The sequence below is a fragment of the Halobacterium yunchengense genome, from assembly GCF_037031165.1.
Lineage (GTDB): Archaea > Halobacteriota > Halobacteria > Halobacteriales > Halobacteriaceae > Halobacterium > Halobacterium yunchengense.
Genome location: NZ_JAYEZL010000001.1, coordinates 665,648 through 775,100 on the forward strand (window position 1 = coordinate 665,648; position 109,453 = coordinate 775,100).

Genomic DNA, 109,453 nt, shown 5'->3' on the forward strand with positions numbered 1-109,453 from the left:
TCCAGCGCCTCGTCGAGCTCGCCGACGACGGCCGCATCGGCATCGAGTACGTCGGCGAGCGCGCCGGCGAGGACGACATCAGGCGCGCGTCGGCGGGCGCCATCGACGCCATCATCCGCGACGTCGCCACCGAGTTCGACGCGAAACTGCTGACCAGCGACATCGTGCAGGCGGAAGTCGCGAAGGGGAAGGGGATCGACGTCGAGTACCTCGAACCGCTCGAACGCGAGTCCGGCGAACTCGCCATCGAGCAGTTCTTCGACGACCTGACGATGAGCGTCCACCTCAAAGAGGGGATGGTGCCGATGGCGAAGCGCGGCGAGGTCGGCGAGATCGCCTACCAGGCGATCGGCGACGAGGAACTGGACGCCGACACCATCCACGAGTGGGCGAACGAGATCGTCACGACGGCGAAACGCGACGACGACGCGTTCGTCGAGCTCTCCGAGGAGGGGATGACCATCGCGCAGGTCCGGGACATGCGCATCGCCGTCTCCACGCCCCCGTTCTCCGAGCGCCCCGAGATCACGGCCGTCCGCCCCATCGTGAAGACGACGATGGACGACTACGAGCACGCCGACGAGCTCCGCGAGCGCCTCCTGGAGCGCGACCGCGGCGTGCTCATCGCGGGCGCGCCGGGCGCCGGGAAGTCGACGTTCGCGCAGGCGGTCGCGGAGTTCCTCGCGGACAACGGCAACGTCGTGAAGACGATGGAGAAGCCGCGGGACCTCCAGGTCGGCGACGAGGTCACGCAGTACACGGAGCTCGGCGGCGAGATGTCGAAGACCGCCGACTCCCTGCTGATGGTGCGGCCGGACTACACCATCTACGACGAGGTCCGGAAGACCGACGACTTCGAGGTGTTCGCGGACATGCGCCTCGCCGGGGTCGGCATGGTCGGGGTCGTGCACGCGACCCGACCCATCGACGCGCTCCAGCGGCTCGTCGGGCGCGTGGAACTCGGGATGATCCCCCAGATCGTGGACACCGTCGTCTACATCGAGGAGGGCGACGTCGAGACCGTCTACGACGTGACGACCGAGGTGAAGGTGCCCGAGGGCCTGATGGAGGAGGACCTCGCGCGCCCGGTCATCCAGGTGCGGGACTTCGCGACGGGCGCGCCCGCCTACGAGATCTACACGTTCAACCGCCAGGTCGTCACGGTGCCCCTCGAGGACGGCGAGGAGGCCGAATCGGGCGTCGACCGCCTCGCGAAACAGGAGGTCGAACGCGAGATCAAGGCGGCGACCCGTGGGCCCGTGGAGGTCGACATCCGTGGGCCGAACGAGGCCGTCGTCTACGTCTCCGAGGACGAGATCAGCCACGTCATCGGGAAGGGCGGCGGCCGCATCTCGGACATCGAGAACCGCCTCGGCATCAACATCGACGTGCGCACGCTCGACGAGCGCACCGCGGCGCCGGCGGGCGCGAGCGCGGGCGGGAGCGAGCCGTCCGGCGACGTCGTGACGCCGGAGGTGACCTCGCGGCACGTCATCCTGCCGCTGTCCGGGGACCGGTCCGGGGAGACCGTGGAGGTGCAGGCGGACGGCGAGTACCTGTTCACGGCGACGGTCGGCCGCGGCGGCGACATCAAGGTCTCCCGCGGCTCGGCCATCGCGGAGGAGCTGGAGCGCGCCATCGACCGCGAGCGCGTGATATCGGTCGTCCCGAACGAGTAGCGGCCGGAACGCGAACGCGGCGGCTGGCGGCCGGCGAGCGCGGAGCGTGCGGTGGTGCCGTCAGGCCGCCTCGGCGTCGACGTCGGCCTGGGCGTCCTCGGCCTCGCAGGCGAGCTGGTAGAGGCTCTGGCGGGCGTCCGCGAAGTAGACGTCCTCGTCGACGACGCCGCGGTCCTCGAGCCGTTCGAGCGCGTACCTGACGGTGCGCGCGGAGAGCATCGTTTCCTCGACGATTCGCTTCTGGGTGAGGGGGCCGTCGTACTCGAGTACCTTGTAGACGAGCTTCGCGCTCGGCGGCAGGTCCTCCAGCACACTGTCGTCTCCAGCCATCGTTACGAATCGAAACACTCCACGCGCTTAAAACTGCGGGAGCGTGTGGCACCCGATTGCCACCGTCCGCGCGGCCGGCGGAGACGCGCGTGACCGGCTACCTGACCTGCGCCTCCATGCCGTCGATGGACGTCGCGAGGTCGAACTCGGGCTGGTCGCCGGACGGCTCCAGGTAGCCGACCGCGTACCCCGTGTACGCCGTCCCGCTCTCCAGGCTGACGTCGAACGTCGTCACCACGTCGCCCGTGCCGTCCTCGGTGTCCGGCCGGACCTCCAGCGTGTACGACCCGGGCTCGACGGTCGCGTAGTCGGTCGTGTCGCCGAACGCCGCGCCGTCGAACAGCACGTCCTCGCTCCCCTCCACGGTGACGTCCACGGCGGGCGCGTCCGGCGACCCGTGGAACAGCCGCACCGCGGCCTGGTCGTCGGACGTCTCCGCCTGGTCGGCGAGCAGGCCCACGGAGAACGCGGTGTCCGCGCCCTCGTCGGCGCCGACTTCGCCGAACGCCAGCGCCGTCTGGTAGCCGGCCTCGACCGGCACCGCCTCGTCGAAGACGACGGTCTCCTCGTCGCCCGCGGCCGTGATGCGGACGTCGTACTCCTCGGGCGGCAGCTGCGCGTACGGCGTCACGCCCGTGAACTCGGCGCCCTCGAAGGCGGGCTCGTCGTTCACGTAGACGTCGACCGCCGGCGCGTCCGGCGACATGTGCGCGGCGCGCAGGAACCCCTGGGGCTCCTCGGTCGTCTCCGTCTGCTCGGTGGTCTGTTCGGTGGTCTCCCCGGTCGTCTCCGCGGCCGTGGTCTCCGTCGGCGCCGCCGTCGTCTCCGTCGGCGTCTCGCCGTTCCCCCCGTCGCCGTCCCCGCCGGCACAGCCCGCGAGCGCGGCGGCGAGTGCGGTTCCCGAGAGCGCGACGAAGCGACGCCTGTCGATGCTGGGTGGTGTGCCCATGAGCGCCGCGTGGGCCGTCGCTGGCTTTGCTATACACGGCCTACGGCGAGTAGGAACGGGGCCGCTCCGAGTAAGCCGAGCCTGCGTCCGACCCCGGGTCCCACCCGAGCGACCGGTCGCGTCCGCGCGCGCCGCGGGACAGTTCCTGCGCGTCCGGCAAGCGAACACCTTTTGCCCGCGGCTCCCGGACGCAGGAGTATGACAGAGACTGCGGACCCGACGGCTGCCCACCGCCGCAGCCTGAAGGTGACGACGATCGCCACGCTCGGCGGCGTCGCGGCGGCCTTCCTCTCGGAAGCCACCATCAGCGACCCGACCAGCCGCACGGGCCTGCTGGTGTTGCTCGCCGTGGTCGTCGTCGAGCTCGGGCTGATGCGGGTGACCGGGGTCGACGTCTCCGACTTCTCCACGAAAGACCACGTCTACGTGCTGTTCATGTCCTTCGCGCTCTGGTTCATCACGTGGGGCGTGCTGCTGACCGCCGGCGTCACGGTGTGACGATGGCGGAGGACAGCATCGCGGTCGTCGACCTCGACAGGTGTCAGCCCGACCGCTGCAACTACGAGTGCTCGAACTACTGTCCGCCCAACCGGACGGGCAAGGAGTGCATCACGCTGCGCGGCGAGGACGCCGAGGACGGCGACCCCGACCAGGTTCGCATCAGCGAGGAGATCTGCCTCGGGGAGACCTGCGGCATCTGCGTCGAGAAGTGCCCGTTCGACGCCATCGAGATCATCAACCTCCCGCAGGAGCTCGACGACGACCCCACCCACCGGTACGGCGAGAACGCGTTCTCGCTGTACGGCCTCCCCGTCCCCGAGTCCGGGAAGGTCACGGGGATGCTCGGGCCGAACGGCATCGGGAAGTCGACGGCGGTGAAGGTCCTCTCCGGGGAGATCACGCCGAACCTCGGCCGCCACGGCGACGAACCCGGCTGGGACGAGGTCGTGGACGCGTACCGCGGCACGGAGCTCCAGGACTACCTCGAGTCGGTGCGCAGCGGCGACGTCACGGTCGCGCGCAAGCCCCAGTACGTCGACCAGATCCCCGACCAGTTCGGCGGCACGACGCGGGACCTCCTCGAGCGCACCGACGAGCGCGGCGTCCTGGACGACCTCGTCGACCGGCTGTCGATCCGGCCGGTGATAGACCAGGCAATCGACTCGCTTTCCGGCGGCGAGCTCCAGCGCGTCGCGCTGGCGGCGACGCTCGCGCGCGACCGCGACTTCTACTTCGTGGACGAGCTGACGCCGTACCTCGACATCGGCCAGCGCGTCACCGCGGCGCGCATCGTCCGCGAGCTCGCCGAGACCGAGGACAAGGCGGTGCTGGTCGTCGAGCACGACCTCGCCGTCCTCGACCTGCTCGCGGACTCCATCCACGTCGCGTACGGCGAACCCTCCGTGTACGGCGTCGTGACGACGCCGAAGAGCGTGCGCAACGGCATCAACGAGTACCTCCGCGGCTACCTCGACAACGAGAACATGCGCATCCGGCCGGAGGCCATCACGTTCGAGGAGCACGCGCCCCGGCCCGCCACGCGCGAGGAGACGCTGATCTCGTACCCTGACGTGACGAAGTCCTACGGCGACGGCGAGTTCACGCTGTCCGTGGACGGCGGCGACATCAACCGCAACGAGGTGCTGGGCGTCGTCGGGCCGAACGGCATCGGGAAGTCGACGTTCGCGGAGCTGCTCGCCGGCGAGCTCGAGCCGACGACGGTCGACGGCGACGCGGACGCCGACCTCGGCGTCGACCTCGACATCGCGTACAAGCCCCAGTACGTCGAGGCCGACCAGCCGATGCGCGTGGACGCGTTCCTCTCCTCGATCACGGACGACTACGGGACGAGCTACTGGCAGACCGAGATCGGCGACCCGCTCCAGCTCGACCGCATCGAGGAGCAGACGCTCACGGACCTCTCGGGCGGCGAGCGCCAGCGCGTCGCCATCGCCGCGACGCTGAGCAAGGACGCCGACCTCTACCTCATGGACGAGCCGTCCGCGCACCTCGACGTCGAGCAGCGCGTGCTCGCCACGCGCGCCATCCGGCGGTTCGCGGAGAACCGCGAGACCACCGTGATGGTCATCGACCACGACATCTACATGGTCGACCTCGTCAGCGACCGCCTGATGGTGTTCGACGGCGAGCCCGCCGCGCACGGCCACGCCTCCACGCCCCAGGAGATGCGCTCGGGGATGAACGAGTTCCTCGCGAACCTCGACGTGACGTTCCGCCGCGACGAGAACCTCGGGCGGCCGCGCATCAACAAGCCCGGCAGCCAGCTCGACAAGCAGCAGAAACGCGACGGCGAGTACTACTACACCACCGAGTAGCGCGCCGGCGGCGTCCTCGGGCGGTTAATCCGGCTTAATCGGCGTTAATTCTCTTCAATTCGTGCGCACGGTCCCGCGGGTATAAGCCGCAGCGACGGCAAGGCGAGGACGACATGAGAGCGACCGTGGTGTTCGTGGCTGCACTCCTCGTCGTCGGCGCCGGTGCGCCGCTGGCGGCGGGAGCGCCGGTCGCAGACGGGGCGACGGCGCCGGCGGTGCAGGACGACGACGGGGACGATGAGGAGGCCGGCAACGAGACGGCGCCGGGCGCACGGCTCGCCGGCGTCGCCGCGGTCCAGGGCGCCGAGGTGGAGGGCGAGGTCGAGCAGCGGGCGTTCGGCCTGCAGGTCGCGGCGGCGAACTCGAACGCGTCGAAGGCGTCGGTCGTCGCGTCCCACGCCGAGAACCTCGACGAGCGGCTCGCCGAGCTCCGCGACCGGAAGGCCGAACTGGAGGCCGCCTACGAGAACGGCTCCATCTCGAAGTCGCGGTACCGCGCCCAGGTGGCGGGTCTGGCGACCCGGATCTCGACCGTCGAGCGGCTGACGAACGCGACCGCCGAGACGGCGCGTGGGCTGCCGGCGGCGGCGCTCGAGGCGGAGGGCGTGAACGCCGCCGCCATCGAGGCCCTGCAGTCGTCGGCGCGGAACCTCTCCGGACCGGAGGTGGCGTCGGTCGCCCGCAGCATCGCCGGGCCGCCGAACGGGTCCATGGGGCCGCCGATGGACGTGACCGACGGCCCGCCGTTCGGCCAGTCCGGTGACGACAACCGCACCGCCGGACCGGGGAACGGCGGGCCGGGCGACGCGCCCGGACAGGGCGACGGGCCCGACGGCGTGACCGACGGGAACGCCACGCGGGACGGGCTCGGCGTCGGCGTCGACGAGAACGGGAGCGTCGACGTCGAGAACGCCACGGACCTCGAGAACGCCACGGACGTCGTCGACGATGCGACCGGGAACGACAGCGACGTCCCGACGAACGACACGGATTCGTCCGGCGAGGGCGAGGACGCGCTCGGTGACGTCAACGGAGAGCGGGGCAGCGGTCCCGGTGGCGCCGACAACGGCCAGGGCGGACCGGGCAACGGGACGGACGCACCGGTCGGTTGGCTGTCCGTGCCGCTGACGACGGCGGCGCTGCCGTTCGCGGCGTTCGGGTGGGCCGGCGTCGACACGGCACCGTAGTTGGTGTCGGCTTGGTTCCGGTTCGCACACCCACGTCAGATTTTTCGTGGGCGGCGTTCTCTGTCGGTTCGATGACCGTTCTCGATTCGTAGCCGGGCGTCCGCCCGGCGGGCCGGCGCCGCCGGTCCCTCCGCCGCGTGCGGGCGTCGCGATCGCACTGTCCTCGACCGCCCACAGCCCGCAGCACGCATGTCACGAGACGGCCAGTCAGCCATCGTCGCGAAGCGCACAGCCACACGACCAGTTCGGACCGAGGAGATCCGCGCGCTCTGCGCGTCCGCCGGCCTCGACGTGGTCGGCGAGCGCACGCAAGTACGGCCGCCCGACCCGACCTACGGCCTCGGCGAGGGCGCGGTCGCCGACGTCGCCGACCAGGTCGACCGCGAGGACGTGGACGTGGTCGTCGTGGACGACGACCTCGACCCAGAGCAGGCGTTCAGCCTGCAGGAAGCCGTAGGTGCGGAAGTCGTCGACCGGACGCGCCTCGTCCTCGACGTGTTCGCGGACCGCGCTGCGACGCGGCGCGCGCGCCTCGAAGTCCGACTCGCGGAACGCAGGTACGAGCTGCCGCGCGCGGAAGCCAGGGCCCGCAGGGGCGAGAACTCCAGTCGGCGGGGGTTCCGCGGCGGCGGCGAGTCCGTCGCCGCGCAACTGCGTGCGGACTACAAGCAGCGCATCCACGACCTCGAAGCGGAACTCGACCAGCTCGACGACCGGGACGAGGACGCCCGGAGCCGCCGCCACGAGGCCGGCTTCGACCTCGTGGCGCTCGCGGGCTACACGAACGCCGGGAAGTCGACGCTGCTGTGCCGCCTCGCCGACGACCTCGACGTCGACGCGAACGACCGGCGGCACGACGACCTCGCCGAGACCGCGGCGTCCCGGGACCGCCTGTTCGAGACGCTGGACACGACGACGCGGCGCGCGACCGTCGGCGACCGCCGCGTCCTCCTCACCGACACCGTCGGGTTCGTCAGCGACCTGCCGCACTGGCTGATGTCGTCGTTCCGCACGACGCTGTCGGCCGCCCGCGAGGCCGACGCCGTCCTGCTGGTCGTGGACGCGACCGACGACCCGGAGACGGTCCGGGAGAACGTCGAGACGAGCCTCGCAGCACTGGACGACCGCGAGGGCGCGCTCGTCCCGGTTCTGAACAAGTGCGACGCCGCCAGCGACCTCGACGCGAAACGGGAGGCCGTCGCGGCCCTCGCCGAAGACCCGGTCGCGATCAGCGCGAGCGAGGGCGGCGGAATCGGCGGCCTCCAGGCGGCGGTACGGGACGCGCTCACCGACCTCGAGACGGTCCGCCTCTCGGTGCCGAACACGGACGACGGGAACGCGTTCGTCTCGTGGTGCCACGACCGCGGCACCGTCCGGGACGCCGACTACGGCGACTCCGTCGACTTCGAACTGGAAGCCCGACCCGAGGTCGTCGCCCAGGCAGCGGGGCGAGCCGAGCAGTTAGGCGGCGACTAGCGAAGTGCAGACGACTGATGCGGACGACCAATCGAGGAGCCGGCGGCGGTTCACTGCGCGAGCGAGGCGGGGCGCGAGAGCGGAGCGCCTCGAAGTCCGCGAGCGCAGGCCGACGAATCCCCGCAGGGGTGACGACGGCTTTCCCCGAGTGTTTGCCAGTGAGCCGCGGCGAAGCCCCGCTCACGCGGCAGAACGCGGCTTCAGAAGACCGTTCGCTGGCAGCTGCCGCAGAGCTCCTGTTCCTTGCGGTCGACCTCGCGGACCGTGGGGGAGAAGTTCATCGCGCAGCGGTTGTTGTCGCAGTGTTCGAGGCCGAGGGTGTGGCCGACCTCGTGGACGACCTCCTTGCGGACGCGGTCGGCGAAGACCTCGCTGGCGGGGCGCTCGGAGAAGCCGCCGTCGCTGGAGGTCTGGAGCCGGTACGTGGAGACGACGCAGCCGCGGCCGTCGAGGTACGCGAGCCCGAAGACGTAGTTGCGGCGCCGGTAGTAGAGGTCGTTGGGGGTGACCGCGAGCGTCTTCTCGCCGTTGCCGACGCGCGTGGCGAGGTCGATGAACTTGGCGGCGCGGTACTGGTTGCGGGCGTCGTCGAAGGCGTCCTCCGGGACGTCCTGTTCGGCGGCGACGACGACCTCGCAGTCGTAGATGGTGCGGAGGCTGGCGGACGCCTCGCGTTTGACGTGCGCGGGGACGTCCCCCACGGGCACGATGTCTACCCGCATTGGGGGAGACGTTATACGCGCCGGAGCATAAACATCCCGGCGTGGGAGAGTTCCCGGACGTCGCGGACGTGCTGGCGGAGTTCGACCGGCTGGTGGAGGTGGGCGTGGGCCGCCGGACGGACGTGGCCGCCGCGCTCGCGGCGCGTGGCTGCGAGGTGACGGCGACGGACGTCGTCGAGCGCGAGGTGCCCGACGCCGTGACGTTCGTCCGGGACGACGTGACCGACCCCGACCTGGCGGTGTACGAGGGCGCCGACGCCGTGTACGCGCTCCGGTGCCCGCCGGAGTTGCAGCGGCCGCTCGCGGACGCCGCGGCGGCGGTGGGCGCGGCGTGCCTGTTCACGACGCTGGGCGGCGACCCGGCGACGGTGCCCGTCGAGCGGCGGACCGTCGCGAGCGGGACCGTGTTCGTCGTCCGCGAACGCGCCCAGCGGCGAGTCCGGTCCTGGCGGCCGGACGAGTGGGACGCGTAACTGACTTCTCTCCGGGTTCCCTGGGTCGGGGTATGGACGTGGACGCGGTCGTACTGGACGTCGACGGCGTGCTGGTGGACGTCGCGGACTCCTACCGGCGGGCCATCGTGGAGTCGCTGCGGCACGTGTACGGCGAGACCGTCGAGAAGGCGGCCGTCCAGCAGTTCAAGGACGCGGGCGGGTTCAACAACGACTGGACGCTGACGGACGCGGCGGCGCTGTTCCTGCTGGCTCGCCGCGAGGGCTACGACGGCGACGTCGGCGCGTTCACCGACCGCGTCGCGGCGCACGGCGGCGGGCTGGCGGGCGCCGAGGCGGTCGTGGAGGCCAGCCTCGACCCGGGGGCCGTCGAGCGCGTGCGCGAGGCCTGGCGGCCGGACCGGCTCCGCGCGGTGTTCCAGCAGCTGTACCTGGGCGCCGACCTGTACCGCGAGCTGGAGGGCGGCGAGCCGGACCCGGAGCTCGCGGACGAGCGCGGCTACGTCAACGACGAGCCCGTCGTCGTGACGCCGGAGACGGTCGACGCCCTCACGAGCGAGTACCCGGTCTGCGTGCTGACCGGCCGACCGGAGGCGGAGGCGGAGCTCGCGCTTGACCGCGTGGGCCTCGACGTGCCGGCGGAGCGGCGGTTCACGATGGACGACTGGGAGGAGGGGAAGCCGAACCCGCGCGCGCTCGTCGCGCTCGCAGAGCGCACCGGGGCGACGTCGGTGGCGTTCGTCGGGGACACGCTCGACGACGTCGAGACGGTCGTCAACGCCCGCGGCGCCGACCCGGAGCGGACGTACTACGCCGTCGGCGTGCTGACCGGCGGGCTGACCGGACCGGAGGGCCGCCGGAAGTACGAGCACGCGGGCGCGGACCGCGTGCTGGACTCCGTGAACGACCTGCCGGCGCTGCTCGCCGGCGAGTAGTCCGGTCGGCGCGCGGCGAGGGACCTGCCGGCCACGCAATTCTTAACCGCGTTCCGGGAGACGATAGGGTATGCGAATCGCGTTGCTCGGCGGGACCGGCGACATCGGCGAAGGGCTGGCGCTGCGGTGGGCGTACCACACCGACCACGAGGTCGTCGTCGGGTCCCGGGACCCGGAGAAGGCGCGCGCGAAGGCCGAGGAGTACGAGACGGAACTGGACAGCCGGGGCGTCGAGGAGAAGGTCACTGGCTTCGAGAACGCGATGGCCGCGGACCGCGCGGACGTCGTGGTGCTGGCCGTGCCGGCGTACCACGTCGTCGACGTCGTCGAGGAGATCGGCGACCGCATCGACGAGGACACGACGCTGGTGACGCCCGCCGTGGGGATGCAGAAGGGCGCGGGCGGCTTCCGGTACAACCCGCCGGATGCGGGCAGCGTCACGGCGCTCGTCGCGGAGGCGGCGCCCGAGGGCGTGCCCGTGGTGGGGGCGTTCCACAACCTCGCGGCGGACCGCCTCGCGAACCTCGACGTCGAGCTCTCGCTGGACACGCTCGTCGTCGGCGACGACGACGACGCGAAGCGGAACGTCGCGGACCTCGCGGCCGGCATCGAGGGGCTGCGCGCGCTCGACGCCGGGCCGCTCGCGAACGCCGCCGAGGTGGAGTCGCTGACGCCGCTTTTGGTGAATCTCGCCATCCACAACGACGGCATGCACGACGTCGGCGTCAGGTTCGAGTGACGCCAGGGCGGCGGCACTCGGCGGACCCATTCGGCAGCCACACTCGGCGGATCCACTCTGCAGTCACACCCGGCGGATCCACTCTGCAGTCACACCCGGCGGATCCACTCTGCAGTCACACCCGGCGGATCCACTCTGCAGTCACACCCGGCGGATCCACTCTGCAGTCACACCCGGCGGATCCATTCGGTAGTCGCACCCAAGGCGGCACTCGACGGACGCGCGGAGACCGCCGGCGCACTCGCGGTCAGTCGCTGCGGTCGCGTTCGAGCGCCGCTGCCTCCCGGAGCTTCGACAGGAGACCGGCGGCGTCGGCGGCGAGCACGCGCACCATCGCCTCCTTGCCGACGGCGCCGCGGTCGACGACGGCGTCGGGCGCGCGGTCGCGGCCGGTCGTCGCCTCCCTGGCGGCCCAGTCCATCGTGCCGGCGGCGTCGGCCGCCTCCTCGCTGCGGTCGACGGCGACGACGTCCCAGCGGTCGCGCAGGCGGCTCTCGCGGCCGGCGTCCCAGCGGAGGTTCCCCGCCGCGGCGACCGAGGGGTCGGCGTCGCGCGCGCCGAGCAGGAAGCGAGCGACGTGGCTCGACGCGCCGGGCGCGACGCCGCCCGCGGCGCGGACGCCCCTGCTCGTGGCGTGCAGGCGGCCGTCGACGGCGACGACGTCCCGGGGCGTCGACGCGCCGGCGGGCGCGACGGCGACGTTCGTCCCGACTTCGGGGACGAGCGCGGGCGGCCAGTCGCGTTCGAGCGCCGCGACCACCTCGCGGACGGCGTCGATGGCGGCCGCCGTGGTCTCGGGCTGACCGCCCAGCGCGTCGCGGTCCGCGGTCGGCGAGGACGCGTCCGCGATCGCGGCGTGGTCGACCGGCCCGGCGCCGGCGCCGAGCGAGAGCGGCGACTGGATGGCCGCGACCACGGCGTCGACGCCGCGTTCGACGGCGTCCGGGGCGTCCTCGCCGGCGGCGAGTCCGGCGGCGACGGCCGCCGAGAGCGTGCAGCCGGAGCCGTGCGTGTCGGCGGTGTCGACGCGCTCGCGCGTGAGCGCTCTCTCGGCGTCCCCGACGTAGACGTCGACCGGGTCGCCGTCGAGGTGGCCGCCCGTGACGAGCACCGAGTCCGGGCCGAGGTCGCGGACGGCGTCGGCGGCCGCGCGGAGGTCCGCTTCGTCGTCGACGGTGACGCCGCCGAGCAGTTCGGCCTCGGGGACGTTCGGCGTGGCGACGGTCGCCTCCGGGAGCAGGTCCTCGCGGACGGCGTCGACGCCGGCCTCCGTGAGCAGGCGGTCGCCGGACTGCGCGACGACGACGGGGTCGACGACCACCGGGAAGTCGGCGTCGGCGAGCGCGTCCGCGACCGCCTCGACGACCGCGGCGTCCCCGAGCATCCCCGTCTTGGCGGCGGTGACCGGGAAGTCGGCGGTGACCGCTTCGACCTGCGCGCGGACGGTCTCGGGGTCGTGGACGACGCTGTCGAGGACGCCCGTGGTGTTCTGGGCGGTGACGGCCGTGACCGCGGCGGTGCCGAACGCGCCGCAGGCCTCGAAGGTCTTGAGGTCGGCCTGGACGCCCGCGCCGCCGCCGCTGTCGGAGCCGGCGACAGTGAGCGCGACCGGCCGCATCAGTCGTCGGCGGCGGGCGCGGCGCGGGACGGCAGGTCGACCCGGGGTCCGTCGGCGCCGAGTTCGTCCAGCACGGCGTTCGCGGCGGCCTTCCCGGAGAGCAGCATCGCGCCGAACGTCGGCCCCATGCGCGTGAGGCCGTGGACGGTCGCGGTGGAGAGGCCGGCCGTCACGAGGCCGTCGTGGACCTTGCCGGTGTGTTCGACGACCCTGTCCTCGCTGTCCGCGACCCACATGGAGTCGTGGCCGGGGGAGTCGTGGCCGGGCGCGCCGTACTCGCCCTCGTCGGTCGCGTCCATGCCGGTGTTGTGTTCGTCGGCGTGCGCGATGCCCTCGGCGTCGACGACGCCTCGCTCGTGGAGCTTCGAGACGACGACGGCGTCGTGGCCGGTGGCGTCGACGACGACGTCGGCCTCGACCGCGATGGGGTCGACGCACGTGAGCTCCCGGGGGAGCGAGTGGACGGGCGTCCAGTTCATCACGATGCCGGCGACCTCGTGGTCGTCGCGCACGACGACGTCCGTGAACTCGGTCATGTTCTGGACGCGCGCGCCGGCGTCGCAGGCGGCCTCGATGAGCGCCGAGCACGCGTGCGGGCCGTCCGCGACCGCGAGGCCCTCGGTCTCGTCGTCGTACTCGTAGGGGACGTCGAGTTCGTCGAGGACGGCGTCGGCGGGGCTGCGGACGGTGAGCTTGTTCATGAGGAAGCCGCCGAGCCAGAAGCCGCCGCCGAGGTAGTTGTTCTTCTCGACGACGGTGACGTCGACGCCGCGGTCGGCGAGTTCCTTCGCGGTCATCAGCCCCGAGGGGCCGCCGCCGACGACGATGACGTCGGTCTCGGTGTCGTCGAGGAACTCCTCGGTCCACTGGCGGGCGATCGCGCGCGTGACCTGTGCTTCGTCGGCGTCCGCGAACGAGTCGAACGGCATATTCCTAAGTTATACCACTGACTACTTACGCGTTGGGGTAGCCGCGCCGGCCGACGCGACGCGGTGGTCGTCGGCGCTGCGGAGCGGCGTGGCGGTCGCTCCCACCGCAACCCCTATTCCGGTCCGTCACCTCTGTCCGGTATCAGCGTTCTCTCTCTCAGCGGGTCGCTCTCGCCGACTCGCACACGGCCAGGTGTATCGCAGCAGGCCCCGACGTTCGGGCCGTCGCCCATGGCGCAGCAGCGCCGCCGAGGCGAGGTGGCCGGCGAATGAACCCGAACCGCGTCGACAGCCTCACCGACCTCGCGTACGGCGTCCTCATCTTCGCGTCCGTCGCGCTGTTCACGGTCGCCGACTCGACGGTCGGCCTCGCGTTCGGGTTCGGCGTGCTGGCGTCGTTCGTCGTCCACATCGCGTGGAAGATGGCGCGCTTCGACCCCCAGTGGATGACCCAGGCGGTCGACGAGACCGTCGAGGAGAAAGTCCAGGAGACGGTGGGCGAGACCGTCGAGGAGACCGTCGGCGAGACAGTCGAGGCGTCCGTGGAGGAGTCCGTCGACAGGACCGTCGAAGAGAAGGTGGGGGAGACAGTCGAAGAGAAAGTCGGTGAGACCGTCGAGGAGACGGTCGGCGAAACTGTCGAGGAGACGGTCGGCGAAACCGTCGAGGAGACGGTCGGCGAAACCGTCGAAGAGACCGTCGAGGAGACCGTCAGCGAAACCGTCGAAGAGAAGGTCGGGGAGACAGTCGAGGAGAAAGTCGGCGAAACCGTCGAAGAGACCGTCGAGGAGACCGTCAGCGAAACCGTCGAAGAGAAGGTGGGAGAAACCGTCGAGGAGAAAGTCGGGGAGACCGTCGAAGAGAAAGTCGGCGAAACCGTCGAGAAGACCCTCGAGGAGACCGTCGAGCGGACGGTCGCGGACGCGGAGCTCGCGGACGACGAGGACGAAGACGAAGACGAGGAACCGGTCGAGGACGAGGAGGGCGCACGGTGACGGCCACGCGGTCCGACCGACCGGACGACCGGTCTGCCCGGGGGTGGTGCGGTGAGTAGCGTCCTCCTCGCCGTCGGCCTGCTCGTGGCGGCGTTCGTGGGGTTCAACGTCGGCGGGTCGACGACGGGGCCGGCGTTCGGCCCGGCGGTCGGCGCGAAAGCGATCTCGAAGCCGGTGGCGGCGCTGTTGATGACGGCGTTCTTCTTCGTGGGCGGGTGGACCATCGGCCGGCGCGTGGTGGACACGCTCGGCAACGACCTCGTCACGAACCCCGCGATTTTCACGCTGGAGGCGAGCATCGGCGTGCTGTTCTTCATCGGACTCGCGCTGTTCGTCGGCAACATGTTCGGCGTGCCGGCGTCGACGTCGATGACCGCGGTCGGCTCCATCGCGGGCCTGGGCGTCGCGCGGGACGCGCTCGACTGGGCGGTGCTGGGCGAGATCGCCATCTGGTGGCTGGTCGCCCCCATCATCGGGTTCTGGGTGTCGCTGATCATCGGCCGGTACTTCTACGCTCGACTGCACGCGCTCATCGCGATGGAGCGCAGCGACCCCCCGCTGTTGACCGTCGACCGGTCGGGCGCGATTCCGGTGCTGCGAGCCGCCGCGTCCACGAACCGCCGCGAACTCTACGGCGTCGTCACCGTCGTCGTCATCGGCTGCCTGATGGCGTTCAGCTCGGGGACGAGCAACGTCGCGAACGCCGTCGCCCCCCTCGTCGGCAGCGGCCAGCTCGAGATGAACCCCGGCATCCTGCTGGCGTGCGCCGCGGTCGGCGTCGGCGCGTTCACCATCGCGCGCCGCACGCTGGACACGATGGGCAGCGACATCACGGAACTGCCGCTCACCGCGGCCATCGTCGTCGCGGTGGTGAGCGCGACGCTGGTCATCTTCCTGTCCGCAATCGGCATCCCCGCGAGCTTCGTCGTCATCGCGACGATGAGCATCGTCGGCCTCGGCTGGGGGCGCGCGACGCGCCCGGTCACGGTCCCCGAGGCGGTGCGCGGCGACGAGGACGTCCCGGTGTCCGTGGGCGGCCTCGCGGCCGACGAGGAACACGAGGACGACGACGTGCCGGCCATCGGCGAAGAGGACCCCGAGGACATTCCGAGCGCCGCCGACCTCTTCGACCCCGGGACGACGGCGCGCGTCGTCCTCATGCAGAACGTCGTCCCGATGCTCGCGACCGGCGGCGCCTACCTCGCGTTCCGGTTCGTCCCCGTCTTCGGGTTCTGAGCGCCCGGACGGGCGGCGCTACACGGTCCAGAACACGGCGATACCGGCGACCGTCACGACCGACAGCAGCAACTGCAGCGGCATCCCGACGCGGACGTAGTCGCCGAACGTGTAGCCGCCCGGCCCGTACACGAAGAGGTTCGTCTGGTAGCCGACGGGCGTCATGAACGCCGTCGACGCCGCGAACGTCACCGCGAGCACGAACGCGAACGGGTTCGCGCCGACGTCCAGGGCCGCCTCCACCGCCACCGGGATCATCAACACGACGCTGGCGTTGTTCGAGATGACGCCCGTGATGAGACTCGTCGCGACGTAGAACACCCACAGCACGCCGACGGCGGGCAGGAACTCGCCGGACGCCGCGACGAGCGCGCCGAGCAGTTCCGCGCCCCCGGTCTCCTCGAGGGCGATGCCGAGCGGGATCACGCCCGCCAGCAGGAAGATGACGTTCCAGTCGACGGAGTCGTACAGCTCCGCCGGCCGCAGCACGCCGGTCGCCGCCATCGCGACGACGCCGCCCAGGGCCGCCACCACGATGTGGACCGGGAGGAAGGTCGCCGCGGCGACCACGCCGACGACGGTGGCCACCGCGAAGGGGATCTTCTCCGTGCGGTAGTCCGGCTCCTCGGGCTCGTGCGCGAGGATGAAGTCGGGGTTCAGGGCGAGCCGGTCGATGGAGTCCTCGGGGGCCTGGATGAGGAGCGTGTCGCCGACGCGCAGCCGGCGCTCGTCCATGCGCTCGCGGATGGTCTCCCCGCGCGAGCGGTACGCGAGCACGTTCGCGTCGTACCGGCTGCGGAACGCCGACGTCCGCAGCGTCTCCCCGACGAGCGACGACCCCGACTGGATGACGAGCTCGACGAGCGTCTGGTCGGCCTCCGTCGTCGGCTCCATCTCGGGGTCGGTCTCCGGCGCGCCGGTCAGCTGGAGGTCGTCGACCTCCATGATCGCGGCGAGGGTCTCCCGGTCGGTGCGGATGGCGAGCACGTCCCCGGGCTTGATGACCTTCTGGCCGATGGGCTCGATGAACCGCTCGCCGCCGCGGACGAGCTGGAGGACGTCGGCGTCGAAGCGGCGCTCGTCGATGGCTTCGGCGATGGTCTTCCCGACGATGGGCGACTGCGGCTGGACGACCACCTCGCTGAGGTAGTCCTGCATCTCGTACTCGGCGATGTAGTCCTCCTGGGGCGGCACGCGCTCGGGGATGAGCCGGTGGCCGACGAGCATGAGGTAGGCGGCGCCGACGACGAGCACGACGACGCCGAGGTGCGTGAACTCGAACATCGAGAACGCGTGGAGGCTCGCGACGCCCTGCTCGTCGCCGATGCGTTCGGCGGTCTGGCTCGCGAGGATGTTCGTCGACGTCCCGATGAGCGTCAGCATCCCGCCGAGCATCGACGCGTACGACAGCGGCAGGAGGAGCTTCGACGGCGACGTGTTGCCCTTGTGCGCGAGGTCGCTGATGACGGGCACGAGGATCGCGACCACGGGCGTGTTGTTGATGAACCCCGAGGCCGGTCCCGTCGCGAGGATGGTGGACGCGAGCTGGCGGCGCTTGTTCGTCCCCGCGAACTCCGACATCCACCGGCCGATGATCTGGACGACGCCCGACCGCGAGACGCCGTTCGAGAGGATGAGCATCGCCAGCACCGTCACCGTCGCCGGGTTCGAGAACCCCGAGAGGCCCTGGGCGACGCCGATATCCGTCCACGGCTCCAGGACCATCAGCACCACCATCACCAGCACCGCCGTGACGTCCAGGGGCAGCGCCTCCGTGACGAACAACACGAGCGTCACGCCGACGAGGACGAACACGACGCCCATCTCGAAGGTCACCGGCGGCAGCCCGCCGGCAGCCAGCGGCGACACGGCGGCCATGGCTACACCGTCACGGGTCGATTACTACAGGCTAACGGTCGGCGGCGCCTGCGGCGAGAAAGCGACTCGCGAGCGGGAGCGTCCGGTTACGCGCCGGCCTTCTCGAGGGCGTCCTCGAGCTGGTCGCGCTGGGTGACGCCGACGAAGCGCTCGACGACGCCGTCGTCGTCCTCGACGACGACCGTGGGGATGGACCGGACCTGGTACTCGTTCGCGATGTCCTCGTTCTCGTCGACGTCGATCTTCTCGAAGACGACGCGGTCGCCGTAGTCCTCCTCGAGGTCGTCGAGGATCGGGTCCTGGGTCTTGCAGGGCCCACACCAGTCCGCGTAGAAGTCTTTGACGGTGACAGTCATCGGTCTGTCCGTTCTTGCCACGCCCCCCGCATAAGGGTTTCTCACGGGACGCGCCTCGCCGCTAAGCGGCGGCAATCGGCGCCGAGAGTCGACGTCCGGGGCGCCAGCAGCGCGCTGCGGTCCGGGTCGATGCGGCACCGCCGACGCGCGCGAGACACCGCCGGCGCGGGACTGGCGAGAGCGCGGTCGGACTGCCCCGAGCGCGAGCCACCGCGAGTGCGGGGGACACGAAAGGTTTACGCGGGAGCGGCGTCCAGAGACGCACATGAGCAGCGGCCAGAACGACGGCGGGCTGATGTCCAGCGCGGGCCTCGTCCGCTACTTCGACTCCGAGGACCCGAACGCCATCCAACTCGACCCCCGGTCCGTGGTGGCGACCGGCGTCTTCTTCGGGCTCGTCGTCCTCCTCCTCCAGTTCTTCGTGTAGGCCCACCGGGGGACGGTCGTCTATCCCCGAGAGGTTTTTTCCCGCGGACTCCCTACGGTCGGCCATGACGATCCACGCCGGCGTCGTCGCCGTGCAGGGCGACGTCTCCGAGCACGCCGACGCCATCCGACGCGCCGCCGCCGAGCACGGCGAGGACGCCGAAGTGACCGAGATCCGGCGCGCCGGCCTCGTGCCGGACTGCGACGTCCTGCTGCTGCCGGGCGGCGAGTCGACGGCCATCTCGCGGCTGCTCGCCCGCGAGGGCATCGGCGAGGAGATCCGCGCGCACGTCGACGCCGGGAAGCCGCTGCTGGCGACCTGCGCCGGCCTCATCGTCGCGTCCCGGGACGCCAACGACGACCGCGTGCAGACGCTCGGCCTCGTGGACGCGACCGTCGACCGGAACGCGTTCGGCCGCCAGAAGGACTCCTTCGAGGCGCCCCTCGACGTCGCCGGGCTGGACGAGCCGTTCCCCGCGGTGTTCATCCGCGCGCCGCTCATCGCCGAGGTCGGCGACGGCGTGGAGGTGCTCGCGACGTGGGACGGCGGGCCCGTCGCGGTCCGCGACGGCCCCGTCGTCGGTACCTCCTTCCACCCCGAGCTCACGGCGGACTCGCGCGTCCACGACCTCGCGTTCTTCCGCCAGCAGGCGGCGACGCGCTGACTGCCGGGCGACCAGCAGCCGGAGGGCTGCCGCACCAGGCAACCTTTTGGCCGTGCCACCGAAACAACGGGTATGAACGCTCACATCGACGGCGTCCGCGTCGCCGGCACGCCCGAGGGCGCGCTCCCGGTGGTGCTCGTCGGCGTCGACGGCGAAGACGACGTCCTCCCCATCTTCATCGGGTTCGAGGAGGCCGCCGCCATCGCGCGCGGGCTGGACGCCAAGGACATCGGCCGGCCGCTGACGCACGACCTGACGCTTGACCTCGTCGAGGAGCTCGGCGGCCGCATCGACAGGGTCGTCGTCGCCAGTGTCGAGGAGGGGACGTACTACGCGGACCTCCACGTGCAGACGCCGCGCGGCGACGAGGTCGTCGACGCGCGGCCGAGCGACTCGCTGGCACTGGCGGCGCGCACGGACGCCCCCATCGAGGTCGCGACGGCCGTCTTCGAGGACGGGCGCCGCGACCCCGCGGACTTCGAGGAGCTCCGCGACATCCGGGAGGTGATGGGCGCGTGAGCGACGCCGACGCGGACGCCCCGGCCCCGGCGGGCGAGGACGCCGACGACGTGCTCCGGGAGCTGTTCGCGGTCGTCGAGGACCGCAAGCGCAGCCTCCCCGAGGACTCCTACACCGCGAGCCTGTTCACCCACGAGAAGGGCGAGAACGCGGCGCTGGAGAAGCTCGGCGAGGAGACCACGGAGTTCCTGCTCGCCGCGAAGGACGGCGACGCCGACGAGCTCGCCCACGAGGGCGCCGACGTCGTCTACCACATGCTCGTCGTGCTCGCCGCCAACGACGTGGACGTCGACGCCCTCCTCGGCGAGCTCCGCGACCGGCGGTAGCGTCGCTACCGCGCCGCGAGCCAGCCGCCGACCGCGCCGGCGACGGCGCTGTCGACGGCCAGCAGGAGGAACGCGACGAGCGCGAACACCGCCACGCCGAACCCGAGGACGCCGCCCGCGACGAACCCGGTCGCCGTGAGGACGAACCCGAACAGCAACACGAAGAAGGCGACGACGAGGCCGCCGAGCGCGCCCGCGAGCAGGCCGTGGACGGCGCCGCTCCAGAGCCCGTCGTCGGCGAGCCAGCCGGCGACGAACCCGCCGATCAGTCCCGCCGCGGCGTGGCCGACGCCGGGAATCGCGAACGCGAACACGCCGAGCACGAACTGGACGGCGAACCCGACGAGGACAGCGCGCCAGTTGACCATACGTCCGGTTCGACGCGCACACCGAAAAGCACCACGGCGGCGTGCCGTCCCGAGCGACGGTCAGCGTCCACGCGCCCGAGAGGCGATGCGCACCGGCGACGCACTCCCTCCGGGAGGACCAGCGTGGACGCGCCGCGCCGGCGGCCGACGCGCACCGGCCGTCTGGCGGCGCTGTGCCGCCGATTGCGTGTCCTTTTACGTGTCGCGGGCGTACCACGTCCCATGATTTTCGAGAACCTGCCGACGACGCCGACGTCGGAGGAGCTCCTCGACAAGGCGTTCTCGCGGGCGGCCCGGGCGGGCCGCGCGAAAGGCGGCGTCGAGGCCCAGGAGTCGATGCTCCAGACGGCCTCGAACATCCTCGGGGACAACCTCCACAACGTCGTGTCGTCGTGGCCGAACTTCGACACGGTCGACCCGTTCTACTACGAGCTCGCGGACGCGGTCCTCAGACGCGAGTTCGACGACAGGCGGGGCGTCGACGACCTCCGCCAGCACCTCTCGGAGGTGACGTGGGCGTCGAACAAGACCCACGAGCTCGGCCGCGAGTACGTCGGGAAGCTCCCCAGGGGGGACGCCGACGCCGCGCGGACGGTCCGCAAGCAGGGGTTCGCGCGCATGGGCTCCGTGATGGACCAGGTCGAGGACGACCTCGACGCGGTCGGCCGCGCGCGGGACGCGCTCAGGGACCTCCCCGAGATCGACCCGGACGACCCCACCGTCGTGGTGGCGGGCTACCCGAACGTCGGGAAGTCCTCGTTCGTGAACGCCGTCTCCAGCGCGGACGTCGAGACCGCCGAGTACCCGTTCACGACGAAGGGCGTCCAGGTCGGGCACTTCGACGTCGACCGCGTGCGCTGGCAGCTCGTGGACACGCCCGGCCTGCTCGACCGGCCCGCCGACGAGCGCAACGAGATCGAGGACGTCGCGGTCTCCGCGCTCTCGCACGCCGCCGACGCCATCCTCTTCTTCCTGGACGCCAGCGAGACCTGCGGGTACCCGCTGGACGCCCAGCGCGCGCTCCGCGCGGAGGTCGCCGGCGAGTTCGGGGACGTGCCGCTGGTCACCGTCTGCAACAAGGCCGACCTCTCCGAGGCCGCCGAGGCGGACTGCTACGCGAGCGTCGAGACCGGCGAGGGCGTCGACGACGCGCTCGACGCGGCGGTCGACGCCGCCGGCTACGAGCCCGAACTCCCGTTCGAGGGGTGACCGCTCCGGCTACGAGACGCGCTCGACGGTGAGGTACCGCAACTCGATGGTGACGTCCCGGCCCGCGCTCTCGTCGACGCGCTCGTCGAGGCGCCGCGACAGCCCGGGCTGTTCGCTGTCCGGCGGCACGCCGAGCGTGACGACGACGGTGGCCGGCGTCCGGAACAGCAGCTGGCGGCTGTACTCGAACTCCACGTCCAGCAGCGTCACGTCCTCGTAGGCCTCGTCGGCGAGGACGTCCTCGACGCCGGTGCGGATGGACTGCTCGGCGGTCGCGGTCTGGTACGACGAGTACGTCACGCCGCCGAGGAACACCGACAGCACGAGGATGCCGGCGAGCAGGACGGCGGTCCGTTTCAGGAGCGCCGACCGCGCCTCGTCGACGCGGAAGAACTGCTTCGGGCGGTAGCCCGCGTACCAGAGCACGAGCAGCGCCGCGAGGTTGATCGAGAGGACGTTCACGAGCACCAGGACGCTCGACCCGAGCGCGAGCGACGGCAGCCCCCACGCGAGGCCGATGCCGACCGTCGCGGCCGGCGGGATGAGCGCGACGGCGATGGCGACGCCGACGAGCGCCGAGGAGACGCCGGTCATCAGGCTCACCGCGCCAGCGACGCCGGCGCCGAGCGCGACGATCAGGGACAGCACGTCCGGCCGCAGGCGCTCGCGGACCTCGGCCAGCGACAGCAGGTCGAGGCCGGGCGGCACGACGTTCGCGTACCGCAGCACGAACGTGAACACGGCGGCGCTCCCGACCGCGAGCGCGAGCCCCAGCAGCTGCAGGCGGACGCCCCGCGAGAACTGCTCGCGGTCGTCGACGACCGTGCCGACGCTCGCCGCCATCGCCGGGCCGAGCAGCGGCGCGATGACCATCGACCCGACGACGGTCGCCGGCGAGTCCAGCAGGAGCCCGGCGGCCGCGATGACCGAACTCACGACGGTCATGGTGGCGTACGTCGGCAGCGTCGGCGCGAGGTCGCTCGCGCGCGCCTGGAGCTCCTCCCGGGCGATGCGGTCCCCGTTCTCCGCCTCGGCGTACTCGTCGCTCAGTTCCTCGAAGTGCCGCGAGAGGACGGTCTCGGCGTCGATGACGACGGTGTACGCGTCCTCGGAGAGCCCGGCCGCTCGGAGGGACTCGAGGACGGGTTCGACCGCGTTCACCGGGAGGGGGAAGGAGACGACGGCCGCGACGTCGCGGTCGCTGGTCTCGTCCGTGACGACGTAGTCGACGCGCTGGTCGTCGAGCGCGTCGAGGACCGCCTCCCGCTTCCCGACGGGCACCGTCACCTGGACGAGTCGCACGGCGCAGACGAGGTGCGGCGCCGAGAAATAGGCTGGGGTCGCGTCAGGCCGTCGACGACACCTGCACGACCTCCACCTCGACGCGCACCGACTCGTGGGAGTCGAGGCGCGCGGCGACCGCGTCGGCCAGCCCCGGGTACCGGCCGCCGTCCCGGCTGCCGACGCGCACGACGACGCGCTCGGGGGACGCGAACAGGACGTCGCGCTCGAAGGTGACGTCGACGGACAGCAGGGTGAGGCCGTCGTACTCGGGCGAGTCGAGGAGGTCGGCGACGTCCCCCTCGATGGACCGCTCGAGGTCCTGGTTGGCGTGCGTGGAGTACGTGGTCGCGCCGACGAAGGAGGCGAGCACGAGGATGGCGGCGACGAGCACGGCGCCGCGTTTCACGGTCGCGGTCCGCGCCTCGTCCTCGACGTCGCCCCGGGCCGGCCGGTAGCCCGACCGCCAGAACACGACCAGCGCCGCGAGGTTGATCGAGAGGACGTTCACGAGCAGGAGGACCGCCGACGCGACCACGACCGGCGTGGACGCCCACGCGACGCCGATGCCCAGCGACGCCGCGGGCGGCACCAGCGCGACGGCGATGGCGACGCCGACCAGCGTCGTGGAGACGCCGGAGAGCACGCTCACGGCGCCAGCGACGCCCGCGCCGAGCGCGACGAGCAGCGACAGGACGCCCGCCGAGGACCCGTGCCGGACCTGCTCGAGGCCGAGCACCGCGGGCCCGCCGGGCGCGAGGCCGGCGAACCGCACGGCCACCGCGAACGCGGTCGCGACGCCGACGAGGAGCGCGAGGCCGCCCGCCTGCCAGCGGACGCCGCGACGGAAGAGGTCGCGGTCGCGGAGGACGCTCCCGACGCTCGCCGCCATCGCCGGGTCGATGAGCGGGACGATGACGTTCGCGCCGACGAGCACCAGCGCGGAGTTCATGAGCGCGCCGGCGGTCGCGAGCACCGCGCTCACGACCAGCATCGCGACGAACGACCCGCGGTTGTCGGTGAACCCCTCGGCGGTCGCGAGCAGCTCGGAGCGCGCGATGCGGCCGCCGTTCTCGTCGTCCTCGGCGTACGCCGCCCGGAGTTCCTCGAACTGCCGGGAGACGACGGTCTCGGCGTCCAGGACGACCGTGTACGCGTCCTCGGAGAGCCCGGCGTCGCGGAGCGCGTCCAGCGCGTCCTCGACGCCCTCGGTCGGCATCGGGAACTGCACCACGGCCGTGTACTCGCGGCCGCTGGTCTCGTCGGAGACGACGTAGTCGATGCCCTCGTCGTCGAGCGCGCCGAGGACGGCCTCGCGTTTCCCGGTCGGCACCGTCACCTGGACGAGTCGCACGACCCCCGGTTGTCGCGGCCCCAAGAAAAGCGTTCAGGGCGGCGGGTCCGCGCGGGGGTCGCCGGGAGCGCGGCGGTCAGGCCGTCGCCACAGCCACGGCGGCCACACGGTCGTCGCCAGTTCCGGTCAGGCCGTCGTGGCGTTGTACGTCACGCGGACGTCCGCGGTCACCGTCACCGGCCCGGAGTCGATAGACGTCGACCCGCCCGCGTCGCCGCTCGTGTACGCGACGGTCTCGGCCTCGAACGGCCGGTACTGCGTGTCCGTCGAGACGATGGTGTGGGTCTCCGTCACCGAGAGCCCGCCGGCGTCGGCGAGCGTGTCGGCGCGCGTCTCCGCGTTCCCCATCGCCTCCGTGAGCGCCTCCTGGTAGAGGGTCTCGCGCTTCTCGTCGCTGAGCGTGAACGACACGCCCATCACGCGGTCCGCGCCGCTGTCCACGGCGACGTCCACGACCTCGCCGGCGGCGTCAGTGTCCTCGACCGTGATCTCGAAGTGGTGCTGGCCGCGGTACTCGCCGTACTCGGTGCCCTGCGGCGTCCGCTCGCGCTCCTGGCGGATGTCGTAGTGCGCGGTCCGGACGGCGTCCTCGTCGAGGCCGTACTCGGCGAGCGCGTCCCGCATCGACTCCGCCCGCTCGGCCATCTCGTCCCGGACGGCCGTCGAGTCCTCGCCCGCCGCCGTGACGGCGACGCGCACGACCGCCTGGTCGGCCTGGGCCTCGACGTCACCGTCCGCCGAGACCGTGATCGACTGTTCGGAGGGCGTCGCCTCGCCGGCCGACGCCGGCCCGCTGGAGAGCGCGAGCGCGCCGGCCACGCCCGACGCGACCAGCAGGGCGGCGCCGAGCACCGCGACCGCGAGTGTCTTCTGTTGCATCACGGGCACGGATACGACGCCACCACCCTTCAACCTCGTTCAGAGTGAAACCGGCGTTTGAGCGCCCGACGGCGCGGCCCGAGGGCCGGTCGGCGACGCGGGACTTAACCCCGCCCGACGGCTACGACCCGTATGTTCGAGACGCGGCCGGACCGCAGCGACGAGGTGGTGCTCGTCGGGCGGTCGAACGTCGGGAAGTCCACGCTGATGCGCGAGCTCACCGGCCACGGGGTCGAGACCGGGCAGAAGCCCGGCGTCACCCGGGAGCCGAACCACTTCGACTGGGCGAGCGACGACTTCGTCGTCACGGACCTCCCCGGGTTCGGGTTCATGTCCGGCGTCGAGGCCGACGTCCGCGAGCAGATCAAGACCGACGTCGTGCGGTACCTGGAGGCGCACGCCGACGACATCCTCGTCGGCGTCCTCGTGCTGGACGGGAAGGCCGCCGTCGACATCATGGACCGCCACTCCGGGGCGGACGAGGTCCCGCACGTCGTCGAGCTGTTCTACCTCCTCGAGGAACTCGGCATCCAGCCGGTCGTCGCCGTCAACAAGATGGACAAGGTCGACGACCGCGACCAGCGACTGGACGACGTCGCCGACCGCCTCGGCCTCCTGCCGCCCTGGAAGCAGTGGCGGGACACCATCGCCCCCATCGCCGCCAAGCACGGGCGCGTCGGCGCGCTCGAGGACGCCGTCAACACCCACCTCGAGGCCGCGAAGCGCGACGACCTCAAGAAGTTCTTCGCCTGACGGCGGCCGCCCGCCGGGCCGATCCGCCACAGAATTTACCAGTTGTGGGGTTCGAACGCAAGACGATGAGCAGACTCGACGAGACGACGAGGCGTGGACTGCTCGGCGCTGCCGGCGTGCTCGCGGTCACCGGCGGCACCGCGTTCGCCGTGTCGAGGGTCTCGAACGACTCCGGCGACGCGTCCGAGACGTCCGTCCGACACACCACCGGCACGACGAGTCTCGGCCTCGAACTCGGTGACCACCCCGTGATGGGGGCCTCGGACGCGCCCGTGGACGTCTACTACTACTCGGACTACCAGTGCCCGTTCTGCGAGCAGTTCGAGCAGAACACCCTCCCGGAGCTCGTGGACGGCGAGGTCGCCGACGGGACGGTCCGCATCGTCTTCCTGGAGTACCCGAACATCGGACCGGCCTCGCGGACCGCGGCCGTCCTCGACCGCTGCGTCTGGCGGCAGGTCCGGGAGTCGAACCCGGACGCGTGGTGGCGGTGGCACACCACGCTGTTCGACGAACAGGAGAAACCCGGGTCGGGGTGGGCGTCCCGGGAGCGCCTGCTCGAGTTCGCCGAGGGCGTCGAGGGCGTCGACGCGGCGGCCGTCGAGTCCTGCGCGGACGAACGCGGCGAGGACATCCGGGACGACGTCGCGGCCGAGGTCCGGCAGGCCGAACAGTACGGCGTCTCGGCGACGCCGACGTCCGTGCTCGTGAAACGCGGCACCGAACACGCCGGGCGCGTCGTCGGGGCGCAGCCGTACTCGCGGTTCCAGGAAGGCATCCGGCGCATCAGGGACGCATGACCCGGGCGCGCCCGCTGGACGTCTTCGCCGCGTTCGGGTACGCGTTCGCGACGCCTGCCCGCGTCGCCGGCGTCCTCGCCGGCGCCGCGGTGACGTACGCCGCCCTCGTGTTGAGCGCGTTCCCCGAGTACACGGGCCAGATGCTGGGCGCGGGCGTCGGCTACCTCGACGACGCGCTGGTCGCGCTCACGCGGAACACCCTCTCGACGGCGGGGACCGTGGGGCTGGCGCTCGTCGTGCTGTACGCGCTCGTGACCGGCGTCGCGCTCGTCACCGCGGCCGGACAGGTCAGGCAGACCGACGAGTCGGGCGTCGAGGGACTGACGGGCGTCGTCCCCGGCCTGGTCGCGTCCGGGTGTGCGAGCTGCGGCGCGGGCCTGCTCGGGCTGCTCGGGTTCGCGGGCGCGCTCGCCGCGCTCCCGTTCCACGGCAACCTCGTCCGGCTCGCTGGCCTGCTGGTGTTGCTCTGGTTCCTCGCGCGCGCCGGCGACCCCCGTACCTGCCGGGTCGACGTCTGAGTTCGACCGCCGCCCGCCTCCGGGCCGAGGAGCCGCCGCGAACGTTCAAGTACGGGGACGGGGCCAACGCAGCGCGTGACCTGACGCCAGCCGCGAGCCGGCCGGCTCCGGAACGGCGGCACCCGGCTCGCGACGCGGTCCGCCGCCTGCACGCCACACCCGTCGCTGCCGGGGTTCGGAGCGGGGCGACTCGGGAGAAATGCCTCGTCACAAGGGGCTCGGAGGGGGTAACTCCTCGTCACCGTCGCCCGGGACGACGGTAGGGGTGACCCGGGGAAGAACCTTTCACTCCCAGGCCGCCCACTCGCGGCGCTCGGCGGCGAGCGCGCCCACGGCCTCGGCGTCGAGGACGCCGGCCTCCGTGACGACGGCGTCGACGAGCCGCCCCGGCACGGCCTCGAAGACCGGGTTCTCGACGTCCAGCGGCGCGTCCCCCTCGTAGAGCGCGTCCGCGTCGCCGTCCTCGACCGGCAGGCGCTCGGGCGCGACCTTGTCCGCGGCGCACGCGACGACCGTCGGGACGCCGGCGTCGCGTGCAGCGAGCGCGGCGGCGCGCGTCCCCACCTTGTTCACGACGTCGCCGTCCGGGAACACGGCGTCCGCGCCGACGAGCACCGCGTCGGCCGCGGCGACCGCTGCCGGGACGTTCGCGTCCCCGGTGAGGGTCACGTCGCAGTCGCCCGCGAGCGCCTCGGCGACGCCGACGCCCTCGCCGCCCGGTCGAGACTCGGCGACCACGACGCGTCCGGGGGCGAGCTCGCGGAGCGCGGCGTCGACCGTCCCGGACCGCGACAGCGTGAACACCGCAGCGACGCCCCGCGACCGGAGGTCGTCGGCCGCCGAGGCGGCGGCGCGGTCGTCCGCGTCCGCGGCCTCGCCGGCGACCTCGCGGGCGGCGGCTTCCACGCCGCTCGGCGTCCGGTCCGCGGCCGCCATCGCGCGGTTCACGCGGTTCCGGACGACCGCCATCCCCGGCTTCGCGGCGGCCAGGTCGCACGCGACCGCGGCGACGCGTTCCCAGTCGCCGCCCTCGTCGGCCGCGACGGCGGCCTCGTCGCGGAGGACGTCGAGCGCGCGCAGCGAGAGGTACGCCGAGCCGTGTTCGTCGTCGCCGGCGACCGAGTCGACGGTGGGCCTGACGGCGTCGTAGGACCGCCAGAGGTCCGGGACGGTGTCGCGCCGGCGGATCTCCGTGGGCGGCACCCACTCGTGGGCGGCGGCCTCCCAGTTCGTGGCGGCGTCGCGGCGCCGGCAGTCGAAGAGGAACGGGTGGACGACCCACGTGCCGTGGTCGGGGTCGTCCACCTCGAAGGGGGCGCCGCGCCGGACGAGTTCGACGTCGGCGTCCCCGAAGCCGGTCTCCTCGCGGAGCTCGGTGCGCGCCTGCGCTTCGGGGTCGCCCTCGGCGTGGCCGGCGACCCCGCCCCACCGTCCGGGGTAGGAGCCGACGGACTCGCTGCGCCGCAACAGGAGGACGTCCGTGCCGTGCCGGACGAAGGCGGTGACGACGTCGGTCGGCATACGAGGGGGATAGACGGCCAGCGGTTTCAAGCCACGCGGAACCGTCGCGCCGCGAACTATTTTGTCCGGGGCGCCGAACCCAGTGGTATGCGACGCGTTGCGCTCGTCAGTGACACGCACATCCCGTCGCGGGCGTCCGAGCTCCCGGCGTTCGTCGAACAGGAACTGGAGGACGCCGACGTCGTGGTGCACGCCGGCGACTTCGACAGCGCGGACGCGTACGACCGCGTGGCCTCGCTGGCGGACGGCGAGTTCGTCGCCGTGCGCGGGAACATGGACCCCCGGGACCTCGGGCTGCCGCCGGTGGAGACGCTGTGGGTGGGCGACCGGCAGTTCGTGGTGGTGCACGGCACCGGCTCCCTCGACGGGTACGAGCAGCGAGTGCTGGAGACGGTCCGGGAGGAGCGCGACGATCCGGACGCCGTCGGCGTGTCCGGGCACACGCACGCGGTGCGCGACGAGGTCGTCGACGGCGTGCGACTGCTGAACCCGGGGAGCGCGACCGGCGCGTCGCCCGCGGACGAGGCGACGATGATGACGGTGGACGTCGCCGACGGCGACGTCGAGGTGGCCGTGGTCCGCGAGTAGGGTGTCCGGTACCGCCGGGGCTTTGAGGGGTGGCGCCGAAGCCGACGTATGCACGCGTTCGCGGTACCGGACGTGCCGGAGGTGCGGGCGGGCGACGACCTCGCCGGGCTCGTCGCGGAGCGCGTCGACCTCGCGGACGGCGACGTGGTCTGCGTCGCCAGCACCGTGGTATCGAAGGCGGAGGGGCGGACGGCGTCGCTGTCCGACTTCCCGGCGGGGCCGCGCGCCCGGGAGCTCGCGGCCCGGTTGAGCGAGCTCACGGGCGAACAGAAGGACCCGCGGTTCGCGCAGGCCGTCCTCGAGGAGTCGACGGAGGTCCTGATGGCGGCGCCGTTCCTGTTGACGGCGACGCGGTTCGGCCACGTCGGCGTGAACGCCGGCATCGACCGGTCGAACACGGGCGGCGCCGACCTGCTGTTGCTCCCCGAGGACCCGGGGGCGAGCGCCGAGCGCATCCGCGAGGGCCTGGACGCGGACGTCGCGGTGGTGGTGACGGACACCTCGGGCCGGCCGTTCCGGCACGGCCAGCGCGGCGTGGCGCTGGGCTGGGCGGGGATGCCGGCGTCCCGTGACTGGCGCGGGGAGACCGACCGCGACGGCCACGAGCTCTCGGTGACCGTCGAGAGCGTCGTGGACGAGCTCGCGGCGGCGGCGAACCTGGTGTCCGGCGAGGGCGACGGCGGGACGCCGGTCGTCGTGGTCCGGGAGTTCGCGTTCGGCGACCACGACGGCAGCGACCGGCTGTACCGTGACGTGGGGACGGACTTCGTGCGGCAGGCGCTCAGGGGGTGGGAGTATGCGGGGCGTTGAGCTGACGCCCGAGGTCCCGGTCGAGGAGGTGGCGTCGCTGGCGGCGGACGCGGAGGCCGCTGGCTTCGACGCGGTGTTCGCGTCCTGTCACTACAACAACCGCGACCCGTTCGTGGCGCTGGACCGGGTGGCGGCGGCCACCTCGGAGGTCTCGCTGGGGCCGGGCGTGGCGAACCCCTACGACACGCACCCGGTGAAGCTGGCGTCCCAGGTCGGGACGCTGGACGAGGTGAGCGGCGGCCGCGCGGTGCTCGGCCTCGGGGCGGGGGACGCGTCGACGCTGCGGAACCTCGGCGTGGACCGCGACCGGCCGCTGCGGCGCGTCCTGGAGGCGATGAAGGTCGCCCAGGGCCTCTGGGACGGGGAGCGCGTCGACCACGACGGGACGTTCGTCGCTCGCGACGCGGGCCTGAACTACGACGTCGGCGACGTCCCCGTGTACGTGGGCGCCCAGGGCCCGCACATGCTGCGGATGGCGGGCAAGCACGCGGACGGCGTGCTGGTGAACGCGAGCCACGAGCGCGACCTCTCGTGGGCGGCCGACCGCGTCGCGGAGGGCGTCGAGGACCGCGTCGTCGACGGCGACGTGGACGTGGCGGCGTTCGCGTCGGTGTCGGTCGCCGAGGACGCGGCGGCGGCCCGGGAGGCGGCGCGGCCGCCGGTGGCGTTCATCGCGGCGGGCGCGGCGCCGCCCGTCCTGGACCGCCACGGCATCGACCGCGACATCGCCGCGGAGATCGGCGAGCGAATCGAGGCGGGCGAGTTCTCGGCGGCGTTCGACGCCGTGTCCGACCGGATGCTGGACGCGTTCTGCGTCGCCGGCGACCCGGGGGACGTCGCCGAGCGGCTGGCGGCGGTCGGCGAGCACGTCGACAGCGTGGTGGCGGCGTCGCCGCTGGGCCCGGACCGGGCGGCGGCAGTCGGGTTGCTCGCCGACGCGTTCGACCGCGCTGGCGTCTGAGGAGGACCGCGAGACGGCGGCCTGCTGGCGGGACGGTACTGGCGGGACGGCGGCCTACTGGCGGACGCGGCGCTGGCGTTCGGTCGCGGTGTCGGGGACGAGCGCCTCGAGGAGCGCGCCGAGCGCGAGCACGCCGAACCCGCCGGCGCTGACGGTCACGAGCAGGCCGCCGATCGCGACGAGCACCGCGGAGAGGGGGTCGGTGCTGGCAGCCGTCAGGAGGTGTTGGGCCATCTCGACCGGGTTCTCGAGTATCCAGACCATGTGAGTCGGTGCGGTGGCCGGCGCCTTGAGTCCTCCGGGACGGTTATGTCGGTGGCGACCCAAGGCCGGCGCGTGCCAGAGGAGGCGACGCTGGACGCGTTCGTCGACGACGGGGACGAGGAGTCCACTGAGCCGTCCGGCCGCGAAGCGAGCGCCGGCGGCGACTCGCCGGCGACGGCCGAGCCGGCCGCGGTGACGAGTTCGTGGGAGGAGGGCGGGGCGTGTCCGGCCTGCGGCGAACCGGCGGGTCGCCTGTGGGTCGCGGACGGCCAGCGGTGCTGTACGGCCTGCAGATCGTGGGACTGAACCGGCGAGCGAGTGTGTGACCGGTAAACATACAAGTATCTGCTCCCCTACCACTCCACAGCCGACGACTCCCGGATGGTTCCCCTCACTATGACAGATGCACACGACACACGCGCGGTCGCCGACCGGCGAACGGACCCCCAGACCGCTCCGCTGCCGGTCGGCGACGCCAGCGACCTCGCCGCCCGCGTCGTCGAGAACATCGAGACGGTCATCGTCGACAAGCGCGACGCCGTCGAGCACGTCCTGACCGCCGTCCTCGGCGGCGGTCACGTCCTCCTCGAGGACGTGCCCGGCGTCGGGAAGACGATGCTCGCGCGGGCGGTCGCGCGGTCGTTCGACGGCGACTTCCAGCGCGTGCAGTTCACGCCCGACCTGCTGCCGACGGACGTCACCGGCGTCAACGTCTTCAACGAGAAGTCCCGGGAGTTCGAGTTCCGGCCCGGGCCGGTGTTCGCGAACGTGTTGCTCGCCGACGAGATCAACCGCGCGCCGCCGAAGACCCAGTCCGCGCTCCTGGAGGCGATGGAGGAACGGCAGGTGACCGCGGACGGCGACACGCGCGCCCTCCCGGACCCGTTCGTGGTCATCGCGACGCAGAACGCCGTCGAGCGCGACCGCACGTACGAGCTGCCGGTCGCGGAGCTCGACCGGTTCATGAAGAAGCTCCACCTCGGCTACCCGGGCCGCGACCAGGAGGTCGACGTCCTCGACCGCGTCGTCGGCGGCCACCCCATCGACGACATCGAGGCCGTCGCGTCCGTCGAGGACCTCCGGCGCGCTCGCGCGGCGACGTCGAACGTGACCGTCGAGCGCCCCGTCAAGGAGTACGTCACCGAGCTCGCGCGGTACACCCGCGACCACGCGGCCCTCGGCGTGAGTCCGCGGGGCTCGATCTCCCTGCTGCGGGCCTCGCAGGGACGGGCCGTCGTGGACGGCCGGGACTACGTGGTGCCCGACGACGTGCAGGCGGAAGCCGAGAGCGTGCTCGCCCACCGCATCCGCGCGGAGGCGGGCGGGACCCTCGGCGGCGAGCCGGCGCGCACGCTCGTGCAGCGGGCGCTGGACACGGTCCGCCCCGAGTAGGATGCCGACGACGCTCACGCGCCGCGGCCGGTTCGTGCTGGCGGCCGCCGTCGTCGGCGTGGTGCTGGGGTACGCGTTCGGCGGCCGGAGCCTGAACGCCGTCGTGGTGCCGGCGGCCGCGCTGCTGGCGACGACGCGGCTGTACGTGCTCTCGTTCCGACCGCCGGACGTCGACCGCGTGACGCCCAGGGAGGGCCACCAGGGCGACTGGCGGACCGTCGAGCTGGCCGTCGAGGCGCCCCGGTCGTACCCCGCGACCGTGCGGGACAAGCTCGGCGCGGGGCTGCGCGGCGACACCGAGCTGCGGGCGGAGACGGACGGCCGCGAGCTGTCCTACGACGTGGAGCTGGCCGGCAGGGGCGTGCACGCCGTCGGGCCGACGGACGTCGAGGCGACCGACCCGTTCGGCCTCTGGACCGTCTCGTTCCGGGTCGGCGAGCCCCAGCGCGTGACGGTGTTCCCGCGCGTCCACGAGCTCGAGGACACGGCCTCGCTGCTGACGGGCTACGTTGGCATCACGGACGAGCGCGAGCAGTTCGCGGGCGTCCGCGAGTACGAGCACGGCGACCCGCTGCGGGACGTCAACTGGAAGGCGTCCGCGAAGCGCCCGGACGGCCTCGCGGTCACTGAGTACGCCGGCGAGGGGGCGAGCGACCGCGTCACCGTCGCCGTCGAGGCGCTCGGGCCGCGCGAGGACTCCGTCGCGGAGGCGGCGGCGAGCGTCGCCGCGCACCTGCTGGACGCGGGCGTCGCGGTCGGCGTCGCGACGCCGAACGGGGTCGTCGACCCGGCGCACGGCGACCCGCACCGGCGGCGGCTGCTGGCGGCGCTGGCGTCCTTCGAGCGCGGGAAGCTCCGGCGGCGGCGCCGCGACGAGGCCGAGATCGTCGTGTACGCCCCGGAGAGCGGCGAGCACGTCTCCGTCACGGTGGACGGCGACGAACACCGGTACGCGGAGTTCGTCGGCCGGAACGCCGGCGAGGCGCAGTCGCCGGACCGGCGCGGCGAGACGCCCCCGGAGGTGATCGCGTGAGCGTCGCCGGCGTCCGGGACGCGGTGGCGTCGCGGGCCGCCGACTGGCGGGTGTCCGGACAGGAGGTCCTGGCGGGCGCGAGCGTCGCCGTCGCGGCGGCGGCGTACCTCGCGGTGCTGTACGACGTCGTCACCGTGGTCGGCGACGGGACGCTGTTCCTCGCGGCTGTCGCGGCCGCCGTCGGCCTCGCCGGCGTGCTGCGTGCGCTCCCCTGGAAGTACGCGGTCGGGCTCGCGGCGGCGTTCCTTGCCGCCGGACTGGCGGGCTACCTGCTGGCGGTGCCGCCGGCGTACTTCGAGGCGATGTCGCCGACGCGCGTCGCCCGGGACACCGTCGCCCTCCTGACGGGGTACTCCGTGCTCCGGATGCCGGCGGCGGGCACGTGGGCGACCGCTGTCGCGCCGGCGCCGACGTTCCTCGCGGCGTACTTCGCGTTCCGCCGGCAGTACGCGCGGGCCGCTGGCGTCGCCGGGGTCGCGCTCGGGTTCTTCGTGCTGACCGGGGACGCGGGCGCGACGACGACGCTGGTGGGCGTGCTCGCGGCGGCGGGCGCGGTCGGGTTCGGGACGCTCGCCGCCCACGACGCGAGCGGCCGGCAGGCCCAGCTGCTGGCGGTCGTGCTGGCGGTGATGGTCGTCGGGTCCGCGACCGTGACGGCGGTGCCGGGCGGCAGTTCCCCGCTCGTGCCGGCGTCGGCGACGACGACCACGGGCAGTCTCGTGAGCGCCGAGGGGTACGTCGGCGTCGGCGGCAGCCTCCGGCTGGACCCCGAGGTGCACTTCGTCGTGGAGTCGAACCGGGAGACGTACTACCGCGCCGCCGTCTACGACCGCTTCACCGGGGACGGCTGGGTGCAGACCGGCGACGTCGGGTCGGCGGAGACGCCGGCGCCGACCGGCGACCGCGTCACCCAGACCGTCACCGCCGAGCGCACGCTGGACGTGCTGCCGTCGGCGGCCGTCCCGCAGTCCGTGCGCGGCGTCGACGCCGACGTGAGCGAGGGCGGCCTGCTGCAGTCCGGGCCGACGCTGTACCCCGGCGACAGCTACGAGGTGGTCGGCCGCGAGCCCGTCGGCGACCCGTCGGCGCTGTCCGAGGTCACCGAGCCGGCGCCCGAGCGCGTCCGGGAGTCGTACCTCCAGGTGCCCTCGAGTACCGACGAGCGGGTCGCCGACCTCGCCGCCGACCTCACCGAGGGCAGGGACTCGAACTACGAGCGGGCGGTCGCCGTCGAGCGCTGGCTGGAGGCGAACAAGGAGTACTCGCTGGACGCGCCGAACGCGGACGGCAACCTCGTCAACGAGTTCGTGCTGGGCGAGACGCCCGGCTACTGCACGTACTACGCGAGCGCGATGGTGACGATGCTGCGGACGCAGGACGTGCCGGCGCGGTACGTCACGGGGTACACGCCCGGCCAGCGCGTCGGCGAGGACGAGTGGGTGGTCCGCGGCCTCGACTCCCACGCGTGGGTAGAGGTGTACGTCGCCGACCACGGCTGGGTGCGGTTCGACCCGACGCCGAGCACGGAGCGCAGCAGCGTCGAGCGGGAGCGCGTCGAGGAGGCCCGGGAGAGCGGCGTCGAGGGCGTCGACGTCGCGGGCAGCGAGAACGGCACGTGGACGCCGACCCAGCCCCAGCTCCCCGCCAACGAGACGGACCGGGAGTTCGACGACGCGGACGGCGTCGAGAACGAGACCGGCGTCGGCGGCGAGGGGTCCGACGTCCGCGTGCCGGCGAACACCGGGCCGGCCGCGCCGAACCAGCCGAACCTCACGGTCAACGAGAACGCCAGCGCGCCCGGTGGTGGGGGCGGCGGGGGCGGACCGCCGCTGCCGCCGGTGTCGACGCTCGCCGTCTGGAGCGTCCTGGCGGTCGGCGCGCTCGCGGGCGCGCGGTACACGGGCGCCGCGGACCGCGCGTACCGCGCGCTCTGGCTGCGGTGGCTGCCGCGCGGCGACCCGCGCGCGGAGGTGGAGGCGGCGTTCGAGCGCGTGGAGTACGTCCTCGAGCGCCGGTACCGCGAGCGCCGCGCCGGCGAGACGGTGCGGGCGTTCGTCGCGGACGTGCGCGCCGGCGAGCGCGCGGCGCGAGCGGCGGCCATCCGCGAGCGCGCCCGGTACGCGGGGGACGTCAGCGCCGACGACGCCGAGGAGGCGAAACGCCTCGCGCGGGCGCTCGCCGCCGAATACAGCCGCCTCCCCGGACCCCGGCGATAGTGTTTAATAGCGGGATTTCGTACCCACACGTGTAATGTCGGAAGTCTGCTCGACGTGCGGGTTGCCCGAGGAACTCTGCGTCTGCGAGGACGTCGCGAAAGAGTCCCAGCAAATCGAAATCCGCATCGACGAGCGCCGCTACGGGAAGGAAGTTACCGTCATCGAAGGATTCGACCCGAACGACGTCGACCTCGACAGCCTGTCGTCGGACCTCAAGTCGAAGTTCGCGTGCGGCGGCACGGTCGAGGACGGCGAGATCGAACTCCAGGGCAACCACTCGGGGCGCGTGGAGGACTTCCTCCGCGACAAGGGCTTCAACGTCGCCTGACCCGTACGTCGACTCGCAGCCTTTCTCTCCGTCACCGCGCTGGCCAGCGCTGCGGTCGCGCCAGCGAGCGGGCCGTCCGCCGGCAGCGTGACTGACGGTCGCCGACTCGCCTTCGAAAAAACGGCCAGTCAGCGACTCGCGTCAGAAGGGCGCGTCCGTCGCGGACTCCGCGTCGGCGTCGCCGTCGGGGTCGTCGCCGGCGACGAGGTCGCCGGTCCAGCCGGTGATGCCGTCGGCGAGGCTCTCGACGCGCGCGTCGTCGGCGAGCCCCTCGTAGGACGCCACGAGGCGGGCGGCCTGCACGCTGGCTTCGCCGTGCGGGCAGACCGTGACGACGCGGCCGGCGTCCGCGAGGCGGTCGACCGACCGTGGGAGCTCGGCGAACGGGACGTTCTCGCTGCCGGGGATGTGGCCGCTGGCGAACGCGGCGGGCGGACGGATGTCGACGACGCGGACGTCCTCGTCGTCGTCGAGCAGCGCCTCGAGTTCCGCCGCGGAGATCTCGCCGTCCATGCACGGCGAGTGGGTCCGCGCGGAGTTACGGCTTGCGGTCGCGTCACCCCCGGACGGCCGTAACGACCAAGGCGCCCCGGGTGTTAACATGTAACATGAACTGGGGGCGAACCCGCGCGCCGAAACGGTACCCGCGCCGGGACGACGAGGAGCGCTTCGACCGCGACCGCAACCTCCCGACGCTGCTCGTCGCCGCCGTCCACCAGTGACGCCGCGCGCCGGCCGACGCTGACAGCCGGTCGCCGCTACAGGTAGCCGTCCGCCCGCGCGAGGAGGAGTCCCTCGATGGTCGCGTCGTTCGCCGGCGGCGCGCGCGCCACCGCCAGCGCGTCCTCGACCGGCACGCGCTCCACGGACAGGAACTCGTTGTCGTCGAGGTCGCGGCCGACCTCGGTCAGCCCCTCCGCGAACACGATTCCCCGCCGGTGCCGGAGCACGCCCGTCGACGTCCAGAACTCCTCCACGAAGTGCACGTCGTCGGCCTCGTAGCCGGTCTCCTCGCGGAGCTCGCGGCGGCCCGCCGCGACGTACGACTCGCGGTCCGGCGACGGCGCCACCTCGCCGTCCCCGGGGTCGCCCGCCCGCTCCTCGACGATGCCGGCCACGAGCTCCAGGCACTGCTCGCGGATGGTCGGCCGGTACTGGTCGACGAAGACGACGTCGCCGTCGTCGACCGCGGCGACGACGACCGCGGGCGGCAGCGCCGCCCAGTAGTAGTCCTTCAGGGAGCCGTCCGGCTGCTCGACGCGGTCGTAGCCGCCCGCGTACCAGCCCGTCTCGTACTCCGTCGCCGACTCGACGACCGGCCAGTCGTGGTCGCTCATGGACGGCCCTACCGGCCCGACCCACATAACGCGTGGCGTCCCCGCTGGCCCGCCGGGAACAGCCTTATCCCTGCGAAAGCCGGAGTGTGCGCCGAGATGAGCGGGGACGACCTCTCGGAGACGGCGGGCCGTTACCTCAGCGCGATCCTGGTCGTGTCCGCGCGGGAGGGCCGGCGAGCGCGCACGGGCGAGCTCGCCGACCGCCTCGGCGTCGACCCCGCGACCGTCACCGAGCGCCTCGCGTCGTTCGCGGACCGCGAGCTCGTCGACTACGAGCGCTACGAGGGCGCGACGCTCACCGACGCGGGCGAGCGCGTGACCCGCGAGCGCATGTGGAAGCGCTGCCTCGTCGAGAACTTCGCGGGCGACGAGCTCGGCCTCGAGGACGTGGACAGCGAGACCGTCGGCGGCGTGCTCTCCGAGGAGACCGCGCTCGCGCTGAAACGCCACATCGACCACCCCTGCACGGGACGGTGCTCGGCGCCGAACGCGGACTTCGAGGAGTGCTGTCCCGACTACCAGGCCTGACGGCCGAACCCGGCACCCAAGTCGGCGCTTCCCGCGCAGCGAGCGGGCCGCATCCGGCCGCCTACTCCCCGCACAGTGACAGCATAGCAAAGGCCGCGCGGGTCGTGTCGGTGTCGTCCCGCGCGAACGGGACACACCATGGCAACCAAACAGACTGCCCGGGAGATCGAGGACACGCTCGGCACCGTACCGGAGTGGATGGAGGCGCTCGCGGCGCCCGCCAGCGACCACAGCTGGGGGATCTTCCGCGACCTCCTGCTCGGGGAGACGGAGCTGTCGCCCCGCGAGAAGGCGCTCGTCGGCGTGAGCGCGGCCGCGGTGATGAAGTGCCCGTACTGCGCGTACTTCCACGCGGAGGAGGCGCGGTTCGCGGGCGTCTCCGAGCCCGAGATCGGCGAGGCGGTGAACGTCGCCGGCGTGACGTCGTACTTCTCGACTGTCCTGCACGGCAACGAGTACGACGAGGACGACTTCGTCAGCGAGACCGGCGAGGTCTTCGAGTACCTCCGCGAGCAAGCGGGGGCTGCGGCGGACGACTGACCAGACGGCCCCGGCGCCAGTCCCTGCCAGGACCACCAACAGTCCCTGCCAGGACCACCAGCAGTCCCCCCCGGCGGAGGCGGTCGACTCGTCGGCCCGTCAGAGCACCGGCTCGTAGAACCGGCTGAACGCGATGCGGCGCAGCGTCGCCACCGCGGCGTCGGGCTCGTTCTGGAACGTCGTCGCGACCAGGGCGTCCGCGAACGGCACGTGGTGCCAGGCCGCGTAGTCGACCGACGGGCTGCCGTTCTCGTAGACGTCGGCGTCCGGGTGGGCGTCCTTCGCCGCCTCGAACTCGTCGGCGTCGCCGACCTCGACCGCGAGCAGGGACGCGAACAGCGCCTCGCGGGCGGTGCCGACGACCGCGGACGTCACGCGGTCGTCGTACTCCGCCTTCGAGAGCTCCATCGCGCGAGCGACCTCCCTGGTCACGGTCTGTGCGGCCGGCCCGACGGCCTCGAAGCGCTCCCGTGCCTCGGCCTCGGTGGCGGGCGCGAGCAGGCCACGCGTCTCTGGCATACGCGACACCGCGGCCCGCACGCCCTACTCGCTTTCGGAGTCGTCGTCCGCCGCCTCGCCGCTCCCGTCGGCGTTCGCCGCGTCGGCGCCCTCGCGGTCGTCGTCCGCGTCGTCCCCCTCGGCGTCCGCGGACTGCCCGCTCGCGGTCACCGACGACGCCTGCATCGCCTCGGTGAGCTCGCGGGCCTCCTCGAGAATCGACGCCGCCTCGCCCGAGAGGTCCGCCCGGCCCGCGCGCTCCATCGCCGGCACGTCGCGGCCGTGGCCGTGGTCGTGGCCGGCGTGCCGCGGCTCGGTGACGGGTTCGGCGTCCGTCTCCGCGGCGTGGTCGGTGAGGTCGGCCGCCAGCGACTCCGGGTCGCGTTCGCCCCAGTCGGGGACGTGCTCGTCGAGGAACGCCTCGTGGTCGCCGCCGCGCACGAGCGCCGTGAACGCGACGTGGTTCGCGAGGTGCTCGCCGTCCGCCGTCTCCGCGCCGCAGACGGGACACTCGTAGCCCATGTCGGAGTCGTGGCGCTACCGCCTAAAACGAGTCACGGTCCTCGAGGTTCGCGACGAGCACGTACGCGTCCTCGCCGTCCGTGTAGTACCGGGGGAGCGTGCGCAGGTACTCGAAGTCGAACTTCTCGTAGAGGCCCAGCGCGGCGTCGTTGCCCGCCCGGACCTCGAGTTTCACGGAGCGAGCGCCCTGGGCGGCCAGCACGGACAGCGACCGCGTCAGCAGCGCCTCGCCGACGCCCCGGCCGCGCGCGGCCGGCCGCACCGCGAGGTCCTTGACGTGGCCGAGCGGCCGCTGGTGGTTCGGGATCGTGTCCGCGACCACGTACCCCGTCACGTGGCCGCCGGCGTCCGCCGCGGCCGCCGGCTCGCTCACCAGGAAGCCCGGCGTGCCGAGCTGGCGTTCGAACGCCGAGTACGGCCACGGCTGGTCGAACACCTCCTTCTCGATGCGGAACACGTCCAGGAGGTCGGCGCGCGTGGCCTGCCGGACGGGCGCTCCGGACGCCGGCGGTGCGACGGTCGTCACACGGTAGCGTACGGCGACCCCGGGTAAATGCGCTACGGCCCCGAGCTGCCGCTGGCCGGCGACCCGGACGGGGCCGCCGCTGGGGCGCGAGCGCGAAAGAAACGGGAGCGGTCGAACGGGACGCGACGCGTCGAACGGGACGCGGCGCGTCGACTAGTCGTCGGCGGGGCTGGCGGCGCCGCTGCCCTCCTCGTGGCGCTGCTTCGTCAGGGAGAGCTTGCCGCCGGCCGCGAGCGTGCGGCGCTCGCGCTCGGAGGCGTCCAGCGTCGCGGTCGCCTCCCAGTCGTCGTTCACGCGGACCGTGAACTCCTCCTGGCCGGACTGGACGGCCTCGGCGACGTCGTCGACGATCTCGACGTCGTCGCCCTGCTCGAGGCGCTCGTAGGTGTCCTCGTCGATGTTCAGCGGGACGATGCCGAAGTTGAAGAGGTTCGCCTTGTGGATGCGGGCGAAGCTCTGGGCGAGGACGGCCTCGACGCCGAGGAACATCGGGCACATCGCCGCGTGCTCGCGGGACGAGCCCTGGCCGTAGTTCTCGCCGGCGACGAGCACGCTGTCGTCGGCGGCCTTCGCGCGCTCCGCGAACGTGTCGTCGATGCGGGAGAGCGTGAACTCCGAGAGCCGCTCGATGTTCGAGCGGAACTTCAGGATGTCCGAGGTCGCCGGGATGATGTGGTCGGTGGTGATGTTGTCGCCCATCTTCAGCAGGGCCTCACCGCCGACGTCGGCCTCCAGGGGGTCCTTCACGGGGACGCTGGAGATGTTCGGGCCCTTGATGAGGTCGTCGTCGATGGCCTCCTCGGGCGTGATGATGTCCGGGTCGTCGGCGCCGTAGCCCTCGGAGTACTTGTCCGCCATCTGGAAGCCGGGGTCCTCGAGGTCGCCGAGTTCGTCGGCGAGGTCGCGGGGGTCGACGATCTCGCCCGTGAGCGCGGCGGCGGCTGCGACCTCCGGCGAGCAGAGATAGACGGAGTCGTCCTCGATGCCGGAGCGGCCCTCGAAGTTCCGGTTGAACGTCCGCAGCGAGACGGAGTCGGAGGCCGGGACGTGGCCGATGCCGATGCAGGCGCCGCAGGTCGCCTCGGAGAAGTTCACGCCGGCCGCCATCATCTCGGCGGTCCAGCCCTCGCGGGCGAGCATCTCGGAGGCCTGCTTGCTGCCGGGCGCGACGATCATCTCGGTGCCGGCGTTGATCTGGCGGCCCTCCAGCATCTTCGCGGCGGGGAGGATGTCCTCGTAGCCGCCGTTCGTGCAGGAGCCGACGATGACCTGCTCGACGTCCTCGCCCGCGACCTCGCGGACGGGCACGACGTTGTCGGGCATCGACGGCTTCGCGATGAGCGGCTCGAGGTCCGAGAGGTCGACGACGATCTCGTCGGCGTACTCGGCGTCCTCGTCGGGGCCGAGGTCGACGAACTCGTCCTCGCGGTCGAACGCCGCGAGCCACTCCCGGGTCTTCTCGTCGGTCGGGAAGATGGAGGACGTGGCGCCGAGCTCGGTGCCCATGTTCGTGATGGTGGTGCGCTCGGGCACCGAGAGCGTCTCCACGCCGGGGCCCGTGTACTCGAGGACCTTGCCGACGCCGCCTTTCACGGACAGCCGGCGCAGGAGCTCGAGGATGACGTCCTTCGCGGTCGCCCACTCGGGGAGCTCGCCCTCGAGGCGGACGTTGACGACCTCCGGCATCTCGACGTAGTAGGGGCCGCCGCCCATCGCGACGGCGATGTCGATGCCGCCGGCGCCGATGGCGAGCTGGCCGAGGCCGCCGGGCGTCGGCGTGTGGCTGTCGGAGCCGAGCAGCGTCTTCCCGGGCGCGGCGAAGTTCTCCTTGTGGACGTTGTGGCAGATGCCGTTGCCGGGGCGAGAGAAGTACGCGCCGTATTTGCCGGCCGCCGAGCGCAGGAAGCGGTGGTCGTCCGTGTTCTTGAAGTCGAACTGGTAGGTCTGGTGGTCGCAGTACTGGGCCGCGAGCTCGGTCTGGACTTCGTCCATCTCGAGGGCCTCGAACTGCAGCCAGACCATCGTCCCAGTGGTGTCCTGGGAGAGCGTCTGGTCGATCTCGATCCCGATCTCCTCACCGGGTTCGAGGTCGCCCTCGACGAGGTGGTCGTCGAGGATTTTCTCCGTGAGCGTCTGTCCCATAGCGTCCGGAAATGGACCTTCTACGATTATAAATCCCGCGTGTTTCAGGACGGGCGCGTTCGCCTAATACACGGTCTAAGACCTAATTTGACGCGTGTGGCCGCGTACCACTGTCGGCCCGTTCCGGCCCGCTCGCCCCGCCGAGCGCGACCGCCGGCGTCCGGGACCGACAGACCATTACCGGTCGACTGTGAGCGTCCACGCGATGTACGCCAGCGGCGCGTTCGTCGCCGACCACGTCGAACCGCTCACGGACGACCAGGTCCAGCCGAACGGCGTCGACCTCACCGTCGCGGCCGTCCTCGAACAGACCGAACCCGGCCGCGTCGGCCGCGACGGCAAGACCGTCGGCGACCGACGGCCCGTCCGGCCCGTCGCCGACGGGGACCGCGAGACGTTCGCGCTGTCGCCGGGCGGCTACGTCCTCCAGTACGCCGAGACCATCTCCATCCCGGAGGGGTACGTCGGGTTCCTCTACCCGCGCTCGACGCTCATGCGGAACTCCTGCATGCTCAACACCGCCGTCTGGGACGCCGGCTACACCGGGAAGGGCGAGGGGCTCCTCGAGGTCCACCACGACGTCGACCTGGAACGCGGCGCCCGGGTCGCCCAGCTCGTGCTCGCGGCCGCCGACCACGACGACACCTACGACGGCAGCTACCAGGGCGAACGCGTCGAGTGACCGCGCCGCGCCCGCGACCGGGGTCGGGTTTTTGGTCTCCGGCCGCGACACCCCCGCCATGAACGCGCTGCGAGCGGTCGGCGCGGTCGCGACCGTCGCCGGCGTCGCGGGGTACGTCGCCGGCGTCCTCGTGGCGTACCCGGGTCGGGCGTTCAGCATCACCGCCGTCGTCGTCGGCGTCACGCTGCTGAGCGTCGCCGCCGGCGAGAACGGGGAGGTGGGGGCGTGACCGTCGACAGCGTCGTCTACACTCCCGACGGCCTCGCCGAGTGGACCGACTACGCGGCCGCCAGGGACGCCGACGGGACGACGTGGACGCGCGTCGTCGACCCCGACGAGGCGGAACTGGACGCCGTCGCGGACGCCTACGGCGTCCACGCCCTGGAGGTCGAGGACGCGCTCGGGGACGTCCGGCCGAAAGTCGAGGAGTTCGACGAGCACACGTTCGTGCTCGTGAAAGACGCGACGCTGCGCCGCGGCGACGTGGCGTTCGCCGAGGAGCTGCGCGTGCTGCAGGCGGCGTTCTTCGTCGGCGACGACTGGCTGCTCACCGTCGAGCCCGAGCGCGTCGACGCGCTCGACGCCGTCTGGGGGCTCGTGCAGCGCGAGGAGCCGCGGCTGGCGTCCCGCGGCCCGGACTTCACCGCGTACCGCTGCATCGACCGCATCGTCGACGACTACTTCGCCATCCTCGACGACATCGAGGACGACATCGAGGCCGTCGAGGACGAGGTGATGGCGGCCGCGACCGCCGGCAGCGACGTCCTCAACCGCATCAACAGCCTCCGCCGGGACCTGCTGTCGGTGCGGCGGCTGCTGTGGCCGACGCGGGACGCCGTCGGCGTGCTCGCGCGCGGCGACCCCGACCACGTCGGCGAGGCCACCGAGAAGTACTACCGGGACGTCTACGACCACCTCGTGCAGCTCGTGGAGCTCGCGGAGACGTACCGCGACCTCACGAGCGGCGCGCGCGACATCTACCTGAACGCGCTGTCGATGTCCACGAACGACGTGATGAAGAAGCTCACCGTCGTCGCCACCATCATCCTGCCGCTGACGTTCGTCGCCGGCGTCTACGGCATGAACTTCTCCGGCAGCCCGTACAACATGCCGGAGCTCGGGTGGACGTACGGCTACCCCGCCGTGATGGCCGGGATGGCGGCGATGGCCGGCGTCCTGCTCGTGTACTTCCGACGCGAGGGCTGGCTGTAGGCGACGCGGCGGACCGGCGCGACGAGGGCGTTCGACCTCAGGCGCCCTCGCGGACGTCGTCGAACAGCGGCGCGAACGTCTGCACGACGTGCGGCGGGTACCTGCTGGCGTCGAAGCCGGCGACGACCCGGGCGTCCATGGACGCCGCCCGGCTCAACAGCGCGTGCAGGAACCGGAACGCCGTCTCCGCGGACACCGCGTCGAGCACCGCGGACGCGTCGTCGACGACGACGTCGGTGCTGCCGGCGCCCTCCCACGCGGCCAGGTAGTCGCAGACGAGCGCGCCGACGGCGGCGACGTCGCCCGCGTCCGCGACGGTCTCGACGACGCCCGTCGTGGACGCGAGCACGTCCGTTCCCCCGCCCGGACTTGACGCCGTGGCCGCCCGGGACTGCTCGCCGACGCTGACGACGGCGACGCGCTCCGGCCCGGCCTGGAACCGGCCGAGCCAGTCTTCGGCTGGCGTGCGGTACGTCACGGCGAGAACGTTCGACGCACTCCCGACGTCGACGTCCCCCCCGTCCGCTCCCGCCCCCGCGACGAGAACGTGCTCCGAACGTGACCCCTCCCCTCCCATGCCTATGGTTCACCCACTCGACCCACCATCATAAGTTTTGACACGTGTACGCGCCCCGTCTGACCGGCCGGTCGCGTCCACGACGACCGGCGGACCCGCCGCCGCGACCGCAGAAGACCACCGCCGCGACCGCACGCCGCGGGGAGTGCGACCACCGCCACGCTTTTCTCCGCAGCGCACGCGTTCGAGGTATGCCGCTGAAGGAGTCACTGAAGAGCAACTTCCTGACCGGAGCCGTGCTGGTCGCGCCGCTGGTGGCGACCCTGGTCATCCTGCGGTTCCTCTCGAACATCCTCGCCGGCCAGCTCCAGCCCATCGTCGAGGGGACGCGGCTGGCGACCTACACGGGGAACAACTACCTCGCCGCGCAGCTGCTCGCGCTCACGGTCATCCTCGTCGTGGTGACTCTCATCGGCGCGGTCGCGAAGCGCCCGTTCGGCCAGCACGTCCTCGGGAAGACGGGACGGCTGGTCGGGTTCGTGCCCGTGTTCCGCACCATCTACGGGAGCGTCAAGCAGATGGCGTCCTCGGTGTCGACGAAGGACTCGGAGTTCGACTCCGCGGTGTACGTCGAGTACGAGCGCGACGGCCTCTACCGGCTCGGGCTCCGGACCGGGGACAGCCCGGGCGGCGTCGAGGAGGTGGCCGGCGAGCCGGCGCGGAACGTCTTCGTGCCGGGCAGCCCGAACCCCACGCAGGGAGCGCTGCTGCTCGTGCCGGAGAGCCGCGTCTACGACGCGGACCTGAGCGTGCGCGCCGCCATCCGCATCCTGATGACGACGGGGATGGCCGACGGCTCCCGCGACGAGGTGCTCGACATCGACGAGAACGAACTCCCCCTCGGCGTGCCGGACGGCGAGTCGGCGACCGCCGTCGACGCCGGCGACGACCGCGAGCGGGACGAGCAGGACGGCACGGGCGGCACAGACAGCCGGTGACCGCCGACAGCAAGGGGATACCGACAGCCAGTCACCACCGACGGCCGGCGACGCCCCCGGCCACCTGTCCGTTCGCTTACCGGTGGCGAAATGTTAATCCAGCCCGACCGGGATGCGAGTAGCACGCATGGGTAGTGACGAGACGACTGGACCGACGTCCCTGGACGCAGCGGCGATGTGTTCGGCGGCCGAGGCGGCGGTGGACGGCACGCTCCGGTCGTTCGTCGAGTTCGACGACCGGGACTTCCGCGTCCTCCACGTCGACGACCTCACGCGCTCGTTCTACGACGACGACGACCACATGCTCGCGCACTTCGAGGAGATCCACGCCTACGTCCACGTCGACTTCACCGAGGCCGACCTCTTCACGTCGGAACTGTTCCCCGCGGCCGACCGCGTCCGCTACCTCGCCACGGGCTTTGACCTCTTCACGCTGGTGCGCGTCTACGTGGGCGACGAGGGCGTCTTCGCCGCGCTCGACCCCGACGAGCCCGTCGAACCCGTCGTCGAGGCCATCGAGGCCGTCCACGACGACGGCGACTGACCGCACGCGGGTCGCGCCCTGGAGCGGCCGCGTCGACGGCGACCCCGTGTCAGCGGCGGCCCGGCCCCACACAGCCGCGGGCGGCGTGGGCCGGTTCCCGGCGACCGGGAGTCGTCCCGGGAACTCTTGTCGCTCCCGAGCGAACGTCCGGTATGCACCTCGGAATCGTCCTGGAGAGCAACGACCCCGAGCGCGTCTGGAACGCGTTCCGGCTCGCGAACACGGCCCTCGACGCGGACCACACCGTCGAGGTCTTCCTGCTCGGCGACGGCGTCGAGGCGCCGGACCTCGACCACGAGAAGTTCAACCCCCACGGCGTGATGGTCCAGTACAGCCGGAAGGGCGGCGAACTCTCCGCGTGCGGGACGTGTCTCGACTCCCGGGACCTCGAGGCCGACGACCTCCGGCCCCGGGGGACGATGGAGGACTACCTGCGCATCGTCGAGGACGCCGAGAAGGTCCTCACCGTCGGGTAGACCGGCGACCTCGAGGGCCGGTGGGCTAGTCGGCGGCCCGCTCGGCCTCGCGCGGCTCCGCGACGCCCAGCGGGTCGGCCGACGTCGTCGCGGTGACCAGCCGCAGGAACTGGCCCGCGTTCGTGAGCAGCTTGTTCTCGGCCTTCCGGAGGTGCTCCTCGTAGGTCGAGCGGGCGACGTCGGTCAGTTCGGCGAGCTCCCGCAGCGACGTCCGGCGCGGCTGCTCGTAGTAGCCGCGCTCCAGGGCGAGCCGGAGCGCCGCCAGCTGGCGCTCGGTGACGTCCGCGAACAGCTGGTCGACCGGCGCGAGCATGCTGTGCGGGACCCGCTGTTCCGTGATGGCCGTCTTCGAGAGCACCTCGACGTCGCGGTCCGCCTCGAGGTCCCGGAGGAGCGCGCGGACGTCGCCCTCGTCGAACGCGATGACCGTGTAGTGCTCCCACCCCTGGCGGTGGACCGTCGGCGGCTGGTAGAGGCAGTTGTACTCCTCGAAGCGCTCGATGATGGAGTCCTCCAGCGAGCAGAGACAGGACTGCGTGACGACGTGGAGGCGGTCGTCCTCGACGGACTCGTGGAGGACGGTGCCCAGGCGGTCGATCTCCTCGCGGAGGTCGTCGGCCGGCGACGCCGGCGCCGTCAGCTCCACCACCTGGCAGTCGCTGAGGTACCACTCGCGGATGGTCAGGTCCGGGTAGCGCTCCGAGAGCTCCCGGTACGGGCACTCGTGTCTGACCCGGAAGGACGCCTCGTAGAGACTCATACCGGGACGTTCGGGACAGAGATAATTAACGGTGCCGGCCATGGCCGGCATCGACTACTTTCTACTACTCCCCCTACGGGCGAGCAACGATGCCCGAGATCAACCCGGAGACGCTCGCCGACCGGTTACAGGCCCCCGACGACGACCCGCTCGTCGTCGACGTCCGCCCCGAAGCGGAGTACGAGGACTGGCACGTCCCGGACAGCGTCAACGTGGCCGTCTACGACGAACTGACCGGCGACCGGGACGCCGCGGCGGACGCACTCGCGGACCTCCCCGAGGACCGCGAGGTCGTCACCGTCTGCGGAGCGGGCGTCGCCGCCGCGACCGCGACCGAACTGCTCCGCGCGATGGACTACGACGCGAAGACGCTCGCTGACGGGCTGAACGGCTGGAGTCGCGTCCACCGACGTGCGGCCGTCGCCGCCGACCTCGACGGGACGCTCCTGCAGGTCGCGCGCCCGGGCAAGGGCTGTCTCTCGCACGTCCTCGTCTCGGACGGCGAAGCCGCGGTCTTCGACCCGTCGCACTACCACCGCGAGTACGAGGCAGTCCTCGACGAGCACGACGCCAGCCTGGTCGGCGTCTTCGACACGCACGCCCACGCCGACCACGTCTCTGGCGGCGCGGACCTCGCCGACCGCCACGACGCGCCCTACTACCTCCACCCCGCCGACGCGCTCGCCGTCGACGCGACGCCGGTCGAGGACGGACAGACCGTCCCGGTCGGCGACCTCGAGGTCGAGGTCGTCCACACGCCGGGGCACAGTGAGGGGAGCGTCTCCTTCGACGTCGACGGCGCGGCACTGCTCACCGGCGACACCCTGTTCCACGACAGCGTGGGACGCGTCGAACTCGGCGTCGAGGCCGGCATCGAGGACGCCGACGTCGAGGACAACGCCGCGACGCTCCACGAGAGCCTCAAGCGGCTGCTCGACCGGCCGGACGACGCGGTCGTCCTGCCGGCCCACGACCCCGGTTCGCCCGAGCCGCCGGTGACCGCGACGCTCGCCGAGGTCCGGGAGCGAAACGACGACCTCGGACGCGACCGCGCGGCGTTCGTCCGGGAGCTCGCGTCGGACGTCCCGGACCACCCGCCGAACTTCGAACGCGTCAAGCGGACGAACGTCGGCCGGGAGTCCGTCCCCGCCGACGAGCTCGCCGAGCTCGAACTCGGGCCGAACAACTGTGCCGCCGAGTAACCCATGAGCACGGAACCGACACCGAAACAGGGCATCCGCGAGCACCTCGGCCAGTTCTCCCTGCACGTCCTGCTGGTGTTCGCCACCGGCCTCACCATCGGCTCCGAGCGCGCCGTCGTCCCCGTCCTCGGCCGTGACGTCCTCGGCGTCGAGTCGCTGCTCGTCGTCGGCTCGTTCGTCGTCTCCTTCGGGTTCGTCAAGGGGCTCCTGAACCTCTACGCCGGCAAGTGGGGCGGCGAGTACGGCCGCAAGCCCGTGCTCGTCCTCGGCTGGGTGACCGCGCTCCCGCTCCCCGTCGTTCTCATCTTCGCGCCGAACTGGGCGTGGGTCACCGTCGGGAACGTCCTCCTCGGCGTCAACCAGGCGCTCACCTGGAGCATGGCCATCAACGCCAAGATCGACATCGCGGGCCCCGACCAGCGCGGACTGGCCGTCGGCATCGACGAGGCGTTCGGCTACACCGGCGTCGCCGTCGGCGCCTGGGTCACGGGCGCCATCGCCGCCCAGACGAACCTCCGGCCGGAGCCGTTCTACTTCCTCGCCGCCGTCGTCGTACTGGCGTTCCTGCTCTCGGTGTTCCTCGTCACGGAGACGGTCCACCTCGCGGCGGCCGAGGTCGACGACGACGACCACCACGACGCGAACCTCCCGTTCGTCGAGGTGCTCAAGCGCGCGACCTACGGCGATCGGACGCTGTTCGCGGCGGCCCAGGCCGGCCACGTCGAGAAGTTCGTGGACACCCTGTTCTGGCTGGCCGTCCCGCTGTACCTCACCAGCGAGGGCCTCGGCATCGCCGCGGTCGGCCTCGTCGTCGGCGTCCACAGCGCGATGTACTTCCTCCAGATCGCGACCGGCGGGCTCGCCGACCGCATCGGCCGGCGGCCGCCCGTCGTCGCCGGGATGTTCCTCGCCGGCGCGGGCGTCCTCGGGATGGTGCTCGTCGACGGCTACCTCGCGTGGGCCGTGCTCGCGGGCGCCTCCGGCCTCGGGATGGCGCTGCTGTACCCGAACCTGATGACCGTCCCCGGCGACGCCGCCCACCCCACGTGGCGGGCGACCGGGATGGGCGTCTACCGGATGTGGCGGGACTCCGGCTACGGCGTCGGCGCCATCTTCATCGGGCTCGCGATGGAGTTCGCGAGCGCCGAAGCGGCGTTCTACGCGACCGCGCTCCTGATGTTCGCCTCCGGGGCGGTCGTCTACGCCTGGATGGAGGAGACCCACCCCGAGTTCGGCACGCACGAGCCGCCGGCACCCGCGTCGAAGGCGGCGTCCCGGCCGGCCGGACAGGACTGACCGGCGGAGAACGGACGAGCGGAGCGGCGTTCGGTCGCCACGCGAACGAGTCTACGTCCGCGGCGTGCGGCGGCTAGGCGTCCCCCCGCTGGAACTCCGGTCGGTAGCTGACGGTTCCGGCACGCCGTCGAACGCGCCGTCGCGGAGCGGCCTGACCCCGAACGCGTCGTCGACGCCGGCCTCCCCGCACGCCGCTACCCCCATTCGAATCAACGCCGAACCGACCCACTCGTCCAGGTGTTCCGGGAGGACGCCCACCGGTCCCAGGCCGGCCGGTTCGACGCCACCCTCGCGGCCGTCCACCGTCACCGGAGAGAACAGGACGTGGCCTACGACCCGGTCGTCCGCAACTGCAACCAGCGGGACCGCGGCCGTCCCAGCGTCGTGGACTCGCTGCACGATGCGCGCACCGTCGGTCCAGCCGTCGAAGGCGCGCCGGTGTACCTCGAAGACGGGGTCGGTATCGCTCGGGGTGAACGGTCGTCTCTCCGCGACTGGCTCGCCGGTGAGGGTGACCCCGTCCGTGTACGAGACGGAACCGGTCCCACTCGGTTCCGTGACGGCCCGGCGCGACCCGGACGAGTTGGCCGGACGTCCCGACGTGGCGACCGCGCGGTCGTTTGCTCACCCCACGCCGGCGCGTTCCACCGAACACGGGCGGGGATTTCGGGAGGGTCCTGTGCACTGGTCCGTCGGTCGGACGAGGACAGGGCACTCGATTCGACCGGCCACAGAGGTATCCGACTGGAGAGCCTACGTACTGGAATGGCAGACGACAAGCGCGGTCGAGACAAGCAAGCGGACGACGCCGAGAAGCGCCAGCGAGAGCGCGAGATCGCCACGGAACTCGAACGCGGCGACGAACGAGAGCCACCGGTGGAGGCGGCGGAGCTCGGCGATTTCGAGGCGGAGCTCGAAGAGCTAACGTACCCGGCGACCGGGGCCGAGGTCGTCGCGGCGGTCGGGGATCGCGAAATAGCGTCGGTAACGGGCACCTACAGTATCGAGGAACTCGTCCCGGAGACGGACGAGGAGACCTTCGACTCGCCGGCCGCCGTCCGGGTGCAGGTACAGCGGCCGACCGTTGCCGCCGCGATGAAGCGAGTCGTGGAAGCCAGCGAGGCCCTCCGGAACACGGAGTTCGCTTGGACACAGCGCAAAGCGTACGAGAAGACCTTCCGGGAACTCGAAGCGGTCGACGCGGATGACGACGACGAAGGAATCCAAGCCATCACCGACTGGATCGTCGAGCGGATTCGCACCAGAGAAACGCTCCCGACGTCCCGGGCGGTACGCCGCGAAGCGGCGGGGTTCTGTCGGGCGAACGGACACCAGGTGCGGAACGACGAGTGGCTCGGGGTATAGTCCCCCGATCACGACAGACGGTACCCCCGGTCCGGTACCGGGCGGGGGTCGCGAGAGGCGACCCGTGTTGTCTCGCTGCGGTCTGCTACGGGCTTTAAGGCGTTCCCCGTAGACTCACTAGTATGGCACTCGACAGCGAGGTTCCGGAACCACCGGACCTCTCGAACCGAGGGACGCCCCGCGAGTTCGAGTGGCAAGAGGAGACGCTCGGGTCGGAGGACTTCTACCGCGAGGACATCGAGGACCTGCTCCAGGAGGGCGCCTGGAAGGAGGGGTTCAACGAGTGGGCGGAGTACACGACGCTCGACGAAGAGCACGTCCGACTCGTCAGCGACCTGGGTCTGTTCCAGGCGTTCGACTTCTACTGGGACCCGACCGACGACCGGCTGCGGTTCGACGCGCCAACGCTTCCGGACGACTGGCGAGAGCTGAACGCGACCGGATCGCTCGATTCGAGCACCGTTTCGACGATCGACAGTGAGCTGGACGACCTCGGTCGAACGGTGAAGGAGGTCCTGGACGACTACCTCGAACGCGACGACGAAGCGTCCGACTTCGGGTGGGGTGAGGAAACGTACGGTGAACGCGGGGAGTGACCCCAGCCACGACTGCCTGTTCGACGGCGTTCGAGGTACAGATTCACTCTGGAGACGCGGTCGCGCACCCCTCGACCGCGTTCGGAGCGCGTCTCGCAGAAGCGGGCGCGAGGGGCGTTCGTTCGACACCCAAACGAATCGTCCTCGAAGGAGTGAGGCGGCGAAACCTGGGCTGCCCAGATTCACCGCCTAGCTGGACGTTGAGCCGATCAGAATAGGGGACGTATTCGACACCAGCCCTCGGCCAGGGTGGCATCAACCCTTGACCCGTTGAGAGATGCGGTATAACGGGTAGAAAAAGTACAGCCCCGCCAGGCCCACCAGCACGTAGATGGCTCTGGCCACTAGTTCGGCCGCAGATGGCTGGAACACCGGTTCCAGTAACGCCTCGACGGCGTTGATGTCCAGCAGGCCCACGAGCCCCCAGTTGAGCGCGCCGATGATCAGTAGCGCGAAGCATACCCAGTCGAGTGCCGACCAGTCAAATTCCGAGAGTCGATACAGGGGCATGCACGGCAGTTGGAGGGATAGGAAATTAGTTAATTTTCACTTACTAGCAGACCGAGAACGGCCTGCTGGTCGTGCGTTGAATGGACGAGAGGATAGCTTCGTGGCTCACGCAACAGTCATTCCAACAACCGAGAGCCAGAAACAATCCGAGAACCTCCGTACTTCTCGACCCCGGTTGGTCGGACGGAAAGCTCACACCCACCGTTCGGCGACTCAGCTCGACGCCCCCACCCGAAGAGACAGCGTAGAGGTACGGGCGCGAAGGGCGTTCGCTGGCAGGTCGATCGAATCGTCCGTTCGGGCGTGAGACGGCCGATATCTCCCAGTTCAGACCAGCATTTGAGAAGGGAGGTGCCGGTCAGTACGTCCCCGAGAGTAAACGGCGAGAAACGGCCACCAGATCTGCTGGCTACTCGTCTTCGAGCGCGTCGTAGACGTCGCGGTTCGCCTCCCGGTCGGCGGCGGCCACCCGCCGCACCAGTTCGTGGCGGATGTCCTCCATCACCGCGTCGAGCGGCGAGTCGGACTCGACTCCCTCTTCGGTCGCCATACCACCACTAGCAGACCGAGTGTCGTTAATCCTTCTGGTCGTCCGACTCGCCGGTCAACTGCTCGATGCCGTACTCGAGGAGGTCCTCGCGCCACCGCTCGACCTCACCTGCCAAGTCCAACTCCTCGGTGTGCGTGCGGAGATACTCGACCACGGCTGGTTCATCGACCCTTCGTTCGTCGGAGCCGAACTGTTTCAGAATTGTCCTGATTTCCTCGTCGTAGGCGAACCGGTAGCCGTTCAGAAAGTCGAAGACGGCCACCGTGTTTAGTGCAGTCCGTTTGTTCGCGTCCGCGAACGGATGGTTGGCGACGAGTAACCGGAGTAAATGATACGCCTTCTCGTGAATCGACTCCGGCGCAGCACCGAAGTGGCCCTCCTCGATGTACGCCAGTGCGAACTCGACGTCACTCCGGTCCCTGACGCCGGACGGCGTGTCTGGGTATTCGGCCACGATGTCCTCGTGGACGGCGAGGACGTCCTCGACCGACGGGTCCCACAACGAGTCGCCCATTCGCTCCGAGGTCGAAGGGCCACCGAGGTAGTCGTTTCGTTCAGGACGGCGGGAGTGCAGTGATGACCGAGGGACCCAGACGCCACAACCACGATACCGAACGAAAGGACGAACACTGCATTCAATACAACAGCAACCCCACCGCTGTCAGTCGATTATACCACCGAAAACTGCCTACGGGCGCGAAGGGCGTTTGGTCGACATGCGAACGAACCGTCCGTTCGGGCGTGAGACGAGTGAAATCGAGTGTCTCAGCGTAGCGCTTCGAATAACGGTGAGTTGCAAAGGACAGGTGGCTCACCTATCGACGAGAGCTTCGAACTCTCGGGGTCTTGTCAAACAACTCGTGCGAGATATAGAGAGGGGATGCAAAGGGGTGGTACCCATTCCCCCTTGGGCTACCGGTGACCGACGTGTTCTTCCCAACTAACTTTGACCGAACCCAACGCATGACTCCATACCTATGAGCAATTCACGAAGAGGCGGGAATTCGGCTCGACTCGGTTACTCCGATTCGTCGATAGCGGGCTTCAGTATGGTTCTGTCCGGGTTCATCGCTTTTATGGGGATCATCACAGCCGAAGTCCTCTATCCGAATTATTCGACTCGACAGGACATCAGCGACCTCGGATCAACGCTGCCACCCGATCCGATCATCCACGAGCCCTCCGCAACGATATTCAACAGTACGATGCTGTTAACGGGGGCACTCGTGCTGTTTTCAGCCTACTTTGTCTACCGCGGTACGAATAACTGGGGCTTCCCGCTTGCACTCGCTATCTTTGGCTTCAGCGCATTCGGCGTCGGGGTATTCCCTGGCAACGTGACTCCCTGGCACGGGCTATTCGCCCTTCTCACATTCTCCACTGGCGGTATCACCGTAATACTGTCTTCACGGGTTGTCTCCAAGCCGTTCTCCATTCTTTGTGGTCTCCTCGGTGGCATCTCCTTTTTCACACTCGTGAGCGTCTTTCTCTATGGACTCGTAATCGACAGTCCCCATCCGCTAGCGTCCCTCGGAAGCGGCGGAATCGAGCGGTGGGTAGCCTATCCACTCATTCTCTGGCTACTCGCTTTCGGAGGCTATTTGCTCGGAACCCCTGGCAAAACCCTGGGTCACCGCGGCCAGTGACCGGTATACGCCCTCTACGCAGCACGATGCACCAGACACAAGCGGTATCTGACGGGGGGTCGGCGCCGGCACGCGAACCAACTGAGGGAGTCAACGAGTGGACCTCACGTGGCGAGCACACATTCCCGACGCGTCCCACCGTTCACCCAACGAACGAAAGGACGATACCACACCGTTCGCCGCTTTACCCCGTCGCAGTCTTGCGAAAATTCACCACAGAAATACGGGCGCGAAGGGCGTTCGTGCGACCATCGAACGACTCGCCCTTGCAGGCGTGAGACGGCTAAATCCGGGCGACTCAGACCCACATCCTAACTGGGCGTTGAGTCGCTAAGTACAGTGGATTCAGGGATCTCTCAGAGCGTCCCAGGTTGACCCACAAGGCATACCTCCCGGAAGGCAAGTCAGATGTATATGTTCTTGAACGAGCGGACAGGTGAAACTTTGGTGGCCACTTTCGCATTTCTCCTTGTTTTTGGGACGTTGACTGGTCTCCGGGTCTGGGACTTGGAACCCGCGAGTTCAGTACAGCAAGCTATTCTCGAAGGTGCCGTATTCTTTGTTACGGTCGTCGTTGTATTCCAAGCGTTCCAGGGTGAGGATCTCGTTGGGAATTGGATACTCGCGTTCGGCCCGAGTTTTGCGTTCACACTCAACCTGTTCATCCCAGTCGTGGCGGAGCCGGCCGCGTTCATGTATCCACTTGCCGCCGCCGTAATCGTCTCTGGCGTGATTACTCTAGTTGGATACCCGATCGGACGAGGTTTCAGCGTGGTTTGGGGTGAACAGGACGTGTGACCGGGTCCAAAAGCAGACGTGTGTAACGGCCGTTCCAGCAAACGGCAGCCAAGAATAATCCGAAATCTGGTCCGTAGTTGATTGACTCGCGCCCGTCGAACGAACGCACAACAACCCACCGTTCGACCGCTCACCCCGACGCAATCCCGCGAAACTCCGCCGATCAGATACGGGCGCGAAGCGCGTTCGTTCTCAGGACGAACGAATCGTCCTTGCAGGCGTGAGACGGTCGAATTCGGCTAGCTCAAAGTGGTGTCCCGACGGAGGGCGAACAAGTAGAGAAAGCGTGCCAGGCCAACACCGCCGTCTCGGAAGCCTGCCGGACCCCATCCCCCTTAGACGACCCACACGTTAGACGTCGTTTTTCACTCGTTCCCGCACAACCGGGAACTTGTCCTGGAGTTCCAGGTGGAGGTCTTCGTCTCCGATGTACGGCTCAGATTCGTCGATGAAATAGCTCATCTTCTCGATCTGGTTCTCTTGCCGTTCTTCCGAGTCCCCTAAGCCGTAGTAGTCACTGTTATCTAGAATATCCGCGGCTTTCACAGCCACCGCGCTCCGTCCCAGTTCAAAGCACCGAACATAGATATCGAGGTGTCGTTCGAGATAATCGTCGATGTTCTCGTCGAAACTCGTGGCTTCCACAACACTTGCAACGTCGTCTCCGAATTTCGAACGGATCTCATCGGCCGCCACGTCCGTATCCTCTAGTAGGTCGTGGAGGAAGCCGGAGATCACGATGTGGGTCTCGTAACCCCTGTGGTAAAGATCGATGCCTACTCTCGTGCTGTGGAGAATCACTGGCTTCGGGTTGTCCCCCGACGACTCGAACGAGTGCACGAGAAATTGGATAGCGCGTTCGATCTTTTCGTCTTCCTCTAAATCTCTCATCCTTGTGGGGAGGAGCAGCCTCGTCGCGAAATTTCCTTTGCAAAGAACAGCCTGTGAATCATCCCTGACCGACCCGACGACCTCGACCTGCTCTTTGTCCTGGTAAGAGATATCTACGTACTCAGTAACCATTCCAACAATCAAAATCCGGTGATACGCCGAGACTTCGTTTGTAGCTTCGCAACGACGGTTCCCCGAACGAAAAGACGGCCAGGGCGTCCACCTTCCAAATACCCGCCGCATTCGAGCGGTTCTAGCCAGAAGACCGGATACGGGCGCGAAGTGCACTCGTAGTATTTCGTGGCGCCTCCGGGAAACGCAGACCCGCCGGCTCCACGCCCCCGCAACGCCCACGTCGGCATTCGCGCGGCGAAGCCGCGCGATTCACTCGCACGAGCGAAGCGAGTGCGAGACCGTTTTTAGCGTAGATTTTTCCGAGGAGAGGTTCCCGCAGCGAGCGAAGCGAGCGAGGAAACCCGACGAAGTAAAAAGGTACACGGGCGCGAAGGGCACCAGTAATACCCTGTGACGAAACCCAGATACTCACCCGGCAGCCAAATTCATAAATAGTATGAATGCGTAGTTTCGGCCAGGACAATGGCCCGCATCACCGGATCGTATCCAGACGACCTCGACCTGCTCATCGAAGGTACGGTCGAAGCTGGCGTCTTCAGCGGCAAGAGCGACGCCCTCAGAGAATTCGCCCGCGACTACTTCGACGACCACGACGAGGAACGCGTCACTGCTGCCGTCACACTCTACCAGCACGAAACCATCACCCTCGGGGACGCCGCCCGCCTCGCCGGCGTCAACCGCTTCGAGATGAGAGACATCCTCCGCGACCACGGCGTCGAACTCCGCCTCGGCCTCGCCGATGAAACCGACGCCGAATACGAAGTCGAAGCCGCCCAAGAACTCGACTACGCTGACGCGAACGACCACGGAAACGACGAGTCGGAGTCCGAATGACGGCGGACACTGTTCCCACCGACCCGAGCGTCCTGAACACGACCGTCCTCTCGAATTTTGCCGCCATCGACCGCATCGACCTCGTCGCCGACCTCGCAGGCATCTGTGCCGCCCCCGAAGTCGAACACGAACTCGACGCCGGCGTTCAGACCCACCCGTACCTCCGACCTGCCCTCGACGCACTCCACGACACCATTCCGGTCGCACACATCTCTGAAACGGTCGCAAACCGCGAAGACGTCGTCCGAAATCACCTCGATCCAGGCGAAGCTCAAGCGTTCGCACTCGCAGACACCCACGACGGCCGTCTGCTGACTGACGACGGCGACGCCCGCACCTTCGCCAAACAACAGGGCGTCACCGTCGTCGGCTCCGTCGGCGTCCTCCTCACCGCGCTCGACGCCGGCCGTATCACCGAAGCGACTGCCGACAACTGGCTTCAGACGTGGATCGACGACTACGACTACTACGTTCCCTACCGCAGTATCGACGAGTACCGCTAAGTACAGAGGATGTAGGTATCACTCGCGGTTTGTCTCGAACCAGTCAACCCCAAAGTCCACGAGCGGCCGCTGCGCGAGGAGTTTCGCGTTACCAACCCCGACACTCCCCGTCTCGAAGGCGTCCGGGTGTTCACGCTCGAACGCCATGCCACAGTCCGAGAAGTCCTCGTCGTCGAAGTCAATGTCCTCCCACTGGACCCACTCGCGGTCTCCGTCTACGAGCACTGCACTGGCGTTCGGAACCGTATCGAGGTCAATGTCGGCCCGGTACTCGGCAAGGTGGAGAGACGTCGTAGTCGCGTGGGAGGTCCCGAGGTACAATACGTCTCCGTCAAGGTCGTACACGCGGGCCAGCGGCGACTGCTCGCCAAGCGAGAAATCGTACGCGTGGTCATCGGTGACGAACGCGGCGTCTGCCCCCCACGCGGCAAACGAGTGTTGTGGATGAGCGCTACGCCGCACCCCGGGGTACGAGCGGAAGCACTCGGCGATCGCGCCCATCCCCTGCGCCGGTGTGACAGCGGGTCGATACGGTGGCATCTGTTCGCGGACGCTGTCATACCACGATTCGGGGATGGGAGGGGCCGACATATTCGTGGGGGCCCTGTTCCCAGGGGAGTGGGTCGGCATCACGATCGTTCCAGTCTCGCCGACAACACGCTTGAGCGCGTCAACGACGGCGGGGGCACCCCCGCAGACCCATCCGAGCGCAGAGAGCGAGCCATGAACTAGCACCGTCTGCCCTGCCTCGACACCGAGGTTCTGCAGGTCGCTCGTCATCGACTCGACTGTGACCGGTTCCGGCGACCGATCTTCAGGCAATGGGCCCCTCATACAGCAATGCGCTTGAGGCCAATCATAAGCTTCGTGGACAAATGCGAGATACGCAAACTCACTTGGCGGCCGTCTCAACGACCGAGAGCCGGAAACAATCCGAGATTGCTCCATAGCTTCTCAGCTCAGAGTCGTCGAACGAAAGGACACACATTGCGTTCACTACAACACCAACCCTGCCGCTTGCTGGCGATTATACCGGCGAAAATCCGCTACGGGCGCGAAGGGCGCTCGTTCGACATACGAACGAATCGTCCTTTCGGGCGTGAGACGGTCGAGATCGGGTGTCTGAAAGACCGGTTCGAGCGATGGTGAGTCGTACAGTACAGCTGAGGCAATAACTAGTTACCAGGACGTGCCAAATTCCGAGACGTCTGTGATCGATCACGACTATCATACCCATTCGTTGTACTCTGACGGTCGCTTACTCCGTCAGATGGTGGCGGCAGCCAGCGAGGCTGGCCTCTCAGGGGTTGGTATCTCGGACCACTGCATCGTATCCGAGCGCGACGCGATGATCGAGGTTCGCAACGACATCGGTTTCACCTTCGATGCGACCTACGAACGGCGTCGCTCGGCAATCGAACGGCTCCGCGAGAACTACGACATTGAGATCTACGACGCAGTGGAGGTTGACTATGACCCCCGCGACGAGGCCGCCATCGAGACCTTCCTCGGTGAGGCAGACTTCCAGTACGCCATCGGGAGCGTCCACAACCTAGAAAACGTCAACGTCCACTACGAGTCGTACTTCGCCGAAAAGTCCGAATCAGAGCGCGCCGCACTAGTCGATGAGTACTTCGAGAAAGTTGTCGCCTTGATTGACTCTGAGTTGTTCGAGATCGCGGCGCATCTCGATCTGGTCGAGCGCAACCCCGCTCTCCGAGGATTCGCAACCGAGTCACACTATCGGCAGGTCGCCGAAGCACTCGAACGATCGCGGACGGCCACCGAACTGAACGCCGGGCGCGTCCTCGATGACTACGGGGAGTATCACCCGTCCCCCACGTTCCTGGACGTCCTCCAAGAGTACGACGTCCCCATCACCGTCGGAACTGACTCGCACACGCCTGAAGCACTCACAGACCGCGTTGCCCACCTCGCCGAGTGGTTCGAGGAGAGAGCCATCGAACCGACCGAGCTCGCAGTGTAACCACGGCTACTCCTGCGTTCACATTCTCGGCTGTGAGTACGTCCGTATTGAACCCCAATCCTCCGACAGCAAGTCGTCCATCACCGGCCTAACATTATACTCGCAAACTCACGAAAACGTAGATTACCCCTCGACCCGCCGGGCACTTCTCAACGTTCACTCATCGAACGAAAGGACGGCCCCCTACCGTTCGGCGGTTCACCCCGAGGCCGTCCTGCGAAAATACAACGTCTAGATGCGGGCGCGAAGGGATTTGAACCAGAGGAAGACGTTCCTGCTCGCCTCGCTTCGCTCTGCTGCGCGGGCTGCGACTTCCAAGGTTCAAATCCCGCCCGTTCACTCCGTCATCGCACGGCCAGCGACACACGGGTCGCTGGCCGGTGCGAGTTCTGTGAGAAGCGGGCGCGAAGGGATTTGAACCCTCGACATCTTGGTCCGGAACCAAGTGCTCTGTCCGCTGAGCTACGCGCCCTCGCGTCCCGCTAGTGGCGGCGCCGGTATAACGGTTGTGAGTCCGCGGCGGGCTACGCGCCGTCCGGCGTCGCGGCCTCGTCGGCGTCGACGATCGCGCGCTTCCACGTGCCGCGCGTGAACCACGCGGCTGCGACGAGTGCGCCCGTGATGTTCCCGAGGGCCATCCCGACCCAGATGCCCGTGGCGCCCCAGCCGAGGGTGAACGCGAAGAAGTAGACGGTGGGGACGCGCCCGAGCCACAGCGTCACCATCGAGATGGCCATCGCGGTCTTCGTGTTGCCGGCGCCGCGGAACGCCCCCAGGAGCACCTGGAGGACGCCGATGAACACGAACTCGATGGCACGGATGCGGACGTACGTCGACCCGTACTCGACGATGGCGGCGGCGTTCTCGGCGCCGGGACTGAGGAACACGGCGACGATGGGACGCGGGAAGACGGCGGCGACGACGGCGATGGCGAACAGGACGCCGGCGGCGAACTTCGCGGCGAGCCAGACGGCGTCCTCCGCGCGGTCGAGGTTGCCCGCGCCGAGGTTCTGGCCGACCATCGTGTTCGTCGCGCGGCCGAGCCCCATCGCCGGCAGAAACACCAGCGAGATGAGGCGGTTGCCGAGGCCGAACGCGCCGACGACCGCGGGCGGGAACGACGCCACCATCGCGGTGAGCGTGATCATCGCGAGCGCGCTCGTGGACTGCTCGGCGGCGCTCGGCGTGCCGACGCGGACGATCTTCGCGATCATCGAGCCGTCGGGGACGAACTGCGGCAGGGAGACGTCCGGGCCGGCGTCCGTGAAGAACAGGACGTAGACGCCGATGATGGCGGCGACGAAGCGCGCGAAGATGGTGGCGATGGCGGCGCCCGCGATGCCCAGTTCGGGGAACACCCACCAGCCGAAGATGAGGAACGGATCGAGGACGACGTTGATGGCGACGCTGACGAACATGATGCGCATCGGCGTCCGGGTGTTCCCGTAGCCCCGCATCAGCGACGAGAACACGAAGAACCCGAACAGCGCGGGCATCCCGAGGAAGAACACCTCCATGTACTGGCCGGCCATCGGCACGACGACGGTCGCGGTCTCTGCGTCCGCGGGCAGCAACGCGAGCATGTCGCCAGTGATGAGGTGACCGAGCACGCCGAGTACGGCGGACATCGAGACGACGAACCCCATCGTCTGCGCGGCGACCTTCCCCGCGGAGCCCTCGCTGTCGGCGCCCGTGAACTGCGCGACGAGGATGGAGCCGGCGGTCGTGAACCCGCCGCCGACGGAGATGATGAAGAACACGAGCGGGAACGCGAGGCTGATGGCGGCGACGGCGTTCCCGGACAGCTGGCCGAGCCAGAACGTGTCCGCGAGGTTGTACGCCACCTGGAGGAGCTGGATGACGACAATCGGCCACGCGAGCTCGACCATCGGGCCCGCGAGGTCGCCGTCCGTGATACTGCTGGAGGACCTGGATTCGGGCACTAGCCGTCACGTCGGCGCGCTGGGGGTTTGAAGACTCCGACTTCGAGAAACGCGGTAAACGGAACGGATTGCCGGGTTCCGGGGGCTCCGGGGGTCGCCGTCAGGGCGTCTCGTTCGTCTCGACGGAGAAGTCCGTGGTCGGGTACGCGGTGCAGGTGAGCATGTACCCCTTCTCCATCTCGTCGTCGCTGAGGGTCTCGTTGTTGGAGTGGCGGATGAAGTCGTGGGCGTCCTCGCCGCTGGCGACGCGGCCGCCACACGAGAGGCACTGGCCCTGCCGGCACGCGTACGGGAGGTCCCAGCCCTCGTCCTCGCCGGCGTCGAGGATGGTCTCGTTGTTCGCGACCTCGATGGTCTCGCCCTCCTTGACGTACTCGATCTCGTAGTACTCGACCTCGTCCTCGGGGATGGACGCGGGGTCGAAGCCCTCGTCTTCGTCCTCGGTCTCCTCGAGTTCGCCTTCCGCGCCGCCCGCGGCGACCGCACCGGCGGCGCCGCCGCCGCCGATGGAGCGGTTGTACGGCTCCGGGAAGTCCGTCTCCGGAACCGTCGACGCGCGCTGTTCGAGGACGTCGGCCGCGATGTCCTCGGGGACGGGCTTCGAGGTGCCTTTCAGGAAGTGGAGCCCGACGAACACGAGCGCCATCCCGAGGCCGAGCACCAGCCCCAGTGTGTTCACCATGTCCGGCGGTACGGAGACGGTGCTTAACAGTATTGTGATTGCGCCGCCGGCGCTGTGTCACCCCGCCCGGGCGGCCGCCGCTGGCGCGTCGAACGCGTTTTGACGGGGTGGCGCGAACGCCACCGCATGGACGTCGCGATTCTCCTCTACGAGGGGTTCGACGAGCTGGACGCGGTGGGGCCCTACGAGGTGTTCCGGACGGCCGCGGAGTTCGGCGCGGCCGTCGACGCGAGCCTGCAGACGCTCGCGCCGACCGAGCGCGTGACTGCGAGCCACGGTCTCCGCGTGGAACCGGACGACGTGCTCATCGGCACGCCCGACCTCGTGGTCGTTCCGGGTGGCGGGTGGAACAGCGTCCCGCCGGAGGTCCAACGGGGCGGAGGCGGCGGAGCCGCCGGAGCGCGTTCGGACGCCGGAGCGCGGACGCAAGTCGAGAACGGTCAGCTGCCGGACCGCCTCGGGACCCTCCACGAGGGCGGCGCGGTCGTCGCCGCCGTCTGCACGGGCGCCATGCTCCTCGCGGCGGCCGGGCTGCTGGACGGCCGGCCGGCGACCACCCACGAGTCCGCGAAAGCCGACCTCCGCGAGGAGTACGGCGTCGACGTCCGCGACGAGCGCTACGTCGACGACGGCACGGTGCTGACCGCGGGCGGCGTGACGGCGGGCATCGACCTCGCGTTGCACCTCCTCGAGCGCGAGTGCTCGCCCGGCGTCGCCGAGCGCGTCAGCGACGAGATCGAGCACGCGTCCGGCTACTGACGCCGAGAGCGGCGGCGGGCGCGGAAGAGCGCACTGCGCGACTGGCCACTTTTATTCCACAGCGCGCCGACGACCGAGGTAGCCATGGCGCGCAGCGTCGACGTCTCGGGCGCTTCCATTGTCTACCTCTTCTACGCCGCGTCGCTGGCAATCGTGCCGGTCGTCGTTCACAGCGTCGTCCTCCCCGTCGACGACGCCGTGAGCGTGTTCGTCGCCGGCGCCCTCGCCGCGCTGGTGCTCGTCGTGGTCGCGGACTGCTGGTACTGGCGCAGCGGCGCCACGAGCGACCACCTCACCGCGGCCGCGAAGCGGAACCTCCCCTACGACGTCACGTACGACCCGACCGCGGACCCCGGACAGGCGGCCAAGCAGCGGTGGCTACAGGCCGTGCGTCGCCTGCCCGGACGCGACGACGAAGACGAGGGCTGACGCCAGCGGTCGTCTCGCTCCGACCGAACTGCGCTCCGCGTTCCGAAGCGCTGCTCGCCGCTCCCGTCGCTCCCCGCTCGCCTAACCGTGGTTCTCACTCGCTCGGTTCGCTCGCTCGTTCCGAGCGACCGCTGCTCGCGGGTCGCTGCACTCCCCGCTCGCCTAACCGTGGTTCTCACTCGCTCGGTTCGCTCGCTCGTTCCGAACCACGCTACTCTCTCCGCGCCACCTCGTGTCTGCCGAACCCGTACCGCAGGCGGTTCGCGAGCCGCCGCGAGAACCGGCCGTCGTCGGGAGCTCGGGACGCGAAGCGCTCCGCGAGCGCCTGGTAGATGAGCGGCAGCGGCACCTCCTGTTCGAGGGCCTCCTGGACGGTCCACGTGCCCGTGGAGCCGCCGGCGACGCGGTCGGCGACGTCCCCGAGGTCGTCGCCCTCCTCGCGGAACGCCTCCTCGCAGAGCTCCAGCAGCCACGACCGGATGACGGCGCCGTTGTTCCACGTCCGCGCGACGGCCTCGAGGTCGAGGTCGTAGCGGCCCTCGGCGAGGAGTTCGAACCCCTCGCCGTACGCCTGCATGAGCGCGTACTCGACGCCGTTGTGGACCATCTTCACGTAGTGGCCGGAGCCCGCAGGCCCCATGCGGTCGTGGCCGTCCGGGCCGGTGGCGACGGCGTCGAAGACGGGCGCGAGTTCGTCGTACGCCCACTCGGGGCCGCCGACCATCAGGGAGAACCCGAGTTCCGCGCCGGCCGGGCCGCCGCTCGTGCCGCAGTCGAGGTACGCGAAGCCGTGGTCGGCGGCGCGCCGGATCGAGTCCTCGAAGTGGCTGTTCCCGCCGTCGACCACCACGTCGTCGTCGTCGTCGAGTTCGGGCGCGAGTTCCTCGAGCGCGGCGTCGACGGGGTCGCCGGCGGGCACCATCAGCCAGATCCGTCGCCGGTCGCCGAGTTCGGCGGCGACCGCCGGAATCGACTCCACGGCGGTCGCGCCGGCGTCCGCGGCCGCGTCGCGGGCGTCCGCGTCGATGTCGAACGCCACGACGTCGTGACCGGCGTCGAGACACCGGTCGACGACGATGCGGCCCATCCGCCCGAGGCCGATAACTCCGAGTTCCATACGTCGAACTCCGGCGGCCGGAAGGTAGTGGTTGCGGTTGGCCAGCGCGCCGGACACCGAAAGGCTGGCGTGCCCGGCGGGCCCAGCGTCGGGCATGCGCGTGACCCTCCCCGTCCTGGTCGCGGTCCTCGCGGCGAACGACGTGCTGTTGCTGTGGCTGCTGGACGCCAGCGTCCCGGAGTCGCTGCTGTTGCTCGGGGCGACATTCCTCCTCGTGCTCCCGGCGGCGCTCGTCGCGTCGGCGGTCGGCGACACCGCGCCGTCGCGGACGGAGCTACACCGGGAACTCGAGGCGCTGCGCGAGCGCGTCGACGAACTCGAGGCCTAGTCGAGCGGCTGCCGCGGCACGATGCGCGGCTCGCCGTGCTCGGCGTCGAAAGACACGGCGGCGTCGACGTCGAAGACGTCCGCGAGCAGTTCCTCCGTCACGACGTCGGCGGGCGGCCCCCAGTCGTAGACGCTGCCGTCGTGGAGCGCGACGAGGTAGTCCGCGAACCGCGCGGCCTGCTGGAGGTCGTGGAGGACCACACAGACCGTGACGTCCGCCTCGCGGTTGAGCGTGCGCACGACCTCCATGACGCGGAGCTGGTGGTGGAGGTCGAGGAACGTCGTCGGCTCGTCGAGCAGGAGGACGTCGGTCTCCTGGGCGAGCGCCATCGCGACGAACGCGAGCTGCTTCTGGCCGCCGGACAGCTCGGCGAGCGGCGTCTCGCGGAGGTGGTCGACGCCCGCGAGGTCGATGGCGCGGTCGACGGCCTCGTGGTCGGCCTCGGTGAGCGGGTCGAGGAAGCCCCGGTGGGGGTAGCGGCCGTGCGTCACGAGGTCCGCGACCGTGAGGCCGCCGGGGGCGTCGTTCTCCTGGGCGAGCAGGCCGAGTTCCCGCGCGAGGGCCTTCGCGGAGCGCTCCTGGACGCGGCGGCCGTCGAGCAGGACGGTGCCGGCGCCGGGGTCGAGTTCCGCGGACAGCCCCTTCAGCAGCGTGGACTTCCCGGAGCCGTTCGGGCCGACGAGCGCGGTGACCTCGCCCGCGGGCACGACGAGGTCCTCGCAGTCGACGACCGTCTCGTCGCCGTAGCCGAGTTCGAGGTCCGTGGCGAACAGCGCGGCGTCGTCGACGGGGTCCTCGGGCGTGAACTCGGCGGTGTCGTCGTCCGTGCCGTCCGTGAGTGGGAGTCGTGTCATGCTAGAACTCGGTGAACGAATCCGTCCGGCGAAGCAACAGCAGGAAGTACGGGCCGCCGACGAGGCCGGTGACGACGCCGACGGGCACCTGCGCGCCGCCGAGGCCGAGGCGCGCGACGACGTCGGCGACGACGACGAGCGCTGGACCCGCGAACAGGCAGCCGGCGAGCAGGCGCCGGTAGTCGCTGCCGACCATCGTGCGGACGGCGTGCGGGACGACGAGGCCGACGAACCCGACGAGGCCGGCGACCGACACCGCCGCTGCGGTGGCGAGGATGGCGAGCGCGGAGAGCGCGAACCGCATCGTCTCGACGCGCATGCCGAGCGCGCGGGCGCGGCGCTCGCCGAGCAGGAGGACGTCGAGCTGGCGGGCGGCGACCAGGGACAGCGGCACGACGAGCAGCGTCGGGACGACGACGAGGCGGACGTCCGTCCAGCCGACGCCGGTGAGCGAGCCGGCGAGCCAGGAGACGGCGGTCCGCATCGCGCCGTTGGAGTCGATGAAGTAGAACACGCCGGTCTGGAGGCTGTTGAAGATGGTGCCGACGACGACGCCGGCGAGCACGAGCCGGACGGGCGTGGTGCCGCCGCGCCACGCGACGGCGTACACGAGCAGGAACGCGCCGGTGCCGCCGACGGCGGCCGCGAGCGGCAGGAGGTACGTGCCGAGCGAGAACACGATGGTGACGACGACGGCGAACCCGGCGCCCGAGGAGACGCCGAGGATGTAGGGGCTGGCGAGTTCGTTGCGCGTGATGGCCTGGAAGACGGCGCCGGCGACGGCGAGGTTCGCGCCGACGAAGACGGCGACGGCGACGCGGGGCAGCCGCATCGTCCAGACGACGGCGGTGGCGTCGGACAGCACGGCGAGGTCGGCGTTCACGCCGAGGGACTGGGCGAGGCCGTCGCCGAGCACGATGGTCGCGAGGATCTCGGGGTTCGTCCAGACGGCGCGGTCGAACAGCGCGCGCCAGACGGTCTCGAAGGGCATCTCGTAGGCGCCGTACCGGATCTGGACCAGGGACGCCAGCAGGACGACAGCGGTGCTGGTCGCGGCGATTGTGGCGAGCGTGGCGTCGACGTCCGGGAGCAGGACGTCGCGGACGCGGTACTGTCGTGACATCGGTTGGATAGTGGCGCGGGCTGGCCGGCCCCGGTGGCGTCGGTCGCAGCGCGCGCCCGGACTGCGTTCGTTCTTTAGGCCGACCTAAGAGTTGAAAAGCGTTCCGTCTACGGTGCGGCCCGCGGCGTCAGGCCGTGACGATGTCGGCGAGTTCGTCGCGGTCGAACAGCTCGCCGGAGAACGACTCGGGGTAGAGCGCCGTGGCGAACCGCTCCGTGAGGAACAGGTGCTGGATGGGGCCGAGGTAGATGGGCCCGCCGCGGTAGACGTCGCCGTTCTCGACCGCGGTGATGCGGCTGGCGGTGTCGTGGTCCTGCATGAACGCGAGGACGGTGTCCTCGAACTCCGCGCGGCTCTTCGCCTCGTGGCCGCGCACGAACAGCGCCTCCGGGTCGAGGTCCAGCAGCGTCTCGTAGTCGATCTTCGAGCGCTGGCTCTCCGAGAGCGCCTCGACGTCGGAGTTCGCGACGGCGTCCCGGACGTTCAGGTCGTGGAAGGCCTTCTTGTTCGCGCCCTCGCCGCTGAGGTGGTACGGCGAGAACTCCTCTGGCTGGTCGCTGCCGCCCCAGACGAGCGCGCCCCGCGGGCCCTCCTCGGGGACGTCCGCGGCGAGGCGGTCGACGAAGTCGTCGTGGAAGGCCGCGAACGCCTCGTAGCGCTCCTGCTCCCGGACGACCTGCGCGACCTTCTCGAAGGCGCCGTACAGCGTGTAGTAGTCGTAGTCGTGCCAGGCGTCCGTGCGGCGGAAGATGGTGTTGCCGAGGAACGGCGCGGCCCGCTCCTCGAGGAAGTCGACGTCCTCGCCGTTCAGTTCGAAGACGTTCGTCAGCCAGTTCGGGTCGACGAGGTAGAGGTCGGGGTCGACGTCCAGCAGCGTCTCCCGGGTGACGCCCTCCGCCACGAGGTCGACCATCGCGGACTCGTCGACGCCGACGCCGTCGAGTTCGTCGTAGACGTGGCTGTGGAACCGGGCTTTCTGGCCGACGGACGCGACGGCGTCGCCGTGGCCGAGCGCGACGAGCATGTCGGCGTACCCGGGCATGTAGACCGCGATGTCCTCGGGGACGCTGTCGAACTCGACCTCGCCGACGGGCGTCATGGAGACGGAGTACGACGAGGACGCCTCGGTGGTGGTCTCCTCGTCGCCGGACGCCGTCGTCCCGGCGTCCGTGGTGGGTTCGGCGGTGGTGTCCGCGGACGGTTCGGTCGTCGAGTCGCCGCTGCCCTCGTTCGGGCTGGCGCAGCCGGCGAGGAGGCCGGCGAGGGTGGCGGCACCGCCCGTCTTCAGGAACCTGCGTCGTCGCATACCTCGTTTTTGGTCGGCCTAAAGAACATAAGAACTCCGGTTTTTCGGCGACCCTAAATCGTGAGGGTCCGTCGCACGACCGCCGTTCGGGCCGCCGTGGCACCGGCCGGCCGCGTCACGGCGTGGCGCGCTACGGGAACCTTTATGGCCGCGCCACCGCTCCCCACGAGTATGCGCGTCGAGCCCGCGGTAGTACGTGTGTAGATTCCCTTCTCGCGCCCAGCGACGCGACCCACACGCGCAGCGACACGACCGCGGCCGACGACCCACCAACCCATGAGCGACATCCCGGACAGCTACGACCCGGACCGCATCGAACCCGAGTGGCAACGCGAGTGGCAGGACAGCGACGTCTACGCGTTCGACCCCGGCGAGTCGGACACCCAGTACGTCATCGACACGCCGCCGCCGTACCCCTCCGGGAACCTCCACCTCGGCCACGCGCTCGGCTGGTCGTACATCGACTTCGCCGCGCGCTACCGCCGCCTCCAGGGCGACGCCGTCCTCTTCCCGCAGGGCTGGGACTGCCACGGCCTCCCCACCGAGGTCAAAGTCGAGGAGGTCAATGGAATCCACCGGACGGACGTCTCCAACGAGGAGTTCCGCGACCTCTGCGTCGAGTGGACGGACGCGCGCATCGAGGAGATGAAACAGACGATGCGCGAACTCGGGTTCTCCCAGGACTGGGACTCGGAGTTCCGCACGATGGACCCCGAGTACTGGGGGAAGACCCAGGAGTCGTTCGTCGAGATGGCCGACGACGACATGGTGTACCGCGACGAACACCCCGTGAACTGGTGTCCGCGCTGCGAGACCGCCATCGCGGACGCCGAGGTCGAGAACGTCGACCGCGAGGGGACGCTGTACTACGTCACCTTCGAGGGGGTCGGCAACGACGACGTCGAGATCGCGACGACGCGCCCCGAGCTGCTCGCGGCGTGCGTCGGGATGGCCGTCGACCCCGACGACGAGCGCTACGCCGACCGCGTCGGCGACACCTTCGAGGTCCCGCTGTTCGGCCAGGAGGTCGAACTCGTCGCCGACGACGACGTCGACGCCGACTTCGGCACGGGCGCGGTCATGATCTGCACGTTCGGCGACAAGCAGGACGTCGACTGGTGGGCGGAGTACGACCTCGACCTCCGGCCCGTCTTCACCGAGGACGGCCACCTCAACGAGCTCGCCGGCGAGTTCGAGGGGCTGTCCATCGACGAGGCGAAAACCGAGGTCGCGGACGCGCTCGACGACGAGGGCTACCTGAACGACACCGAGCCCACCGAGCAGAGCGTCGGGTCGTGCTGGCGCTGCGACACCCCCATCGAGATCCTCTCGAAAGAGCAGTGGTTCGTCGAGGTCGACCAGGACCTCGTCCTCGAGAAGGCCGCCGAGATCGAGTGGATCCCCGACCACATGCACGACCGCCTGGTCGACTGGACGGAGTCCATGGAGTGGGACTGGGTCGTCTCCCGACAGCGCGTGTTCGCCACCCCCATCCCCGCCTGGGAGTGCGCGGACTGCGGACGCTGGCACGTCGCCGACGCCGCCGAGACGCCCGTCGACCCGACCGAGGACGACCCCGCGGTCGGCGACTGTCCGGACTGCGGCGGCCGCGACTGGCGCGGCGAGACCGACGTCATGGACACGTGGATGGACTCCTCGATCACGCCGCTGCACATCTCCGGGTGGCCCGAGGACATCGACCTCGAGGAGTTCGAGCCGGTCGCGCTGCGACCCCAGGGCCACGACATCATCCGCACGTGGGCGTTCTACACGCTGCTGCGGACGGGCGCGCTCACCGACGAGAAGCCCTGGGAGGAGGTCCTCGTCAACGGCATGGTGTTCGGCCCGGACGGCAACAAGATGTCGAAGTCCCGGGGTAACGTGGTCGAGCCCGACGAGGCAATCGAGGAGTACTCCGCGGACGCGGTCCGGCAGGCGCTCGCGCTCGGCGGCCAGCCCGGCAGCGACGTCCAGTTCCAGTGGAAGGAGGTCAAGTCCGCGTCGCGGTTCCTCACGAAGCTCTGGAACATCGCGAAGTTCGCCGACGGCCACTTCGACGAGGACACGCCCGACGTCCAGGACCCCGCGTACCGGGACGCCGACCGCTGGCTGCTCTCCGAGCTCACGCGCGTCACCGAGGAGGTCCAGGCCGAGATGGACGAGTACCGCTACGACGCGGCGATGCGCCGCCTCCGCGAGTTCGCGTGGGAGGACCTCGCCGACGACTACGTCGAGCTCGTGAAGGGGCGGCTGTACAACGGCCGCCCCGGCGAGCGCGCCGCCGCCGAGAAGACGCTGTACACCGCGGTCACGTCCGTCGTCCGGATGCTCTCGGTGTTCAGCCCGCACGTCACCGAGGAGGTCTGGCAGCACCTGCCCGGCACCGAGGGCAGCGTCCACGACGCCGCGTGGCCGTCCGTCGACATGCTCGACGAGGACGCCGAGACCGCCGGCCGCCACATCGCCGAGACCGCCAGCGAGGTCCGGGCGTGGAAGTCCGAGCACGGCCTGCCGCTGAACGCGGACCTTGACCGCGTCGAGCTCTACTTCGAGCCCGGCGAGAACGGTTCCCTGGACACGTACGACCTCAGCGAGGCCGTCAACGCCCCCATCAAGCTCGTCGAGGGGCGGCCGGACGTCGAGCTCGTCCCCGTCGAGGTCGACGCCGACGAGGCCGAGGTCGGGCCGGAGTTCCGCAGCGACGCGGGCGCCGTCCTGCAGGCCGTCGACGCGGCCGACCCCGCGGAGGTCCAGGCCCAGATGCACTCCGGGGACACCGTCAGCGTCGAGGCGGGCGGCGAGACGTACGAACTCGAGGCGGACTGGCTGACCGTCCGCGAGGAGTACCGCGCGGAGTCCGGCGAGGAGGTCTCGGTCCTCGAGGCCTCCTTCGGCACCATCCTCGTCTACGAGTAGGGCCGCGTCGAGTCGGGGACGGCGCCGCCGATTCCGGAAACCCACTGTTTTTCTCCGGCGTCCGCGAACTGGGCGTATGGACCCCCGTATCGAGGCCCACGCCGAGATCCTCGTGGACTGGAGCGCGCGCGTCGAGGCCGGCGACGACGTCGTGGTGAGCGTCGGCCCGGACGCCCACGAGCTCGCGGTCGCGGTCGCCGGGGCGCTCGGCGAGCGCGGCGCGAACGTCCACGCGACGTACGCGTCCGGCGAGCTCGGGCGCGCGTACCAGCTCGCACACGACGGCGACTTCGACGAGGACCCGGACCACGAGCTCGCGCTCTACGAGCGCGCCGACGCCGTCCTCTTCCTCGACGGCGGCCGGAACACGAGCGAGGGATCGGACGTCCCGCCGGAGACCCGGGAGGCGTACTCGAAGGCGCGGCAGGGCGTCCGGGAGGCGCGCCTGGACACCGACTGGGTGAAGACCGTCCACCCGACGCGGTCGCTCGCCCAGCAGGCGAACATGTCCTACGCGGAGTACCAGGAGTTCGCGTACGACGCCATCCTCCGGGACTGGGAGGCCCTCGCCGCCGAGATGGCGAAGATGAAGGAGGTCCTCGACGACGGCAGCGAGGTGCGGCTCGTGAAGGAGGACACGGACCTCACGATGTCCATCGAGGACCGCGTCGCGGTGAACTCCGCGGCGTCCGTGGCGTACGACTCCCACAACCTCCCGTCCGGCGAGGTGTTCACCGCGCCGCACGCAACGGAGGGCGAGGTGTACTTCGACGTCCCGATGACCATCCGCGGCGAGCGCGTCCAGGACGTCCGCCTCACCTTCGAGGACGGCGAGGTCGTCGACTACAGCGCCGCGCAGAACGAGTCCGTCGTCGGCGACATCCTCGAGACGGACGCCGGCGCGCGACGGCTCGGCGAGCTCGGCGTCGGGATGAACCGCGGCATCGACCGGTTCACGGACAACGTCCTCTTCGACGAGAAGATGGGCGACACCGTCCACCTGGCGCTCGGCCGCGCGTACGGCTCGAACTTCCCGCCGGACCGCGAGGACGAGGCGAACGCGTCGGCCGTCCACGTCGACATGATCACGGACGTCAGCGAGGACTCCGTCCTCGAGGTCGACGGGGAGGTCGTCCAGCGCGACGGGACGTTCCGGTGGGAGGGCGGCTTCGACGAGTAGGTAGCGGAGCACCCGCTCTGGCGTGGACCGTTCTAGCGTGGATTTAACGACGCGAGCGGACCCATCCCAACCGAGAACCGTCGCGACAGAGAACCGTCGTTAGAGAGAGCCATCGCTGGCGAGTAGTAGCGAGCTGGAGGGGAGTAAGCCCCCTTCTGTTCGGCTCGGCATTCGGCTGAGCGTCCGCGCGGCCCCTCTCGGGTGGTTCGGGCTACCTCGCGCGCACGGACTTGCACCGGCGGGGATTAGCCGTTCCATCGATCCCCTCCCTTGGTCGTGGCAGCGCCACGCTGGCTCGCGGCTGACGCCGCTCGCTTGTACCGTGGCAGCGCCACGCCCTCGGCGGGTTAGCTTCCTTCCCTTCCGGGTCGGGTCGCGCGCCTCATCGGTGGGGGAGGGACGTGTCGTCTCTGTTCCAGTGCCGACGGTCTCCCGTCCCGGACTTGCGTCCGGCCGCCCGCCCGAACGGGTGGGGGGACTTTCCTCATGCCTCGCGGCACGGGAGCCGAGCTCCCTCTGCTCACCCGTCCTAGGGGCCGGCCGGCGTTAAGGGGTTCGGTCCGCGGGACGGTTCGCGGTTCGTCGAAGGCCGCATCGACGAACGCGGGACAGGTTTCAATCCTGTGGCAGACGGAATAATCCGGAATTAATGACACGGAACCGCTAATTCATGCGATTAATACGCCTCTATCCAGTGGTTTCGTCCACGAGATCTGTTGACGAGAAATCTATCACGGTTCTCGACGCTCGAGGGAAGAGTTCAAGTTATTCCTTGGCATAATGAGTCTCGTATGGCCGAGGCCCAGACAGTAGTACTCTCCTTCGAGGACGGCGCTCGGACCGTTGAACTGGCACGCGAATCCGTGGAGGCGTTCGTCCAGAACGGCCAGCGCGAGCAGCCCGGCAGCATGCGGGACGCGTTCTACAACCGCACCAGCGCGTTCGTGCGCCTCGAGTCGACGCACGGCCGCGGCCGACTGCGAGGGTGCGCGGGCGCCCACGAGTCCGCCCGCGACCTCGGGAACGGCAGCCAGCAGCTCGGGCACGCCATCGTCGAGGCGTCCATCAAGGCCGCCTCCGACGCGTCCTGCGGCTCGGAGGTCGAGCCGGCGGAGCTCCCGAACCTCCGCGTGTCCGTCTGCACCGTCTCGAACCTCGTGCTCACCGACGACCCCGTCGAGGACATCGAACTCGGCGTGCACGGCGTCGCCATCGACGGCGACGGCAAGCACGGCTGGATGTACCCGACCCTGCCCGTCGAGAACGACTGGAGCGTCTTCGAGTACCTCGACCGCACGTGCCGCAAAGCCGGCCTGCCGAACGGCGCGTGGGAGGACGACGACGTGATGGTCACGCTCTTCGAGGGGCAGGTGTTCCGGGAGACCGGCGACGACAGCGAGCAGGCGGTCGAAGAACTCACGTCCTGACGCCAGCGGAACGAGCGCCGTCCTCGAGACGTCCCGACCGCCAGCCGTGGCGCCGCCACGGGCGGCCGGCGGCGCCGCGCGGCGTCACTCGCGGAAGCCGACGCGGTCGGCGTCGTCGAGCGCGCGGTCGGCGGCGTCGTCGAGGCCGAACGACCGCACGACGTCGCCGTCCCGGACGAGGGGTTCGAGCAGCGACCGCGCGCCGGTCGGGCCGGGGCGGTCGGCGAGCCCGACGTGGTGGCCGCCGTCCCGCGTCCGGTAGACGTCCTTCTTCCCGGAGAGCTTCCCGCGCTTGGCCGCGGGCTCGCCGTCGACCGCGACGATGTCCAGCGCGAAGTCCACGGGGTCGGCGTTCGAGACGTGGCCGCCCACCCCGAAGCCGTCCGCGACGTCCCGGAGCTCCCGGAGGGCCGCCGGGTCGAGGCCGCCGGAGAGGAACACGTCGACGTCGCCGCGGCCGCGCGCGTCCAGCTCCCAGCGCACCTCGCGGACGATGTGCCGGAAGTCGCCGCGCCGGGACGCCGTCGTGTCGAGGCGGACGCTGTCGAGGTCGTCGCCGAGCGCCTCGACGGCGCGGACGACCTCGTCCTTCTCGTCGCTGTACGTGTCACAGAGCGCGACCCGCGGGACGTCCTCGGGGACGGCCTCGTCGAACGCCCGCCAGGCGGCCTCCTGGTTGCCGCGCCCGAAGCAGATGACCAGCGCGTGCGGCATCGTCCCGGCGGCCTCGCGGCCGATGACGTCGCCCGCCGCGACGTGCGAGAAGCCGTCCAGGCCGCCGACCAGCGCCGACCGCTCGACCATCGCCGCGATGGAGGGGTGGACGTGGCGCGCGCCGAAGCTCAGGATCTGGGAGTCCGGCGCCGCGCGCCGCGCCTCGAGGGCGGCGGTGGCGACGCCGGACGCGTGGGAGAGGAACCCCAGCAGCGACGTCTCGTAGCGCGCGAACTCGCGGTAGTCGCCCTCGATCCGCATCACGGGACCGCCGTCGAACAGCGTGCCCTCCGGGAGCGCGTCGACGTCGACGGGCAGCCCCTCGAGGAGGTGGGCGGCGTCTTTCACGCCCGCGAGCAGTTCGAACTCCCCGCTCGGGAACTGGTCGGCGGTCACCTCCGCGACGACGTGTGGGTTCTTCCCGGCGTGGTCGAGCGTGGTCTCGGTGCGCTCGAAGTACGCGTCCGTCGCGCGGCCGTCCGCGATGGCGTCCGGCGGCACGACGTCGAAGCCGGCCGTCACCGCGGGACCACCCGTCGAGTAGCCTGCATGGCTCGCGGTACTCGCGGCACGGCGAAAAAGCCTCGGCCTGCGCCGGTCGGCCGGTTACCGGCCGTGGACGTCCTCGAGGTCGTCGACGGTCGGCGCGTTCACGACCGTGACCTCGTCGCCGGAGACGGTGACGCGGAACGCGTCCGCGAACCCGCTCTCGCCCTCGGGGATGCGCCACACGCCGTCGCTGCGCTGCTCGGCGCCCCAGTACCGGAGGAGCTCGCGGTAGGTGTCGGCGAACTCCTCGGCGTCCCGCTCGGAGTCCCACGCAATCCGCCACGTGTACGCGGTCTCCTCGCCGTTCTCGTACACCCAGAGCTGCTCGCCGTCCCAGCCGGCGACCGGCGGGGTGGCGTAGTCGAACGGCGAGCTCCGCACGACCTCGCCGTCCTCGTCGAGGTTCAGCGGATTGAGGACGAAGTCCTGGGGGTGGCGGTCCTGCTCGTAGGCCGGGTAGCCGAACATCGCGGTGAGGCCGCCGACGCCGACCTCGCCGTAGGGCGCGCGGCCGTCGACGGTGACGCGCTCCCAGTCGCTCGTCGAGCGGTCTGGCAGCGTGACGTTCGTCGGCGCGTCGCTGCCGTACTTCTCGGGCTGGGCGACCTGCTCGCTGGACGCCGGCGGGTCCTCGTAGACGGCCTCGACGGCGTCCCAGCCGCCGTCGTCGTGGACGTGCTCGACGAAGTTCGCGCCCGCGCTGTACGGGAAGTACTTCATGATGTAGATGCCGAGGTGGATGTCGCCGCCCCCGCCGCCGCCCGCGGACTCGGGGCTGGCGCACTCCCACTCGGCGCCGCAGCGGTCGCCGTAGTCGTTGTCGACGGCGCTCGCCTCGCCCTCGATGAGGGCGTTGTTGGCGTTGGACTCGTCGCGGGTCGCCGACGAGAAGTTCGCGTCGAAGTTCCGGAACTGCAGGGCGTGCACCAGCTCGTGGCCGAGGGTCGTCTCGTCGATGGTCGGCGTCTCCGACTCGGAGATGACGACGATGCGGTCGTCCCGCGGCGTGTAGAACCCGAGGACGTTCGACCCGCGGTTGGACTCCTGGACGGCGAGGGAGTCGCGGTCCTCGCCGACGAGGAACAGCGCCTCGAATTTCACGTTGTCGAAGGTCCGCATCGCCTCGGAGTGGTCGCCGCTGCCGGCGTACTCCTCGCGGTAGGTGTCCCGGGAGATGACGTCGACGGACACCGGCTCCTCGAACTCGATGCCGCGGAGGTGCTCGACGCGCGCCATCGACCGGTTGATCACCATCTCCCGCTCGGACTCGTTGAGGCCGTCCGAGGCGGTCACCGGGAGGGACTCGTTGTGCCAGTAGCCGCCCTCCCAGCCGAGGACGTCCTCCTCGGGGTCGGCGTAGTCGAAGTCGCTGTCGTTGTCGCCGGTGGTCGCCGGCGGCGCGTCGGTCGTCTCCACCGCCGTCGTCTCGCCCGCGTCGCCGGTGACCGCGGGCGTCTGACAGCCCGCGAGCACGACGAGCGCGACCACTGCGACGGCGAGCAGTCGGCGTGCCATTGGGCGAGATTGGGGGTCGGAGACGTAAAACCCTGCGCACGTTCGCAGCCGGGACGACGGCCGACCCCGCACAACGGCTTAGTGGTTCGGCGCGGACCACTCGCACATGGAGTTCGACCCCGCCAGCACCGCGGTCGTCGTCGTGGACATGCAGAACGGGTTCTGCCACCCGGAGGGGAGCCTGTACGCGCCCGCCAGCGAGGACGCCCTCGACCCCGTCGGGGACCTCGTGGCGCGAGCGCGGGACGCCGGCGCGCGCGTCGTGTACACGCGGGACGTCCACCCGCCCGGCCAGTTCGTGGACAACCACTACTACGACGAGTTCGAGCGCTGGGGCGAGCACGTCCTCGAGGGGTCGTGGGACGCCGAGTTACACGACGACCTGGACGTCCGCGACGAGGACCACGTCGTCGACAAGCACACGTACGACGCGTTCTACCGGACCGACCTCGAGGGCTACCTCGACGCGCACGGCGTCCGCGACCTCGTCGTCTGCGGGACGCTCGCGAACGTCTGCGTGCTGCACACCGCCGCCTCGGCGGGTCTCCGCGACTACCGGCCGGTGCTCGTCGAGGACGCCGTGGGGTTCATCGAGGCCGAGCACCGCGAGTACGCCCTCGAGCACGCCGACTGGCTGTTCGGCGAAGTGTCGGAACTCGAGGACGCGTCGTTCGCGTAGGCCGCCAGGCACGCGCCGCGGCGCCTCGCCGGGGCGCTACGCGACGCCGACCCGGACACGGTCGCCCACCGCGAAGTCGTGGCCGGGCGCGACGAGTTTGACGCCGAGTCGGTCGACGCCCAGCCACAGCGAGAGGCCGTGAATCGGCTCGCCGTCCGCGGTGACCGTCACGTCCCGCCACGCGATCGTGTCCCCGTCGACGACGTCGCCGACGGTCGTGCCGAGGAAGGGGACTGGTCGGCCTGCGCCGCCGTCGGCCTCCGCGCGGCGGTCGCGGGCCGCCGCCGGGGTGGCGCCGCCGCCCTCGTAGTGGGGGAGGCCGCCGTCGAGCACGCGGCCGTCGTCGGTCGCGACGCCCGCGACCGTCTCCCCCGGTGCGGGGTGCTCGGGGCTGTCCAGCAGCGCGTACGTGTCGCCGGTCTCGACGACGGTGCCGGTGCCGTCCCAGGGGACCGCCTCGATGCTCGCGCCGAGGTCCAGCGGCAGCGAGCCAGACGCCCGGACGGGGTTCTGGTCGCGCTCGCGGAAGCCGACGTGGAGGTGGTTGGCGACCCACGGCGCGAAGAAGCCCGAGCGCACCATCGCGCCGAGGCTGTCGCCGACCGCGACGGCGTCGCCCGCGTCGACGCCGGGGTCGACGTGGAGGACGCGCGCGAGGTGGGTGCCGGTGTCCACGACGACGAGGTGGTCCTCGTCGACGGCGTACGGCTTCGACGGACACCGGACGGTCCGGACCTCGACGACCTCGCCGGCGACGGGGCTGGGGGCGCACACGGCGCGGCCACGGCCGGGTTCGGGGGCAGGGTAGAGGTCGACCGCGCAGCCGGCGTCGTGGGCGGGGTACGGCGAGTTGTAGCGGGACGCGCGGGGGTACCGCGCGAGCACGTCGCCGTCCAGCGTGACCATACGGCCCGTTCGGACCGCCAGCGTTTACCGCCGTCGGTCGTAGGGGTGGGTATGCGAGTCGTGCGAGGGCGGCGGGACGACCCGGACGCGGACCGCGCGGTCACGCGGGACGTCCTCGAGTGGGTCCGGGAGTCCGGCGAGCCGGCCGTCCGCGTGTGGGCGCCCGGCCGCCAGCTCGCGTTCGGGCGGCGGGACGCCAACGAGGACGGCTACGACGCCGCGCGCGAGGCGGCACGCGAGCGCGGCTTCCCGCCCGTCGAGCGCAGCGTGGGCGGGCGCGCGGTCGCGTACACGGCCACGACGCTGGCGTTCGCGCGCGTCACGCCCCTCGACGACGTCCGGACGGGGCTCGGCGAGCGCTACGACGCGATGGTCGCGGACGTGCTGGCCGCGCTCGCGGCGGTCGGCGTCGACGCCCGCGAGGGCGAGCCCCCGGAGTCGTTCTGCCCGGGCGACCACTCGGTGTCCGCTGACGGGAAGGTCGCGGGCGTCGCCCAGCGCGTGACGAAGGGCGCGGCGCTCACCTCGGGCGTGCTCGTCGTGGACGGCCGCGAGGAGATCCGCTCGGTGCTCGCCGACGTCTACGGCGCGCTCGGCGTGCCGTTCGACCCCGAGTCCGTCGGGAGCGTGGCGGCCGCCGGCGGCGACGCCGACCGCGTGCGCGAGGCGCTGGAGGACGCGCTCGTCGGGGACGCCGACCGGGACGTGGTGGCCGCGGGCGCGCTGGAGCGCAGCACTTAGGCGCGCGCCGGTCGGAGTCGGCGTATGCAGGTCATTCGGAACGCGACGCTCGCGGACGGCCGCGTGCGGGACGTCCGCGTCGACGGCGAGCGCGTCGACGCGGTCGGCGAGGACCTCGACGGCGAGACGCTCGTGGACGCGACCGGGAAGCGGCTCCTGCCGGGGATGATCGACGTCCACGTGCACTTCCGCCAGCCGGGGTTCTCGCACAAGGAGACGTGGGCGTCGGGGTCGCGCAGCGCGGCCGCCGGCGGCGTCACCACCGTCGTCGACCAGCCGAACACGGACCCGCCGACGGTGACGGGCGCCGCGTTCGACGAGAAGGCCGCGTTCGCCGCCGAGTCCGTCGTCGACTGGGGGATCAACGGCGGCGTGACGGCGGACTGGGACCCCGAGTCGCTGTTCGACCGGCCGCTGTTCGCGCTCGGCGAGGTGTTCCTCGCGGACTCCACGGGCGAGATGGGCATCGAGGCGGACCTGTTCGAGGCGGCCTGCGAGCGCGCCGCCGACGAGGACGTCGTCGTCACGGTGCACGCGGAGGACGCCGACCTGTTCGCGGACGCGGCGAGAGACCGGGACGACGCCGACGCCTGGAGCGCGTACCGCACGCCCGAAGCCGAGGAAACCGCCGTCGAGCGGGCTGTGGCGGTCGGGAACGACGCCGACGCCACGATTCACATCGCGCACACGTCGACGCCGGAGGGCGTGGACGCGGCGAAGGCGGGCGGCGCGACCTGCGAGGCGACCCCCCACCACCTGTTCCTCTCCCGCGAGGACCTCGACGACCTCGGGACGTTCGGCCGCATGAACCCGCCGCTGCGCAGCGAGGCGCGCCGCGAGGCGCTGTTCGAGCGGCTGGCGGACGGCCGCGTGGACGTCGTGGCGACCGACCACGCGCCCCACACGCGCGAGGAGAAGGACGCGAGCGTCTGGGACGCGCCCTCCGGCGTGCCGGGCGTCGAGACCGCGCTCCCGCTGCTCGTGCAGGCGGCCAGCGAGGGCCGGCTCTCCTTCGAGCGCGTCCGGGACGTCACGGCCGCGAACCCCGCCGCCGTCTTCGGCCTGCCGCGGAAGGGCCGCGTCGAGGCGGGCGCGGACGCCGATCTCGTGCTCGTCGACCCCGACCACTCGACGGAGATCCGCGGCGACCGCCTGCACTCGGCGTGCGACTGGACGCCGTTCGAGGGGCTGGGCGGCGTCTTCCCCGAACTCACGATGGTCCGCGGCACCGTCGTCTGGGACGGCGAGTCGGTCGCCGACGGCGACGGCGAGAACGTCCGCGCGTAGCGGCCGGCCGCCGGGCGCCGCACAGGTCCGGCGCCGCGCGGGTCCGGGCGCCTACACGCCGAGCGCGATGGACGCCAGCGCCGCGGCGACCACCCAGCCGGCGCCCGTCCACGACAGCACGAAGAACGCCTGGCGGGCGCCCGCCTCCGTCCACCCGGAGCTCACGTCCAGGCGGTCCTGCATCCCCTCGATGGTGCGACCGAGGCTCACCGACGTCGACCACGCGGTCACGCCGAACCCGAGCACGAGCCCCCCGAGCGCGAACGCCGTGTCCGTCGCCGCCTTCGGGGACCACACCGCGAGCAGGGCCGCAGAGAGGGCGGCGCCGACCGCCGCGCCGACCAGCGCCCAGCGGGCCGCGCCGACTGCGAGCGCGCGGTAGCGTTCCGCGCGCGGCCGCGACGACCCGACGGGGTCAGTCGACGGCATCCCGCATCCGCGGGTCGAGCGCGTCCCGCATCCCGTCACCGAGGAGGTTGAACCCGAGCACGGCCAGCGCGAGGAACAGGCCGGGGAAGAACGACCACCACCACGCGCCCGAGAACAGGCCGCGCTCGACGCCCTCCGAGAGCATCATCCCCCACGAGGGGTCGCCGGGGCTCGCGCCGAACCCGAGGAAGGACAGCGCCGCGATGTCGATGATGGCCAGCCCGTAGTTCAGCGTCGACTGCACCGTGATCGGCGCCAGGCAGTTCGGGAGGACGTGCCGGACGAGCAGCCGCGGGTCGGTCGCGCCGAGCGCGCGCGTCGCCTCGATGTACTCGTCCTCGAGGACTTTCAGCGCCGCGCCGCGCACGACGCGCGCGAACCGCGGCGTGTACACGAGCGTCAGCGCCGCCACCGCGCGCCACAGGCCGAGACTCTCCGGGAAGATGGTCACCAGCGCCAGCGCGAGCAACAGCGACGGGAACGACAGCAGGACGTCCATCGTCCGCATGATAAGGTTGTCCGCGAGGTCGCCGTAGTACGCCGCGAGGATGCCCGCCCCGATGCCGAGTACCGTCGACGCCAGTACGGTCGCGGTCCCGAACTTCAGCGCGTACCACGCGCCGTACAGCACGCGCGGGAAGATGTCGCGGGCCTGGCCGTCGGTGCCGAACCAGAACTCCGCGCTCGGGGCCGCCTCCGTCGGGTTCGCGTCGAACCGGGTCGCGACGATGGCGTCGACGCTGTACGTCAGGCGCGCGTAGATGGCGACGACGAACATCGCGACGATGATGCTGAGGCCGACGACCGCGATGCGGTTGGACAGCAGTTCAGTGAGGAACGGGCTGGCGCGCAGTCGCTCCAGGACGCCGCGTTCCACGTCCGCCGATTGCGATGATTCCGTGCTCATTGGTCGATCCGGGGGTCGAGGATGGAGTACGTGATGTCCACGAAGAGGTTCACGAGCGTGTACATGAACGCGAACACCAGGACGGTCGCCTGCACGACCGGGTAGTCACTGCGGCTGATGGCGTCGACCAGGAGGGTGCCGATGCCGTTGATCTCGAAGACCGTCTCCGTCAGCACGGAGCCGCCGAGCATCGACCCGAACATGATACCGATGATGGTGATGACGGGGATGAACGCGTTCCGGAGGCCGTGTTTCATGACGGTGATCTTCGCGCCCTGGCCCTTCGCGCGCGCGGTCCGCATGTAGTCCTGCCGGATGACCTCCAGCAGCGACGACCGCATCATCCGCGAGATGAACGCCATCGAGTAGATGCCGAGCACGGTGACCGGCATCAGCAGGTGCATCACCGCCGACCGGAACGCCGCCATGTCGCCGGCGACGAGCGTGTCCACGAGGATGAGGCCGGTCGTCTTGTCGATGAAGTGCGCCGAGCCGATGCGCCCGCTCGTCGGGAGGACGCCGAGGACCTGCGCGAACAGCAGGATGAGCAGGGGACCGCTCCAGTAGATGGGGACGCTGATGCCGGCGAGCGCGCCGACGCGCGTGAAGTGGTCGGTCCACGTGTCCTGCTTGACCGCGCTGACGATGCCCAGCGGGATGCCGAACAGCAGGCCCGCGATCTGACCGAGGACGGCGAGCTCGACGGTGACCGGGAGGCGGTCGGCGAGCAGCTCGGTGACCGGCATGCCGCGTTGGACCTGGTAGGACTCGCCGAGGTTCAGGGTCACGACGTCGCCGAGGAATCGAACGTACTGCTCCCAGAGCGGGTCGTCTAGACCCATATCAGCGCGTACCTGCTCGATGTACGCTCGCTCCGCCCGTTCGCCGGCGATGGCAACTGCGGGGTCGCCGGGCGAGAGGTGGAGGACGGCGAACACCAGCGTCGCCACGCCGAAGAGGACGGGGACGAGCAACAGGAGTCGCTTGGTTACAAACCGCTTTGATACCATTACTCGAACCCGGGAGTTCGAGCGACAAAAAAGGTCCTGTCCGACCGCGCGCTACCGGCCCGTCACTCGACCTCGACGAGGTCGAGGTGCGGGCCGCCGATGGCGGAGACGGTGTAGTTGCTCACGCGGTTAGAGACGCCGCGCAGCTCGTCGGCGTAGTCGATGTACACCCACGGCGCCTCGTCGTGGGCGATCTGGGACGCCTCCTGGTAGAGGTCCTGGCGTTCGTCCTCGTCGTAGACCTGCTGGGCCTCCTCGACGAGGTCCATGTAGTCCTGGTTCGCCCACGCCCCGCGGTTCGAGGTGTTGAAGCCCTCGGTGCCCCAGTCGACGTAGTCCTGCCCCTCGGGAGACTCGACGCCGGGGTGGAGCAACACGTACATGAAGTTGTCCGGGTCGGCGTTGTCGGTGTACCAGCCCGAGAGGGACGCGTCGTGGCGGCCCTCGGCGGTGTACGTGAGGTAGTCGGAGAACTGGCGGTCGTCGATGGTGACGTCGATGCCGACGTCGCCGAGGTTCGTCCGGATGGCCTCCGCGGTGGGGAGCGGCGCCGGGTTGTAGCCGCGGGCGTTCTGGAACGTCGTCAGTTCGAACTCGAACCCGTCGCCGTAGCCGGCCTCCTCGAGCAGCGCCTCCGCCTCGTCGGGGTCGTGCTCGTAGGGGCTGAGGTCGTCGTCGTGCCCGAACAGCGCCGGCGGGCACGGCTGGTCGGCCTGCGAGGCCATGCCGGAGTAGATCTCCTCGACGATGCTCTCCGTGTCGATGGCGTAACTGATCGCCTGCCGGACGCGCCGGTCGCGGAACGCCTCGACGCGGGACTGGTTGAACACCATGTAGCCGATGTTGATGCCGGTCGCGGAGCGGGTCTCCGCCGTGTCGGACTCGTCGACCGTCTGGATGGTGTCCGGGTCGAGACCGTCGATGATCTCCATCTCCTCTTCGACGAGCGCCTGGGCGCGAGTGGAGTTCTGGCCGCGCGTCAGGAACAGGAGCTCGTCGACGTTCGCGCCCTCGCCCCAGTAGTCGTCGTAGGCGGTCAGCTGGATGCGGTTGTTCGCGTTGTCGAGTTCCTCGAGCTGGAACGGCCCGGTACCGACCATCTCCTGGCCGAGGTCGGTGTCGCCTTCGATGGCGTCCTGCGAGATGACGACCGCCGCGAACATCGCGAGGTTCCGCAGCATCGGCGCGTACGGTTGCGTGAGTGTGAGGTTGAGCGTGTAGTCGCCGTCCTTGGACGCCTCCTCGATCCAGTTCCCGAACGTGACCCCGCCGTAGACGGACGCGTCCTCGAAGTAGTACTCGTAGTCCTCGTCGGTGAACCGACGGAACGTCGCGATGAAGTCGTCCGCCGTGAAGTCCGAGCCGTCGTGGAACGTGACGTCCTCGCGGAGCGTCAGCGTGACGTCCGTACCGTCGAGGTCCCAGTCGGTCGCCAGCGACTCGGTGAGAGTGGTCTCGCCGGGGTTGAACGCGATGAGGCCCTCGTAGGCCTGGTTGGTGACCTTCGCGACTTCGCCGCTGGTCGTGTTGTGGGGGTCGAGCGTGTCGGAGTGTGCGCTCCGGCCGTACCGGAGGGTGCCGCCGCCGTCGCCACCGCCGCCGCCGAGACACCCGGCGACGGAGCTCGTCGCCGTCGCGGCGACCGTGGCGCTACCGGCAGCTTTCAGGAAACTACGCCTGGAAACCTGGCTGTCATTGCCTGCCATAAGAGTACCCCATACAGCTACATAAATAATACTACCGGACGGGGACGGAACGCCGCTCGGGCGGCCGAACCGGTTGACAGGTCATCACTGTGGGAGTCGGTAATTCTTGCCGTTCCGCACGAGGGTGGCGGTCTGTCGCGGCGGCGAGAGCCGATTCACTCAACGAGCCGACCTGCTACTCGGCGTCCGCGAAGAGGTGGCAGGCCGCCGGGTGGTCGTCGTCGCCGAGGTGGGGGTCCTCGCGCTCGCAGACGCTCTCGAAGGTCTCCCGGAGCACGGACTCGGCGGCCTCCCAGTCGCCGTCGTCGAGGTGGTCGAAGGACTCCTCGACGGCGTCCCGGGCGCGCCCCGACAGCGGGCCGTCGAAGAACTCCTCGCGCAGCACCGCGTGCAGGCTGGAGCCGCCGTCGGCGACCGCCGCGTCGGCCGCGTCCCCGCCCGCGGCCTCCGCGCGCGCCGCCTCCAGATCGATGTCGCGAGCCTCGACGCGCTGCCGGTAGAACATCACCTCGCGGTAGCGCTCCTGCTCGATGTCGAGGTCCTCGGGGGGGATCACGGACGGACAGCGCGTGCGGAAGTGACAGCCGCTCGGCGGGTCGATCGGCGACGGCACGTCGCCTTTCAGGATGGTGCGGTCCCCGGTCTCCGCGAGCGGGTCGGGCTCGGGGATCGCCGACAGCAACGCGTTCGTGTACGGGTGCTTCGGGTCGTCGAACAGGTCGTCGGTCTCCGCGACCTCCACGATCTCGCCGAGGTACATCACGGCGACCCGGTCGGCGATGTGGCGCACCACGGAGAGGTCGTGGGCGATGAAGAGGTACGTCAGCCCGAACTCCTCCTGGAGGTCCTCCATGAGGTTGATGATCTGGGCCTGCACGGAGACGTCCAGCGCCGAGACGGGCTCGTCGGCGACGATGAAGTCGGGGTCGACCGCGAGCGCCCGCGCGATGCCGACGCGCTGGCGCTGCCCGCCCGACAGCTCGTGTGGGTAGCGGCCGTACTGGCTCTCGTCCAGCCCGACCTCCTCGAGGAGTTCGAGGACGCGCTGTCGCCGCTGGCCCTTCGCGAGCCCGTGGATCTTCAGCGGCTCCATGATGGTCTGCCCGACGGTCATCCGCGGGTCGAGACTGGACATCGGGTCCTGGAAGACCATCTGCATGTCCTTGCGCTTCTCGCGGAGCTCGGACTTCGAGAGGTCGCCGAGGTCCTCGCCCGCGAACACGACGGTGCCGTCGGTCGGCGGGTCGAGGTGGAGCAGCGCCCGGCCCGCCGTCGACTTCCCGCAGCCGGACTCGCCCACGAGTCCGAGCGTCTCGCCCTCGTGGACGTCGAGGTCGATGCCGTCGACGGCCTTCACGCTGGCCTTCTCGCCGAACACGCGGTCGAGGACGCCCTCCTCCTGCTCGTAGTACTTCCGCATCCCCTGCAGGGAGACCAGCGGCTCCCCGACCTCGTGTGTCACCGTGGACTCGACGCCGGCGGTGCCGTACTCGCTCTGGTCGAACTCGGGGAGGATGCACTTCGAGCGGTGGTCGACGTCCTCGGGCCCGTGCTGGAGGTACGGGATCTCGCCCTCGCGGCACTCCGGTTTCGCCCACGGGCACCGCGGCGCGAAGTGACACCCGTCGGGCATGTCGATGAGGTCGGGGACGTTGCCCTCGATGGGCGTCAGCCGGTCTTTCTCCTCGGTCGGGATGGACTCCAGGAGCGTGTACGTGTAGGGGTGGCTGGGGTTGTGGAAGATCTCCTCGACGGGCCCCTCCTCGACGATCTCGCCGGCGTACATCACGGCGACGCGGTCGCAGGTCTCCGCGACGACGCCGAGGTCGTGGGTGATCATCAGCACCGACATCCCGAACTCCTCCTGGAGGTCGTCGATGAGGTCCAGGATCTGGGCCTGGATGGTGACGTCCAGGGCCGTCGTCGGCTCGTCGGCGATGAGCAGCTGCGGCCGGCACGCCAGCGCGATGGCGATGAGCACGCGCTGGCGCATCCCGCCGGAGAACTCGTGGGGGTACTCGTCGAGGCGCGTCGTCGCCTCCGGGATGCCGACCTCGGTGAGGATGTCCACGACGTCCGCGATCACCTCCTCGTCGTACTTGCGGCCGCCGATCTTCGGGAGGATCTCCCGGATGCCGTTCACCCACGAGTCCGTTTTGCGGTCGCCGTACCGGTGGAGGCGCAGCGACTCGGCGACCTGCTCGCCGACGGTCACCGCGGGGTTCAGCGACGTCATCGGGTCCTGGAAGATCATCCCCATCTCGCCGCCGCGGACCTTCCGCATCGCCTCCTCGGGCGCCGCCGTGAGGTCGACGGTGCCGTCGGTGACGGTGACGTCAGCGGCGCTCGCACCGCCCGCGATGCGCTCGCGGGCGGCGTCGTCGACGTACACGAAGCCGTCCGACGCCTCGTCGACGGCGTCCTCGAGGTCGTCGGCGACCGCGTCGGCGTCCGCGCCGTCCGCGAGGCGGTCGGCGGCGTCACGCAGCGCGGGCGCGAGCGACGCGGGGTCGTCGTCGCCGGCGAGGTCGTCCGCGATGCCGCGGAGCTCGGCTGGCGCGGACTCGACGTCCTCCTCGACGCGGAGGTCGCCGACGAGCGTCCAGACGGCGTCGACGAGCTCGAACGGGTAGGGGACGACCGCGTCGTCGTACTCGGCGGCGAACTCGGCGGCGAGGTCGGTGGCCTCGAACGTCACGCGGCCGTCGACGACCTCCCCGGGGTCGTCGACGAGGTCCATCGCGGACAGCGCCGTGACGCTCTTCCCGGAGCCGGATTCGCCGACGAGGCCGACGGTCTCCCCCTCCTCGATGGTGAGGTCGATGCCGTCGACGGCCTTCACGGCGCCGCGTTTCGTGTTGAACTGCGTCCGCAGACCGGAGAGCGACAGGAGGTCAGTCACTGGGAGAACGTCACAGGGCGCCCAAGAAATAGCTTGCGGGACTGGCACAGCAGGCCACCGGACCGCCGGCGCCGCCGCTGCCGTCGCAGGCGTGGGCAACGCTTATCCCCGGCGCTACCCGCCGTGCACACATGAGCGACAACCCCGCCGGCGGCACGCCGACGCAGGTCCAGGCGAGCGAGGGCTGGCAGGCGGTCATCGAGGACATGGAGGCGACCGCCGAGGCGTACCGCGACCGCGGCTGGACGACCCTGGAACTGCACCCCGGGGACGCCGTGCTCGTCGACTCCGAGCTGCGGACGGGCCTGGACGTCCTGCTGCCCGGCCCCGAGTACGAGGAGCTGGAGGCGCTCGCCGCGGACGCGTCGTTCGGCGAGGTGGACGTCTTCGGCGCGGAGAGCGGCGGCACGTACTACCTGCTCGTCGTGGAGAAGGCCCCCGAAAGCGAGACCGCGGTGTTCGTGCCGGCGTACTACGACGCGGGCGGCAGCCGCGAGACCCTCGAGGCCGTGCAGGCCGACGGCGAGCTCCGCCTGTTCTGCCGGCGCCTGAACGACGACTACGTGGAGTTCGTCCACCAGCACGTCGACCCGTTCCTCCCCGAGGCGCTGCGCGAGAACTGAGGAGGCGGCCGCGGCGGCGACGGGGACGGGACTGTTCAGTCGTGGGTTGGGTCACTCCTCGGACGCGAGACCGTTCCAGTCGCCAGCGGCGTCAGTCGTCGGCGTCGGCCTCGATGGTGTGCCCGCAGTTCGGGCACTCGGTGCCGTCGTGGCGGAGTTCGTCGCTGGCCGACCGGACGTCCCGCATCACCGACGAGATGCGCTCCTCGGCCTCGAGTTCGTCCTCGACGGAGAGGTCGACGCCCTCGACCTCCAGGAGGAACTTCGCGACCTCGGTCACCTCGTACATCAGGTCGTCGAGCTCGTCCGCGGTGAAGAACCCGCACATCGCGCCGTAGAGGAACGTCGCGCCCGCCATCCGCACCTTCTCCTCGAACGCCGACCGCGCCTGGTTGACGGCCTGCGGCGAGTACGTGTCGGTCATGAACGGCACCAGCTCCGGGAGGTTCTCCCCGATCTTCGTCATCTCCACGCCCGTCTCGGTGCGGAAGTCCGCGCACAGCCGCGCGATCGCCCACTCGCGGGCCGTGATGTACGTGCGGTCCCGGAGGAACTCGTTGACGCGCTCGTACTGCGCGCCGTCCATCTTCGAGAACCGCGTGTACTCGCGGACGTCCCGGGGGACGTCGTCGGTCGGCTCCTCGGTCGGCTCGTCGGCGACCGGCCGGACCGCCGGCGCGAGGTCCCAGTCGGCCGGCGAACCGCGTTCCTCTTGCATACCACCTCGTTGCCGGGTTCCGCGCAAAAGGGTGTCGGGGAGCGTCCGAGCGCAGCGAGGACGCTCCGAATCAGCGAGCGGAGAGCGCGTGGCCGACCGCTGGGAGGCCACGTCCGCGCGAGCGGCGACCGCCGGGAGCCGTGAGCGCAAGGGAGCCGCGAGCCGGGGAGCGTCCGAGCGCAGCGAGGACGCTCCGAATCAGCGAGCGGCGTCGTGGCACCGCAGCGCGCGGGTCGGGCGAGCAAACCCTTTTGGACCGACGCGCAGACACTCGGGGTATGAAAGTGCTGTTGGGCATCGGCGGCGCCGACGACTCGCTGGACGCGCTCTCGGAGACGGTGGCGCGGGCGGTGGAGGCGGGCGACGACCTGACGGTGGCGGTCGTGGAGAACCCGGAGAGCGACCGGGACCCCGAGGCGGTGGTCGCGGCGGCGCGCGAGGAGCTGGCGGACGCGGGGCTCGCGGAGGACGTGCGGCGGCTGTCCGGGGACCCGGGGAGTTCGCTCGTGGAGCTCGCGGAGTCCGAGGGGTTCGACCAGATCGTGCTCGGCGGCGGCCAGCGCAGCCCGATGGGGAAGATCCGGCTCGGACACATCGCGGAGTTCGTGCTGTTGAACGCGCGCGTGTCGGTGAAGCTGGTGCGGTAGCATGCCCGGGGAGCGCGTCTACCCGGAGGCGGCCGCCGACGAGTTCCCGCGGCCGCCCCGCGAGTTCGCCGACGCCGAGGGGCGGGACGTCGAGGTGCGGGCGTGGCGCGAGCACCACGAGCCGGGCAGCGAGGCGTTCGAGGCGCTCGTGGAGATGTACGCGGACTTCGACCCGGCGGACCGCGCGCAGGGCGTGCCGCCCGTCGGCGAGGACCGCATCCGGGAGTGGCTGGAGACGCTCCTCGAGCAGGACGGCTTCGACGTCATCGCGTGGCACGGCGACGCGGTGGCGGGCCACGCGACGCTGGTGCCGGACGACGAGTCGACCTACGAGCTCGCCATCTTCGTCCACCAGGACTACCAGGGCGCGGGCATCGGCACGAAGCTCATCGAGGCGCTGCTGGGGTACGGCCAGGCGGAGGGCGCGGAGTGCGTCTGGCTGACCGTCGAGCGGTGGAACCGGCCGGCGGTCGCGCTCTACGAGAAGGTGGGCTTCGAGACGGCGGCCGCGGAGAGCTTCGAGATGGAGATGGCCATCCGGCTGAACTGACCGGCGTGCGCGAGGTTTTTGGCGGCGCCGGCGGAAGCAGCGGCCATGGGCGACCCCGATTGGTCCGGCGAACACGTCTCCCGCGGGAACAAGTTCACCCTCCAGGTCGCGCTCGCGTGGCTGGCGTTGCTCGTCACGAACGCGGCGTTCGCCCGGACGGGCGCGCTCGGGTTCGCGTTCGTGGGGCTGGCGACGCTGTTCGCGACGTGGCTGTTGGTGCACGCGCTCTTCGAGCACGTCGACGCGCTCGTGAAGACGCGCATCGCGGAGGCGGACGGCGCCGGCGGCGAGGACGGGACCGCGGCGGCCTCAGACTGAGAGGACGGGCTGGCTGGCGTACAGGAGGACGTACTCGGCGGCCTTCTCGAGGACGTCCCCGGAGTCGCCGCGCAGCCCCTCCCGGGGGATCGTCAGGAAGTCCGCGGAGACGTCCTCGGCGGCGTCGAGGATGACGCTGCCGGGGTGCTGGAGCTTCCGCGTCGTGGAGAACCCGTACGCGATGGACGTGTCGACGTGCACGCCGTCGGGCGCGGCGGCCGCGAGGTCCGCGAGGAACACCTCCGTCTCGGCGGCGAGTTCGGACTCGTCGATCTCGCCGGCGTGGATGCCGCGGCTGACCGTCTCGCCGAGGACGTACAGCGCGTGGGCGTCCGCGCCGTACCGCTCGGCGACCGCGAACGCGTACTCGGCCGCGGTGACGGACGCGTCCGTCCCGTCCACGGGGACGAGGACGGTGTCCACTTCGATGCTCATGGCTGGTGGTGCGCGGGCGGGCTACTAAAACGCTCCGCGTGGCCCGGTCGGCGGCGGCCGGCCGCGGGCGCCCCGCGTGGGTTTAAGGGCGCGGGGCGCGGACCGTCCGGGTATGATAGAGACGGTGGTCATCGCGACCGACGGCTCCGAGAGCGTCGGGCGGGCCGTCGACGTCGCGCTGGACTTCGCCGAGCGGTTCGACGCGGCCGTGCACGCGCTGTACGTCCTCGAGGAGAGCGAGGTGGAGAGCGCGCCCGAGGAGGTCCGCGAGGAGATGCGGGACGCGCTCGCTGACCGCGGCGAGGACGCGGTCGCGGCGGTCGCGGACGCGGCCGGCCGGCGCGTGGAGACGGCGGTCCGCGAGGGCCGGCCGGCGGCGGAGATCAGCCAGTACGCCCGCGAGGTGGACGCGGACGTGGTGGCGACGGGGACGCGGGGCCGCCACGGCGAGAACCGCTTTCTCATCGGGAGCGTCGCGGAGCGCGTCGTGCGGACGTGTCCGGTGCCCGTGCTGACGGTGCGCCAGCTGGAGGACGGCGCGGACGTCGACGCGGCGGCGTGAGCGGCGGCGCGGAGTACAGCGGGCGTTTCGGTCCGCGCTGGGTTTTAGGCGGTGTCGGCCGGAGTGGGTCGTGATGCCCTCCACGAGCAGGCGGCGGTTCCTCGCGGCCGTCGGGGCGAGCGGCCTCGCCGCGGCGGCGGGGTGCAGCGCGCTCGGCGGCGGCCGGCCCGACGTGACCACGGGGAGCGGCCTCGGCGCGGACGCGAGCCACGCGCTCGACGACGAGACGGTGTACGTCGCCGGCGGCGAGAGCGACCTGCCGGAGCCACCGGAGACGGCGGCGTCGGTCGAGGACGCGGACGCCGTGCTCGCGACGCCGGACGCGGACCGCGTGGCGGTGGTTCGCGCGCTGCGCGCCGGGAAGCCGGTCGCGCTCGCGGGCGGCGACCCCGCGCTCGCGGTCCGGGGCGCGCTGGAAGCGGCGGGTGGCCGCACGTTCGGCGTGGAGTCGGTGCGCGCGCGGCCCGTGCCGGTCGCCGTCGCCGTTCCGCGGGGCGAGACCGTCGAGACGTTCACGGTCGTCGACGACGGCGGCTGGAGTCGGCCCGTGCTCGACCCGTTCGGGTGGGCGCTGACGGGGCGCGTGCCGGACTGCCAGACGTTCGTGCCGGAGTCGTCGGCGGACGACGAGTACGCGTACGCCGGCGCGGCGCACGTGGTCGGCCGCCTCGGCTCGGGGGAGGCGTACGCGTCGCGGTCGGTGGCGTCCGTCGCGCGGCGGGACGCCGGGACGTTCGTGCGCCTGCGGACGACGCTGCACGCCGAGGCCGACGACGGCTACGCGGTCGAACTCGCCGAACGGGAGGCGGACTTCCCGGACGACCAGCGCCTCCACCGGACGTGGCCGAACCCCCACACGCGGAGCGGCGTGCGGGTGGCGAACGTCTCGGACGCGACGCGGAGCACGTTCGCCGTCGAGGCGGAGCCGGCCAGCGACCGCGCGCGGAGCGCGCTGACCGCCTGCGGCGGCCTCCGCACCGAGGGCCGGCTGGCGTACGACCACCGGACTGCGTTCCGGTGGCAGCGCGACGGACTGCTGTCCCCGGACCGCCACTACGGTAGCGCGACCGGCCGCGGCGAGTGGGTCCTCGACCCCTGAGTGCGCCAGCACCGCGCGGGGCGTCCGCCGGCGGTTCGGCGAACCGCGGGGTTCTTTGCGCGGCCGGACCTCGTCGCGGTATGGAAGACTCCGTCATCGAGGACGAGGACCTGCCGCTGGAGCGGAAGTCCCTGCTCCCCGGGAAGGGCTTTTTCGTGCCCGACAGCGTCCACGAGGAGCGGAAGGACCGCGAGGTCCGCGAGCGCGCCGAGGGCGCGGACGTGCTCGTGGTCGCGGACCCGGACGCGGACGGCCTGGCCTGCGCGGCCATCGTCCGCGAGGTGTACGGCGAGGCGGCGCTGGTGCCGGCCGGCCCCCACGAGATCGAGGACGGCCTGCGCCGGGTCGCGGAGTTCGGCGCGGCGGACTGCACGGTGTTCGTCTGCGACCTCTGCCCGGACCGCTTCGCGTACGTCGCGGACGAACTCGCGTACGTCGTCGAGCACGCCGGCGACGTGCACTGGTACGACCACCACCAGTGGACCGAGGAGACCGCGCGGGCGGTGCGGGACGCGGGCGTCGACCTCGTAATCGGGGACAGCGACGAGGAGTGCACGGCGGACGTCGCGGTGCGGTCCGTCGACGCCGACCTGCCGCGGCACCTGAAGGAGCTCGCGGCGGTCACCCGCGACCACGACCTCTGGCTGAAGGAGGACCCGCGCAGCGACGACCTCGCGGACTACTCGTACTGGGTGGACGCCGACGAGTACATGGACGTCGTCCAGGAGCACGGCCCGGACCTCCCCGAGGACGTCATGGCGTACGTCGAAGAGCGCCGCGTGGAGAAGGACGAGCTCGTCCGGCGCGCGGTCGACCGCGCCGCCCTGAAGGAGGTCGGCGAGTGGACCGTCGGCGTGACGTACGGCCGGTGCTCGCAGAACGAGGTCGCGGAGGCGCTCCGCGAGCAGGGCGCGGACGCCGCCGTAGTCGTCAAGCCCTCCGGGAGCGCGAGCATCCGCGGCACGGAGTCCTTCCAGCGCGCCCACGAGGTCGCCCGCCAGGTCAACGGCGGCGGCCACCCGAAGGCGGCGGGCTGCAAGCCCGACGTCTACGAGGACATGCTCGACTACGCGAACCACTGGACCTCGCAGGGCGCGACCGCCAAGCAGGTCATCCTCGACGCGTTCCGGGGCCTCGAACCCGAAGGCGGCGGGGGCGACGGAGCCGACGAGGACGGCGGCGACGACGCCGGCAGCGGCGCGGCCGGCGACGCCGAGGAATGACCGTCCGGGTCGACTTCCCCGCGGACCGCCCGCTCGCGGGGATGGTCCACCTCGACGCGCTGCCGGGCGCGCCGTGCTTCGACGGCGACCGCGCGGCGGTTCGAGAGGCGGCGCTGCGGGACGCGCGCCGCCTCGAGGCCGGCGGCGTCGACGCGGTGCTCGTGGAGAACTTCGGGGACGCGCCGTTCCACGCGGACAGCGTCCCGAAGCACGTGGTGGCGTCGATGGCGGCGCTCGTCCGCGAGGTGGTCGCCGAGGTCGACGTGCCGGTGGGCGCGAACGTCCTGCGGAACGACGCCGAGGCGGCGGTGTCGGTGGCGGCCGCGGCCGGCGCGGACTTCGTGCGCGTGAACGTCCACACCGGCGCGCGGCTCACCGATCAGGGCGTCGTCGAGGGCGACGCCGCCGAGACGATGCGCCTGCGCGACCACCTGGACGCCGACGTTGCGGTGTTCGCCGACGTCGACGTGAAACACTCCGCGGCGCTCGCGGACCGGCCGCTGGGCGAGGCGGTCGACGAGTTGATCGAGCGGGGGCTCGCGGACGGCCTCGTCGCGAGCGGGCCGGGGACGGGCGCCGGGGCGGACCTCGACCACGTGCGAGCGGTCGCGGACGCGCGCGACGACGTCGACCCCGACGTGCCCGTGTTCGTCGGGAGCGGCGTCACGCAGGAGACCGTCGGCGAGACGCTGGACGCGGCCGACGGCGCCATCGTCGGCACCGCGCTCAAGGCGGGCGGCGAGACGACCGCGCCAGTCGACGAGGACCGCGTCCGCGCGCTCGTCGCCGCGAAACCCTAATCCTCGTTCTCGGGGAGGTCCGCGAGCGCGGGGAGCGCGCCGCGGGCCCCCTCGCTCGTGCAGTTCTGTGCGGCGGCGCGAGCGGCGACCCGGCCGGCCGTCGCTGCGTCGGCGTCGCCGAGCACCCACGCGTGAATCAGCGCCGCGGTGAACGCGTCGCCGGCGCCGGTCGTGTCCACGGCGTCGACCCGTTCGGCGGGGACGCGCTCGGCGCCGTCCGTGCCGGCGCTCGCGAGGTGCGCGCCGTCCGCGCCCTCGGTGACCGCGACCCTGTCGGCGCCGGCCTCGCGGAGGCGTTCGGCGGCGCCGGCCGGTCCGCGGTCGAGGTGCGAGCGCGCCGCGACCTCGTTCGCGACGAAGAGGTCCGCGGCCGCCGCGGCGGCGTCGATGGTCGCCGGCGTCGCGCCGCGGCCGTCCAGTTCCGACAGCGGACCGGCGAGGTCGAACGCCAGCGCCGCGAGTTCGCCGCGCTCGCGCAGGGCCACGAGTTCCGAGACCGCCGGGTCGGGCGCGTACGCGCTCGTGAAGACGCAGTCGGCCTCGCGGAGGCGGTCGCGGTCGGCGTCCGCGAGGCGGAGGCCGGGGACGCTGTCGCCGCCGGCGACGATCATGCGGTCGCCGCCCGGGGAGCGCAGAATCAGCGTGTAGGAGGTGTCGTCGCCGCCGCGCCGCACGCCGTCGGCGTCGACGCCCCACTCGTCGAGGGACGCGAGCACGCGGTCGCCGGCGTCGTCGCGGCCGACCCTGGAGACCACGGCGGCGTCGTGGTCGAGGGCGGCGAGCGCGCACGCGACGTTCGCCGCGACGCCGCCCGCGCGCTCCGCGTAGCTCCGGACGAACGCGCCGCCGTCGGGTTCGGGGAGGTTCGAGAGCGCGTAGACGCGGTCGAGGACCGCGCTCCCGACGGCGACGACGCGCGCCATCTCAGCGCTCGCCCGCGACCCACTTGTCCGAGTACGCCGTCCCGCACGAGCAGTAGACGTACGCGTGAATCACGTCGCCCTCCGCGTACAGGCCGCCGACGTCCTCGTTCTGGGCTTCCGCAAACGAGAACACGAACTCGGCGTCGTGGCCGCCGGGGCCGTCGGCGGCGTTCGGGCACTCGCCGCCCACGAGGTCGCTGTCCACGCGCCCGGGGTTGTCCATCGCGGCGGACCCGAAGTCCATCGCCGCCATCCCCGTGATCGTCTGGAAGACGCTGCGGCCGCGCTCGCCGTCCACGACGAGGACGACCCCGTTCCCGACGCGCTCTGCGTCCTCGCGGTCGGCGAGCTCGTCGACGTCGGAGACGTACGACTCCGCGAGGTAGAGTGCGACGTGGTCAGTTCGGTTCCCGGCGAGATACGCGTCGTAGTCGCTCACGAACCCGGGTACGCCGCCGGCCCGAAAAAGCGTGGCGCTGTCAGGCCTCGGCGGCCTCGGCCTCGTCGTCTGCTTCGCCCTCGCCGTACAGGGACTCGACGGACTCCTCGCCGCGCTCGCGGACGGAGACGTTGAGCTGGGCGGTGTCGTCGGAGACCTCGCGGCCGCGGACGGTGACGCGCTTGCGCTCGCCGTCGTCGGTCGGGTTGAAGCCGGTGCCGCCGGTCAGCAGGACGTCCTGGAGGTCGCTGCCGGCGACGTCCTCGCGCATCGGCCGCCCGGCGGTGTCGCTGCCGCCCGTGATCTCGACCGTGTAGCCCTCGAGGTCGACTGCGCCGCCGTCGACCTCGTCGCCGATCTCGCGGCCGATGAAGCGGTTCGCGTCCTGTCCGTCGACCTCGCGCTGGTAGCTTCGCCCCGACTCGGGGTCGGAGACGACGACCTGGAACGTAGCCATGCGTGAAACGAGTCCGGCGTGATTCAAAAACCCGTCGAAGCCGCGAGCGGTCGAGTCACGCGGCGGCGGCGGTGATTCGAGGGAGTTCGCCGTACCGGAGCGGCCGATCGGGCCGGTACCCGGGCGAGGCCGCCGCGGACCGGCCACTCGCCACCCGAGCGTTGATGCGGCGGACCGCCCAACGACGAGGCGGATGGACCGCGAACTGCTGATGTTGCACCTCCGGCAGGCGTTCGGCGGGTCGCCAGCGGAGCGGCGCGCGGTCGCGCGGACGGCCGGCGACCTCGCGGACGCCGGCAAACTCGAGGCCGACCTCGGCGCGGAGCTGACGCCGGCGTTCGTCGTCGAACAGCTGGGGGACGCCCCCGAGGGGTCGCCCGCGGAGCGCTGGAACTGGTGGATGGGCGCGCTGGAGGCGAGCCACGGCGGCTACCGGCGGTTCCGCGTGCGGACGTGGGCGGACGGGGCGGACGGGGCGGACTAGAGGGAGCGCCGCCGGAACGCCGCGACGGCGGCGGCGAGGGGGACCGCGGTCCAGGCGGCGAGCGCGGCGGCGAGCGCCGTCGGCTCGAGGCTCGCGGTCTCGAGGACGCCGGCGATGCCGCCCGCGGTGGTGGGGATGCCGCTCAGGACGAGCACGCGGAACAGGTCCGCGGGGTTGAGCAGGACCGCCGCGCTGACCGCCCACTGCGGGAGGTCGAGCGTGGCGACGAGGCCGAGCGCGGCGAGGTCGTGGACGAGCACGAACCACACCCAGGTCGCGAGCACGGCGCCGAGCGCGTGGGTCTTCTCGCCGGCGAGCGTGGACGCGAGGACGCTCACGGCGAGGAACGCCAGCGCCGCGGCGACCGCCGACAGCACGACCGCCGCGTACGCCCCCAGCGCGCTCGCGCCCGCGTAGCGGACGAGGAGCGCGCCGCCGACCGCGAACCCGACGAGCATGCCGCCCCCGAGCGCGGCGGCGCGCCCGAGGTACTTGCCGACGACGACCGACGCACTCGAGAGCGGGAGCGCCGCGAGCAGCTCCAGGCTGCCGGACTCGTCGGCGCCGACGACGGCGTCGTAGCCGACCGCGAGCGCGGCCAGCGGCACGAGGTAGACGCCGACCTGCGCGAAGCTCGCGAGCACGGCGTCGACGCGCGCCGGCCCGACACCGGAGCCCCCGAGGAACACCAGCGACGCGGAGAACAGCGCGAACAGGACGGCGACGCCGACCGCCCACCGCCGCCGCACCGCGAGCCGGTACTCGCGGACGGCGACCTGCGCGGCGCCCACGGCGGTGCCGCGGAGGTCCACGCCGGCCGCGGCGTCGGTCTCGCCGACGGCCTCCCCGCCGATGCGGTCGGCGTGGTCGGCGTCGCGGTCGAGGCGGTCGGCGTGGTCGGCCTCCCGACCGAGGCGGGCGTCGACGCCGGAGGCGGCCTCCGTGCCGCCGTCCGTGGCGGGCCCGCTATCCGGAACGACCTCGTCGCCGCCGTCGGGAACGGACTCATCGTCGGTCATCGCCGCTCACCTCCGTCTGCCGCGAGGTGGACGCGGCGGTCGGCGCCGACGGTCTCCCGGAACACGGCCTCGAGGCCGGGTTCGGCGACCTCCACGTCCGCGACGTCGGCGGCGTCGCGGAGCGCGTCGAGGACGTCGAAGACGCGCTCGCGGCGGCACTCGAGGCGGACGCGGGGCGGGTCCGCGGTCGCGTCGACGACGCCGTCGACGTCGCCGATGCGGTCGGCGACCGCGGCGGGGTCGCCGGCGACCGTCGAGACCACGGAGACCGCGTCGCCGGCGGTCCGCCGGAGGTCCGCCACGTCGCCCTCGACGCTGACGGCGCCGTCGTCGAGGACGACGACGCGGTCGCAGAGCCGCTCGACCTCGGGGAGGACGTGCGAGGTCAGGACGACGGTGACGTCGGTCTCCCGGGAGAGCGCCGCCACGACCTCGTGGAAGTCGGCGACGCCGGCCGGGTCGAGGGCGGCCGTCGGCTCGTCGAGCAACAGCACGTCGGGGTCGCCGACGAGCGCGGTCGCGAGCCCGAGCCGGCGGTTCATGCCGTTCGAGTAGCCGCCGACCGCGCGGTCCGCGACGTCCGCGAGCCCCACGGTCGTCAGCACGCGCTCGACGCGGCGGGCGCGGCCGGCGACGCCGCGCACGCGAGCGTGGAAGTCCAGGACCTCGCGGCCCGTGAACGACGGCGGGAACCCCGCGCGCTCGGGGAGGTAGCCGACGCGCTCGCGGAGCGCGGTGTCCGCGGCCGGCGGCAGGTCCGCGACCGCGACGTCGCCGGCGTCCGGCGTCTCGTGGCCGACGAGCAGCTTGAACAGCGTGGTCTTGCCCGCCCCGTTCCGGCCGACGAGGCCGACCGTCTCCCCGCGCGCGACGCTGAGGGAGACGCCGTCGAGGGCGGTGACGGTGCCGTAGGTCTTCCGGACGTCTCGGAGTTCGATGTCACTCATAGTACTGCCTCCAGTCGTCGTGTGCCGGCGCGGCGAGCGGGTGGTGGTCGACGACGCCGGGCGTCTCCGCGAGCGGGACGCTGCGGCCGGCGAGCCGCACCGCGTCGAACGCCGGGCTGGACGCGAACACCTCCGTCGCCGGCCGGCTGCGGGTCAGCCGGTCGAGCGCGCCGGTCGCCTGGTACCGGACCTCGCTGACGCCGTCGTGGTCGACGTCGACCGGCCGCGCGTCGCTCCAGTAGTTCCCGCGGTCGCTGTCGTTCCACGCCACCCGCTCGCCGACGACCGCCTTCATCGCGTCGCCGTTCCGGACGAAGGAGTTGCCGTGGCCGCGCTCGCGGACGCTGCCGGCGGTGAGGTGGACGCCGACGTCGTTGGCGAGCACGAGGTTGTCCGCGATCGCGTCGTCCACGGAGTTGTACACGAACACGCCGTTCTCGTTGCCGACGAGGTCGTTCCCGGCGACGGTGGAGTGGTCGACCTCCTTGAGGAGCACGCCGTGGCCGCTCGTCCCCCTGTTGTCGAACGCGACGTTGTCCACGATCTCGAGGTCGTCGGAGACCATCAGCGCGTACCCGACGTCGTTGCCGAACGCGGTGTTGTTCGCGAGGCGGTTCCGGTCGGAGTACATGTAGTGGACGCCGTACCGGAGGTCCCAGAGCTCGTTCCCGCCGGCGCGGACGCCGCTGCTCCAGGAGAAGTAGACGCCGTCGCGGGCGTCCGTGACGCGGTTGTCGAGGACGCGCGCGTCGGTGGCGCGCCACAGCTGGATGCCGTTGCCGCGGTCGGACCGCCGCTCGACGCCGTCGCGACCGACGATGGTGGTGTTCTCGATGCGGGCGTCCGGCACGCCGTCCACCCAGACGCCGAACGTGGTGTCGGTGACGCGGGCGTCCGCGACGGTCGCGTCCGCGCCGTTCACCCAGACGGCGGCGTCCTCGTCTGCGGTGCTGTACCCGGCGTTCCGGACCCAGACGTCGCGGACGGTGACGCCGTCGGCGGCCACCGTGAGCACGTCCCCGGTCTCGTCGCCGGAGACGACCGCGTCGTCGGGCGACGCGCCAGCGACGGTGACGTTCGGCGTGTCGACGGTGACCGGGCCCTCGACGTGTCCGTCGACGCGGACGGTGTCGCCGGGCTCGGCGGCGTCGACGGCCGCCCGCAGGGAGTCGTACTGCCGGCCGTCGACGGACGCCGTCCCCTCGCCGGCCGGGCCGAGTGCCTCGCTCGGCGCGGGGAAATCGTACTCGTCGGGGACCGACCGGTCGAGCTCCAGGGCCGCCCGGCCGTCGGGCGGCCCGCCGGGCGCGGCGACCGCGGCGCCGACGCTCGCCACGAGGACGACGGCGGCCGCGACAGCGAACCCGGCCTCGAAGCGTTCAGCCACGGGCGGTCACCTCCCCGCCTCCGCGTCCCCCGTGCGCGCCGGGTCCTCGCCGGCGGGCTCCGTGTCGCCGCCGCGGCGGCCGACGCGCGCGGCCAGCGACCCCGCGACGTCCCGCGGCGTCGCGTCGCTGTCCCGGAAGAAGAACGCGACGACGAGCAGCGCCACGGCCGCCACCGCCACGTACGCGCCCAGCCCGAACCGGCTGTGGCTCGTGATGTTCGCCACCTGGTAGGACCCCCACAGCGGCGGCGTGAACCCCGAGACGCCCATCACGGGCGCGTCCGGGTCGAGCGTGTGGCCGGCCTGGTAGAGCCGGTACTGGATGTCCGCGAGCAGCACGCCGAACACCACCACGGTGCCGACGAGCTGGGCGGTGAGCCCGCGCTTCAGGCGCTCCGCGTCCGGCGCGAGCGCGACGAACGCCGCGCACGCCGACACCGCGACGAACGCCAGCGGCCCGAGCGACCACTCCGGCACGTCGACCGCACGCGGGTGTGGCTCGTAGTTCGGCTGCCAGTAGACGGGGTCGGGGTAGTAGAAGCCGATGTACTTGTTGAGGTTCGCCATCTCCACGTAGTCGCCGGCGATGCGCGGGTAGGCGTACAGCTGGAGGCGCAGCGTCGTGTCCGGGTACTGGACGGCGTCGACGGCGATGCGCCACATCGGGAACAGCAGCGCCGCGACGAACAGCGCCGCCGCCACCAGCGGGAGCCCGCGGCGCAGTTCGAGGAACGCCGACGCGTCCGGTTTCTCGTAGTCCATTGGGTGTCACCTGCCGGGGTTCGGGGGACGAACCACCGGTCGCGGCCGCGCGGGCCGCCGGCGGCGCACGCGCGCCGCCGGCACCCCTGACGGCCGCCGGTGTTCGCCGCGACCGCGGACCGGTCGTCGCAGGCCGACCGGGTCGTCGCGTGGACGACAGACGGGGAGTCAGTCGTCGCGTGGACGACAGACGGGGAGTCAGTCGTCGCGCGGTTCCACGAGCATCCGCGAGCGCATCTCCAGGTGGAGCGCGCTGCAGAAGTACGTGCAGTACACCCAGTAGACGCCCGGCTCGTCGGCGGTGAACGTCGCCTCGCGGGTGTCCTGGGGGGCGATGGCGAGGTGGACGTCGTGCTCGGGGACGGCGACGCCGTGGATGACGTCGCGGACGCCCTCGATGTTCGTGACGGTGAGCGTCACCTCGTCGCCCTCCTTCACGGTGAAGTCCTTCAGGCCGTACTCCGAGCGCATCGAGGACGTCTTCACCTCGACGGAGCGCTCGCCCGTGCGCTCGACCCTGGAGTTCTCCTTCGTGACGTACTCCTTCTCGCCCTCGTAGTCGGCCCGGTCCCACGTCGTCGCGGGGTCGAGCTTGTCGCGGTGCGCGAACACGCAGTCGTGGGGCTCGGGGTACGCCGGGTGGTCGGCGACCAGCTCCATCTCCGTGTCGCCCTGGCCGATGTAGATGAGCTGGTCGTTGTCCGGGTGGATCGGGCCGACCGGCAGGAACCGGTCCTTCGAGAGCTTGTTCAGGCTGACCAGCCACTCGCCGTCCGGGTCGACGGTCATCGCCTCCAGCGCCTGGATGTGGCCGGGGTTGTAGTGGACGTCCTGCTTCTCGACGACCGGCTCGCTGGAGCCGGTGTCGGCCTCGACGGCCGCCTCGATGTCCCACTTCGCGCACTGGGAGTCGATGAACAGCGACGTGTACGCGTGCCCGTTCCCGTCGAAGGTCGTGTGCAGCGGCCCGAGGCCGACCTTCGGCCGGCCGGCGACGACGTCCTCGGGGTCGCTGGACTCCTCGAGGGCGGCGATGTCGATCATCGTCACCGTCGGGGAGAGCTTCCCGGCGACGAACGCGTAGTCGCCGTCCGGGCCGACCTCCACGCAGTGCGGGCTCTTCGGCGTCGGGATGTACCGCACGATGGGGTCGTCGCCGCGGTTCAGGTCGCTGTCGCGGGTGCCGTCGACGATGGGGACGCCGTTGACCTCCTCGTACTCGCCGGCCTCGACGGCCTCCTCGATGGCGGGCACGTCGAAGGCCTTCACGTAGTCGCGGTCGTCGCGGGTCATCTCGGAGACCACGACGCCCTCCTCGTCGTTGTACGCCGAGGCGATGGCCCACCGGCCGTCCTTGTCGGTGTCGACGATGTCGAGGTTGCCGTCGACCTCGACCTGCCACTGGGTCTCCATCGACTCGGGGTCGACCGCGGAGAACAGCGACGTGTACTCGCCGGGGTCGTCGAGGTCGCGGCCGTCGTTCGGCAGCGGCGTGCGGAACTCGCCGTTCCCGAAGATGTAGCCCGTGTCCGGGCTCTGGACGGCGCAGCCGTGGATCGCCTGGACGTTCGGGACGTCCGTGATGGCGTCCGTCTCGAAGTACTTCAGGTTCACGCGGGCGATGCGGCCGTTGGCCTTGTCGTTCACCCAGAGGTACTCGCCGTCGTAGTCGCCGTCCGTCTCCGACAGCACGGGGTGGTGGTTGTCCCCCCACGTGTAGCCGCCGGACTCCGCGAGCAGTTCGGCGGTCTGGTCGTCGAAGCCGTAGCCGCGGCTGGCCTCCCTGTTGAACACGGGGATGCGCATCAGTTCGCGCATCGAGGGGATGCCGACGATGCGGATCTCGCCGGACTGGCCGCCCGACCAGAAGCCGTAGTACTCGTCGTGTTCGCCCGGCGCCACCTTGTGGTCGGGCGCCCCCGACTCCGAGGACTTCGCGGTGGTCGTGTTGCCGCCGCCGCCGACGAGGTTGCCGGAACAGCCCGCGAGCCCGGCCATCGCGCCGGTGGCGGCGCCCGCCTTCACGAAGTCCCGCCGGCCGAGTTCGAGGCCGGCGAGTTCCAGCGTGGTGTCCTCGTCGCCGCGGGGCGTCGGTTCGTCGACGTCAGCCAGCAGGTCCTCGAGTTGCCGTTCGTGGCGCTCGACGACGTCCGCGGGGTCGAGGGCGTCTCCGGACTCGCTGGGGTCGTCTGCCGCCATCTACACCACCCTGACGTAGCCGACCATCCCGTTCATCTCGTGGGGGATGCAGTAGTACTCGTACGTGCCGGTCGTCTCGAAGGTGTGCTCGTAGGTCTCGCCTTCCGGGACGTCGCCGCCCTGGTCGCTGTTGTAGCCGTCCACGGCGGCCTGCTCGGAGTCGTAGTCCCCGGACGCGAAGTACTCGGCGCCGTCCGGAATCGCGTCCTCGTAGGCCGTGACGGTGTGGCCGACCGCGCCCGTGGTCTGCCACGTGACCGTCGTGCCGGCCTCGACTTCGATGCGCGCTGGCTCGTAGACGAGCTCGTCGGTCATCTCGACCGTCGAGGTCTGCTCGTACTGTTCGCCGCCGCTCCCGGAGTCGCTCTCCGTGGTGGCGGCGGTCGTCTCGTCGCCACCGTTCCCGTCGCCGCCGTTCCCGTCGCCGTCACCCCCGCCGCCGGTACAGCCGGCGAGCGCCACCGCGCCGACAACGCCAGTGCTAGCGAGAACCCGTCGTCGTGTGTAGTGGTCCATTGTTGCCTCACCTCGGCGGTCACAGCCGGGTACACGTAAACCGGCGAGCAGGCTACAGCGACGCGGGAACGCGACCGAACATGTTGTCCGGTGGGTTGAGGGGAGCGGGTTGTGAAGTGCTCTCACGGGACGTGGAGGCCGCGCGTCTCGGCGCCGGCACGACAGCGAACCGGCGAACAGCCGCAGGTGCGCGCGCCCACACCGGCTGTGGGGCGCGCTCGCCGGCGACCCCAGGCACGTCCACGAACCCGTGGGGCGCGCTCGCCGGCGGCTGTGGGGCGTCCGCGTGCGGCGCGAACCGGTGGACGGAAACCCCGGCGCCCGCTACCGCGAGTATGGACGTGCGGTTCCTCGGCGGCGCGCGCGAAGTCGGCCGCAGCGCGATTCTCGTCGACGACTCGCTACTGTTGGACTACGGCGTGAAACCCGGGACGCCGCCCCGGTACCCCGTCGGCGACGTCGACCCGGACGCCGTCGTCGTCAGCCACGGCCACCTCGACCACGCCGGCGCCGTCCCCGCGCTCGTCGCCGGCGACCGCCGCCCGCCCGTGCACTGGACGCCGCCCACGCGGGACCTGACGCGCCTGCTCGCGAAGGACACCCTCAAACTCCAGGGCGCGAGCAGGGGCCCGGGCACCGGCAACGCGCGGGGCGGCCGCTACGACTGCCCGTTCACGCGCGCGGAGGTCGCCCGGCTCGGCGAGGTCTCCGAGCCGCACGGCTACGGCGAGCCGTTCGACGCGGCCGGCTACGAGGTCACGCTCTTCGACGCCGGTCACATCCCCGGGAGCGCGCACGTACTGGTGGACGACGGGGACACGCGGCTGTTGTACACGGCGGACTTCAACACCGAGGACCAGCGCCTGCTCTCGGGGACGACCGCCAGGCCGGACGCCGACGTCGTGATCACCGAGTCCACGTACGCGGACGTCGCGCGCGAGGACCGCGCGAGCATCGAGGACCGGTTCGCGACGGCCGTCCGGGAGACGGTTCGGGGCGGCGGCACCGCCGTCGTCCCCGCGTTCGCCATCGGCCGCACGCAGGAGCTCGCGATGGTCTGTCACGCCCACGACGTCGACTGCTACGTCGACGGCATGGGCGTCGCCGTCACGGAGCGCTTCAGGCGGACCAGCGAGTTCCTCCGGGACCCCGACGCCTTCCTCCGGGCGTGTGGGCACGCGCGCTTCCTCGATGCGTCCACGCGGGACGGCCAGCGCCGCCGCATCGCGGACGAGCCCACGGCCATCGTGACGACGGCCGGGATGCTCTCCGGCGGCCCCGCGATGACGTACGTGCCCGCGGTCGCGGGCAACCCCCAGCACCTCGTCGCGCTCACGGGCTACCAGGTCGCGGGGACGCCGGGACGGGAGCTCCTCGAGACGGGGAGCGCCGAACTCGGCGGCCGGCACCGCCGGGTCGCCGCGCGCGTCCGCGAGTTCGACTTCTCCGCGCACGCCGACCGCGACGGCCTCCTGGGCTTCCTCGAGGACTACCGCGGCAGCCGCGTGCTCGTCGACCACGGCGACCGCTGCGCGGACTTCGCCGCGGAACTGCGCGCGGACGGCTTCGACGCGAGCGCGCCCGAGCGCGGCGAACGCGTCGCGCTGTAGGACGCCTGGCGGCCGACAACGAGGCGGTCCGTCGTCGCTCGCGCCCGCCAGCCAGTGCTGGCGGGCTTTAGGGGATGACTGTCCCCCGCCTGCCAGTGCTGGCGGGCTCGAGGCGGTGGCTGGCCGTCGAACGCCGCCAGTGGGCAGCAGGTGGACAACCACAGCACCACCCGACAAGGTTGTTTACTATTAAATCCCTCGTTCCCCCGTACGTTGAAAGTGAAATGGGTAGGGTTTTCCTGCGCTAGCGTCTACGACGGTCGAAGACCCCCGTACGGCACCCCGATCCCCTCGACCCCATGAACACGCTCGCCGACTCACTGCTCGACTCCGCGACCGTGCTCGTCGCCGGCGACACCGACTGGACGGCGGCGGTCACCGAAGCGCTCGACGACCACACGACCGCGACCGTGCGGACCGCCGCGTCCGCCGCGGACGCCCACGACGCCGTCCGCGAGGGCGGCGTCGACTGCGTCGTCGCCGCGCAGGACCTCGGCGACGCGACCGGCATCGACCTCGTCGAACGCGTCCGCGACCGCGCCGTGACGCTGCCCGTCGTGCTCGGCGCGCGCGACGGCAGCGAGGCGCTCGCCAGCGACGCCGTCGCGGCCGGCGTCACCGACTACGTCCCCGTCGACGACCCGCTCGCGGACGCCGCCGCGACGCTGCTCGACCGCGCCGACCGCGCGCTCCGGTCCGCGAAGCGCGCCCGCACGAGGCGGGACCGCGCGCGCCAGTTCGACGCCATCTTCCACGACGACCGCACCGCGACGTGGGTGCTCGACCCCGACGGCAGCGTCGCGCGCGTCAACGAGACCGCGCGCGGCGCCGTCGACGCCGCGGTCGGCGATGTCGTCGGCGACGCGTTCTGGACGCTGCCGTGGTGGACGACCGAGGACGTCCGCGCGGACGTCCGGCGCGTCGTCGAGACCGCACTCGAGGGGCGGCTCGGGCACGCCGTCGTCACGCCGCCCGGCGTCACCGGCGACCGCGTCGTCGAACTGTCCGCGCGGCCGGTGACCGACGAGCGCGGCGACCTCGTGTCGGTCGTCGTCGAGGGCGTCGACATCACCGAGCGCGTCGACCTCGAGCGGGAGCTCCGGCAGTCCGAACAGCTCCACCGCGTCACCCTCAACAACATGACCGACACCGTCCTCATCGCCGACGAGGACGGCGAGTACACGTACGTCTGCCCGAACGTCCACTTCATCTTCGGGTACACGGCCGACGAGATCCGTGAGCTCGGCACCATCGAGGACCTGCTCGGCGACGACCTCTTCGACCGCGAGGAGCTCGCCGAGCGCGGCGTCCTGAAGAACATCGAGTGCACGGCCACCGACAAGGCCGGCCGCGAGCACACGTTGCTCGTGAACGTCCGCGAGGTCGACATCCAGGACGGCTCGCTGCTGTACAGCTGCCGGGACGTCACGAAGCGCAAGCAACGGGAGGACGCGCTCGCCACCCTCCAGGAGACCGCCCGCGAGTTCCTCTACGCGGAGACCCACGGCGAGATCGCCCAGCGCGTCGTCGACGACGCCGCGGGCGTACTCGACCTCGACGCCAGCGCGGTCTACCTCCTCGACGCGGCGACCAACGACCTCGAGCCCGCGGCGCACTCGCAGGCGATGCGGGACGCCCACGGCCCGCTCCCGGCCGTCCACGCCGACGGGCAGACGCTGCCGAGCCACTGCTTCGTCGCCGACGAGTCGCTGTACTTCCCGGACGTCCACGACGCCGACCGGCTCGCGAACCCCGCGACGGACCTCCGGAGCACGCTGTACGTGCCGCTGGGCAACCACGGGGTGTTCGTCGCGGGCTCGTCGGCCGTCGACGACGTCGACGACGTCACCCGGGAGCTCGCGGACCTGCTGGCGGCGACCGCGGAGGCCGCCCTCGACCGCGTCGACCGGGAGTCCCGGCTGCGCGAGCAGGACCGCGAGCTCCAGCGCCGCAACGACCAGCTCACGGCGCTCAACCGCATCAACGAGACCATCCGCGAGATCGACCAGGCGCTCGTGCAGGCCGAGACCCGCGAGGAGATCGACCGCACGGTCTGCGAGCTGCTCACCGGCGAGGACCGCTTCCAGTTCGCGTGGGTGGGGACCGTCGACGACGCGACGGGCGCGGTCGAACCCAAGGCGTGGGCCGGCGACGGGGACGGTTACCTCGACGCGAGGCCGGCGCGCGTCGACGACGAGCGCGCCGAGCCGGCCGCGCGCACCGCCGCGACCGGCGAGGTGACGCTCGTGTCGAACGTCGCCGCGGACCTCCGCTCGGCGCCCTGGCGGTCGGACGCGCTCGCGCGGGACTTCCTGTCCGCGCTCAGCATCCCGCTGTCGTACAACGACATCACGCACGGCGTGCTGACGGTGTACGCGTCCGCGCCGGACGCCTTCGACGACACCGTGCGGACGGTCCTCGCGGAGCTCGGCGCGACCATCGCGTCCGCGATCAGCGCCAGCGAGCGCAAGCGCGCGCTGCTCACGACGACGACGACCCGCGTGGAGTTCGCCGTCGAGGACCCGTCGTTCGTGCTGGCGCGGCTGGCGCGCGCGGCGGACTGCGCGCTGTCCTACGAGGGCGGCGTCCAGCAGACCTCCGAGGGCAGCTACGTGTTCGTCACCGTCGAGGACGCGCCCGTCGACGCGGTCGCTGAGGCGGCCGCGGACCTCGTCGCGGTGGAGGACGCGCGCGCGGTGAGCGGCGGCGACGCGGGCGGCGTGGTGCGGCTGTGGCTCTCGGAGTCGTTCCTCCCGACGGAGCTGGCCGACCACGGCGCGGTGCTGCGCAGCGTCGACGCCACGCCGACGGCGACGACGCTGACCGTCGACGTCCCGGGGAGCGTCGACGCCAGCCGCGTCGGCCGGTTCGTCGACGACCGGTTCGCGGACGCCGAGCTCACCGCCAAGCACACCCGCGAGCAGCCCTCCGAGCGCGGGTTCTACGCGTCCGTCCTCGACAAGCTCACCGAGCGCCAGCTGGAGGTCGTCGAGACCGCCTACTACAGCGGCTACTTCGAGTCGCCGCGGCGGTCGACGGGCGAGGAGGTCGCGGCGTCCCTGGGCGTCTCCGCGCAGGCGTTCTACCAGCACGTCCGCACCGTCCAGCGGAAGCTGTTCGCCGCGCTCGTCGACGACCACCTCCCGGTCGCGACCGCCCACGGCGACTGACTTGGACTGTCAACCCCCCTCCAGCAGCGAGGTTTGGTGGCCAACCAGGACGTATTCCCTTATATGCTCATTACGGATTGGTAGAGTACCCGCGGTGACCGCGCCGGTGCTCGTCCAGCCATGAGAGACGTCGACCAGACCCAGGCCGAGGAATCGCCCTACGAGTGCTTCGAGTGCGGGAGTATCGTCGTCGCGGAGTCCCACCCCGGCGAGTGCCCGGACTGCGCCGGCGAACTCCGCAACCGCCGCACACCCATCGAGTGACATGGCGTCGAGCACGACGACCCACGACGAGGCAGCCGACGAACAGCCCGAACCGGAGTCCGCCCTGCAGACCGCGCGCCGCCAGCTCCGGCACGCCGCCGACCACCTCGACATCGACGACAACATCGTCGAGCGGCTCCAGCACCCCAACAGCGTCCACGAGGTGACCGTCCCCGTCGAGCGCGACGACGGCACCGTCGAGGTGTTCACGGGGTTCCGCGCCCAGCACGACAGCGTCCGCGGCCCGTTCAAGGGCGGCCTGCGCTACCACCCCGAGGTCACGCGCGACGAGTGCGTCGGCCTCGGCATGTGGATGACCTGGAAGTGCGCGGTGATGGACCTGCCGTTCGGCGGCGCGAAGGGCGGCGTCGCGGTCAACCCGAAGGCGCTCAGCGACGGCGAGAAGGAGCGCCTGACCCGGCGGTTCGCCGAGGAGATCCGCGAGGTCATCGGCCCGACCGTCGACATCCCGGCGCCCGACATGGGCACCGACCCGCAGACGATGGCGTGGCTGATGGACGCCTACTCGATGCAGGAGGGCGAGACCATCCCCGGCGTCGTCACCGGCAAGCCCCCCATCGTCGGCGGGAGCAAGGGGCGTGACGGCGCGCCCGGCCGCAGCGTCGCCATCATCGCCCGGGAGGCCGTCGACTACTACGGGAAAGACCTCGGGGAGACGTCGGTCGCCATCCAGGGGTACGGGAGCGTCGGCGCGAACGCCGCGCGCCTCCTCGACGACTGGGGCGCGAACGTCGTCGCCGTCAGCGACGTCAACGGCGGCATCTACGACCCCGACGGCCTCGACACCCACTCGGTCCCCACCCACCACGAAGAGCCCGAGGCCGTGATGGGGCACGAGGCCCCCGAGACGGTCACCAACGGGGAGCTGCTGGAGCTCGACGTCGACGTGCTGATCCCGGCCGCCGTCGGGAACGTCCTCACCGCGGACAACGTCCACGACGTGCGCGCGGACATCGTCATCGAGGGCGCGAACGGTCCGACGACCAGCACCGCCAGCGAGGTGTTCGCCGAGCGCGGCATCCCCGTCGTCCCGGACATCCTCGCGAACGCGGGCGGCGTCACCGTCTCGTACTTCGAGTGGCTGCAGGACATCAACCGCCGCGCGTGGTCCCTGGAGCGCGTCAACGAGGAACTCGAGGCAGAGATGCTCGCGGCATGGAACGACGTCCGCGCGGAGTACGAGGCCCGGGACGTCACGTGGCGGGACGCCGCGTACATCGTCGCGCTCTCCCGCGTCGCGGAGGCCCA

At 71.1% G+C, this 109,453-nt stretch carries 115 protein-coding genes, 1 tRNA gene, 1 other RNA gene and 2 pseudogenes (2 of these 119 cut by a window edge); 65 read left to right on the forward strand and 54 right to left on the reverse strand.

What is annotated here, in order from left to right; all coding sequences use genetic code 11:
- A protein-coding gene (locus U5911_RS03345; RefSeq protein ID WP_336035273.1) for a PINc/VapC family ATPase crosses the window boundary here: on the forward strand, positions 1-1,679 show its 3' portion. The gene continues 169 nt to the left of window position 1, outside the view; only the last 1,679 of its 1,848 coding nucleotides appear in the window; its start codon lies beyond the left edge, outside the window; its stop codon occupies positions 1,677-1,679.
- A gap of 60 nt (positions 1,680-1,739) precedes the next feature.
- Here the strand turns inward: U5911_RS03345 and U5911_RS03350 are convergent, their stop codons facing one another.
- Positions 1,740-2,009, reverse strand: coding sequence for a helix-turn-helix transcriptional regulator (locus U5911_RS03350; protein ID WP_336035274.1), 270 nt, complete (start codon positions 2,007-2,009; stop codon positions 1,740-1,742).
- Positions 2,010-2,106: 97 nt separating this feature from the next.
- The gene (locus U5911_RS03355; protein WP_336035276.1) at positions 2,107-2,958 is read right to left on the reverse strand and encodes a DUF4397 domain-containing protein; all 852 of its coding nucleotides are present in this window, start codon (positions 2,956-2,958) and stop codon (positions 2,107-2,109) included.
- 198 nt (positions 2,959-3,156) lie between these two features.
- Between U5911_RS03355 and U5911_RS03360 the strand changes: the two genes are divergently transcribed.
- The 4 genes from U5911_RS03360 to hflX all read left to right on the forward strand — a co-directional run bounded on the left by U5911_RS03360 (position 3,157) and on the right by hflX (position 7,957).
- Positions 3,157-3,456 carry an EMC6-like membrane protein gene (locus U5911_RS03360; protein WP_336035278.1) on the forward strand — a complete coding sequence of 100 codons (300 nt, stop codon included), beginning with the start codon at positions 3,157-3,159 and terminating at the stop codon, positions 3,454-3,456.
- Between the two features lie 2 nt (positions 3,457-3,458).
- Positions 3,459-5,294, forward strand: a complete 1,836-nt coding sequence (locus U5911_RS03365) for a ribosome biogenesis/translation initiation ATPase RLI (RefSeq protein WP_336035279.1) — start codon at positions 3,459-3,461, stop codon at positions 5,292-5,294.
- A 113-nt stretch (positions 5,295-5,407) separates the two neighbouring features.
- Complete coding sequence (locus tag U5911_RS03370; protein WP_336035280.1) at positions 5,408-6,481, forward strand: hypothetical protein; 1,074 nt, start codon at positions 5,408-5,410, stop codon at positions 6,479-6,481.
- Between the two features lie 189 nt (positions 6,482-6,670).
- The gene (gene hflX / locus U5911_RS03375; protein WP_336035281.1) at positions 6,671-7,957 is read left to right on the forward strand and encodes a GTPase HflX; all 1,287 of its coding nucleotides are present in this window, start codon (positions 6,671-6,673) and stop codon (positions 7,955-7,957) included.
- 200 nt (positions 7,958-8,157) lie between these two features.
- Here hflX and U5911_RS03380 read toward each other — a convergent pair whose 3' ends face one another.
- Complete coding sequence (locus U5911_RS03380) at positions 8,158-8,679, reverse strand: archaemetzincin family Zn-dependent metalloprotease (protein ID WP_336035283.1); 522 nt, start codon at positions 8,677-8,679, stop codon at positions 8,158-8,160.
- A 41-nt stretch (positions 8,680-8,720) separates the two neighbouring features.
- Between U5911_RS03380 and U5911_RS03385 the strand changes: the two genes are divergently transcribed.
- The 3 genes from U5911_RS03385 to npdG all read left to right on the forward strand — a co-directional run bounded on the left by U5911_RS03385 (position 8,721) and on the right by npdG (position 10,805).
- Entirely contained in the window at positions 8,721-9,152 is a 432-nt protein-coding gene (locus tag U5911_RS03385; protein WP_336035285.1) for a UPF0146 family protein, read from the forward strand.
- A gap of 32 nt (positions 9,153-9,184) precedes the next feature.
- The gene (locus U5911_RS03390; RefSeq protein WP_336035287.1) at positions 9,185-10,066 is read left to right on the forward strand and encodes a TIGR01548 family HAD-type hydrolase; all 882 of its coding nucleotides are present in this window, start codon (positions 9,185-9,187) and stop codon (positions 10,064-10,066) included.
- A 70-nt stretch (positions 10,067-10,136) separates the two neighbouring features.
- Positions 10,137-10,805 (forward strand): NADPH-dependent F420 reductase, encoded by a 669-nt coding sequence (gene npdG / locus U5911_RS03395; protein ID WP_336035288.1) that lies wholly within the window; start codon positions 10,137-10,139, stop codon positions 10,803-10,805.
- A 247-nt stretch (positions 10,806-11,052) separates the two neighbouring features.
- On the opposite strand, the gene thiD is transcribed toward npdG, so the two are convergent.
- Positions 11,053-12,423 (reverse strand): bifunctional hydroxymethylpyrimidine kinase/phosphomethylpyrimidine kinase, encoded by a 1,371-nt coding sequence (gene thiD, locus U5911_RS03400; protein ID WP_336035290.1) that lies wholly within the window; start codon positions 12,421-12,423, stop codon positions 11,053-11,055.
- A complete protein-coding gene (locus tag U5911_RS03405) occupies positions 12,423-13,352 on the reverse strand; it encodes a sulfide-dependent adenosine diphosphate thiazole synthase (RefSeq protein ID WP_336035291.1) in 930 nt (309 codons plus the stop codon). Before U5911_RS03405 ends, thiD begins: the two co-directional genes overlap by 1 nt.
- A 269-nt stretch (positions 13,353-13,621) precedes the next feature.
- Between U5911_RS03405 and U5911_RS03410 the strand changes: the two genes are divergently transcribed.
- The gene (locus U5911_RS03410) at positions 13,622-14,347 is read left to right on the forward strand and encodes a hypothetical protein (RefSeq protein WP_336035293.1); all 726 of its coding nucleotides are present in this window, start codon (positions 13,622-13,624) and stop codon (positions 14,345-14,347) included.
- 51 nt (positions 14,348-14,398) lie between these two features.
- Positions 14,399-15,583, forward strand: coding sequence for an inorganic phosphate transporter (locus tag U5911_RS03415; RefSeq protein ID WP_336035295.1), 1,185 nt, complete (start codon positions 14,399-14,401; stop codon positions 15,581-15,583).
- Positions 15,584-15,601: 18 nt separating this feature from the next.
- Here the strand turns inward: U5911_RS03415 and U5911_RS03420 are convergent, their stop codons facing one another.
- Together U5911_RS03420 and trxA are read right to left on the reverse strand one after the other, a co-directional pair.
- Positions 15,602-17,461 carry an SLC13 family permease gene (locus U5911_RS03420; protein ID WP_418771510.1) on the reverse strand — a complete coding sequence of 620 codons (1,860 nt, stop codon included), beginning with the start codon at positions 17,459-17,461 and terminating at the stop codon, positions 15,602-15,604.
- Positions 17,462-17,547: 86 nt separating this feature from the next.
- A complete protein-coding gene (gene trxA, locus U5911_RS03425; protein WP_336035297.1) occupies positions 17,548-17,817 on the reverse strand; it encodes a thioredoxin in 270 nt (89 codons plus the stop codon).
- A gap of 265 nt (positions 17,818-18,082) precedes the next feature.
- Here trxA and U5911_RS03430 point away from each other — a divergent pair, with 265 nt between their 5' ends.
- The 4 genes from U5911_RS03430 (at position 18,083) to hisE (ending at position 19,753) form a co-directional block, all read left to right on the forward strand.
- Entirely contained in the window at positions 18,083-18,244 is a 162-nt protein-coding gene (locus tag U5911_RS03430) for a preprotein translocase subunit Sec61beta (RefSeq protein ID WP_336035298.1), read from the forward strand.
- Between the two features lie 64 nt (positions 18,245-18,308).
- On the forward strand, positions 18,309-18,908 hold the full coding sequence (gene pdxT / locus U5911_RS03435) for a pyridoxal 5'-phosphate synthase glutaminase subunit PdxT (protein WP_336035299.1): 600 nt from the start codon (positions 18,309-18,311) through the stop codon (positions 18,906-18,908).
- A 72-nt stretch (positions 18,909-18,980) separates the two neighbouring features.
- Complete coding sequence (locus tag U5911_RS03440; RefSeq protein ID WP_336035300.1) at positions 18,981-19,427, forward strand: bifunctional nuclease family protein; 447 nt, start codon at positions 18,981-18,983, stop codon at positions 19,425-19,427.
- A complete protein-coding gene (hisE, locus tag U5911_RS03445; protein ID WP_336035302.1) occupies positions 19,424-19,753 on the forward strand; it encodes a phosphoribosyl-ATP diphosphatase in 330 nt (109 codons plus the stop codon). The genes U5911_RS03440 and hisE overlap by 4 nt, the downstream gene beginning before the upstream one ends.
- A 5-nt stretch (positions 19,754-19,758) precedes the next feature.
- Here hisE and U5911_RS03450 read toward each other — a convergent pair whose 3' ends face one another.
- Positions 19,759-20,121, reverse strand: coding sequence for a DUF5518 domain-containing protein (locus U5911_RS03450; protein ID WP_336035304.1), 363 nt, complete (start codon positions 20,119-20,121; stop codon positions 19,759-19,761).
- Between the two features lie 222 nt (positions 20,122-20,343).
- Here U5911_RS03450 and U5911_RS03455 point away from each other — a divergent pair, with 222 nt between their 5' ends.
- Positions 20,344-21,330 (forward strand): NOG1 family protein, encoded by a 987-nt coding sequence (locus U5911_RS03455; RefSeq protein WP_336035306.1) that lies wholly within the window; start codon positions 20,344-20,346, stop codon positions 21,328-21,330.
- Between the two features lie 9 nt (positions 21,331-21,339).
- Here the strand turns inward: U5911_RS03455 and U5911_RS03460 are convergent, their stop codons facing one another.
- The 3 genes from U5911_RS03460 to U5911_RS03470 form a co-directional block, all read right to left on the reverse strand.
- A complete protein-coding gene (locus U5911_RS03460) occupies positions 21,340-22,632 on the reverse strand; it encodes a TIGR00341 family protein (RefSeq protein ID WP_336035307.1) in 1,293 nt (430 codons plus the stop codon).
- A gap of 43 nt (positions 22,633-22,675) precedes the next feature.
- Positions 22,676-23,965 carry a TIGR00341 family protein gene (locus U5911_RS03465; protein WP_336035308.1) on the reverse strand — a complete coding sequence of 430 codons (1,290 nt, stop codon included), beginning with the start codon at positions 23,963-23,965 and terminating at the stop codon, positions 22,676-22,678.
- A gap of 126 nt (positions 23,966-24,091) precedes the next feature.
- Positions 24,092-24,844, reverse strand: a complete 753-nt coding sequence (locus U5911_RS03470; RefSeq protein WP_336035309.1) for an SIMPL domain-containing protein — start codon at positions 24,842-24,844, stop codon at positions 24,092-24,094.
- 132 nt (positions 24,845-24,976) lie between these two features.
- Here U5911_RS03470 and engB point away from each other — a divergent pair, with 132 nt between their 5' ends.
- The 3 genes from engB to U5911_RS03485 all read left to right on the forward strand — a co-directional run bounded on the left by engB (position 24,977) and on the right by U5911_RS03485 (position 26,915).
- Entirely contained in the window at positions 24,977-25,597 is a 621-nt protein-coding gene (gene engB, locus U5911_RS03475; protein WP_336035310.1) for a GTP-binding protein EngB, read from the forward strand.
- A 65-nt stretch (positions 25,598-25,662) separates the two neighbouring features.
- Entirely contained in the window at positions 25,663-26,397 is a 735-nt protein-coding gene (locus U5911_RS03480; RefSeq protein ID WP_336035311.1) for a DsbA family protein, read from the forward strand.
- On the forward strand, positions 26,394-26,915 hold the full coding sequence (locus tag U5911_RS03485) for a hypothetical protein (protein ID WP_336035312.1): 522 nt from the start codon (positions 26,394-26,396) through the stop codon (positions 26,913-26,915). Before U5911_RS03480 ends, U5911_RS03485 begins: the two co-directional genes overlap by 4 nt.
- Positions 26,916-27,200: 285 nt before the next feature.
- Here U5911_RS03485 and U5911_RS03490 read toward each other — a convergent pair whose 3' ends face one another.
- Positions 27,201-28,436 carry an NUDIX domain-containing protein gene (locus U5911_RS03490; protein ID WP_336035314.1) on the reverse strand — a complete coding sequence of 412 codons (1,236 nt, stop codon included), beginning with the start codon at positions 28,434-28,436 and terminating at the stop codon, positions 27,201-27,203.
- 87 nt (positions 28,437-28,523) lie between these two features.
- Between U5911_RS03490 and U5911_RS03495 the strand changes: the two genes are divergently transcribed.
- From U5911_RS03495 to U5911_RS03505, 3 genes are read left to right on the forward strand one after another with little or no spacing between them, the layout of a single operon-like run.
- Positions 28,524-29,024 carry a metallophosphoesterase family protein gene (locus U5911_RS03495; protein ID WP_336035316.1) on the forward strand — a complete coding sequence of 167 codons (501 nt, stop codon included), beginning with the start codon at positions 28,524-28,526 and terminating at the stop codon, positions 29,022-29,024.
- 48 nt (positions 29,025-29,072) lie between these two features.
- Positions 29,073-29,834 (forward strand): coenzyme F420-0:L-glutamate ligase, encoded by a 762-nt coding sequence (locus tag U5911_RS03500; protein WP_336035318.1) that lies wholly within the window; start codon positions 29,073-29,075, stop codon positions 29,832-29,834.
- Positions 29,821-30,795: a 5,10-methylenetetrahydromethanopterin reductase gene (locus U5911_RS03505; protein ID WP_336035320.1), complete on the forward strand. Its 975-nt coding sequence runs from the start codon at positions 29,821-29,823 to the stop codon at positions 30,793-30,795. Before U5911_RS03500 ends, U5911_RS03505 begins: the two co-directional genes overlap by 14 nt.
- Positions 30,796-30,849: 54 nt before the next feature.
- On the opposite strand, the gene U5911_RS03510 is transcribed toward U5911_RS03505, so the two are convergent.
- Positions 30,850-31,059, reverse strand: coding sequence for a DUF8024 family protein (locus U5911_RS03510; protein WP_336035321.1), 210 nt, complete (start codon positions 31,057-31,059; stop codon positions 30,850-30,852).
- A gap of 72 nt (positions 31,060-31,131) precedes the next feature.
- Here U5911_RS03510 and U5911_RS03515 point away from each other — a divergent pair, with 72 nt between their 5' ends.
- From U5911_RS03515 to yciH, 5 genes are all read left to right on the forward strand, one after another.
- On the forward strand, positions 31,132-31,365 hold the full coding sequence (locus U5911_RS03515; protein WP_336035322.1) for a DUF7573 domain-containing protein: 234 nt from the start codon (positions 31,132-31,134) through the stop codon (positions 31,363-31,365).
- Between the two features lie 90 nt (positions 31,366-31,455).
- Positions 31,456-32,451, forward strand: coding sequence for an AAA family ATPase (locus tag U5911_RS03520; RefSeq protein ID WP_336035323.1), 996 nt, complete (start codon positions 31,456-31,458; stop codon positions 32,449-32,451).
- Position 32,452: 1 nt separating this feature from the next.
- Positions 32,453-33,484, forward strand: a complete 1,032-nt coding sequence (locus U5911_RS03525; protein WP_336035325.1) for a DUF58 domain-containing protein — start codon at positions 32,453-32,455, stop codon at positions 33,482-33,484.
- The gene (locus U5911_RS03530; protein WP_336035327.1) at positions 33,481-35,700 is read left to right on the forward strand and encodes a transglutaminase TgpA family protein; all 2,220 of its coding nucleotides are present in this window, start codon (positions 33,481-33,483) and stop codon (positions 35,698-35,700) included. Before U5911_RS03525 ends, U5911_RS03530 begins: the two co-directional genes overlap by 4 nt.
- A gap of 34 nt (positions 35,701-35,734) precedes the next feature.
- Positions 35,735-36,028 carry a stress response translation initiation inhibitor YciH gene (gene yciH / locus U5911_RS03535; RefSeq protein WP_058980746.1) on the forward strand — a complete coding sequence of 98 codons (294 nt, stop codon included), beginning with the start codon at positions 35,735-35,737 and terminating at the stop codon, positions 36,026-36,028.
- Between the two features lie 141 nt (positions 36,029-36,169).
- Here the strand turns inward: yciH and U5911_RS03540 are convergent, their stop codons facing one another.
- Positions 36,170-36,541 (reverse strand): rhodanese-like domain-containing protein, encoded by a 372-nt coding sequence (locus tag U5911_RS03540; protein WP_336035330.1) that lies wholly within the window; start codon positions 36,539-36,541, stop codon positions 36,170-36,172.
- 245 nt (positions 36,542-36,786) lie between these two features.
- On the reverse strand, positions 36,787-37,365 hold the full coding sequence (locus tag U5911_RS03545) for an NUDIX hydrolase (RefSeq protein ID WP_336035331.1): 579 nt from the start codon (positions 37,363-37,365) through the stop codon (positions 36,787-36,789).
- Positions 37,366-37,461: 96 nt separating this feature from the next.
- Here U5911_RS03545 and U5911_RS03550 point away from each other — a divergent pair, with 96 nt between their 5' ends.
- Together U5911_RS03550 and U5911_RS03555 are read left to right on the forward strand one after the other, a co-directional pair.
- On the forward strand, positions 37,462-37,893 hold the full coding sequence (locus U5911_RS03550; protein ID WP_336035333.1) for a metal-dependent transcriptional regulator: 432 nt from the start codon (positions 37,462-37,464) through the stop codon (positions 37,891-37,893).
- A 138-nt stretch (positions 37,894-38,031) separates the two neighbouring features.
- Positions 38,032-38,433, forward strand: coding sequence for a carboxymuconolactone decarboxylase family protein (locus tag U5911_RS03555; protein ID WP_336035334.1), 402 nt, complete (start codon positions 38,032-38,034; stop codon positions 38,431-38,433).
- Positions 38,434-38,532: 99 nt separating this feature from the next.
- On the opposite strand, the gene U5911_RS03560 is transcribed toward U5911_RS03555, so the two are convergent.
- The 4 genes from U5911_RS03560 to U5911_RS03575 form a co-directional block, all read right to left on the reverse strand.
- Positions 38,533-38,952: a DUF5809 family protein gene (locus U5911_RS03560; protein WP_336035336.1), complete on the reverse strand. Its 420-nt coding sequence runs from the start codon at positions 38,950-38,952 to the stop codon at positions 38,533-38,535.
- 24 nt (positions 38,953-38,976) lie between these two features.
- The gene (locus tag U5911_RS03565; RefSeq protein ID WP_336035338.1) at positions 38,977-39,453 is read right to left on the reverse strand and encodes a DUF5810 domain-containing protein; all 477 of its coding nucleotides are present in this window, start codon (positions 39,451-39,453) and stop codon (positions 38,977-38,979) included.
- Between the two features lie 22 nt (positions 39,454-39,475).
- Positions 39,476-39,979, reverse strand: coding sequence for a GNAT family N-acetyltransferase (locus tag U5911_RS03570; protein WP_336035340.1), 504 nt, complete (start codon positions 39,977-39,979; stop codon positions 39,476-39,478).
- A gap of 153 nt (positions 39,980-40,132) precedes the next feature.
- On the reverse strand, positions 40,133-42,121 hold the full coding sequence (locus U5911_RS03575) for an aconitate hydratase (protein WP_336035342.1): 1,989 nt from the start codon (positions 42,119-42,121) through the stop codon (positions 40,133-40,135).
- Positions 42,122-42,311: 190 nt separating this feature from the next.
- Between U5911_RS03575 and U5911_RS03580 the strand changes: the two genes are divergently transcribed.
- From U5911_RS03580 to corA, 3 genes are read left to right on the forward strand one after another with little or no spacing between them, the layout of a single operon-like run.
- Complete coding sequence (locus U5911_RS03580) at positions 42,312-42,803, forward strand: deoxyuridine 5'-triphosphate nucleotidohydrolase (RefSeq protein WP_336035344.1); 492 nt, start codon at positions 42,312-42,314, stop codon at positions 42,801-42,803.
- A 58-nt stretch (positions 42,804-42,861) separates the two neighbouring features.
- Complete coding sequence (locus U5911_RS03585; protein WP_336035346.1) at positions 42,862-43,032, forward strand: hypothetical protein; 171 nt, start codon at positions 42,862-42,864, stop codon at positions 43,030-43,032.
- The gene (gene corA, locus U5911_RS03590) at positions 43,029-44,015 is read left to right on the forward strand and encodes a magnesium/cobalt transporter CorA (protein ID WP_336035347.1); all 987 of its coding nucleotides are present in this window, start codon (positions 43,029-43,031) and stop codon (positions 44,013-44,015) included. The genes U5911_RS03585 and corA overlap by 4 nt, the downstream gene beginning before the upstream one ends.
- Before the next feature lie 37 nt (positions 44,016-44,052).
- Here corA and U5911_RS03595 read toward each other — a convergent pair whose 3' ends face one another.
- Positions 44,053-44,592, reverse strand: coding sequence for a DUF7504 family protein (locus tag U5911_RS03595; protein ID WP_336035349.1), 540 nt, complete (start codon positions 44,590-44,592; stop codon positions 44,053-44,055).
- A gap of 191 nt (positions 44,593-44,783) precedes the next feature.
- Here U5911_RS03595 and U5911_RS03600 point away from each other — a divergent pair, with 191 nt between their 5' ends.
- The 3 genes from U5911_RS03600 to U5911_RS03610 all read left to right on the forward strand — a co-directional run bounded on the left by U5911_RS03600 (position 44,784) and on the right by U5911_RS03610 (position 46,550).
- Positions 44,784-45,530: a DUF502 domain-containing protein gene (locus U5911_RS03600; RefSeq protein ID WP_336035351.1), complete on the forward strand. Its 747-nt coding sequence runs from the start codon at positions 44,784-44,786 to the stop codon at positions 45,528-45,530.
- Positions 45,531-45,657: 127 nt separating this feature from the next.
- Positions 45,658-46,074 (forward strand): DUF7522 family protein, encoded by a 417-nt coding sequence (locus tag U5911_RS03605; protein WP_336035353.1) that lies wholly within the window; start codon positions 45,658-45,660, stop codon positions 46,072-46,074.
- 152 nt (positions 46,075-46,226) lie between these two features.
- Positions 46,227-46,550 (forward strand): DsrE family protein, encoded by a 324-nt coding sequence (locus U5911_RS03610; RefSeq protein WP_336035354.1) that lies wholly within the window; start codon positions 46,227-46,229, stop codon positions 46,548-46,550.
- A 25-nt stretch (positions 46,551-46,575) separates the two neighbouring features.
- Here the strand turns inward: U5911_RS03610 and U5911_RS03615 are convergent, their stop codons facing one another.
- On the reverse strand, positions 46,576-47,310 hold the full coding sequence (locus tag U5911_RS03615; protein ID WP_336035355.1) for a helix-turn-helix domain-containing protein: 735 nt from the start codon (positions 47,308-47,310) through the stop codon (positions 46,576-46,578).
- Positions 47,311-47,399: 89 nt separating this feature from the next.
- Here U5911_RS03615 and U5911_RS03620 point away from each other — a divergent pair, with 89 nt between their 5' ends.
- Entirely contained in the window at positions 47,400-48,512 is a 1,113-nt protein-coding gene (locus U5911_RS03620; RefSeq protein WP_336035357.1) for an MBL fold metallo-hydrolase, read from the forward strand.
- Positions 48,513-48,515: 3 nt separating this feature from the next.
- Positions 48,516-49,808: an MFS transporter gene (locus tag U5911_RS03625; protein WP_336035359.1), complete on the forward strand. Its 1,293-nt coding sequence runs from the start codon at positions 48,516-48,518 to the stop codon at positions 49,806-49,808.
- Between the two features lie 51 nt (positions 49,809-49,859).
- Here the strand turns inward: U5911_RS03625 and U5911_RS03630 are convergent.
- Positions 49,860-50,231 (reverse strand): annotated as a pseudogene (locus U5911_RS03630) (GNAT family N-acetyltransferase); the annotation flags it as partial.
- A gap of 342 nt (positions 50,232-50,573) precedes the next feature.
- Here U5911_RS03630 and U5911_RS03635 point away from each other — a divergent pair.
- Both U5911_RS03635 and U5911_RS03640 read left to right on the forward strand, forming a co-directional pair.
- A complete protein-coding gene (locus tag U5911_RS03635) occupies positions 50,574-51,173 on the forward strand; it encodes a DUF5789 family protein (RefSeq protein ID WP_336035361.1) in 600 nt (199 codons plus the stop codon).
- Positions 51,174-51,295: 122 nt separating this feature from the next.
- Entirely contained in the window at positions 51,296-51,769 is a 474-nt protein-coding gene (locus U5911_RS03640) for a DUF7992 family protein (protein ID WP_336035363.1), read from the forward strand.
- 255 nt (positions 51,770-52,024) lie between these two features.
- Here U5911_RS03640 and U5911_RS03645 read toward each other — a convergent pair whose 3' ends face one another.
- From U5911_RS03645 to U5911_RS03655, 3 genes are all read right to left on the reverse strand, one after another.
- Entirely contained in the window at positions 52,025-52,279 is a 255-nt protein-coding gene (locus U5911_RS03645) for a DUF378 domain-containing protein (protein ID WP_336035364.1), read from the reverse strand.
- A 409-nt stretch (positions 52,280-52,688) separates the two neighbouring features.
- Positions 52,689-52,829 carry a hypothetical protein gene (locus U5911_RS03650; RefSeq protein WP_336035365.1) on the reverse strand — a complete coding sequence of 47 codons (141 nt, stop codon included), beginning with the start codon at positions 52,827-52,829 and terminating at the stop codon, positions 52,689-52,691.
- A gap of 25 nt (positions 52,830-52,854) precedes the next feature.
- Entirely contained in the window at positions 52,855-53,343 is a 489-nt protein-coding gene (locus tag U5911_RS03655; protein WP_336035366.1) for a type II toxin-antitoxin system death-on-curing family toxin, read from the reverse strand.
- 535 nt (positions 53,344-53,878) lie between these two features.
- Between U5911_RS03655 and U5911_RS03660 the strand changes: the two genes are divergently transcribed.
- Together U5911_RS03660 and U5911_RS03665 are read left to right on the forward strand one after the other, a co-directional pair.
- Positions 53,879-54,475: a DUF998 domain-containing protein gene (locus U5911_RS03660; protein WP_336035368.1), complete on the forward strand. Its 597-nt coding sequence runs from the start codon at positions 53,879-53,881 to the stop codon at positions 54,473-54,475.
- Between the two features lie 414 nt (positions 54,476-54,889).
- Positions 54,890-55,273, forward strand: coding sequence for a hypothetical protein (locus U5911_RS03665; RefSeq protein ID WP_336035370.1), 384 nt, complete (start codon positions 54,890-54,892; stop codon positions 55,271-55,273).
- Between the two features lie 351 nt (positions 55,274-55,624).
- On the opposite strand, the gene U5911_RS03670 is transcribed toward U5911_RS03665, so the two are convergent.
- Positions 55,625-56,296, reverse strand: a complete 672-nt coding sequence (locus U5911_RS03670) for an HD domain-containing protein (RefSeq protein WP_336035372.1) — start codon at positions 56,294-56,296, stop codon at positions 55,625-55,627.
- Positions 56,297-56,761: 465 nt separating this feature from the next.
- Between U5911_RS03670 and U5911_RS03675 the strand changes: the two genes are divergently transcribed.
- The gene (locus U5911_RS03675; RefSeq protein ID WP_336035373.1) at positions 56,762-57,133 is read left to right on the forward strand and encodes a DUF7317 family protein; all 372 of its coding nucleotides are present in this window, start codon (positions 56,762-56,764) and stop codon (positions 57,131-57,133) included.
- Entirely contained in the window at positions 57,130-57,636 is a 507-nt protein-coding gene (locus tag U5911_RS03680; RefSeq protein ID WP_336035375.1) for a PIN domain-containing protein, read from the forward strand. The genes U5911_RS03675 and U5911_RS03680 overlap by 4 nt, the downstream gene beginning before the upstream one ends.
- 18 nt (positions 57,637-57,654) lie before the next feature.
- Here the strand turns inward: U5911_RS03680 and U5911_RS03685 are convergent, their stop codons facing one another.
- The gene (locus U5911_RS03685; protein ID WP_418771511.1) at positions 57,655-58,470 is read right to left on the reverse strand and encodes an AAC(3) family N-acetyltransferase; all 816 of its coding nucleotides are present in this window, start codon (positions 58,468-58,470) and stop codon (positions 57,655-57,657) included.
- Positions 58,471-58,846: 376 nt separating this feature from the next.
- On the opposite strand from U5911_RS03685, the gene U5911_RS03690 reads away from it, so the two are divergent.
- Complete coding sequence (locus U5911_RS03690) at positions 58,847-59,623, forward strand: PHP domain-containing protein (RefSeq protein WP_336035378.1); 777 nt, start codon at positions 58,847-58,849, stop codon at positions 59,621-59,623.
- Positions 59,624-60,022: 399 nt separating this feature from the next.
- Here the strand turns inward: U5911_RS03690 and U5911_RS03695 are convergent.
- From U5911_RS03695 to U5911_RS03705, 3 genes are all read right to left on the reverse strand, one after another.
- Positions 60,023-60,095 (reverse strand) — tRNA-Arg (locus tag U5911_RS03695).
- Positions 60,096-60,147: 52 nt separating this feature from the next.
- Complete coding sequence (locus tag U5911_RS03700; RefSeq protein WP_418771520.1) at positions 60,148-61,512, reverse strand: MATE family efflux transporter; 1,365 nt, start codon at positions 61,510-61,512, stop codon at positions 60,148-60,150.
- 154 nt (positions 61,513-61,666) lie between these two features.
- Entirely contained in the window at positions 61,667-62,248 is a 582-nt protein-coding gene (locus U5911_RS03705; protein WP_336035381.1) for a 2Fe-2S iron-sulfur cluster-binding protein, read from the reverse strand.
- Positions 62,249-62,374: 126 nt separating this feature from the next.
- Between U5911_RS03705 and U5911_RS03710 the strand changes: the two genes are divergently transcribed.
- Together U5911_RS03710 and U5911_RS03715 are read left to right on the forward strand one after the other, a co-directional pair.
- Complete coding sequence (locus U5911_RS03710; RefSeq protein ID WP_336035382.1) at positions 62,375-63,007, forward strand: DJ-1/PfpI family protein; 633 nt, start codon at positions 62,375-62,377, stop codon at positions 63,005-63,007.
- 84 nt (positions 63,008-63,091) lie between these two features.
- Positions 63,092-63,436, forward strand: a complete 345-nt coding sequence (locus tag U5911_RS03715) for a DUF8000 family membrane protein (RefSeq protein WP_336035384.1) — start codon at positions 63,092-63,094, stop codon at positions 63,434-63,436.
- Between the two features lie 211 nt (positions 63,437-63,647).
- Here U5911_RS03715 and gnd read toward each other — a convergent pair whose 3' ends face one another.
- Positions 63,648-64,553 (reverse strand): phosphogluconate dehydrogenase (NAD(+)-dependent, decarboxylating), encoded by a 906-nt coding sequence (gnd, locus tag U5911_RS03720; protein WP_336035386.1) that lies wholly within the window; start codon positions 64,551-64,553, stop codon positions 63,648-63,650.
- 94 nt (positions 64,554-64,647) lie between these two features.
- Between gnd and U5911_RS03725 the strand changes: the two genes are divergently transcribed.
- The gene (locus U5911_RS03725) at positions 64,648-64,881 is read left to right on the forward strand and encodes a hypothetical protein (protein WP_336035388.1); all 234 of its coding nucleotides are present in this window, start codon (positions 64,648-64,650) and stop codon (positions 64,879-64,881) included.
- Here the strand turns inward: U5911_RS03725 and U5911_RS03730 are convergent.
- The 3 genes from U5911_RS03730 to U5911_RS03740 form a co-directional block, all read right to left on the reverse strand.
- Positions 64,878-65,735 carry an ABC transporter ATP-binding protein gene (locus U5911_RS03730; RefSeq protein ID WP_336035389.1) on the reverse strand — a complete coding sequence of 286 codons (858 nt, stop codon included), beginning with the start codon at positions 65,733-65,735 and terminating at the stop codon, positions 64,878-64,880. The genes U5911_RS03725 and U5911_RS03730 overlap by 4 nt on opposite strands.
- A 1-nt stretch (position 65,736) precedes the next feature.
- Complete coding sequence (locus U5911_RS03735) at positions 65,737-66,858, reverse strand: FecCD family ABC transporter permease (protein ID WP_336035390.1); 1,122 nt, start codon at positions 66,856-66,858, stop codon at positions 65,737-65,739.
- A 127-nt stretch (positions 66,859-66,985) separates the two neighbouring features.
- The gene (locus tag U5911_RS03740) at positions 66,986-68,164 is read right to left on the reverse strand and encodes an ABC transporter substrate-binding protein (protein ID WP_336035391.1); all 1,179 of its coding nucleotides are present in this window, start codon (positions 68,162-68,164) and stop codon (positions 66,986-66,988) included.
- A gap of 276 nt (positions 68,165-68,440) precedes the next feature.
- Here U5911_RS03740 and U5911_RS03745 point away from each other — a divergent pair, with 276 nt between their 5' ends.
- Both U5911_RS03745 and U5911_RS03750 read left to right on the forward strand, forming a co-directional pair.
- Complete coding sequence (locus U5911_RS03745) at positions 68,441-71,080, forward strand: valine--tRNA ligase (protein WP_336035392.1); 2,640 nt, start codon at positions 68,441-68,443, stop codon at positions 71,078-71,080.
- Positions 71,081-71,156: 76 nt separating this feature from the next.
- Positions 71,157-72,260, forward strand: coding sequence for an aminopeptidase (locus tag U5911_RS03750; protein ID WP_336035393.1), 1,104 nt, complete (start codon positions 71,157-71,159; stop codon positions 72,258-72,260).
- Between the two features lie 131 nt (positions 72,261-72,391).
- On the opposite strand, the gene rnpB is transcribed toward U5911_RS03750, so the two are convergent.
- An RNA gene (gene rnpB / locus U5911_RS03755) (RNase P RNA component) lies at positions 72,392-72,781 on the reverse strand.
- A gap of 270 nt (positions 72,782-73,051) precedes the next feature.
- On the opposite strand from rnpB, the gene U5911_RS03760 reads away from it, so the two are divergent.
- The gene (locus U5911_RS03760; protein WP_336035394.1) at positions 73,052-73,687 is read left to right on the forward strand and encodes a TIGR00296 family protein; all 636 of its coding nucleotides are present in this window, start codon (positions 73,052-73,054) and stop codon (positions 73,685-73,687) included.
- Between the two features lie 84 nt (positions 73,688-73,771).
- Here U5911_RS03760 and U5911_RS03765 read toward each other — a convergent pair whose 3' ends face one another.
- Both U5911_RS03765 and U5911_RS03770 read right to left on the reverse strand, forming a co-directional pair.
- Positions 73,772-74,923 carry a nicotinate phosphoribosyltransferase gene (locus U5911_RS03765; protein ID WP_336035395.1) on the reverse strand — a complete coding sequence of 384 codons (1,152 nt, stop codon included), beginning with the start codon at positions 74,921-74,923 and terminating at the stop codon, positions 73,772-73,774.
- Positions 74,924-75,007: 84 nt separating this feature from the next.
- Positions 75,008-76,465, reverse strand: a complete 1,458-nt coding sequence (locus U5911_RS03770) for an Hvo_1808 family surface protein (RefSeq protein WP_336035396.1) — start codon at positions 76,463-76,465, stop codon at positions 75,008-75,010.
- Between the two features lie 106 nt (positions 76,466-76,571).
- On the opposite strand from U5911_RS03770, the gene U5911_RS03775 reads away from it, so the two are divergent.
- A complete protein-coding gene (locus tag U5911_RS03775; protein ID WP_336035397.1) occupies positions 76,572-77,144 on the forward strand; it encodes a cysteine hydrolase family protein in 573 nt (190 codons plus the stop codon).
- A 36-nt stretch (positions 77,145-77,180) separates the two neighbouring features.
- On the opposite strand, the gene U5911_RS03780 is transcribed toward U5911_RS03775, so the two are convergent.
- Positions 77,181-78,050, reverse strand: coding sequence for a DUF8155 domain-containing protein (locus tag U5911_RS03780; RefSeq protein ID WP_336035398.1), 870 nt, complete (start codon positions 78,048-78,050; stop codon positions 77,181-77,183).
- A gap of 51 nt (positions 78,051-78,101) precedes the next feature.
- On the opposite strand from U5911_RS03780, the gene U5911_RS03785 reads away from it, so the two are divergent.
- Positions 78,102-78,791: a lipoate--protein ligase family protein gene (locus tag U5911_RS03785; RefSeq protein WP_336035399.1), complete on the forward strand. Its 690-nt coding sequence runs from the start codon at positions 78,102-78,104 to the stop codon at positions 78,789-78,791.
- A gap of 24 nt (positions 78,792-78,815) precedes the next feature.
- Positions 78,816-80,078 (forward strand): dihydroorotase, encoded by a 1,263-nt coding sequence (locus U5911_RS03790; protein WP_336035400.1) that lies wholly within the window; start codon positions 78,816-78,818, stop codon positions 80,076-80,078.
- A gap of 51 nt (positions 80,079-80,129) precedes the next feature.
- On the opposite strand, the gene U5911_RS03795 is transcribed toward U5911_RS03790, so the two are convergent.
- From U5911_RS03795 to U5911_RS03815, 5 genes are all read right to left on the reverse strand, one after another.
- Entirely contained in the window at positions 80,130-80,507 is a 378-nt protein-coding gene (locus U5911_RS03795; protein WP_336035401.1) for a DUF7268 family protein, read from the reverse strand.
- Entirely contained in the window at positions 80,494-81,414 is a 921-nt protein-coding gene (locus tag U5911_RS03800) for an ABC transporter permease (protein WP_336035402.1), read from the reverse strand. The genes U5911_RS03795 and U5911_RS03800 overlap by 14 nt, the downstream gene beginning before the upstream one ends.
- Positions 81,411-82,424 carry an ABC transporter permease gene (locus tag U5911_RS03805; RefSeq protein ID WP_336035404.1) on the reverse strand — a complete coding sequence of 338 codons (1,014 nt, stop codon included), beginning with the start codon at positions 82,422-82,424 and terminating at the stop codon, positions 81,411-81,413. Before U5911_RS03805 ends, U5911_RS03800 begins: the two co-directional genes overlap by 4 nt.
- A 62-nt stretch (positions 82,425-82,486) precedes the next feature.
- A complete protein-coding gene (locus tag U5911_RS03810) occupies positions 82,487-84,130 on the reverse strand; it encodes an ABC transporter substrate-binding protein (protein WP_336035406.1) in 1,644 nt (547 codons plus the stop codon).
- Positions 84,131-84,305: 175 nt separating this feature from the next.
- Positions 84,306-87,032, reverse strand: coding sequence for an ABC transporter ATP-binding protein (locus U5911_RS03815; protein ID WP_336035407.1), 2,727 nt, complete (start codon positions 87,030-87,032; stop codon positions 84,306-84,308).
- A 131-nt stretch (positions 87,033-87,163) separates the two neighbouring features.
- Between U5911_RS03815 and U5911_RS03820 the strand changes: the two genes are divergently transcribed.
- A complete protein-coding gene (locus tag U5911_RS03820) occupies positions 87,164-87,655 on the forward strand; it encodes a DUF7529 family protein (protein WP_336035410.1) in 492 nt (163 codons plus the stop codon).
- 91 nt (positions 87,656-87,746) lie between these two features.
- Here U5911_RS03820 and U5911_RS03825 read toward each other — a convergent pair whose 3' ends face one another.
- Positions 87,747-88,373 (reverse strand): DUF5806 family protein, encoded by a 627-nt coding sequence (locus U5911_RS03825; protein ID WP_336035412.1) that lies wholly within the window; start codon positions 88,371-88,373, stop codon positions 87,747-87,749.
- Positions 88,374-88,651: 278 nt separating this feature from the next.
- Between U5911_RS03825 and U5911_RS03830 the strand changes: the two genes are divergently transcribed.
- Genes U5911_RS03830 through U5911_RS03840 form a run of 3 tightly spaced genes read left to right on the forward strand, consistent with a single transcriptional unit; the run spans position 88,652 to position 89,888 of the window.
- Positions 88,652-89,020 carry a universal stress protein gene (locus U5911_RS03830; RefSeq protein WP_336035413.1) on the forward strand — a complete coding sequence of 123 codons (369 nt, stop codon included), beginning with the start codon at positions 88,652-88,654 and terminating at the stop codon, positions 89,018-89,020.
- 1 nt (position 89,021) lies between these two features.
- A complete protein-coding gene (locus U5911_RS03835) occupies positions 89,022-89,570 on the forward strand; it encodes a GNAT family N-acetyltransferase (protein WP_336035414.1) in 549 nt (182 codons plus the stop codon).
- A 45-nt stretch (positions 89,571-89,615) separates the two neighbouring features.
- Positions 89,616-89,888 carry a hypothetical protein gene (locus U5911_RS03840; RefSeq protein WP_336035416.1) on the forward strand — a complete coding sequence of 91 codons (273 nt, stop codon included), beginning with the start codon at positions 89,616-89,618 and terminating at the stop codon, positions 89,886-89,888.
- On the opposite strand, the gene U5911_RS03845 is transcribed toward U5911_RS03840, so the two are convergent.
- Complete coding sequence (locus U5911_RS03845; protein ID WP_336035418.1) at positions 89,880-90,323, reverse strand: universal stress protein; 444 nt, start codon at positions 90,321-90,323, stop codon at positions 89,880-89,882. The genes U5911_RS03840 and U5911_RS03845 overlap by 9 nt on opposite strands.
- Positions 90,324-90,435: 112 nt before the next feature.
- Here U5911_RS03845 and U5911_RS03850 point away from each other — a divergent pair, with 112 nt between their 5' ends.
- The 4 genes from U5911_RS03850 to U5911_RS03865 all read left to right on the forward strand — a co-directional run bounded on the left by U5911_RS03850 (position 90,436) and on the right by U5911_RS03865 (position 94,007).
- Complete coding sequence (locus U5911_RS03850) at positions 90,436-90,885, forward strand: universal stress protein (protein ID WP_336035420.1); 450 nt, start codon at positions 90,436-90,438, stop codon at positions 90,883-90,885.
- 73 nt (positions 90,886-90,958) lie between these two features.
- Positions 90,959-91,984, forward strand: coding sequence for a hypothetical protein (locus U5911_RS03855; RefSeq protein ID WP_336035422.1), 1,026 nt, complete (start codon positions 90,959-90,961; stop codon positions 91,982-91,984).
- 80 nt (positions 91,985-92,064) lie between these two features.
- Positions 92,065-93,207: a DHH family phosphoesterase gene (locus tag U5911_RS03860; RefSeq protein WP_336035424.1), complete on the forward strand. Its 1,143-nt coding sequence runs from the start codon at positions 92,065-92,067 to the stop codon at positions 93,205-93,207.
- Positions 93,204-94,007 (forward strand): BtpA/SgcQ family protein, encoded by an 804-nt coding sequence (locus U5911_RS03865; RefSeq protein WP_336035426.1) that lies wholly within the window; start codon positions 93,204-93,206, stop codon positions 94,005-94,007. Before U5911_RS03860 ends, U5911_RS03865 begins: the two co-directional genes overlap by 4 nt.
- Here the strand turns inward: U5911_RS03865 and U5911_RS03870 are convergent.
- Genes U5911_RS03870 through U5911_RS03880 form a run of 3 tightly spaced genes read right to left on the reverse strand, consistent with a single transcriptional unit; the run spans position 94,004 to position 95,826 of the window.
- Positions 94,004-94,930 carry a carbohydrate kinase family protein gene (locus U5911_RS03870; RefSeq protein ID WP_336035428.1) on the reverse strand — a complete coding sequence of 309 codons (927 nt, stop codon included), beginning with the start codon at positions 94,928-94,930 and terminating at the stop codon, positions 94,004-94,006. The genes U5911_RS03865 and U5911_RS03870 overlap by 4 nt on opposite strands.
- Position 94,931: 1 nt before the next feature.
- Complete coding sequence (locus U5911_RS03875) at positions 94,932-95,369, reverse strand: DUF5807 family protein (protein WP_336035430.1); 438 nt, start codon at positions 95,367-95,369, stop codon at positions 94,932-94,934.
- A 40-nt stretch (positions 95,370-95,409) separates the two neighbouring features.
- Complete coding sequence (locus U5911_RS03880; protein WP_336035432.1) at positions 95,410-95,826, reverse strand: 30S ribosomal protein S6e; 417 nt, start codon at positions 95,824-95,826, stop codon at positions 95,410-95,412.
- 181 nt (positions 95,827-96,007) lie between these two features.
- Here U5911_RS03880 and U5911_RS03885 point away from each other — a divergent pair.
- Positions 96,008-96,310: pseudogene (locus U5911_RS03885) on the forward strand (WNWW family protein); the annotation flags it as partial.
- On the opposite strand, the gene U5911_RS03890 reads toward U5911_RS03885, so the two are convergent.
- The 6 genes from U5911_RS03890 to U5911_RS03915 form a co-directional block, all read right to left on the reverse strand.
- A complete protein-coding gene (locus tag U5911_RS03890) occupies positions 96,307-97,329 on the reverse strand; it encodes an ABC transporter permease (RefSeq protein WP_336035436.1) in 1,023 nt (340 codons plus the stop codon). The pseudogene U5911_RS03885 and the gene U5911_RS03890 overlap by 4 nt on opposite strands.
- On the reverse strand, positions 97,326-98,276 hold the full coding sequence (locus tag U5911_RS03895; RefSeq protein ID WP_336035438.1) for an ABC transporter ATP-binding protein: 951 nt from the start codon (positions 98,274-98,276) through the stop codon (positions 97,326-97,328). The genes U5911_RS03890 and U5911_RS03895 overlap by 4 nt, the downstream gene beginning before the upstream one ends.
- Positions 98,269-99,663 carry a nitrous oxide reductase family maturation protein NosD gene (nosD, locus tag U5911_RS03900; RefSeq protein WP_336035440.1) on the reverse strand — a complete coding sequence of 465 codons (1,395 nt, stop codon included), beginning with the start codon at positions 99,661-99,663 and terminating at the stop codon, positions 98,269-98,271. Before nosD ends, U5911_RS03895 begins: the two co-directional genes overlap by 8 nt.
- Before the next feature lie 6 nt (positions 99,664-99,669).
- Positions 99,670-100,425, reverse strand: coding sequence for a hypothetical protein (locus tag U5911_RS03905; protein WP_336035442.1), 756 nt, complete (start codon positions 100,423-100,425; stop codon positions 99,670-99,672).
- A gap of 198 nt (positions 100,426-100,623) precedes the next feature.
- On the reverse strand, positions 100,624-102,624 hold the full coding sequence (nosZ, locus tag U5911_RS03910; RefSeq protein ID WP_336035444.1) for a TAT-dependent nitrous-oxide reductase: 2,001 nt from the start codon (positions 102,622-102,624) through the stop codon (positions 100,624-100,626).
- On the reverse strand, positions 102,625-103,140 hold the full coding sequence (locus tag U5911_RS03915) for a plastocyanin/azurin family copper-binding protein (protein WP_336035445.1): 516 nt from the start codon (positions 103,138-103,140) through the stop codon (positions 102,625-102,627).
- A gap of 335 nt (positions 103,141-103,475) precedes the next feature.
- On the opposite strand from U5911_RS03915, the gene U5911_RS03920 reads away from it, so the two are divergent.
- The 4 genes from U5911_RS03920 to gdhB all read left to right on the forward strand — a co-directional run.
- The gene (locus U5911_RS03920) at positions 103,476-104,750 is read left to right on the forward strand and encodes an MBL fold metallo-hydrolase (RefSeq protein ID WP_336035447.1); all 1,275 of its coding nucleotides are present in this window, start codon (positions 103,476-103,478) and stop codon (positions 104,748-104,750) included.
- Between the two features lie 299 nt (positions 104,751-105,049).
- Positions 105,050-107,920: a bacterio-opsin activator domain-containing protein gene (locus U5911_RS03925; RefSeq protein ID WP_336035449.1), complete on the forward strand. Its 2,871-nt coding sequence runs from the start codon at positions 105,050-105,052 to the stop codon at positions 107,918-107,920.
- Between the two features lie 120 nt (positions 107,921-108,040).
- Positions 108,041-108,184 (forward strand): rubrerythrin-like domain-containing protein, encoded by a 144-nt coding sequence (locus U5911_RS03930; protein ID WP_336035451.1) that lies wholly within the window; start codon positions 108,041-108,043, stop codon positions 108,182-108,184.
- A gap of 1 nt (position 108,185) precedes the next feature.
- Positions 108,186-109,453 carry the 5' portion of a glutamate dehydrogenase GdhB gene (gene gdhB, locus U5911_RS03935; RefSeq protein ID WP_336035453.1) on the forward strand. The gene runs 25 nt beyond the window's last position, so only the first 1,268 of its 1,293 coding nucleotides appear in the window; its start codon is at positions 108,186-108,188; its stop codon lies beyond the right edge, outside the window.

Excerpts from the sequence above, each read along its gene's own strand:
- U5911_RS03350 (WP_336035274.1), bottom strand. The coding sequence starts at position 2,009 with ATGGCTGGAGACGACAGTGTGCTGGAGGACCTGCCGCCGAGCGCGAAG.
- U5911_RS03355 (WP_336035276.1), bottom strand. The coding sequence starts at position 2,958 with ATGGGCACACCACCCAGCATCGACAGGCGTCGCTTCGTCGCGCTCTCG.
- U5911_RS03360 (WP_336035278.1), top strand. The coding sequence starts at position 3,157 with ATGACAGAGACTGCGGACCCGACGGCTGCCCACCGCCGCAGCCTGAAG.
- U5911_RS03365 (WP_336035279.1), top strand. The coding sequence starts at position 3,459 with ATGGCGGAGGACAGCATCGCGGTCGTCGACCTCGACAGGTGTCAGCCC.
- U5911_RS03370 (WP_336035280.1), top strand. The coding sequence starts at position 5,408 with ATGAGAGCGACCGTGGTGTTCGTGGCTGCACTCCTCGTCGTCGGCGCC.
- hflX (WP_336035281.1), top strand. The coding sequence starts at position 6,671 with ATGTCACGAGACGGCCAGTCAGCCATCGTCGCGAAGCGCACAGCCACA.
- U5911_RS03380 (WP_336035283.1), bottom strand. The coding sequence starts at position 8,679 with ATGCGGGTAGACATCGTGCCCGTGGGGGACGTCCCCGCGCACGTCAAA.
- U5911_RS03390 (WP_336035287.1), top strand. The coding sequence starts at position 9,185 with ATGGACGTGGACGCGGTCGTACTGGACGTCGACGGCGTGCTGGTGGAC.
- npdG (WP_336035288.1), top strand. The coding sequence starts at position 10,137 with ATGCGAATCGCGTTGCTCGGCGGGACCGGCGACATCGGCGAAGGGCTG.
- thiD (WP_336035290.1), bottom strand. The coding sequence starts at position 12,423 with ATGCGGCCGGTCGCGCTCACTGTCGCCGGCTCCGACAGCGGCGGCGGC.
- U5911_RS03405 (WP_336035291.1), bottom strand. The coding sequence starts at position 13,352 with ATGCCGTTCGACTCGTTCGCGGACGCCGACGAAGCACAGGTCACGCGC.
- U5911_RS03410 (WP_336035293.1), top strand. The coding sequence starts at position 13,622 with ATGAACCCGAACCGCGTCGACAGCCTCACCGACCTCGCGTACGGCGTC.
- U5911_RS03420 (WP_418771510.1), bottom strand. The coding sequence starts at position 17,461 with ATGGCCGCCGTGTCGCCGCTGGCTGCCGGCGGGCTGCCGCCGGTGACC.
- trxA (WP_336035297.1), bottom strand. The coding sequence starts at position 17,817 with ATGACTGTCACCGTCAAAGACTTCTACGCGGACTGGTGTGGGCCCTGC.
- U5911_RS03430 (WP_336035298.1), top strand. The coding sequence starts at position 18,083 with ATGAGCAGCGGCCAGAACGACGGCGGGCTGATGTCCAGCGCGGGCCTC.
- pdxT (WP_336035299.1), top strand. The coding sequence starts at position 18,309 with ATGACGATCCACGCCGGCGTCGTCGCCGTGCAGGGCGACGTCTCCGAG.
- U5911_RS03440 (WP_336035300.1), top strand. The coding sequence starts at position 18,981 with ATGAACGCTCACATCGACGGCGTCCGCGTCGCCGGCACGCCCGAGGGC.
- U5911_RS03450 (WP_336035304.1), bottom strand. The coding sequence starts at position 20,121 with ATGGTCAACTGGCGCGCTGTCCTCGTCGGGTTCGCCGTCCAGTTCGTG.
- U5911_RS03455 (WP_336035306.1), top strand. The coding sequence starts at position 20,344 with ATGATTTTCGAGAACCTGCCGACGACGCCGACGTCGGAGGAGCTCCTC.
- U5911_RS03470 (WP_336035309.1), bottom strand. The coding sequence starts at position 24,844 with ATGCAACAGAAGACACTCGCGGTCGCGGTGCTCGGCGCCGCCCTGCTG.
- engB (WP_336035310.1), top strand. The coding sequence starts at position 24,977 with ATGTTCGAGACGCGGCCGGACCGCAGCGACGAGGTGGTGCTCGTCGGG.
- U5911_RS03480 (WP_336035311.1), top strand. The coding sequence starts at position 25,663 with ATGAGCAGACTCGACGAGACGACGAGGCGTGGACTGCTCGGCGCTGCC.
- U5911_RS03485 (WP_336035312.1), top strand. The coding sequence starts at position 26,394 with ATGACCCGGGCGCGCCCGCTGGACGTCTTCGCCGCGTTCGGGTACGCG.
- U5911_RS03490 (WP_336035314.1), bottom strand. The coding sequence starts at position 28,436 with ATGCCGACCGACGTCGTCACCGCCTTCGTCCGGCACGGCACGGACGTC.
- U5911_RS03495 (WP_336035316.1), top strand. The coding sequence starts at position 28,524 with ATGCGACGCGTTGCGCTCGTCAGTGACACGCACATCCCGTCGCGGGCG.
- U5911_RS03500 (WP_336035318.1), top strand. The coding sequence starts at position 29,073 with ATGCACGCGTTCGCGGTACCGGACGTGCCGGAGGTGCGGGCGGGCGAC.
- U5911_RS03505 (WP_336035320.1), top strand. The coding sequence starts at position 29,821 with ATGCGGGGCGTTGAGCTGACGCCCGAGGTCCCGGTCGAGGAGGTGGCG.
- U5911_RS03510 (WP_336035321.1), bottom strand. The coding sequence starts at position 31,059 with ATGGTCTGGATACTCGAGAACCCGGTCGAGATGGCCCAACACCTCCTG.
- U5911_RS03520 (WP_336035323.1), top strand. The coding sequence starts at position 31,456 with ATGACAGATGCACACGACACACGCGCGGTCGCCGACCGGCGAACGGAC.
- U5911_RS03525 (WP_336035325.1), top strand. The coding sequence starts at position 32,453 with ATGCCGACGACGCTCACGCGCCGCGGCCGGTTCGTGCTGGCGGCCGCC.
- yciH (WP_058980746.1), top strand. The coding sequence starts at position 35,735 with ATGTCGGAAGTCTGCTCGACGTGCGGGTTGCCCGAGGAACTCTGCGTC.
- U5911_RS03540 (WP_336035330.1), bottom strand. The coding sequence starts at position 36,541 with ATGGACGGCGAGATCTCCGCGGCGGAACTCGAGGCGCTGCTCGACGAC.
- U5911_RS03545 (WP_336035331.1), bottom strand. The coding sequence starts at position 37,365 with ATGAGCGACCACGACTGGCCGGTCGTCGAGTCGGCGACGGAGTACGAG.
- U5911_RS03550 (WP_336035333.1), top strand. The coding sequence starts at position 37,462 with ATGAGCGGGGACGACCTCTCGGAGACGGCGGGCCGTTACCTCAGCGCG.
- U5911_RS03555 (WP_336035334.1), top strand. The coding sequence starts at position 38,032 with ATGGCAACCAAACAGACTGCCCGGGAGATCGAGGACACGCTCGGCACC.
- U5911_RS03560 (WP_336035336.1), bottom strand. The coding sequence starts at position 38,952 with ATGCCAGAGACGCGTGGCCTGCTCGCGCCCGCCACCGAGGCCGAGGCA.
- U5911_RS03565 (WP_336035338.1), bottom strand. The coding sequence starts at position 39,453 with ATGGGCTACGAGTGTCCCGTCTGCGGCGCGGAGACGGCGGACGGCGAG.
- U5911_RS03575 (WP_336035342.1), bottom strand. The coding sequence starts at position 42,121 with ATGGGACAGACGCTCACGGAGAAAATCCTCGACGACCACCTCGTCGAG.
- U5911_RS03585 (WP_336035346.1), top strand. The coding sequence starts at position 42,862 with ATGAACGCGCTGCGAGCGGTCGGCGCGGTCGCGACCGTCGCCGGCGTC.
- U5911_RS03595 (WP_336035349.1), bottom strand. The coding sequence starts at position 44,592 with ATGGGAGGGGAGGGGTCACGTTCGGAGCACGTTCTCGTCGCGGGGGCG.
- U5911_RS03600 (WP_336035351.1), top strand. The coding sequence starts at position 44,784 with ATGCCGCTGAAGGAGTCACTGAAGAGCAACTTCCTGACCGGAGCCGTG.
- U5911_RS03605 (WP_336035353.1), top strand. The coding sequence starts at position 45,658 with ATGGGTAGTGACGAGACGACTGGACCGACGTCCCTGGACGCAGCGGCG.
- U5911_RS03610 (WP_336035354.1), top strand. The coding sequence starts at position 46,227 with ATGCACCTCGGAATCGTCCTGGAGAGCAACGACCCCGAGCGCGTCTGG.
- U5911_RS03615 (WP_336035355.1), bottom strand. The coding sequence starts at position 47,310 with ATGAGTCTCTACGAGGCGTCCTTCCGGGTCAGACACGAGTGCCCGTAC.
- U5911_RS03620 (WP_336035357.1), top strand. The coding sequence starts at position 47,400 with ATGCCCGAGATCAACCCGGAGACGCTCGCCGACCGGTTACAGGCCCCC.
- U5911_RS03625 (WP_336035359.1), top strand. The coding sequence starts at position 48,516 with ATGAGCACGGAACCGACACCGAAACAGGGCATCCGCGAGCACCTCGGC.
- U5911_RS03635 (WP_336035361.1), top strand. The coding sequence starts at position 50,574 with ATGGCAGACGACAAGCGCGGTCGAGACAAGCAAGCGGACGACGCCGAG.
- U5911_RS03640 (WP_336035363.1), top strand. The coding sequence starts at position 51,296 with ATGGCACTCGACAGCGAGGTTCCGGAACCACCGGACCTCTCGAACCGA.
- U5911_RS03645 (WP_336035364.1), bottom strand. The coding sequence starts at position 52,279 with ATGCCCCTGTATCGACTCTCGGAATTTGACTGGTCGGCACTCGACTGG.
- U5911_RS03650 (WP_336035365.1), bottom strand. The coding sequence starts at position 52,829 with ATGGCGACCGAAGAGGGAGTCGAGTCCGACTCGCCGCTCGACGCGGTG.
- U5911_RS03655 (WP_336035366.1), bottom strand. The coding sequence starts at position 53,343 with ATGGGCGACTCGTTGTGGGACCCGTCGGTCGAGGACGTCCTCGCCGTC.
- U5911_RS03660 (WP_336035368.1), top strand. The coding sequence starts at position 53,879 with ATGGTTCTGTCCGGGTTCATCGCTTTTATGGGGATCATCACAGCCGAA.
- U5911_RS03665 (WP_336035370.1), top strand. The coding sequence starts at position 54,890 with ATGTTCTTGAACGAGCGGACAGGTGAAACTTTGGTGGCCACTTTCGCA.
- U5911_RS03670 (WP_336035372.1), bottom strand. The coding sequence starts at position 56,296 with ATGGTTACTGAGTACGTAGATATCTCTTACCAGGACAAAGAGCAGGTC.
- U5911_RS03675 (WP_336035373.1), top strand. The coding sequence starts at position 56,762 with ATGGCCCGCATCACCGGATCGTATCCAGACGACCTCGACCTGCTCATC.
- U5911_RS03680 (WP_336035375.1), top strand. The coding sequence starts at position 57,130 with ATGACGGCGGACACTGTTCCCACCGACCCGAGCGTCCTGAACACGACC.
- U5911_RS03685 (WP_418771511.1), bottom strand. The coding sequence starts at position 58,470 with ATGAGGGGCCCATTGCCTGAAGATCGGTCGCCGGAACCGGTCACAGTC.
- U5911_RS03700 (WP_418771520.1), bottom strand. The coding sequence starts at position 61,512 with ATGGTCGAGCTCGCGTGGCCGATTGTCGTCATCCAGCTCCTCCAGGTG.
- U5911_RS03705 (WP_336035381.1), bottom strand. The coding sequence starts at position 62,248 with ATGGTGAACACACTGGGGCTGGTGCTCGGCCTCGGGATGGCGCTCGTG.
- U5911_RS03710 (WP_336035382.1), top strand. The coding sequence starts at position 62,375 with ATGGACGTCGCGATTCTCCTCTACGAGGGGTTCGACGAGCTGGACGCG.
- U5911_RS03715 (WP_336035384.1), top strand. The coding sequence starts at position 63,092 with ATGGCGCGCAGCGTCGACGTCTCGGGCGCTTCCATTGTCTACCTCTTC.
- gnd (WP_336035386.1), bottom strand. The coding sequence starts at position 64,553 with ATGGAACTCGGAGTTATCGGCCTCGGGCGGATGGGCCGCATCGTCGTC.
- U5911_RS03725 (WP_336035388.1), top strand. The coding sequence starts at position 64,648 with ATGCGCGTGACCCTCCCCGTCCTGGTCGCGGTCCTCGCGGCGAACGAC.
- U5911_RS03730 (WP_336035389.1), bottom strand. The coding sequence starts at position 65,735 with ATGACACGACTCCCACTCACGGACGGCACGGACGACGACACCGCCGAG.
- U5911_RS03735 (WP_336035390.1), bottom strand. The coding sequence starts at position 66,858 with ATGTCACGACAGTACCGCGTCCGCGACGTCCTGCTCCCGGACGTCGAC.
- U5911_RS03740 (WP_336035391.1), bottom strand. The coding sequence starts at position 68,164 with ATGCGACGACGCAGGTTCCTGAAGACGGGCGGTGCCGCCACCCTCGCC.
- U5911_RS03745 (WP_336035392.1), top strand. The coding sequence starts at position 68,441 with ATGAGCGACATCCCGGACAGCTACGACCCGGACCGCATCGAACCCGAG.
- U5911_RS03750 (WP_336035393.1), top strand. The coding sequence starts at position 71,157 with ATGGACCCCCGTATCGAGGCCCACGCCGAGATCCTCGTGGACTGGAGC.
- U5911_RS03760 (WP_336035394.1), top strand. The coding sequence starts at position 73,052 with ATGGCCGAGGCCCAGACAGTAGTACTCTCCTTCGAGGACGGCGCTCGG.
- U5911_RS03770 (WP_336035396.1), bottom strand. The coding sequence starts at position 76,465 with ATGGCACGCCGACTGCTCGCCGTCGCAGTGGTCGCGCTCGTCGTGCTC.
- U5911_RS03775 (WP_336035397.1), top strand. The coding sequence starts at position 76,572 with ATGGAGTTCGACCCCGCCAGCACCGCGGTCGTCGTCGTGGACATGCAG.
- U5911_RS03780 (WP_336035398.1), bottom strand. The coding sequence starts at position 78,050 with ATGGTCACGCTGGACGGCGACGTGCTCGCGCGGTACCCCCGCGCGTCC.
- U5911_RS03785 (WP_336035399.1), top strand. The coding sequence starts at position 78,102 with ATGCGAGTCGTGCGAGGGCGGCGGGACGACCCGGACGCGGACCGCGCG.
- U5911_RS03790 (WP_336035400.1), top strand. The coding sequence starts at position 78,816 with ATGCAGGTCATTCGGAACGCGACGCTCGCGGACGGCCGCGTGCGGGAC.
- U5911_RS03795 (WP_336035401.1), bottom strand. The coding sequence starts at position 80,507 with ATGCCGTCGACTGACCCCGTCGGGTCGTCGCGGCCGCGCGCGGAACGC.
- U5911_RS03800 (WP_336035402.1), bottom strand. The coding sequence starts at position 81,414 with ATGAGCACGGAATCATCGCAATCGGCGGACGTGGAACGCGGCGTCCTG.
- U5911_RS03805 (WP_336035404.1), bottom strand. The coding sequence starts at position 82,424 with ATGGTATCAAAGCGGTTTGTAACCAAGCGACTCCTGTTGCTCGTCCCC.
- U5911_RS03810 (WP_336035406.1), bottom strand. The coding sequence starts at position 84,130 with ATGGCAGGCAATGACAGCCAGGTTTCCAGGCGTAGTTTCCTGAAAGCT.
- U5911_RS03820 (WP_336035410.1), top strand. The coding sequence starts at position 87,164 with ATGAGCGACAACCCCGCCGGCGGCACGCCGACGCAGGTCCAGGCGAGC.
- U5911_RS03825 (WP_336035412.1), bottom strand. The coding sequence starts at position 88,373 with ATGCAAGAGGAACGCGGTTCGCCGGCCGACTGGGACCTCGCGCCGGCG.
- U5911_RS03830 (WP_336035413.1), top strand. The coding sequence starts at position 88,652 with ATGAAAGTGCTGTTGGGCATCGGCGGCGCCGACGACTCGCTGGACGCG.
- U5911_RS03835 (WP_336035414.1), top strand. The coding sequence starts at position 89,022 with ATGCCCGGGGAGCGCGTCTACCCGGAGGCGGCCGCCGACGAGTTCCCG.
- U5911_RS03840 (WP_336035416.1), top strand. The coding sequence starts at position 89,616 with ATGGGCGACCCCGATTGGTCCGGCGAACACGTCTCCCGCGGGAACAAG.
- U5911_RS03845 (WP_336035418.1), bottom strand. The coding sequence starts at position 90,323 with ATGAGCATCGAAGTGGACACCGTCCTCGTCCCCGTGGACGGGACGGAC.
- U5911_RS03850 (WP_336035420.1), top strand. The coding sequence starts at position 90,436 with ATGATAGAGACGGTGGTCATCGCGACCGACGGCTCCGAGAGCGTCGGG.
- U5911_RS03855 (WP_336035422.1), top strand. The coding sequence starts at position 90,959 with ATGCCCTCCACGAGCAGGCGGCGGTTCCTCGCGGCCGTCGGGGCGAGC.
- U5911_RS03860 (WP_336035424.1), top strand. The coding sequence starts at position 92,065 with ATGGAAGACTCCGTCATCGAGGACGAGGACCTGCCGCTGGAGCGGAAG.
- U5911_RS03865 (WP_336035426.1), top strand. The coding sequence starts at position 93,204 with ATGACCGTCCGGGTCGACTTCCCCGCGGACCGCCCGCTCGCGGGGATG.
- U5911_RS03870 (WP_336035428.1), bottom strand. The coding sequence starts at position 94,930 with ATGGCGCGCGTCGTCGCCGTCGGGAGCGCGGTCCTCGACCGCGTCTAC.
- U5911_RS03880 (WP_336035432.1), bottom strand. The coding sequence starts at position 95,826 with ATGGCTACGTTCCAGGTCGTCGTCTCCGACCCCGAGTCGGGGCGAAGC.
- U5911_RS03890 (WP_336035436.1), bottom strand. The coding sequence starts at position 97,329 with ATGACCGACGATGAGTCCGTTCCCGACGGCGGCGACGAGGTCGTTCCG.
- U5911_RS03895 (WP_336035438.1), bottom strand. The coding sequence starts at position 98,276 with ATGAGTGACATCGAACTCCGAGACGTCCGGAAGACCTACGGCACCGTC.
- U5911_RS03905 (WP_336035442.1), bottom strand. The coding sequence starts at position 100,425 with ATGGACTACGAGAAACCGGACGCGTCGGCGTTCCTCGAACTGCGCCGC.
- nosZ (WP_336035444.1), bottom strand. The coding sequence starts at position 102,624 with ATGGCGGCAGACGACCCCAGCGAGTCCGGAGACGCCCTCGACCCCGCG.
- U5911_RS03915 (WP_336035445.1), bottom strand. The coding sequence starts at position 103,140 with ATGGACCACTACACACGACGACGGGTTCTCGCTAGCACTGGCGTTGTC.
- U5911_RS03920 (WP_336035447.1), top strand. The coding sequence starts at position 103,476 with ATGGACGTGCGGTTCCTCGGCGGCGCGCGCGAAGTCGGCCGCAGCGCG.
- U5911_RS03925 (WP_336035449.1), top strand. The coding sequence starts at position 105,050 with ATGAACACGCTCGCCGACTCACTGCTCGACTCCGCGACCGTGCTCGTC.
- U5911_RS03930 (WP_336035451.1), top strand. The coding sequence starts at position 108,041 with ATGAGAGACGTCGACCAGACCCAGGCCGAGGAATCGCCCTACGAGTGC.